Below are 90,168 nucleotides of genomic sequence, written 5' to 3'. Positions count from 1 at the left end.
TGCCTTCTTTAGTATCTAACTTAGCGTTTATTGTGCCAACATTACTAATATTTCCAGCTTCATCTTTAGCTACTAATTCTAATTTTTCACCATCTTTTACATCATTTAATGTTGCTTTAAAGTTACCATCAGCATCAGCTTTTACTTCAGTTTTACCATTTATTGTTACCACTGCATTTGGCTCTGTTTTACCTTCTACAACATAATTACCATTTAAATCTGGAGTTCCTGTTAATTCTCCTAATAATGGAGCTGTAGTGTCTATTGTCGTTGTAGCAACATCAGATACTATTTTATCATTTACATTATAAGTTACTTCTACCTTAACTTCTCCATCTTTTTCTGGAGTATAAGTAGTTGTAAATGAGCCATCTTTATTAAATGTAACATCAACAACTTTATCATTAATTTTAACAAGAGCTTTATTTTCAACAAATTCAACAGCATTTCCATTAGCATCAACTGGTTTAATTGTTCCACTAATTGTAAGAACCTTATTATTATTTAAAGTATTTTCAACATTAACACCATTGCCTGCAATTTCAACATCAACTTTAGCATCTACTTCTTTACTTGCATCTTCTAATATAGTAACAACATCTGCTTTACCTTCAAATTTAACTTTAATTAAACCAATATTATTACCAATAATATTCGCATCAAGATTGATTGTAAATGTGCCATCTGCATCAATGTGTCCAACAACCTTAATATCATTTACAACGCTATTTAATATATTACTTTGAATATCAAATTCGTAATCTCCTGCTACGCCTTGATAATTTTCTAATTTACCTTTAAGCACTAAGCTATTGCTATCAACTGTTGCTGAATGATCTTTTATAGTATCATCACCATTTACTTCTGTAATAACAAGTTTATCAAATACTGGAGCTACTGGCTTATCTTCAGGTTTAACTTCTGGAGTTACAACATCTTCAGTTTTATCTTCTTCAGGTTGTTTATTGTCTTCAGTGTTTTCAGGTTTATCTTCAGGTTTAACTTCTGGAGTTACAACATCTTCAGTTTTATCTTCTTCAGGTTGTTTATTGTCTTCAGTGTTTTCAGGTTTATCTTCAGGTTTAACTTCTGGAGTTACAACATCTTCAGTTTTATCTTCTTCAGGTTTATTTTCAGAAGCTGGAACTTCAATAATTGCTGGATTTACACTTGTATTGCCAACTTTATCAGTTGCACTAATTTCTACCTTATCACTAGCATTTGGAATAGTAATTACAAAATTACCATCTTTGTCAGCCGTCGCCTTATCTCCATTAGGAGTTGAAACTACCGCTTCTGGCTCTGTTTTACCTGATACTACTACATTTCCTTCTACAACTTCTACTTTAGTATCTGTTATTACAGGAGCTATATTATCTACACTAAATGAGCTATCTACACTATTATTACCATTCTCAACATGATATTTATATAATAATTCAGCATTTGATAAGTCAAAAGTATAGCTATAATCACCATTAGCATCAGCTGTAACTTTTACAGGGAAATGGATTTGAGCTACATTGTTACCATCTAATGTATAACCAATAACATTTATTGTTACTTCAGAATTAGGTGTAGCTCCACTACCTTTTATAGTAAATTCTGTTCCATTTGTTAATTTACCATCTACAATATTAGAATCTTTATCATATACATTTGCAGTTAAATTTAATGGTTTTTCTTCAGGTTTAGCTTCAGGTTGAGTATTATCTTCAGTTTTATCTTCTTCAGGTTTATCTTCAGGTTTAACTTCTGGAGTTACAACATCTTCAGTATTTTCAGGTTTTTCTTCAGGTTTAACTTCTGGAGTTACAACATCTTCAGTTTTATCTTCTTCAGGTTTAACTTCTGGAGTTACAACATCTTCAGTTTTATCTTCTTCAGGTTTAACTTCAGGTTGTTTATTATCTTCAGGTTTTTCTTCAGGTTTTACTTCTGGAGTTACAACATCTTCAGTATTTTCAGGTTTTTCTTCAGGTTTTACTTCTGGTTGAGTATTGTTTCCTGTATTGTTTTCTGGATTTTCAGGAACTACATTGTCATTAGCACCATTATTTCCTGGAATTGTAGGAATTTCGCCATTGTTAGCTTCTCCATTAATTTCAGGTGTTACTTGATTACCTTGTGCTAATAAATCATTAAGATTTGCAGCACCTAAGCCGTTGTTGTTAAAGTTAGTAATAACATTATTATCAACTTCTCTTGATAATACATCTGCATAAACTGTGCTTTCGCTACCTGATTGGTCAAACACAACATCATTTAATGTTCCAGTAGCACTAGCAGCACCAGCTTCACCAGCAGCAGTTGCGTCTAATTCTATTTCTCCATTGTTATTTACTAAGTTATTGATTAAGTTATTGATTTTATCATCAATTGCAGCTTCATTTTCAAAGCTTTCACTTGTTAAAATACTATTATCAATCTTTGCAATATTATCTCCTACAATATGTAAAACTTTGCCACTGCTAAGTTCTATATCAACACTTGTATCTTTTCCGATTGTTCTAATAGTATCATTTAGTGATACTGCATCGCCTACATTTAGTGACTTCTCACCATTAACATTAATAGCTTTAACATCGCCTATTAATTTAATAATTTTCCCAGCTTCCGCCATAATATTTCTCCTTGTTGAATTTCAAAACAAGGTTAATTTAACGAAAATATATAAATTCTATTATTGCCCTTCAGTGCAAAAAATATAATTTTTACAAAAAAAGGCAAAAAAATGTATAAAATATTAATTACAAGCTTTAGTAAAACCTAATTCGCAAGCTTTTTGAAAGAATTTTTTTGATTTAGAAGAATCTGTTTTGATATATGTCTTATCATTATCTTTTAATCCATCTTCATACATATATCCAAGTCTAGAACAAGAATAACCATCGCCAATCTTACAAGATTTTTCATAGTTTTTTATAGCTTTTTCAAAATCATTATTATGTTCTTGTAATACCGCTAAGCTAGCACAAGAATCTTTATCATCTAATTCACATCCTTGCTCATAATACATTTGAGTTTTTTCTATATTGTTTAAATATCTATAAACATCTCCTATTGACTTGCAAGCTTTATAATTTTTATTATTACACTCTTTATCGCTTAAATCAGAAAAATTAGATATTTTATTATTAACAACTTGGGTAGTTAAATACCAATTTGACACCATCTGACAACCATAATCATCGCCTAAACCACAAGCTCTTAAATAAAAATCAATTCCTTGATTAGGATTTAAATTATTAGCAAGTTCTATACAAGAATTAGCAATTCCACCATTGCAAGCTTTAAATAATTCGTCTTGTTTAAATTCTTTATATTCTTTTTTTTGTAAATAAGCATAATTATCACAAGCTTCATAAATATCATTCTTACAAGCATTATCCAATAAATCATTAGCTTTTTTTATATCCTTATTAACACCAAGTCCTAGATAATACATTTTTCCAAGACTTCCACAAGCTTTTTTGTTATTCAAATCACAAGATTTTTTATAATATTTATAAGCATAAGAATAAGAAATCCCCGTTCCTAATCCAAATTCATTCATCTCTCCTAATCTACAACAAGCATTAGAATTATCTTTATTACATTCTTGTTTAAAATTAGGATAAGCTTTTTTATATTCACCTTTTTCGAACAAACTTTCATTAGCACTTAAAGATACCAAAATACCTAAAGCTAATAATATTTTTCTCATACAATCTCCTTAAAAAATATCAAATAAATTAAAGTAAAAATAATATGTAAAAATCGTAAATACTAAAGAGATTAAAAGGGTTGCATTTAGGAGTATAGTTGAAAAATGATTAACGATTTATTAGCTGCAACCCTTTAAAACAAGGAATGGCGTATTATAACCACACAATTATTAAAATAATATTAAACTAAATAAAAATTTTATAAATATTTTATTTTTTATATTATTTATAAATTATTTTCTAAATCTATGCTAAATAAATCATAGTTTTTCCTATAATCTTTTGTAGAAATATTAAAAAACCCTAATAAAGAACTAAATAAATTATCTTGAGATAGTTTAAAATCAAGTTTATCTTTATTGTTATACTCATAATTAGTCCATAAAATAGCCGGAATTTGAATTTGCTCTTTTGGTGCTAAATAATATGGCATTCCGTGCAAATAAAACCCATTTTCTCCTAAACTTTCTCCGTGATCACTTAGATAAAATAAAGCTTTTTTATCAGCATTATCAGTCTTTAAAACATCAATCAAACTAGCCACTATAAAATCAGTATAAAGCAAGGTGTTATCATAAGTGTTATATAAATTATCTTCGCTACATTCTTGCAATTTATTTGTATTACAAGTTGGAGTAAATTTTTCAAATTCTTTTGGATATCTAAGATAATAACTTGGTCCATGAGAACCTTGCAAATGCACTATTATTAATGTATTTTTATCTTTTTTACTTTTTAATATATTCTTAGTTTCATCAACTAACCATCCATCATAATCTTTACTTTTAATAATAGAATTAATGTCATTACAAACATTTTGACAACCTCCAGAATTATTATCTATCCAACGCACATCAATAAAACGATTTAAAAGATTTAAAACATTCTCATAATTTTCACCTTTTTTAAAATCTACCCTATCATGCAATGAAAACATACAAGGTAAAGATTGAGCAGTGGCAGTCCCGCAAGATGTAAAATTACTAAAATAATTAATATTTAAATTCTTAGTATAAAAATTAGTATCGTTTTTAGCATATCCGCCTAAAGAATAATTTTTTGCCCTTGCAGTTTCTCCTACTACTAAAATAAAAGTTTTGCTCTCATTATCATCTTGAATAGAAGCATCAAGCCCTATTTTTACCATCTCTTCTTTAGGAGTGAATTTTGATTTTGTTATTTTGATAGCAGAATATATTTGATGAAATGGCACATTGTAATATCTTATGTCATCATTAGTTCTAATAAAAGGTATAAAAGTTCTAGAATTAGTAAATACTATGACAAAAATCAATATAGCACTTAAAATAATTGAAACTATTTTAGCTAAATAATAACCTTTTTTTATATTAATAAATTTTAGCAAAATTATTGGTAATACAACGCTTAATAATATAAAAAACACAAAAGATAAAGAAAATAAATCGCTCATTTCTCTTTTGTCTGTTAAAAATACATTAGCTACCATATTTCCATCAATAACTACATTGTAAGTTTTAATAAAATATATACTAAATCCAGTGCATATTATTAAAATAATAGAACAAATATAAGCCAAAATTCTAAAAAAACATAATATATTAACAACTAAAAATATCAATGTAAAATATATAATATTTACTATTGTAAAAAAATAAATATCACTTATTTTATTACTCAAAAATGCAAGCATAGAAAAATAATTCAAAGCAATTATATATGCACTTAAAACAAAATTAAATAAAATTGGATTTATCTTTAACATTTACTACCTTTTTGTATAGTTTTTATCATTATAAATAACTTAATTTAAGGAATAGTTTTGAGATTAATTTCGTGGAATGTAAATGGTTTAAGAGCAATTTGTGATAAAGATGGGTTTTCGTTTTTAGAAAAATACCCTACTGATTTTTTAGGTATTCAAGAGATAAAAGCAACACCTGATAAATTTCCAAAAGATATAAACAATTTAGGCTTTAAAGATATTAAATCAAATTCAGCAAAAAGAGCTGGATATTCTGGTGTTATGAGCTTTTTAAATTTTGAATGCGAGAGTAGATTTGCCCAATTTTTTCCTGATGATGAAGGAAGAGTTTTAGAGCATAGTTTTAAAGATATTGTTTTGTTTAATATATATTTTCCAAACGGACAAAGCGGTGATGAAAGATTAGATTATAAAATGAAATTCTATGATGATTTTTTAGAATATTTAAAAAAATTATTATTAGAAGGTAAAAAAATCATAATTTGTGGAGATGTAAATACAGCACACCGCCCAATAGATTTAACTCACCCAAAAGCTAATGAAAAAACAAGTGGATTTTTACCAATTGAGCGTGAGTGGATTGATAGATTGCTTGATGCTGGATTTGTTGATACATTTAGATATATAAACGGAGATATTCCTGAAAAATATTCGTGGTGGAGCTATCGTGCAGCTGCTAGAAATAGAAATGTTGGTTGGAGAATTGATTATTTTTTCATATCAAATAATCTTACCCCTTATTTAAAAGACGCCTTTATATTAAGCGATGTAATGGGCTCTGATCATTGTCCTGTTGGTATTGATATTGAAATCTAAAATAAATGAGTTTTTAAATTCTAACAATATTTGCGTAGTTTCTACAAATGAGCCTTATTCGGCTACTTTATTTTATAAATTTGATGAGATTAATGAAGCATTGCTTTTTATCTCATCGCCTACTTCAAGGCATATTAAATTAGATGAATTATTAAGTGCAGCAATTTATACAAACAATCCAATTAAAGGCGTTCAAATAATAGGAAAATTATTATTAGCAAATGAAACCCAAAAAAAGCTTTATTTAAATACATATAAGGCTGCTAATTTTGCACTAAATCACAAAATTTATGCGCTAAAGCTAAAATATCTAAAATACACAGATAATACCCTAATGCTACCTAAAAAAACGGAGATTTTTTATGAATGAATTTATACTTGATATAAGTGCTACTTTATTTTTTAGTTTTTTACTAATTTATTTTGTAATTAAAAGGATAAAAAAATGAAAGCATTAATTATTTGCGATAGTTTTAAAGGCTCTCTTAGTTCAAAACAAGCAAACGACGCTATCAAAAAATCTTGCGATAAATTAAATATAAACTCAATTCAACTAGCTATTTCTGATGGTGGAGAAGGTTTTTTAGAAAGTATAAATGATAAAATCAATGCTACAAAAATCTATTTAAACTTAAAAAATGCTTATGGTATTAGAGATTATAAGGGTTATTATCTTTTAAAAGAAAATAAAGCATATTTTGAAATGGCAGAATTTGCAGGATTAATCGCTCTTAATGAAAATGAAAAAAATCCTTGCAAAACTAGCACAATTTCACTAGGTATTGCTATAAAAGACGCTATTAATAATGGTGCAAATGAGTTTATAATAGGCATTGGTGGCTCGGCTACAAATGATGCTGGAATAGGAATGCTAAGTGCTTTAGGATACGAGTTTTTAGATGAATTTGAAAATATTTTAAAACCTATCGGAGAAAATCTAATAAAAATTGCAAAAATAAATGATAAAAATGTATTAAAAGAGCTTAAAAACTGCAGCTTTAAAATAGCTTGTGATGTGAAAAATCCACTATATGGAGAAAATGGTGCAGCGTATGTCTATGCAAGGCAAAAAGGTGCAAATGATGATGAAATTAAAATGCTTGATTTGGGTTTAAAAAATTTTGCAAAAGTTTGTGAAAAATATTTAGCTAAAGATTATTCACAATTTCAAGGTTGTGGTGCTGCTGGTGGGCTTGGATTTGGCTTTAAAGCATTTTTAAATGCGGAATTTGAAAGTGGTTTTTCGTATATTAAAAACCTTTTAAATCTTGAAGAATTGATTAAAAACTCTGATTTAATAATAACAGGAGAAGGTGCTTTTGATAATCAAAGTTTAATGGGAAAAGTAATCGGAGAAATTAATCAAATTTGTAAAATTTATGATAAAAAATTAATAATATTTTGTGGTTTAAATAATAGTGATTTTAAAAATTGCTTTTCTTTAACAAAAGCATTTTCTAATAAAACAAAAAATGAATTAATGCAAAATAGCATTGCCTATCAATGCTTAAATGAGCTTTCGTTTAATGTATTGCAAACTTTTCTTGCTAAAAAATAATTTTTAACAAGGAGATATTATGCTTAAAAAAATTATAACTCACGAGCTTTTTGCTCCAATTTTATTGATTTTTATGACTATACTTGCTTTAGCTCTTAAAAATTCAAATCTAAACACTTATTATGAACTCATTACTAATTATAAAGCAGGTGTGATTTTTGGAGATTTAAACCTTATAAAACCACTTACTTTATGGGTAAATGATGGGCTTATGGCTATATTTTTCTTTTGGGTTGGATTAGAAGTTAAAAAAGAAATCCTAATAGGAGAATTAAGCAATATAAAAGCTGCTAGTTTGCCACTAATTGCAGCACTTGGTGGAGTAATTGTCCCTGCTATAATTTATAGTTTAATTAATATAAACGATAGCTTTGCTCTACAAGGCTTTGCAATACCGACTGCAACTGATATTGCTTTTGCTTTAGGAGTTTTATTATTACTTGGAAATAAAATTCCAAAATCTTTAACAATATTTTTACTAAGCCTTGCAATATTTGATGATGTTGCTGCAATTATTATAATCGCTTTATTTTATACAAACGAGCTAAGTATTTTAAGTCTTAGCCTTGCTACTTGTGGTTTAGCTATTTTGCTATTATTAAATTATTTGCATATTTGTATAAAAAGCCTTTATGTGATTATTGGTGCATTTATTTGGGTTTGTGTTCTTAAAAGTGGAGTTCATGCGACTTTAGCTGGTATGGCGTGTGCGTTTTTTATACCATTAAATACTAAAGATAATAAAGAATTTTTAGAACATATAATGCACGATTTAACACCTTATATAAATTATTTTATATTGCCTTTATTTGCTTTATTTAATGCTGGAGTTTTGATTAATGGTCTTAATTTAAATGATTTTAATGCAGTATTTTTTGGAGTATTTTTAGGTCTATTTTTAGGCAAACAATTAGGTGTTTTTAGCTTTTGCTTAATTGCTAGTAAATTTGGCTTTAAATTACCATCAAATAAAGTTCAATTATACGGGGTTTGCATACTAACAGGTATTGGTTTTACTATGAGCTTTTTTATAAACACTCTTGTATTTGAAAATAATCCTGAATTATTTAATAGTGCAAAACTAGCAATACTTAGTGCTTCTTTTGTATCAGCTGTATTAGGCTATATTTGGCTAAGATTTATAAGCAAATAATCATATTAACTCCTATAAAAAGGAGTTAATTTAAATTCTATTATATTTATAATAAGCAGCACAAGCACCTTCACTACTTACCATACAACTTCCTATTGGATTATTAGGCGTGCATAAATTACCAAAAACTTTGCAATCAGTTGGCTTTGCAAGTCCTTTTAAAATCTTAGGGCATAGACAGGCTTTGTTTTCTGCTTTTGTATTTGTTTTTATATCAAATACTTTTTTTGCGTTTATATAATCATATTCATCTTTTAGCTCCAAACCGCCATTACTAATAACACCTAAGCCACGGAATTCAAAATCATCACGCCTAAAGTATTTATCAATTAATTCTTTAGCTTTTTCATTGCCATTTTTACTAACTAATCTTGAATACTCATTATAAACATTATGAGTTTTATTCTTAAATTGTAAGCTTAAATTTAATAGCGAGTGCATTAAATCAACAGGCTCAAAACCACTTATAGCAAATGGTTTTTTATAAGCATTAGCCATATTTAAATATGCGTTTTCTCCTATTATCACACTTACATGCGATGGGGCTAAAAAGCCATCAATATTACAATCTTTATCATTTAATAAGGCTTCAACAGGCTCAGGAACTCTTACATGATTTATATGAAAAAATACATTTTTAAGTCCCATTTCAAGCACTTTTTCAATCAAAACCGCACTCATAGGAGTAGTAGTTTCAAAACCTATTGCAAAAAATATAATCTTTTTATCTTTATTTTCATTTGCGATTTTTAATACTTCTAGTGGGCTATAAAGCGCTCTAATATCCTTGCCTTGCGCTCTTAATTTTTCTAAACTCGTATTACTAGCAGGAACTTTAATCAAATCAGCAAGTGTGCAAAAAATAGCACCTTCCATACTTGCTAAAAAAATAGCTTCATCAAGCCTACTTTTTGGCATTACACAAACAGGACAACCTGGCCCATGAATAAAGTTAATATTAGGCAAAAGAGAAGGGATTGAGTATTTTATAAGCGAATGTGTATGTCCGCCACAAATCTCCATTACATTATAAACCCTATCAAGCTTAACATTATTAATTAGTTTTTTTAAATTATTAATAATATTTGCGTCTTTATATTCTTTTATGTAATTCATAAAAACCTACTTTCAATCTCTTCGCTACCTATTTCATCTGCAATTTGCTTATATAATTCTAAACTTTCTTTAGCAGCTGCTTCATCAATTTTTTGCATAGCAAAACCAACATGAATTAATACAAAATCCCCCACATTAACCTGCTCAGGTATCAAATCAAGGCTAACCCCGCGCTTAATCCCTAAAGTATCAACCTGTGCAAAATTATTTTCATCAACACTTAAAACTTTTGATGGTATAGATAAACACATATTAACTCCTTAAAGATTTAAAATATTCACAAAGTTCGGCAATTCCTTCGCCTGTAGTGCTACTTACACAAAAGATTTTTACATTTGGATTTAATTTTTTTGCTTCTTGTGTGATAGTTTCTAGGCTAAAATCAAAATATTTTGCTATATCCATTTTAGTTAAAACTATCACATCAGCTCTTTTAAACATAACAGGATATTTTGCTACTTTATCACTTCCTTCAGGACTTGATAAAAGTACAACATTTAAATTCTCGCCCAATTTATATGATGCAGGGCATACTAAGTTGCCTATATTTTCTATTACACAAAACTCTGAATTACTAATATCAAGATTTTTTAGAGCTAAATCTATCATTTTTGCGTCTAAATGACAGCTTTGACCTGTGCTTATTTGATATGCTTTAGCACCTGCTTTGATAATCCTATCAGCGTCCTTATTAGTCTCTAAATCCCCTTCAATTACGCATAATTTTAATAAATTATTTTTTATAATATACTCAAGTAGAGTGGTTTTACCACTACCAGGAGAGCTCATAAAATTAAGGCAATATAAATTAGATTTTTTAAAAAACTCTTGATTGATTTTTGCTTGATTTTCGTTTTCAGCCATAATTTTTGCTTTTGCTTCAATGATTACTTTCATTACCTACTCCTTAAATTTTTCACATTTTACTAAGTAAAAGTATTTACAATGGCAACAAAAATCATTTTATAAATAATAGACCAAATTCTAAGTAAAAAATTTAATACTAATATTTAAATTAATTAAAACTTAATTTTTAAAATTAATTTAAATATTTAACTTTTAAATATAAAATTTATCAATTTTTTTTTAATTAAAGGATAAAAAATGGATATTCTTATGAATTTACCTAATTCTTTACAATTTGCTATACAACTAGCTATTGTATGTATTTGCCTATTTTATGGCTCAAAAAAAGGTGGAATTACTCTTGGAATGTTAGGCGGCGTTGGGCTTATTGTGATGATTTTTGGCTTTGGTGTAAAACCAGGAAAACCAGCAATTGATGTTATGCTAACTATTTTAGCAGTTGTTGTGGCTAGTGCGACACTTCAAACTAGTGGTGGTCTTGATGTAATGCTTCAAATAGCTGAAAAAATTCTTAGAAAAAATCCAAAATATATTAGTATTTTAGCTCCAATTACAACTTGTACTTTAACCGTTCTTTGTGGCACAGGGCATGTTGTTTATACAATTTTACCTATTGTATATGACATAGCTATTAAAAACAATATTAGACCTGAAAGACCGATGGCAGCAAGTAGTGTTTCAGCACAACTTGGAATAATTGCTAGCCCAGTATCAGTGGCTGTAGTAACTCTAACAGCATTTATTATTAATAGTAATCATCACTTAGCAGGATTTGATGGATATTTGGACTTACTTAAAATTACAATACCATCAACTTATTTAGGAGTGCTTTGCGTTGGAATATTTAGCTGGTTTAGGGGTAAAGATTTAGATAAAGATAGTGAATTTCAAGAAAAAATTAAAGATGAAGAATTTAAAAAATATGTTTATGGTGGTGGGTGCAAATCATTAATAGGTGAAAAATTACCTAATAGTGCTTGGTTATCAATGTGGATATTTTTAGGCGCTATTGCCTTAGTTGCTATTTTAGGATATTTTTCAAATCTACGACCTGCATTTAACACAAAAGTTGATTCAGCAAGTATTTTAATCGTAGATAATAATGCTAAAACAATGAAAGAAATACCTATTAAGAATTCAAATCTCATAATTACTTATAATGAATTAAATAAAACTATTAAAGATGGTAAAGTAAAAAGTACGAAAGAAAATATAAAAGCAATTAGCATTGATAACAATCTACAAATAACACAAGAAAATAACTATGTAATTATTAATAATGAAAAATTTGAAAATGCAAAAATTATTTTTAGCGATAAAAAAGAACAAGCAAAACCTTTAGGAATGGTTGAAGTAATTCAAATTTTTATGCTTTTGGCAGGTTCATTAATAATAATCTTTACAAAAACTAATGCAAATAATATTTCAAAAAGTGAGATATTTAAATCAGGAATGGTTGCTCTTGTGGCTGTATTTGGAATCTCTTGGATGGCTGATAGTATGGTTGCAACACATACTCAAATGATAAAAGATAGCTTAGGAAATATATTAAGCGAATATCCTTGGACTTACGCAATAGTTTTAATAATAATTTCTAAATTAGTAAATTCTCAAGCAGCTGCACTTGTAGCGTTTGTGCCACTAGCTTTAAATATAGGAGTTAATCCAGCAATTATTTTAGCATTCGCACCAGCTTGTTATGGCTATTTTATTTTACCAACATATCCAAGTGATTTAGCAGCTATTCAATTTGATAGAAGCGGAACAACTCGTATAGGAAGATTTGTAATAAATCATAGTTTTATTATTCCTGGTTTTATAGGTGTTATTACTTCAAGTATATTTGGATATTTTCTTGCGAGTTTTTATGGTTACTTATAAATTTTGCCCTATTTTAGGGCAAAATTAAGATTTTAATTTGCCAATATTTAACTAGAATTTAAAATATTATTTTCCAATAAAACTATAATTTAAAACCTAGAAACTATAATCTCAATTATCTTATCATCTTCTAATTCAAGCCTAATGCTAACACTTTTGCCCAAAAGTATTTTAGTAAAATAAAAATATTCATTTTTCATTTTAAATTCTAACTGGCTTAAAGTCTTTTGTATCTCATCATAGCTTTTGCCTTTTATATCATTATTTATATCATCTAATACACTTTTATCAAGCACAAGGCAAACTCTTTCAAGGTTACTACACTTTAAATTTGACTTTAAAATCCTTGTTATAAGCTCATTGGGTTGTTTTAAAAAATCATCATAATACCACCAAGCACAAAGCATAGCCAAAGTTAAAGCTAAGTATTTTTTAAAATAAACATTATAGTTTTTTCTAGCAGTATATAAATATACAAAGCCAAATATCGCAAATAGCACGAGATTTTTAAGAGTATCAATGCTCTTATAAACGCTTTTATCATAAAGACAAAAATTATAAACAATCTTAGCAAGGCAAACACACGATATAAAAAGCGAAATATGTCTTAAAAGTAAATAAAACTTATCTTGCAAGATTATCTTACTATCTAAATCATCTTGAGATAGTAAAAGATAAATCCTAGAAAAAAGAAAAGCAAATATAAAGCAAGGAATATAACTAAAATCTCCTATATAAAATGGTATAAAAAACAAAAACCAAGCTAGATAAAAAAGCGTATTTTTAAAAATCACATTAGCTTTTGCTAAAAAACCTTTTAAAGCCATTTTGTTATCCTTAAAAGCAAAAATATTTAAATTTAAAAATCACTAAAAATAAAATTGAAATTCCTAATTTAAATTCCTTTTAAAATATCTTGAAAATACATTAAATTTTAACGGAATTTAAAATCGGAATTTCAATATTTTTTATCCTTTAATATCCTAATTATTCAGCCTTTTTATCCAAAAAATTATCAATATTTTTTGTAATATACATGAGAACATATAAAACTATCATTATAAGAATTGTTCCAGTAATTAGTGCGAATTGCTCCATTTGAAGCACAGAAAATAATACTGCATAAACACCGCCTAAAAATAGCAGCATTCCAAAGCCAAATTTTTTGCTATTTGTAAGAGCTTTTATATAAAGTGCGTTTGGTATTACAACCATTAATGTAGCGATAATATAGGCAAGTTCAAAACTAAAATATTCTGACATTGAAAGCAAAACCAAATAAAACAAAGTTAGCGAAAATCCAACAACTCCGTATTGGATATAATGAGTTGGTTTTTTGCCTAAAATTTCAAAAACATAAACCACAAATAAACTAAGCATTATAAATAATATGCCGTATTTAGCAGCTCTTATTACTTGTCTGTAATGAGTAATGCCTTCGTATAGATTAATACCGATTAGATTATCATTTAGATAATGATTTGAATTATTTATAGCTTTTTGATAATTCATAGTAAATGGCATAATTTCATATTTTGCATTAAAGCCGTTATTATCAAGATTTTTACTAACAGGCAATGTCCCATAAAAACTTGGTTTGCTTTCTTTTGAATTAATATCTAAGGTATTCTTTTGCGCTAAAGGAAGTATCTCTATACCTTTTGAGCCCCTTAATGTGAAAGAAATTTCAAAAGGTGTATTATTTTTCAACATATTTTTATTAATTAGTGATGAAATTCCATATCTTAAATGAGAATTTTTACTATTTGTCCCTGCATTTGGTTTTAAATCAATGCTATTTAGTTTAAAAGTTGAGATATTTACTAACGATTTTGCATCTAATAAACCTAAAGATAAATAAATTTCATCAAAGTCTTGCGGTAATTTTTCATCTAAATCAGCAAAATTACCACCAATGTTAATATTTGCGTTATAAACACTAGCTTTATATATTCCTTTTTGTCTAATCTCATCTAAAATATCAATTTTTACATCAATTTGGCTTGGGATTATGATTTTTTCGTAAGGAACTTTTTGCGTAATCGTATTGCCTTCTTCATCTTTTATATTTTGTTCTTTAGTGCCATTTATTACTAGAAAAATCCCGTGTATTGTTTGCTTTTGACCCCATTCATTACCTAGAGTATCAACCATATTTTCATAAGTATCATTTCTCTCATTTATTATGCCGTTTATGAAAAACAATGGTATTTGAAGTAGTATTGCAAGTAAAAATATAAAACCTACTTTTTTAGTTATTGAATTAGATGGTGTTTTAATCATTTTATTTCCTTTTAATTTTTAAAATATTTATCATATACAAAATAAGCTTAAATTACAAATACCAAACGAAATTCCTATTTTAAATTCCACTGCAAATAATTAAAATTTATATTTATTAAAATCACTAAACGATTTTTTTCGTTTATTATATTTTTCCACAAAGCTTAAATACCTAGCTTTTTTAAAAGTTCGCTTGATTTTGCTATGTTTTTGCTAAGTGAGTTTAGAATTTCATCTACGCTTCTTAGCTCTTTTTCTTCTTTTATGTTTGGATTTTTTGCACTTAAATCATAGTTTTTAAGAGCAAGTTCGCTTTTGCTTACTAGCCATGAGTTTTCAGTGATTTTACGCTCCTTAACACAAGATAGAAAATCTTTAAAATGCTCATACTCTAAAGGCTTATTTTTAGTTAGTTTATAAGGTGGTATTAGCTCATAATAATACACCTCATCACTATCACTTAAAAACCTTTTACCAAGCGAGAAAAACAGCACATTAGTTTTAACAGCACTATAAGGCAAAAACACCCCACTAGGAAGGCTTAAAACACACTCCAAATTATACTCATTTACTAAATCTTGCTTTACGCTTGTAAAGGCGTTTGAGTTTTGAAACAGCACTCCTTCAGGCACTACCACAGCGCATCTGCCGTTTATCTTAAGGCTTTTTAGGATATGTTGTAAAAATAGTAGCTCAGTGGCGTTTGATTTTACTAAAAAGTTGTTTTGGATTTGCTCTTTTTCCTTGCCACCAAATGGTGGATTTGCTAGGATTATTTCATATCTATCATCTTCGCTTATATCGGTGATTTTTTTATTTAGGGTGTTTGTTTTGATGATATTTGGAGATTTTATGCCGTGCAAAATCATATTCATAACACCCATTGCATAGCTTAATGGGGTCTTTTCCTTGCCGTGCAAGGCGTCATTTTGCATAAAATCTATCTCATCATTGCTAAGGCTTGTTTTATCTCTCATCACATGCAAAAAACTCTCACACAAAAACCCACAACTACCACAGGCAGGGTCATACACACGCTCATTTGCCTTTGGGTCTATCACTTCAACGATAGCTTTTATAAGTGGTCTTAGGGTATAAAACTCCCCACTATTTCCCCCATCGCTCCCCATATCTTTTAGCAGTTTTTCATACACTAGGCTTAGTGCAAACGTATCATCATCTTTGCTAAAGCTACATTCATCAATGATATTTATGATATCTCTTAGCGTGTGTCCGCTACTTATTCTGTTGTCAATATTTTCAAAAATACCACCGATTTTATACTCAATGCTTTTAAAATCATCGTTGTTTTTAAAGCTTTTTAGATAGACAAAAAGCTCATTATTTACAAAATTAGTCAAATCATCACCGCTTAGGGCATTTTTAATATCTAGTGTGCCATCTTCTTTTTTAGGTGCTGCCCAACTACTCCACGCAAATTTGTTATCTAATATGCTTACATACTCCTTATCATCATAAAACGCCTTTTCTTCAAGCTCTTTTTCATAATCATCTAAGAATTTTAAAAATAGTATCCAGCTAATTTGCTCCGTATAATGCATAGCCCCACTGATACCATCATCACGCCTTAAAATGTCTGTTATTTGGTCTATTTTGTTTTGCATTTTTGTCCTTTACCCATCATACTTTTAAATATTTATCATCAAGTAAAAATCAAGTAGATTTATAGTAAAAGTCTATCATCATCGTAAAATTAAGTAGATTAACTTTAATAAAAGTTATCTTTTATGTTTATTAAAGATTGTTTTTCTTGAGCCTTTTTTTTCTTCGCTTGACATACTGAAAGCTGATTAAATATATATCCTTTCATCTGATTTGTTTATTACAAAATCAACTTCTAAAGATTTATTAATGTTTTTCCCATATTACATTTATACACTTCTATCACACCCACATATACCATATATCCACGAGATTTAAACTCTTTGTAGATTATATTTTCTTAATATGTGTTTTAATTTTATTTGTCTATACTTTAACATAACGTTTCTTAAGCCTATATCTTCATAATAGTATTTAAGTGGAGTGCCTATATATTTTCGCCCTTTTACATCATAACGATTTGCACTACTTATCAAAAAACAATCTTGTAAAAAATCTATATAATTTTTAATAGTTACATTGCTTATCTTTATGCCTTTACTAGCAAATGTTTTTTTATGGTGCTAGGGTTTGCAAGTGCTCCTATATTTAAAGCCAAAATATCTAACAAGCTTTCTAGTTCATAAGTTTTGCTGATATTGGTTCTTTCAATTAAATCTTTTAAATAAACTTCCTTAAAAAGATTTTGCAAATAAGCACTTTTTTGCTCTTGTGTAGGCAGAGTCGCCACAAATGGCATTCCGCCCCATACTATTATTCATTCCAAGCTGTATTTATATCATCTTTTGTTTGCATAAATTCTTTAAAGCTAAGTGGGTATAAATATAGCTCATCTCCTCTACCACAAAACTCCGTTATAACATCGCTTGATAAAAACTTAGAATACCGCCCGTTACATACACATCAACATTATCAAAATATAAAAGCGTGTTTAAAACCTCTTCAAAGTTTTTTAAAAACTAAACTTCATCAAGCATAATATAATGCATTTTTTCATCTTTTATAAGTGATTTTATATGATTTAATAAATTAGCAGGTTCTCTTAAATACTTATAATCAAACTTATCAAGTTAAATAATGATTATATACCCAATTACAAATTAAGAAAACTTAACAAACAACATAAAAACGAAAATACGATTAAATACATATTCTAAGTTATATTAGAACTTTTACAAACTTGTAGTGTTATTTAAAAATGAGTTTATTTAGATAAATATCTGTTTTTATTTGTACTTTTCTAACTTACATTTATTAAAAATCGATGTAAGTTAGAAAAATTTTTATCATAAAATTGTCTTTTAATCATAAAGAATAAAATTCTATTTCCGAAGTTGATTTAAATAGAAAAACTCAATAAACACCATTAACTTATTATATATATAATTATAAGAATATAACTAAAATAGGAGGAATTATGTATAAGATAATTGATGGAAAACAATATAATAAACATAGTGGTATTGAGGATATTAAAATTCCAGATTGTTTTGTATATCCTAACAATAAAAATGGCTGTGGTCATGGGGAAGCAAAATTATATATAAGTGTTAATTCTTGCGAAGACATAGAGGCCTTCTTTGAAATAAAAAAAGGTATTGGTACAGTGAATTGTATAATTGAAAAAGCTGATTTATTAAACTATTTAAATGTCAATAAAAATAACTATGATAGTGGAATATACGATATTAGAAAAAAAGAAATAGAAAATATTAAAGATGAAAATTTATTTTTTACGTTATTCTTACCTAAATTGGACGGTAGTAGAGATTATATAAACTCAAAAGATGAAAATTATCATCTTATTAGAAAAGTAGCTTTAAAAAATATAGGTTCTATATCAATAGAAAAGCTTATATATATTAATAATCATCTAAACATAAGATTAGTGTATTTTCAATTAAAGGTATTAACTAAGTGATAATGTATTACGAATTTAAATTTACTATACAATACCTTTAAAGGTTTGAAATTTAGATTTTTGAATATAAGGTACTCTTGCTATTATAGTAATTGTACCCTTCTAATAAATCTAAATCATAAAATCTATTGCATAATCACTAAGTTTAGTATCCTACCATCAGTAAAATAATACTCTTTCCTAATGTTTTCCTTAAGCCACCCAGCGTTTTCTAGCTTTATATCAATATATTTTGCTCTAGTTTCGTTTTCTAACATTTAAATCCGCCAATAATTTATGAAATTTATTAGAAATATATATAAAATTATTAAAAATTACAAATATTGAAATAATTTTTATATTAATAATCTTTTAATAAATTTTGAAATACATATTCGCAGTATATGCAAAAATACTTTATGCTCTTAATGTTTTAAAATACTTAATTTCATTATCATTTTAAATACTCTAAATATTCTTTTACTATCTTTTTACTTTCAAGTGCTAATTCTTTTGGAGCTAGAATTTTTACATAAGGTATAAACCTAAACACCACGCTAAGCAATTCATCATCATAACTTATCATTGTGCTGATTATGAGCTTATCATCAGTTTTATTTATTATTTTTTGATTTGCTAGGATTTTATGGTTTAAAAAATACTCTATTTTTAAACCACTAACTTCTAAAATAGCTTCAATCCTATCACAGCTAGTAAAAAAATCATTGTCATTTTCAAGCTCTTCTAAGACCTTTTTATCATGCGAAAACTCATCTTTGCATATATTTATAGACTTTAGTTTGTATAAAGCAAATGTTTTTATGATATCATCTTCAGTAGCTAGTAGATACCATGTACTTAAATGACTTATAAGCTTATATGGTTTTAAGGTTCTTAGCTTATTATCGTAATTTACTTTTATGATTTTTTGAAAGATAATAGCCCTGCATAGGTTAGTAAAATCACTCATATTACAAACCTCACTAATTGGCTGAAACTTTATAGGAAAATACTTACTCTCAGAAAAATTTTCTATAAAATCAATTGCAAATACCCCCCCCCAATGATATTTTTTTAACAAATTTATATAGTCGTTTTTATAAGTTTTTAAAATCTTACTATCTTTTATGTAATACCTACCGCTCTTATCTTTAGCAATAGATAAATGCCCTAATCTTTGCATAATATCACGCTGAATGGTTCGCTCACTTACTCCGTATTCTAATGCTAATTCAGATTTGCTAAAACGCTCTTTATTATAAAGTCTTATTAATATCTCAATTATTCTTTCTACTAACAAATCTCCTGTACTTGGTAATCTCACTGCTTACTTTTCTTTTTATAGTTTCTTGGAAACGCAACTTTGCCTAATTGCCACAAATACACATCAATTTGCTTGATTTTAAACTCGCCTAAGCTATAAAATTTAATAAACTCATTTATAACATCACAAAAAGTCTCATAATTTTTTAAATCCATTTTTTTAGACTTATAAAAACTATCAGTTTTTTGAAAATATTTTAACATAGTATCTACATAATAATCATATATAGGAAATTTTTCTGGCTTATGATGTGAGCAGTATTTGCTAGCAAATGAATAAAATTTTTTATTTACTCCATTTATATTTACACTCGCTATCTTACTAACCAAACTTAAATCCCCATCTTCTAAACCCTTATCAATATTTAAATCTTTTATATGCTTAGCAACAGGAAAAATTGAAAAAATATTTGTGCTATAAAAATCGTTTAATGATGATGCTTTTATCAAAATATCATTTATATCATCATTTTTTGGATAAGTTTTAGTAAACAATTTATTTAAAGCAACTTCTTGTAATTCATAGTGCTCATCAACTTTTTCTATAGTATATTTTCTCACTTCTTCTGAAGTTGGTCTTTTTATTTTGATTAATGGTGTCATATTTTTCCTTAATAATTTTATTTTAAATACTTCAAACCAAAGAATTTAAAATAAAATTTCATTTATTTATTAAACTAAACAAAAATAAATAAAATTACTATAATGATACTTACTATTTGTATTAGCAAGTATCACTTAAATTATTAAACTAGTATGAATAATAATCTCTTTACATACTTTGACAATATCCATATGGACTATTTCTACATCTATTCCCAAAAATATCATCTCCCTCCCTACAACAATAACGACAAACAGGAATAGAATTTTTTCTTACATATACATGAACCCCTTCTTTTTTGTTACAGAAACATTTTTTACCATTTAGACTGCTATATCTTTCACCGCAATAAGAACAAATATAACTCATATTTTCTCCTTAAAAATAAATTCATTGATATTTTAACACATACAAAAGACATACTATGTCTTTTAACTTGATTAAAATGAGATATTTATAAATTTTACATAAATTAAAAGTTAAAATTATGAAGAATAAATTAATTAGCAATTAGTTAAAAGCTAATTGCTAAATCAAAACCTAAAGCATGTCTATTACTATAAATAGTAGATTGTTTTAAATATTTTAACCCTATTTTATACCCTATCTTGTAGCCAAATAACTCATTATCATAAATGCCTATTGTAGCACTATATTCTAAAGGAGTTTTTATAGTTTTATTGAGTGATTTTATATATTTATTTTTAAAATATTTCCTATCATATAAATCAAATTCCAAATAAAGAGTATCAAATAAAATCATAGAATCAAAACCATAAATCACACCATTTAATCTTTCTTTTTCATTAGCTAAATTAACAATTTTATATCCTAACAGCTCATACTTTTCAAGGTGATATTTAAATTTAGTACGAGTATAGCCAAATAATAAATTTGTTTTAATTTTAAACAAGCTAAATTCGTTATATAAACTATAAGCCAACATTAAATTGAAGTTTGAATGAATTTGTTTTACATAACCTACTTTTTTTACTCCACCTTCAGGATGCATTATGTCGCTTTCGTATCCAGAACCACCAATTGATATCTCAAATCCTATAGGTAAATCATTATATGATTCTTTAAACATTTTTATATAAAAACTATCATAAAGATTATTATTCTTATTTTTAATTCTACCTATTTTATCTACTTCAGGATTTTGTATTTTAAGTTTAGTAAAAGTACTAGATGTACCTATATAAGCAGCATTTATAGTAGCTGTTAATAAAGTAATTATTGTTAATATTTTTTTCATTTTAATTATTTTCCTTTATACCAAATAAACCAAGACTTATTTAAAATACTCAAAATTAGCCAAACAAATTAAGTTTGGCTAAAAGTTTGCGTATTAATACTAATTATTTTTAATCATCATCTTCAGCACCATAAACATCAGAACAATTACAAAAAAGACTATTATTACCACAAATAGGGCAACGGTCATCATAGTTAATAGAAAATTTGTCCTCAATTAAAGAAAATCTCATTTACTTCTCCTTAAAATAAATTCTTATTAAAAAATAAGTACTAAATGATAACCAAAGCAAAAGACACACTAAGTCTTTTTGTGTAATTTATGAGATAATTTTTGTGATTTTGTAAAAATATTTGGATTTAAAATTAACAATAATCTTATTTAGAAATTTAAAATAAATTTTTATTTGTTTAAGTTAAATTTATCTACTTAATATCAAATATATAAAATTACCCTGATAATATTTGTGTATTTATCTAAATTATAAGCTACTTGTTATACCACTAAAGCTGTAACGTTTATATTTATATATTAAATATAGTTATTATTTTTATATAAATTTTATTGTAAGAAATATTAACAACTTATAAAATTACTGATTAAAGAAAAATGAAGAAAATAAAATATAAAAAGCTAATCATTAAGATTAGCTTAAGATTATTTATTTTTTAATAAATCTCTGATTTCTGTTAGCAGCACTATATCTTCGCTTGGAGCTGGAGCAGGAGCTGGTTTTTCTTCTTCTTTTTCTGCTTTTTTAAGCTTATTGATTAGCTTTACAACAACGAAAATTGAAAACGCAATGATTAAAAAATCAACTATATTTTGAATAAATAAACCATAATTAACGGTTACATTTTCAGCTTCTTTAGCACCTTCTTTAATAACCAATTTTAAATCACTAAAATCAACTCCGCCTGTTAAAACTCCAACAATAGGCATAATAATATCAGCCACAAGTGAGCTTACAATCTTACCAAAAGCAGTTCCTATAACCACACCCACAGCTAAATCTACAACATTTCCACGCATTGCAAATGTTTTAAATTCTTGTAATATTTTCATATTCTCTCCTTGAAAAAAAGGCGAGATTTTAACAATAAATAATAAATTAATCCTTAAATTCCATATTGTTTAAGAAATAGTTTAACTGCCCTAAAGCTATGCAACCATCGTTTATCGTTTCGTTTTTTGGAGTATAGAATTTGTATTCTTTATCATTTAGCAAAAGATTTAAAATGCTTTTATTACAAAACACCCCGCCACTTAAAATCGCTTTTTTATTAGGACTTAAAAACTTAATAATATAAACAATGGTATTAATAAATTTTGAACAAGCTAAAACCTTGCTTTCATTTAAGCAAGTTGCAAAAATATCCTTATAAATAATCTTATTATTTTTAAACTCAATTTTGTAAATATCTTTGATATTTTCATCATAAAAACTCTCAATAAGCATTCCTGAATGTGCTTCAAATTCGTTTTTTTTGACCCCTAAAACTAAAAAGGCAAAAGCATCAATAATTCTACCTAATGAGCTAGTATTTATAGTGCAATTTTGCAATGCTATATCATAATTTAGATTAGTTTTACACGGGATTTCGTATTTTTTTAAAATACTATAAGCTAATAATTCATTATTTTTTACATTAACTAGCTTAAACTCATCAAAACAAAAGGCTGTATTTATAGTGTTTTTAGTAATATCTAGCACTTCGCCACCACTTATATGATGATTGTTTTTATATCCTGTGCCATCAAAACAAAATGCTCTAATATTTCTTAGCCCAATACTCATCGCATGGGCTGCGTGATGGTAAATTTTTATAATCTTTGTCTTTTTGCTAATTCCTATTTCAAATTCTTTTGTTATTTTTTCGCTATGAATGAAATGTGGGTGCAAATCACACAAAACATAATCAAATTTAATCTTATAATTTTTCACAAAAAATCTTAAAGTTTTTACAAAATGATTATAAACACTAATATCCTTTAAATCCCCAATATAAGGCGAATTAATACAAAACCCATTTATGTATATTAAAAACTCGTTTTTTTCTTCCATTCCAAGAGCTAGGATATTTATATTTTTTTTAATTTTATGCTCGTAATAAAAAGGTCTAAAGCCCCTAGCACTTCTTAAATGATGGTATTTATTGGTTATAACTTGCCCTACACTATCATCAATTTTATTAATTATTTTTCTATTATGATTTATTATTAAATCAGGTTTTAAAATCTTAAAATCGCTTTTTTTAGAATAAATCATCTCGCCACTTTTGTTTGCACTTGTAACAACTATTGCGAAATCAAGCTCTTTAAATAATATATGAAATATCGGAGCACTTGGCAAAAATACTCCGATATTTTTAAAATCAAAATGTATATTAAAAGCACTCTGATTAAGGCTTTTTAATAGCAATATAGGTCGCTCTTTGCTCTTTAAAATACGCTCTTCAAACTTAGTAAAACTAGCATATTTTTTAGCCATTTTTATATCTTTTACCATTATTGCAAGTGGTTTTAAAGCTCTATTTTTTAGCATTCTTAATTTATTTACCGCATTAAAATCATTAGCATTGCATAATAAATTAAACCCACCAACGCCTTTTAAAGCTACTATTTTTCCAGCTTTTAGGTATTTAACAGCCTTTGCTAAATCAAAATTAAGCTTAGCCCCACAATCATTACAAGCAATAGGCTCTGCGTAAAATCTCCTATCATTAAGATTATTATATTCACTATCGCAATTTTTACACATTTTAAAAACACTCATAGAAGTGTTTGTTCTATCGTAAGGGATTTTAGAAATTACACTAAATCTAGTGCCACAATTAGTGCAATTTATAAAGGCATGATTAAATCTTCTTTTTAATTTAGGATTATTAAGCTCTTTTATACAATCCTTACAAGGGGCGAAATCAGGCAAAATTACTGCAAGATTACGCTTATCTTTGCTTGGTTTTTTAATAACAAAATCATTATAAGTTTCATTTGTTTTAATTATTTTTACTTTTTCTATACTTGCTAATGGACGATTTTTTTTAAGAATTTGTTTTAAGTCTTTTATAAAAACTTTTGCTATTTTTTCATCACAATCAAGTGCTAAGCTAACTCCTAAAGTATCATTTAAGATATAGCCATTTAGCTTTTTTGCTTTGGCTAATTTGCAAACTTCAGGGCGAAATCCAACTCCTTGCACCCTGCCACTAAGCTTAATTAAAACACTCACAATTAGCCCATTTACTGAACTTAAATTGCTTGTTTAAAAACGCATTGTAATTTAAAAAACTCTGATAATTCATAAGCTTTGAGCAAATCTCACGCTCGTTTTCGTTAAGTTTTCCTATCATTAAAACAAGTGCTTCAAAAACACCAACTTCTATTAAAGCTGCATTTGCTAATCTAAAGCTCATAATTGATGAGATAAACTTAGCTACATTTAAGCCATCTTCATTAATCTCACAATCAATTCTAACTCCCTTTGTATAAGTATTTGGCACTACTTTTAAAATATCAGAATCTAGCAAAATATCTGCTAATTTTATTAATGAAAATATATTTTTATTTTCTAAACTAAACTCATTTAAAATGAACTTTTCTTGATAATTTTTTAATAATTTTTCGCCTTGTTCTAAGCTAAGTAATAATTTTATTAATTCATCTTTATTTTTAGGGATATTAAAGCTTAATTTATCAATATTAAAAGCAGTTGATAATTGATTTGAATACGGATTATTAATTACACAAAATGTATCAGCAAAAGGAGCTATTAATAATAAATCTTTAGGCTTTTTTACAAAATAAAGCTCATCTGTATTTTTTAACTCATTAAAAAGCTTTTTGCTATTAGCAAATGATACATATAAAAAATCTCCTAAATTATGTGCTTTTTTATAAAGTGGTTTTAAAGCTAATTTTACAAATGGTTTTTCATAAGCATTAAGTAAAATTTGAGTATTTTTATCACAAATAAAAGCCTTTTGTAATAATTCATAATTAGCAATTATTACAAAATCACTTTTTGTTGTTTTAGTATAATCTAACTCATTTAAACCTAAATTATCAAAAACTTCATCACATAAGTTTAAAGGCAATCTTGGAATTTCAATTTCAAATTCTTTTGTTTTTTGTGTATTTTCTAGCTCTATTTTAAAATCTTCTAAAAATAAAAAATAAGGTATTTTTTTAAAATATTCATTAAAGGCTAAAACTTTATCTTCATTATCATCTATAACTAAAGAAAACTCATCATCTTCATAATAAAGCTTATAATTTACATTATTTATCTTGGCAATTTTTAATAAAAATAATCCGAAATCTTTTAATTTTATTTTGAAATCATATCTAATTAACACTGCTTAAATTCCTATAATTTTCTATCGCTTGTTCTATACTAAAATCATTTTTAAATTCTAACAAAAATCCATCTTGTTTAAGCTCTTCTAAAAGACATTTTTGCATTAAAGCAAAAGATTTTTTAATCTCATCGCTTAAAGATATTTTCATAGGTTCAAGTCTTTTAGGCACAATGCCTAAGATTTTGCAAATTGGCAAATCACCTACTAAACTCATAAAATTAAGCATCATTTGCATCTCAAGTTCGTGAGCACTTCCTTGATAATTTACATTACTTGGCACTTTGTCATAGTCAAAAAACACAACATCGCCCACTTCTAAATCATCAGCATTTATACAATCAATCACATAAACTTTATCAAAATCAGCAATTATATGAGCTAAATTCATAGCCATTGTCCCGCCGTCTAAAAATACTAATTGATGCGAATCTTGATTTTTAAATTCTTCTTTAATATAAATATTAGGAGCTAGATTTTTCCTAAAATACTCAAGAAAAATAACTCCAGCTCCTTCATCTCCTATTAAAATATTTCCAATTCCTAGGACTAAAACTCTCATTTGTATTTATATCCGCTAAAAATAGCGTCCATTGCACCATCTTTACCTTTAATTGCATTAAACACTGCCATATAAATATGAACACCAACAAAAATCATAGTAACCCAAGTTAAAATATGATGAATTATCCTAACATTTGCAAGTCCGCCAAACATTGCTTCAAATGGTTTAACAAAAGGAGTTATTGCACCAGCAAAACCTTCGTGATAAACATTAATATATAGCACAAAACCTGTGATTATTAATAATGCTAAAACAATATAAAAGAAAAAATAACTCACAAATTGAAGTGGATTATATACACCTTTTAAATGTGGGTGTTTTCCTAAAAACAAATAAAACTTAATTTGCTCTATCCATACTCTTAAACTAAAGCAATCTTTAATACTAACTCTTTCTTTTTTGCTAAGCTTATCAAATATAAAAAGATAAAGTTTAAAAATAAAACAAGCTAATAAAACAAACCCAGCTACATTATGCACGAAACGAAATTTAGCCTGCATAAATAGATTTGGCTCGGTTGATTTATCAGGTGCAATAAATACACTAGCAATATAAAAGCCACTTATACAAAGGGCTAAAATAGCAAATGCTCTTAGCCAATGAGTTGCTCTAAGCCCTATTGAAAACTCATAATGTTTCATATCAAACTCCTACTTTATATTCGCCTAACTTATTACCTTTTTTATCTAATACATGCACAGCACAAGCAATACAAGGATCATACGAATGGATTTTTCTAATAATTTCAAGTGGCTTGGTTAAATCTTCAATCTTTAGACCAATTAAACAAGCTTCATAAGTTCCCATTTTACCATTTGCATCTTTTGGACTTGCATTCCAAGTAGATGGAACTACTGCTTGATAATTTTGCACTATACCATCTTTAATTCTAATCCAATGACTTAGCATTCCCCTAGGAGCATTACCTATAAAGCGACCTTTGTATTCTTTAGAATTATCTATTTTATATGGAGCGCAAGTGCTTTGATCTACTTTTAGATTTTCAACTAAACTATCAAGAGCTTTAAGTGCGTGTTCGCTTATTATTTTTGCTTCAATCATTCTTGCTGCAGTTCTTCCTAAAGTGCTAAGTAAGTCTTTAAGCTCAATATTTAATTCAGCTAATAAAGCGTCAACTTCTTTTGTAACGATTGGATTTTTAGCTAAATAATTTACAACTATAGTAGCAAGTGGTCCTACTTGAACAGGTAAATTATCATATCTTGGAGCTTTAATCCAGCTATATTTTCCATTCATATCAAATACTTTAGAATCTTCTAATTCGCCTTTAGCGTTTAGAGTTTTTTCATCTTTTAGACCTGTATAATTTGGCTCTTGTTCGCCATCATAAGGGTGTAATGCTTTATCGTTTTTATACCAAGACCTTGTTGCTTCTTCTGTGATTTTGCTCTCATCAATAGCACCTAATACAGGATTGCTTAGCATATTAGTTACAATTCCACCTTTAAATAAATAATCATCTCCTAAATAAAACTCATCAGCACACATAAAATTATCAACGCCAACATCATTCATTACACTTGGCTCATTTTTATAAACAGCCGCAGCCATCTTAATATCAGCTAAATAAGCACGATGAATAAAATCGCTAATTTCTAAGAATTTAGTTTTATACTCGCCAATTCTAGCAGGGTCAAGTATATCCATAACGCAAGTTACACCACCTACGGTTAAGCTTTGTGGGTGTGGTTGTTTTGCACCAAAAATAGCCATTAATTGTGCTGCTGTTCTTTGCACTTTTAAGCATTCTAAATAATGGCTTAACGCTACTAAGTTTTGCTCTGGGCTAAAGCGATAAGTTTTATGTCCCCAATAAGCATTCGCAAATATCCCTAATTCTCCTTTATCTACGAATGTTTTTAATTTTTCTTGAACTGCTTTAAGTTCTCCTACACCACAAACTAAAGGCTTATCACACCATTTTAAAGCTTCAGCTTCAGCTTTTGCTGGGTCAGCACTTAAAGCACTCACTACATCAACAAAATCAAGCCCGTGTAATTGATAAAAATGCACACAATGATCGTGCATATATAAAGCTGCATTCATTAATGTTCTTGTAAGTTTTGCATTTTTTGGTGGAACTATACCTAAAGCATTTTCAGCCGCTTCAATACCTGCTCTATAATGCGAATAAGTGCAAACTCCACAAATTCTTTGAGTCATAAAGCCAACATCTCTAGGGTCTCTTCCTTTTACAATAGTTTCAATTCCACGCCATAATGTTGAACCCGCATAAGCATCAGTTACTACATTTGCATCATCAACTATTACTTCTACTCTTAAATGTCCTTCAATTCTTGTAATTGGATCTACTACTATTTTTTGCATTTTTTATTCCTTGTCTTTTTTAATTGCTGAAATTGTTGCGTGAGCAGCTATTGCTACTCCTGTTAGAGTTAAAACACCAATGCCTATTTTATCACTCATAGCATCAGCACCCATTCCGCTAAATACGCTTTGAAATAAATGTGATTTTAAAGGTTCTTCGTAAGTTCTCATACTATCCCAAAAATCAGGCTCAGAGCAACCTATACACCCATGTCCTGCACCAATAGGCCAATTTATGTGCTGATTAAATCTTTGCTTAGCACAATTATTAAATGTATATGGACCTTTACATCCTACTTTATAAAGACAATAGCCTTTCTTTGCACCTTCATCGCCAAAACTTTCTACAAACTCACCCGCATCAAAATGTCCCCTACGCTCACAATAATCGTGAATTCTATGCTCGTATGCCCATTTTGGACGATTAAAATTATCAAGTGGCATTGTTCCAAATAATAATATTTGTAAGATTGAACCTACGATATTTTTTTCACTAGGCGGACAACCTGGGACATTAATTACGCTTTTATTTGTGATTTTACTAATCGGAACTGCGTTTGTTGGATTTGGTGCTGCTGCTTGAATACCACCAAAACTTGAGCAAGTGCCAATTGCTAAAATAGCAGCTGCATTAGCACAGGCATTTTTTGCTATTTCTTCGCCTGTATGCCCTTTAGCACCTAAAGTTAGATAAAAACTAGAGCTTCCTGCAGGAACTGCACCTTCTACCAATAATACATATTTTCCTGCGTGTTTTTTAATAGCGTTTTCTAAATTCTCATCAGCTTGATGACCACTTGCTGCCATAACAGTTTCGTGATATTCAATATTTAAATAATCAAATATCAAACTATCAATAGTAGGTGCATCACTTCTTAATAAACTTTCACTACAGCCTGTGCATTCTGCCATATGTAGCCAAATTACTGGAGTATTAGTATTGTTTTCAACAGCATTTGCAATACTTGGTGCAAAAGTAGCTCCAAGTCCTAGCATAGTAGCCATTCCACTAGACCATTTCAAAAAATCTCTTCTACTAAAGCCGTGTTCGCCTAGTATTTGCATTAAATCTTTTTTATTATTAGGATTTATTTGCATAATCTCTCCTTAAAAAAATTTATTAATAATAGTATTTTTTTAAAATCTAAAAGTTACAAAAAAGACAAAATAAATCTTAAAATTATTTAATTTTGATAATTGAATTTCTTATAAAATTCTTACAATTAAACTTAAAAATATTATTTTATTAAAGTTTTTGTTTGATTGATTTATGCTGATTTAAATTCTAATCTTGCTAATGTTTTTAAGTAAAGAATTTAATTTTTATAGGCTTAGTTTTCGCACTAAGCCTACTTATAAATAAAGCCTTATAAAGTATTTTTTAACTCTAAAGTTTTTCTTGCAATATTTGTGATTTCATCCCAATTTTTAGCCTTTATTAGCTCTTTTGGTGCAAGCCAAGAACCACCAACGCAAAGCACATTTGGTTGGCTTAAATATTCTTTAGCATTATTTTCGCTAATACCACCCGTAGGACAAAATCTAACATCACTAAATGGCCCATAAATAGCCTTTAACATAGGCACTCCACCAACAACACTAGCAGGAAATAATTTAAAGGTATCAAGCCCATATTCAAGCCCAAGCATTAGCTCTGCTGGACTTGCAATACCTGCTATTAAAGGGATTTTATAATCAATCTCTTTTAATAATTTTTCAGTAATACCTGGACTTATTGCAAACTTTGCACCAGCATTAACAACATCTTTATATTGCTTAGCATTAATTACTGTTCCTGCTCCAACGATTGCTTCAGGAATTTCTTTACTAATTAACTCAATTGCTTTTAGCCCTGCAGGGGTTCTAAGAGTAATTTCAAGCACTCTTACTCCACCTAAAACTAAAGCCTTAGCTAAAGGTAAGGCATCATTTATATCATCAATTGCTATCACAGGAATTACTGGATTTATTTTTAAAATTTCTCTTGCATTCATTATTTCTTCCTTAAAAACTTACTCCGCCTTCTTCGGCGCTTAAACAACTATTTCTTAAAGCTTTGAAAAGCTCTCTACCACTACCTAACTCATTTGCACTTAAATCAATATGCTTAATTTCTCTAGTTAAGAAATCATCTTCTAATACATTTAAAGTGCCATTGATTGCATCAAATTCTATCAAATCCCCATCTTTAATCTTAGCAATATTTCCATTTAATAAGGCTTCAGGACTTGTATGAATTGCTGCAGGAACTTTTCCACTAGCCCCACTCATTCTACCATCAGTAATTAATGCGACTTTATATCCTTTAGACATTAATACCCCTAAAGGCGGAATTAATTTATGAAGTTCAGGCATTCCATTTGCTCTTGGGCCTTGATATTTTACAACTGCTATGAAGTCTTTATTCAATTCGCCTTTTTCGTAAGCTTTCATTAACTCAAGTTGGTCGTTAAATACGATAGCTCTTTGTTTAATATATAAATTATCATCGCTTACAGCACTTACTTTAATTACCGAGCGACCAATATTTCCACTTAAAACTTTTAGCCCACCTGTAGTGCTAAATGGCTTATCATAAGTCGTGATTATTTCAACATTTCTGCTATTTTCAAGGCATTTTTCATAAGTAATTTCATCATCTTTTAAGATAGGATCTTTCGTATAATTACTAAGCCCAAATCCTGCTATAGTATTTACATCATCATGTAATGCACCATTGTTTAATAATTCATTAATTACAAACGACAATCCACCCGCTTCATAAAAATCATTTATATCAGCCTTACCATTAGGATAAACCTTAGCTAAAAGTGGAGTAATATTTGAAATATCATTAAAATCGTCCCAATTAATAATAATTCCCGCAGCCTTTGCAATTGCAATTAAGTGTAAAGTATGATTGGTTGAGCCACCTGTTGCCATAAGCCCTACTATTGCATTTACTATACTTTTTTCATCTATCATTTTACCTATTGGTAAAATACTTTTATCTTTTACACCTTTTGCAAAATGTCTAGCACTAAAATCAATTATTTTTTCTCTTAGCTTTGTATTTGGATTAATAAAAGCAGAATTTGGCATATGAAGACCTAATAATTCAATCATAACTTGATTTGAATTAGCAGTTCCATAAAAGGTGCAAGTGCCTGAACTATGATACATTTTCATTTCAGTATTTAATAAATCTTGCTTAGAAATAAGTCCTTGAGCGTATTTTTCTCTAGCAATACTTTTATCAGAATTACTAAGTCCTGTTGGCATAGGACCACTTGGAATAAACATAGCAGGTAATTGCCCAAATCTTAACGCTCCCATTAAAAGCCCAGGAACTATCTTATCACACACTCCAAGATAAAACGCCCCATCAAAAATATTATGAGATAATCCAATCGCTGTGCTCATAGCTATTACATCACGAGAATAAAGGCTAAGTTGCATACCATCATAGCCTTGAGTAATACCATCACACATTGAAGGAGTGCAGCTTGCAACTTGAACACTTACACCTTCTTTTATACAAGATTGCTTTAATTTTAAAGGATAATCCTTGTAAGGTTCGTGAGCTGATAAAACATCGTTATAGCTTGAAATAATAGCTAAATGAGTGCTATTTGAATTATTTAATTTTTCTCTTACGCTTTCAGGAATTGCTGCATAAGCGTGAGCTAAATTAGCACAACCTAACTTTGAGCGATTGATTTTTTCATTAGCACTATCTATTAAATTAAGATAATCTTTTCTAGTTTTTTCACTTCTTTTTATAATCTTTTCAGTGATTTCTAATAATTTTTTATTTGTCATAAATAAGCTTCTTTCATTTAAAATATTTGATTTATTATAAATAAATAAATGTTATTAATGTTAAATCCTTTTTAGTAAGATTTAAAAAATTATTTTTACTTAGGGATTATTTATGAAAACTAATTTTGATTTTTTATTATTCGGAGCTACTGGAGATTTAGCTCTTAGAAAACTTTTTCCTTCACTTTATGAAGCCTTTTTAAATGACTTGCTTCACGAAGATTTTAAAATACTTGCTACAGGTAGAAGTAAGCTTAGCTTAGAAGAATTTAAGCAAAAATTAAACGATAAATCAAAAATCCATTTAAAAGATACTACAAAATGGAACGATTTTTTAGAAAAAATATCTTATGAGAGCGTAGATATTAATAATCTTGAAGATTTTAAAAAACTTAAAAGCAATTTAAGAGATGGCAAAGATACTATTATATATTTTTCAATTTCGCCTGAATTTTTCATCACTTGCTGTAAGAATTTAAGCGAATTAAATATGAATAAAGACAATGTTAGAATAGTTCTTGAAAAACCTTTAGGAATGAGCTTAAATGAATGCAGAGCAATCAATGAAAGCGTAGCAAAATATTATAAAGAAGAACAAATTTATAGAATTGATCATTATCTTGGTAAAAGTATGGTTAAAGAATTATTTGAGTTTAGAAAACAAAATCCACATTTTAATGCACTACTTAATAAAGACTATGTAAAAAGCATTAATTTATATGTTTTAGAGCGTTTAGGTGTTGAAAGTCGTGGAGAGTTTTATGATAGCTGCGGTGCTTTAAGAGATATGTTACAAAATCATATGTTACAAATGTTAGCTTTATTTATGATTGATATTAATTCAACTAATATTAGAAAAGCTAAGCTTGAGTTTTTTAACTCACTTGAAAAAATTGATTTTAAAAATGTAATTAAAGCTCAATATGAAGCTAATGAAGATAGCTTAAGTTATTTAGACGAATTAAATGTGGCTAAAGATAGTAGGACAGAAACTTTCGTATCAATTAAAACTAGTTCAAATCAAGAAAACTACAAAGGCGTTTTAATAAAACTTGCAACAGGCAAAAGAATGGCTGAAAATAAAGTATATTTTGATATTGACTTTAAAAATGGTGGAAAAATGTATATAGAAATCCAACCAAAACCTAAAATCAAATTCCTTTTAAAAATAGCCGAAGAGTTTAAAGAATTTGAAATAGGAATTTGTGATATTGAAAAAATGCCACCTTATGAAAGATTACTTTTAAATGTAATTAATAAAGATTTAAGCTCATTTAATGAAAAAGATGAGCTAGAGAGTGCTTGGAAATGGGTGCAAGATGTAATTGATAATGATGATTTTACAATGCATAAATACAAAGCCTACACAAATGAAATTATTTTTAAGGACTAAGATGAGATTATTTACATTCAATGACAAAAACATAAGCGAAATCGCTTTATATAAAGAATTAGTATTTTCATTAAATGAATGTATTAATAGTAAAGGTAGCGTAAATTTTTATGTATCAGGTGGTAAAAGTCCTAAAGATTTATTTATTAAATTAAGTAAAGAAAAGCTTGACTGGACTAAAGTAAATGTATTTTTAGTAGATGAAAGGATTTTGCCTACAAATCACGAAGATAGCAATACAAATCTAGTAAAGCAAAATCTATTACAAAATGACGCTAGTAAGGCTAATTTAATTACTTGTATTAAAGATGAATTAATTAATGATTATGAGGCTTTAAAAAATCACGCTAATAATATTTATCAAACTCCTGATATTTTGATTTTAGGTATGGGAGCTGATGCTCATACTGCATCAATCTTTCCAACAGCTTCTAATTTAGATGAATTATTAAGTGATGAAAACCAAGCTTATCACATAGTAAAAACTCCTAATTACGATAGAATTAGCCTTAGTTTAGAAAGCATATTAAAAGCTAAAAGAATATTTTTAAATATCAGTGGAGATGAGAAATATCAAGTATTTTTATTAGCTTGTAAAGAAAAAAATAAAAAATATCCAATAAGTTATGTAATTAATTCAAAAGGAAATTTAGATGTCTATTACGCAAAATGAATATCCAAGATTATTAGCAGATATTGGCGGAACTAATGCTAGATTTGCATTAGAATTTAAATCAGGAAACATAGATAAAATAGAAGTCTTACAATGCAAAGACTACGATACTATAATAGATGCTGTAAGAGCATATTTAAAAGATAAAAATGTAAATGTAAAACACGCTGCTTTTGCAATGGCAAATCCTGTTACAAGTGATTTTATACAAATGACTAATAATCATTGGGCTTTTTCAATCAATACCACAAGACTTGCATTAGGATTTGATACTTTATTAATTCTAAATGATTTTACTGCTCAAGCACTTGCTATTACAAAATTAAATAGTGATGAATTAGTTCAAATTGGTGGAAGAGAAGCTGAAGAAAATTGCGTAAAAGCTGTTTTAGGGCCTGGCACAGGACTTGGAGTTAGTGGATTAATCCCTAGTAAAAATGGCTATATTGCACTATCAGGTGAAGGTGGACATGTTAGCTTTGCACCTTTTGATGAGATTGAATCAATGATTTGGCATTATGCAAAAAACAAATTCGGGCATGTATCGGCTGAAAGATTGCTTAGCGGAATGGGACTTGAGCTAATATATGAAGCTTTAGCACATAAAGAAGGTATAAATGATACTTTAGACGCTAGTAAAATTAGCGAACTAGCATTAAGCGAAAAATCAGCTTTATGTAGATTAAGTCTTGATATATTTTGTGCAATGCTAGGAACAATTGCTTCAAATTTGGCATTAACTCTAGGTGCTAGGGGTGGTGTTTATATTTGTGGTGGGATAATTCCTAAGATATTAGAGTATTTTAAGCACTCATCATTTAGAGCAAGATTTGAGAATAAAGGTAGATTTGATAGTTATTTAGCAGCAATTCCTGTATTTGTGGTTTTATCAAAATTTCCAGGTATAAACGGCGCTAGTGTGGCACTGCAAAATCATTTAAAGGATAAATAATGTTAAGTAAATTAAAAAGCTATGAAAAATTATGGTCTTTATACAACAAATCAAAAGATACTCATATGAAAGATTTATTCGCTAATGATAATAATAGAGCGAATAAATACTTTTTAGAAGTTGGTGGGATTAAGGTTGATTATTCTAAAAATAGAATAGATGAAGAGATTTTAAGCAATCTTATTAATCTTGCAAAAGAAGCTAATTTAGAACAAAACATTAAAGATATGTTTAGTGGTAAAAAGATTAATACCACAGAAAATAGAGCAGCTTTACATATTGCTCTTAGAAATCGTATAAATACACCTATTTATGTAGATAATGAAAACATAATGGATGATGTAAATGCAGTGCTTAACAAAATGGAGAAATTCTCTCACGCAATAAGATCAGGAGAGTGGCTAGGCTATACAAATCAAGTAATAACTGATATTGTAAATATAGGAATTGGTGGCTCTGATTTAGGACCATTGATGGCTTGTGATGCTTTGAAAAAATACGCACACCCAAGACTAAAAATGCACTTTGTATCAAACGTAGATGGCTCAAAATTACAAAATGTATTAGATAGCGTTCATCCAGAAACTACACTTTTTATAATAGCGTCAAAAACATTCGTAACTCAAGAAACCCTAACAAATGCCTTAACTGCTAGAGAGTGGTTTTTAAATCACGCAGTTAATAAACGCTTTGTAGCTAAGCATTTCGTAGCAGTTTCAACTAATAAAAAAGCTGTTGAAGAATTTGGAATAGATAGTAATAATATGTTTGAGTTTTGGAATTGGGTCGGTGGGCGTTATAGTTTGTGGTCTGCAATTGGTCTTCCTATTATGATTTATTTAGGAAAAGAACATTTTTGGCAAATGCTAGAAGGTGCGTATTTAATGGATTCACATTTTAGCTCGGCTGAATATTCTAAAAACTTGCCTGTGATTTTGGCTTTAATAGGTATTTGGTATATTAATTTTTATGGTGGTGGCTCACATATAATCGCACCTTATGATGAATATTTAAAGCATTTTCCAAGATTTATTCAACAACTTGATATGGAAAGTAATGGAAAACAAGTTAGTAAAAATGGGGAATTAATTAATTACGAAACTTCTCCAATCATTTGGGGTGAAACAGGAATTAACGCTCAACACGCATTTTTTCAACTACTTCATCAAGGAACTCATATAAGTCCGATTGATTTAATAGTAAGTCTTGAAAAACCACACGATATGCCAGAACACCACGAAATTTTAATTAGCAATGTATTCGCTCAAGCTGAAGCCTTTATGAAAGGCAAAAACAAGGATGAAGTAAGAGCTGAACTTAGTAAAAGTAATTTAAGTGAAAGTGAGATAGAAAAGCTAATCCCACATAAAGAATTTTCGGGAAATCGCCCTAGCAATACGATTTTATTAGAAAGAATAAGCCCTAGAAATCTAGGTAGCCTAATTGCATTATATGAGCATAAAATATTCGTTCAAGGTGTGATTTGGGGGATAAATAGTTTTGACCAATTTGGCGTTGAATTAGGCAAAACTTTAGCTAAAACAATACTTGAAGAGCTAAGAAGTGATGTGAGTTACGAGCACGATAGCTCAACTACAAATCTAATAAAATTATATAAAGAGTTTAATAAAAAATAATTTTAGGAATTTCTTTATGAAATTCCTATTTTAAATTCCACGAAAAAAGGAGAGAAAAGTGATTACAAATGATAACCTATTACAAGTTTTAAATAAATTAAATTTTAAAAAAGATAATGATTTTATTTATAAAAAGCAATATTTAAATAACATTTTTATTATGGTTGATTTTAAAAATAGAAAAATTATATTTCCAGAACAAATTAAACTCCATGACAAAACTACATCAAATTTTGAAAAAAATGAAAATTTTGTAGTATTAGAGTGTATAGATAGGTTATTAACAAAAGGCTACGATCCAAACCATATAGAATTAGAACCAAAATATAAATTAGGTAGAGAATCGAAGTCTAGCGGAAAAGCAGATATTTTAGTAAAAGATAAATTAGGTGAATCATATATATTAATTGAATGCAAAACATACAAAACAAAAGTTGATGCTAAAAGTAGTGAATTTGAAAATGAGTGGAATAATATGCTTAAAGATGGAGGGCAATTATTATCTTATTTTAGACAAAATAAAAAAGTAAAATTTTTATGTTTATATACTAGTGATTTTATAAACGATGAGATATATTATTTTAACTATATACTCAATATGCAAGACAATGAACTATACCTTAAAGAAAATGATTATAAATTGAGTTATATATCAGCAAGTGATGAAAATGAAATTTTTAAAGTATGGAAAGAAATTTATCAACAAAATTATTTGACAAGTGGAATTTTTGAGTCTGATATAAACCCATATGAAGCTGGTAAATTATCATTAAAATTTACAGACTTAAAAGAATTTGACCATCAAAACAATTCTTTATACAATGATTTTGCGACTATTCTAAGACAACATAATATATCAGGTAAAGAAAATGCTTTTGATAAGCTTGTAAATTTGTTTTTATGCAAAATTTATGATGAGACATTTAATAAAAATAATCTGGAATTTAAATATCGTGGAATTATGGCAGACACTTACGAAAGTTTGCAAGATAGACTTATGAAATTATATAAAAATGCAATGAAAGAATTTTTAAATGAAGATATTACTTATGTTGAAAATGCAAATATAGAAGATGTTTTTAACACAACTTCAAGAAGCAAAAAGTCTATGCAAAGTATGCAAGAACAAATTCAAGATTATATAAGGCAATTAAAATTTTATTCTAATAATGATTTTGCGTTTTTGGAAGTTCATAATAAAGATTTATTTTATAAAAATGCTATAGTTTTAAAAAATATAGTTAGGCTTTTTGAAGATATACGATTAACAGAAAATAAAGTTCAGCAATTTTTAGGTAATTTATTTGAATTGTTTTTGCAAAAAGGCATGAAACAAGATGAGGGGCAATTTTTTACACCAATTCAAATATGTGAGTTTATTATGCATTCTTTACCTATTGATAATATAAATAAGCCTTTAAGAGTGATTGATTATGCTTGCGGAGCAGGACATTTTTTAAATACATATGCAAGTTTTATTGAAAAACAAATTAATGATAAAGAAAAATTAAAAGAGTATTATAAAAATATTTATGGAATTGAAAAAGAATATAGATTGAGCAAAGTTGCAAAAGTTAGTGCAAGTATGTATGGGCAAAATGAGATAAATATTTTTTATGCAGATGCTTTAGCTAGTAATGAAAATATTGAAAATTATTCTTTTGATTTATTAATTGCTAACCCGCCTTATTCGGTCAAGGGTTTTTTAGAAACTTTAAGCGAAAAAGACTTAGAAAAATATATACTATTTAATAAAGACATAAATAAAGATACTTTTAATTCTATAGAATGCTTTTTTATAGAAAGGGCTATTCAGTTATTAAATGATAACGCAAATGCAGCGATAATTTTGCCATCACCATTTTTAAGTAATAGTAATATTGGAAAATATCAAGAAGTAAGAGAACTGATATTTCAAAATTTTGATATAAAAGCTATTGTTGAGTTGCCGTCTGGTACATTTGGAGCTACTGGAACCAACACTATTATTTTATTTTTGCACAAATTAAAAACATATGATAAAGATAAGGATTTAGGTTTAACATCTAGTTCTATAAAATTTAAAACCTTGCAAGATAGATTAAAAGCTTCTAATTTGATAGATGATGATAATTTTGTAGATAATGGCTATATAGACGAATATGTAGCTTTTAGAGGTATAAAAAAAGATATTTTTATAGATTTAATAAACGAAAATTATACAGATGAGTTATTAGAATGCTTTCAAGATTATTTGGATGATTTTTATAAAAGCAATATTTATAAAAAATTAACAAAAAGCAAAGTTTATAAAGATTCTACTATAAAAGAAGATTTAGAAAATGGTATTTTTATAGAGTTTGTAAAAAATATTGAAAATAAAAAGTTGATATATTTTTCTATGATAAAAGATAATAAATTGATTATTGTAAAAGCTCCTGATAAAAACGATGAAAAAAAGAAATTTTTAGGCTATCAATGGAGCACAGATAAAGATGATCCAGGATTAAGAGAATTAAACGATCCATACAATACACCCTTATATGATAAAAATAATATTAATAATGACGAAAAAATATCTTATAAAATTAAAGAATTATTTTTAAATAATGAAATTATAATTAACGATGAATTAAGTAAATATGTAAGTTATGAAAAAAATTATAATTTAATTGATTTTAAAAATGCAAATTTTAATTTAAAAATTAATATCAATTTAACCAATTCGCATAATCATGTAGAATATTTTTGGAAAAATAGCAAATATCCAATCATAAGTATCAAAGAATGTGTAAATGATATTATTAATGGTTCAACACCTTTAAAATCTCAAAATAAGTATTGGGACAAAAAAGATATACAATGGTTAACCATACCTGATTTTACAAATAGCATATATATAAATGAGACAAAAGATTATATTTCACAATTAGCAGTAGATGAAAAAAAAGTAAAAATTGTGCCTAAAAATTCAGTGTTGTTGTCTTGTACAGCAACAATAGGTAAGTGTGCAATAAACAAAGATATATTAACCACAAATCAACAAATTAATGCTTTAGTTTGTAAGCTTGATAAAGTAATACCTGAATATTTGGTATATATTTTTAGAATGTACTCAAATGAACTTGAAAATCTAGCTAGTAAATCGAGTGTTAAATACATAAATGTCTCAACTCTTAGTAGTTTTCAAATTCCATTACCTCCTTTGGATGTTCAAGAACAAATAGTAAAAGAATGTGAAGAAGTAAATAAGCAATTTGAAACAATAAGAATGAGTATAGAAGAATATAAGAGATTAATATCTGAGATATTAAGTAAAGTTGGAATTATTAGCAGTAACGGGGGGGGGGGATTTAAGAGTTGAGCTATTCAAATTCTTAGGTATTTCTTTAGATTTTATTGATGACTTATCAAATATATTAATAAATAATAAAAAATTAGGACAAATTTGTAAGGTTTTAATCGGTGGTACACCTAGTAGGAAAAACCATTTATACTATGGTGGAAATAATTTATGGGTTAGTATTGCTGAAATGAATGGTAATATAATATCTGATACAAAAGAAAAAATCACAGAACTAGGTGTAAAAGAATCAAATGTTAAGTTAATACCAAGTGGGACTACTTTATTAAGTTTTAAATTAAGCATAGGAAAAGTAGCATTAGCCGGAGCTGATTTATACACAAACGAAGCCATTGCTGGGCTTATACCTAAGGATAAAAATATAGTTTTAGATAAGTATTTGTTTTATCTATTTAAAAATAAAGTTATAGATTTAGATCTAAAAAATAAAAATACATTTGGCACTAGCTTAAATTCTCAAATTTTAAAAGATGAAGTTGAAATACCATTAATACCTATTGATAAACAAAAACTTTTAATCAACATTATAGATAAAATAGAGAATAAGATTTATGAACTTGAAAAAGATATCAATGATAAAAACAACATAATAAATAAAATACTAGCAAAATATATATATTGATAATTATATATTATTGATATAGTATTTTATAAATAAGATAAATATACAAAGTATATTGCTTATATATTATTGTGCTTGAAAGTAAAGGCGTAGATAGTAAAATCAATCTAAGAAGTGATGAAAATGCGAAAATTACTAACGCAGAAAGTCTTTTTAAAGGTATAAATATTACTTTTGAAAAACAATTTAATAATGATAAATTGGAAACAATCATAAAAAATATAATCAATAAAAAATAATTAATCTAATTTAAATTCCTTAAAGGATTTAAATTAGAATACAAGATTATATTAAAAATATGGAGTGTTAAATGCTTTCTTTTATGAAAGAATTAATAAAAAAAATCTTTATTTGTTGGTTTGAGTTTAGCGTTTTTTATTATTGTCATTTTAGCTTTTTTAATGCTTATTATGATTTTAGAGTATTTGTATAATGAATACTTTAGTTCAACTTATGATAAATTTCTTAAAACCAAAAAAGAGCTTTGCTCTCTTGAAAGGCAATTAGAAGTAGAAGGCTATTTATTATTTTGGGATTTTAAAAATGAGTATACAAATTATAAATATGATTATTCTAAAAGCGGATATAAATGTAATTTAGAAAAAGAAGAAAAATATAAAAGAGCAATTGCAAATTATTTTAAATTAACTAATGCAAAAATATATGAAGTGCAAAATTATAATAGCATTGATGAAGTTAAATCTCTTAAAACTTTAGATAGTTTAGAATTAAAAGAAGTTAATGAATTTAACAATAATCTAGTATTTTTTAAAAAAAGATTTTTTGATAAAAATTCATTTCAATTTATAGATGGAGATGAAATGCAAGTAATGTTATATAACTCATATACTAAGGAAAAAGAAGAGAGAGAATATTATATAGATGGGTGTGGTTATGTAATCCCAACATATAAAATAAAATACAATTAAGAAGATATAATGGCAGTAAAACTACAAATAATGTTTAATTATTTATAGTTTTACAAGAATTTAAATCAATAGGATTAAATAAGTTCCATTGTTTGTTTTACTATTGATAATTCTTCGTTAGTTGGAATAACTAAAATTGGGTATTTTGAATCAGCTTTTGCTATATTTCTAGCTACTTTTTCACGCTTAGCATTTTTTTCTTCATCAATGCTAAAGCCAAGATGTGCAAGTTGCTTACAAACCGCAGCTCTCATTAAATCATCATTTTCACCAATACCTGCTGTAAAAATTAGAGCCTTAGCAGGAGTTACTGCAAGGTATGAGCCTATGTATTTTGCAATTCTATAGCAAAACATATCAAATGCTAATTTTGCTTTTTTATCACCATTTTGCATTTTTTCTTCAATTTCACGCATATCATTTGCACCACAAATTCCTAATAAACCACTTTGTTTATTGCAAATTTTATCAAGTTCAGCAATGCTTAAACCTTTATTATATGCTAAATAAAATAAAGCTCCAGCATCAATATCCCCACATCTAGTTCCCATCATTAATCCTTCAAGTGGAGTAAGACCCATTGAAGTATCAACGCATTTACCATCTTTAATAGCACTAATACTTGCACCATTTCCTAAGTGAGCTGTAATTGCATCTATGTTTTTAATACCTAAGAATTTTTCTGCTTCACGAGTTACAAATTCATGAGAAGTTCCATGAAAGCCGTATCTTCTAACGCCATCTTCTTCATAATATTTATTAGCTATTGCATAGCGATATGCGATTTCTGGCATTGTTTGATGAAATGCTGTATCAAATACTGCTATATTTTTAACACTTGGAGCAAGATTTATGATTGTTTTAATTCCTGAAATATTTGCAGGATTATGTAAAGGTGCTAATTTTACTAATTCATCTAAAGCTTTTAAACATTTATCATCAACTAATGTTGCTTTAATAAATTTATCCCCACCATGCACCACACGATGACCTACTGCTGCTAATTCATTAAAATCAGTTAAAAGTCCGCTTTTAGCAAATAAATCACGAACTACTTTTAAGCCATCTTCGTGATTATTTATGCCACCTAAATGCTCTAATTCTTTGCCATCAAATTTAATTTTTGCTCTTGAATTGCTTTCTCCAATTTGCTCAACCAAACCACTCGCAACACTATCTTCATTAAAAAATAATTGGAATTTCAGTGAGCTTGAACCTGCATTTAAAACTAATATTTTTTTCATAATTTTTCCTTTTTTATAATTTATTGTGCTTGAATTGCACTAATTAAGCATGTATTTACAATATCTTCAACCAAACAACCCCTACTTAAATCATTAATAGGTTTGTTTAAACCTTGCAAAACAGGACCAACCGCAATAGCCCCTGCACTTCTTTGCACTGCTTTATAAGCTATATTTCCTGCATTTAAATCAGGGAATACAAATACATTTGCCTTTCCTGCTACTTTGCTATCAGGCATTTTTTTACTTGCTGTTGCAATATCTACTGCTGCGTCAAATTGTATAGGACCATCATAATTTAATCCCTCATAAGATTTTGCTAATTCGCACGCTTGTTTTACTAAATCAACGCTTACTCCACTACCGCTATTTGCAGTTGAATAAGATAGCATTGCAACTCTTGGCTCAAAACCAAAAGCCTTATAAGTAGCTGCACTAACACTTGCAATTTCGGCTAGATTTTCAGGAGTTGGATTAGGATTTACTGCACAATCAGCAAAATACCAAACCTTATCACTTAAGCACATAAAAAATCCACCACTTACACTCTTAACACCTGGTTTAGTTTTAACTATTTGAAGAGCTGGGCGAATTGTATCAGCAGTTGAACATGCAGCCCCGCTAACCATAGCATCAGCGTAGCCTAAATGAACTAATAAAGTTCCAAAATAATTTCTATCTTTTATAAGCTCTTTTGCTTGTTCAAGGCTCATTCCCTTTGATTTTCTAGCTTCATAAAGTGCATTTGCACATTCATCATCTAATGATGAATTACCTGGATTATAAGTCTTAACATCATCTAAATCTATACCTAAATCACTAGCTTTTTGTGCTATTTCTTTATTGTTTCCTAAGATAATTAATTTAACAGCTTTGCTTTCTAATAAAATACTAGCAGCCTTTAAAATACGCTCGTCATTTCCTTCTGGTAAAACTATGGTTTTAATATTTTCTTTAGCCTTGCTCTCTAGCATAACTTCAAATGCCATTGGACTTATATAATCAGGTTTTTTAAGATTTAATAACTCATCTAAGCTTGTATTTTCATTATATAAACTTGCGTATTTATGATGAATTTTAGCAAACTCAAATTTGGTTAAATCATTATCAATTACATAATTTAAATTAAGCTCTTTACTTAGTTTTAGATTTATCCAAAAAGTATCAAGACCACCAAAAACTCCAAAACTAGCAACTAATACAAAATCATATTTAGCTTTTAATTCATTAACTTTAATGATTATATTTTTATAAAAAGCATTTTCATTTTTTAAATACTCTTTAACGCCTGTTGCACTATCGTATAAGTATTCAGTTTTTATATTATGCTCTTTTGATAATTTATTTAAACCACACACCCCGTCTTCACAAGCAAGTGCTTGGAAAACAACAATATTTGAATATTTTTTTGATAATTTTATAGCAAGATTATCTAAACTTTCCCTGCTTTGTTTTTGAAAGTAAATCGCATTCATTGCTACTCCTTCATTGATTAATTTTCGCTAGAGTATATGCCTAAAATATTAATAAATAAGGAAGAAAATATGAAAAAAAATTACATAAAATATTTTGTTTTCCCTTTGTTAATTTCGGGTTGTGGTTTGGCTGATCCGCAAATGGATATGAAAGCTCCAACATATGTAGAGCAAATTGAACCTAAGGCTGATAATAATTTAGGAAGTCCAGGCTCACTTTTTGGAAAAGGCTCTAATCCACTTTTTAGCGATAATAAAGCTATGAATGTAAATGATATAGTTACGATAATTATTAAAGAAGACACAAGCCAAAGTAGCAAAGCTAGTAAAAGCACGAATAAATCTTCTAATGCTAATTTAAATTCCGGAGTTTTTGCAGGATTATTATCAAGTCTTAATAAATCAGCAGATATTGGCTTTCAAACAAAAAATAATTCAGATTTTAGTGGTAGTGGTCAAGCTAGTAGAAATGAAAAATTTCAAACAACAATTAGTGCTAGGGTAATAAAGGTATTAGCTAATGGAAATTATTTTATTGAAGGAAAAAGACAATTATTAATAAACGGAGAAAAACAAATCGTTCAAATCTCTGGAGTAATTAGACCTTATGATATAACAGGTCAAAACACAATTGAGAGCAAATACATAGCAGACGCTAAAATACTTTATTCAACTCAAGGCGAAATTGATAAAGCTACTAAAAAACCTTGGGGAACAAAAGCAGTTGAAACTATTTGGCCTTTTTAACCTTGATTTAAGGTTAAAAAGACTTTATTTCTTATCATCTTCGTTGATTTTTAATAATAATTTATAAGCCTTATATACATTTGAAATTGCAGCTGCTATTCCAAACGCAAGTCCTACAAAAAATAAAGGCTTATAAATCTTAGCAAGTAAAATTCCTAAACCAACGCCAATTAGCACTGCAACTACAATGCTAATACCTAAGCTTAGATGATTTGCAGCGTCTATTACACTTTTTACTTTTTTAGCTCTTTTATTTTCTTCGTTATGCACGAATAGCCTTTTTGAACGCATTTATAAATATTTCAAATTCTTTATCTTCAAACTTAGAGCAAATAAATGCAGTTTCATAGGTTGATGGTGCAAGATTTACTCCATTTTCTAGCATAATTTTATGAAATCTTGAGAACTTAGCTGTATCACTTGTCTTAGCGTCATCGTAATTTAATGGGTATTTTTCATTAAAGAAAAATCCTAACATTGAACCTATATTTTTAGCTACAAAAGGCACTCCTGCACTTTTACTCTCATCTAGCATAGCATTAATTGCATTTTTTGCCCATTTGTCACATTTTTTATAAATATCATCGTTTAATTGCTCAAGATTTGCAATACCTGCTGCCATTGCAAGTGGATTTCCACTTAGCGTTCCTGCTTGATATACTCCGCCTAGTGGGCTTAGAAGTTGCATAATTTCTTTTTTTGCAGCGTAAGCTCCAACAGGAAGTCCCCCACCAATAACCTTGCCAAAACAAACCATATCAGGCACAACTTTATAAATCTCTAAAGCCCCACCTAAAGCAGCTCTAAAACCACTCATAACTTCATCAAAAATCAAAACGATTTTTAATTCATCACAAAGCTTTCTAAGGTCTTCTAAAAACTCTTTTTTAGCAGGGACAAAACCCATATTTCCTGCAATTGGTTCAATAATAATCACACCTATTTCACTACCATTACTCTTTGCTATAGCAATTTGCTCTTTTACGCTTTCTATATCATTGTATTTAGCTGTATAAGTATCTTTTACAGCGTTTTTACTAACTCCACTTGAACTTGGAGTATTAAAAGTAGCCAAGCCACTTCCTGCATTTACTAAAAGCATATCAGCGTGTCCGTGATAACAACCATCAAATTTAATAAGCCCATCACGATTAGAATAAGCTCTTGCTAAGCGAATTGCACTCATAGTAGCTTCTGTCCCACTATTTACAAATCTAATTTGCTCTATTGCAGGATATAACGATATAACTTTTTGTGCTAATTTGCTTTCAGCCAATGTAGGAGCACCATAACTTGTGCCATCTTTTGCTGCATTAATAATAGCGTTTGTTACATTTATATCAGCGTGTCCTAAAATGCAAGGTCCATAGCTTTGAACTAAATCAAGGTATTTTTTATCTTCAATATCAATTATATAAGCACCATCGCCCTTTTTTATAAATACAGGCTCACTACCTACACTTTTAAATGCTCTTACAGGAGAATTAACCCCACCTGCTATTAATGTTTGTGCTTGTGCGAAAGCTTCTTTATTTGTCATTTTTTTCTCCTTTTTTCTTGATATATAAGTATAAATTTTTTATTTCTTCATTTGTTAAATAATAATTTGGCATTATATTTTTTGAACTTGTTTTACTAACTAAGGCTTTATAAAAATTCTCATAACTAATATTTTTAATACTAGGGATTATTACTTGAATGGTTTTTCCATTTTCTTTATAAGTAGCAAATATTTGCTCACTTCCATCAAGCCCGTGACATTTATCACAACCAATTCCCCTTGGGTTTTGATACAAGCTTAATTGATATTCATCTTTGCTTAAAAAATCACTATTAGCATAAACAAATACGCTAAAAACTAATAATATTAATTTTGATTTCATTTTATAATCCGTTGTTTTTAAGGGTTATAATACAATCTTTATTTTTATAAAGGTTACAAATTGATACTAGATGGAAAAAAATTAAGCAAAGAATTATACGCACAATTAAAACTCAAAATTAATGAGCTAAAAACCAAACCTTGCTTAGCTGTAATTTTAGTAGGAGATGATTATGCTAGTGGGGTTTATGTAAGAAGTAAATTAAAAGCTTGTAATGAATTAGGAATAATTAGTAAAGATTATAAGCTAGATAGTAATATTAGCGAAGAAGAATTATTAAAAATCATAAGAGATTTAAATGATGATGATAGTGTAGATGCTATCTTAGTGCAACTACCTTTACCAAATCATATTAATAAAGACAATATCATAAACGCTATAAATCCTATTAAAGATGTAGATGGTTTTACTCCACTTAATTTAGGTTTAGTTTTAGCGAATTTAAAACCACATTTTTATGCTTGCACCCCGCTTGGAATTGATATTTTGATGAAGCATTATGGTATCAGTGTAAAAGGCAAAAATATTTGCATAATAAATGATAGTATCATAGTAGGTCGCCCACTTGCTGCTATGATGATTAATGAAGGTGCAAGTGTTAGCGTATGCCACAAATATACAAAAGATTTAAAAGAGCATACTTTAAACGCTGATATTTTAATAAGTGCTACAGGTGTAATTCATCTAATAAATGATGATTTTATAAAAGATGGAGCTATTTTAATTGATGTTGGGATTTGCAAAGAAATTGATGGCAAAAAACTATCAGGAGATTATCTTAAGACAAGTAATAAAGCTAGTATGATTACTCCAGTTCCTGGCGGAGTAGGACCTATGACTATTTATGCACTAATGCAAAACACATATGAAGCAAGATTAAAAAAGGAAGAAAATGCAAGAAAATAAAACAAAATGGCAAAAATTAGTTGATTTTTGGAATTCATGGACGGGGACTATTGTATTTGTTCTTATTTTTATATTTTTCGTAGCTCAAGCTTTTACAATACCAAGTGGCTCTATGAAAAACACACTTTTAGTAGGAGATCATTTATTTGTAAAAAAATTCGCCTACGGGATACCAACTCCTAGAATTCCATTCCTAGAAGTTCCTGTGTTGCCTGATTTTAAAGGCGATGGGCATTTATTAAGCTATGCTAAGCCTAAAAGAGATGATATAGTGGTGTTTTTGTATCCGCACAATACAAAGCTACATTATGTTAAACGCTGCGTTGCTTTAGGAGATGATGAGATAATATTTGCAAATAAGACCCTTTATGTAAGAATGCACGAAGGAGATGAATACATGAGAGCAAATTATCCTGCTAATAAACAAGTGATTTTACAAGGCAAATTATACATAAAAGAGCCTTATACTAAAAAGGGTATTCATTATGATGAAAGAGTGGATTTTGATAAGGTCATAGAATACTTTATGGCTAAGGGTGAATTTGTAATGAAGCCAATTTATGTTAGTGAATTAAGAAGTGATATTAAAGCGTATTATTATAAGGTGCCTAGCAATGAATACTTTATGATGGGTGATAATCGCGACCACTCAAATGATAGCCGCTTTTGGGGAAGTGTAGATTATAAATATATTGAAGGTAAGCCTTGGTTTGTTTATCTAAGCTGGGATGATGATTATAATATCCGCTGGGAAAGAATGTTTAAAAGCGTTGATACCTTAGAAAACGATGAAAGATATATCCATCACGAAATAAGCGATATTAATTCTCTTGATTGACAAAAATATCTAATTCAAATTCTTGTGATTTGAATTAGAATTTATTTTATAATACATTATATTTTAAAAGTAATTTATATAAAAATTAAAATTATTTAATTGTATTTGAAGACTTTTCACTTAAAATCTTTTCAATTTTCTTTTGTTGTTTTACTATATATTTTTCACCTAGCGATTGTGCTTCTTCTTTTGCTTCCATTTCATAGCCACCTTTACTCATTGCAGAATACTTTTGTCTAAACTCTGTGTATAAAAAATAAACTGATAAATCATCAACAAAAGGCAATGAAACTAGCTTAGTTTTAGTTTGATATATTGTGTAAGTTTTTAAGTTTTTACCATTTAATAAAAACAATATTAAATAACTTGATAAAATATCTAATATTACAAAAAATATAAGTATAGGAAAGAATAATATTCTAATTAATATAAAATCTGATTTATGATTTAAATTTTTTACTTCCATTTCTTGAGTATTGAAAGCGTCTTTATTGAATATATATGAATACGCTAAAGCAGGTCGTTTGGATTGCAATCTAAAAACTATATCACTTTTATTTATTGTTGTGGTTACTTTTTTGTAACTTTTTGCTATACCAAAAAGACCTTCTTTATCTATTGTATATGTTTCAAAATATATCTTTTCATTATCTACGCTAATATAAAAATCATTATTTTTAACAAATCTAAGTCTTTTTATTTGTCTAAGGTTTAAAAAGAATATAATAAAGAATATGCTACGAAGTATTGCTTCATCCATCCTTTTTATCCACCACAAATCCGACATTATTCGTTCTGGTCTATTATATAAAAAAATTAAATTATCTATACCAACATAAATTATGCGACATAAAATTAAAATTACGAAAATTTCACTAATAAATCTAATAAGCTCTAAACTATATAAATAATCGTTTTTTATTTTATAATCTTTTAAATTATCTATATTCAAATTTATCCTTTATATTTAATAAAACTAATTATAAAAATTACTAACATTTTTATAACTTGTTTTCATTTTAATTCTCCTTTTAATTTATTTAAATAATTTTGATAAACATCATTAGAGCAACTACCTCTTCTATAATAATTACCTAAACTAAGATAATAGTTATCAATAAATAACCTAGTAAAAGAATCATAAATTCTATTAAGATTAGGGCTAAGTTCTAAACTCAAATTATTTAAATTTGTTATTGCATAACTACAAGGTTTATAATAACCATAAATATCATAATTTATTAGTTTATCTTTGCTAAGTCTAGTTGGTAATTCTGAAGCTTCTTCTTCAAAAATTTTTTCATATTTTTTATAATTTTCATATAATTGCACTTCTTTATCAACTATTAAATTTACACTTTTAAAAAACTTACCATCTATCGTATAGTTTTGCTTTTTAATTGTGCTTAATAATAAGGTATTTGGTTTTTTAAGTTCTGTTACTTCGTGCTTTGGACTTTGCTGTAAATTAAAATGACTTATGAATAATATTCCGTGAAAAGCAATCATTAAAAATGAGAAAAAATAAAAGATAACTTTAATAAATTTTTGATTTTGTTTCATTATTAACTTATAAAACCACCAAATTAATAGTGAAAATATAATTGGTAGCAATAGTTGTAAAACTACAAACCACCCACCGGCATCTCTATCAATAAGCCCAATTCTTATAACCAAATAAAAAAATAAAATATATAAAGCTATTATAAATCTAGGATAGAGCTTTAATCCTATAAATAAAGTAAGAGTAAAAACAATAGGGTAAGTAATAAAACTTGCATATGGTATAGGAATTAAAATACTAATAATCCCACTAGCTAAATCATGTAAATTATCTAAAAAATATGTTAGATATATTAAAAACTCATTCATATCCTACCTTTAAAAATAAGATTAATTATAGCAAACAAAAAATTATTAATCTATTATTTATTGTCTTAATGCTTTAATTTATATAGTTAATGATTTGATAATTTATTTCATTTGGATATTCTCTTAAATAACACACTACTCCGTAATCTTTATCATTACAGCTTGTTATAAAATCTTTATAAATTATTTTATTATCACATAATGATGGATTGTTTCTAATAAAAACTTCGCAATCTCCTATAAATTTTCTAAGCAGATATTGTTTTGGTGGATTTGTGTAGCACTTGCATTGAATTAGCCTTATTTCACTATTTTTATACGCTATTAAATCTATGCCTTTGTCGTTTTTACCATTTACAAAACCATTTGGAAAAACCTTATAACCTATATTTTCATAGTATATTTTTATTTGATATTCGTAATTTTTGCCTTTTTTGATATTTTCTAATTTGATTTTATTTTGTGCGTTTTTTTCTTCACTTATTTTTAATTCATAAGACTGAATTAGTTTATCTTTTTCTAGCTTATAGTATCTATTTAATTCTTTTAATTTTTCTTCATAATCTTTTTCTTTTTCTAATATCAATTCTTGTGCTTTTTCAATGGCTATTTTATTAATATCTGAAGTTGTTAAAGTCTGTAATCGTTTTAACTCATCTTTGAGTTTTAATAATTCTTCTTCATATTTATAGTTTTTGTATAGCAAAATATTTTTATCAGTTTTTGTATCTTCGTAATCTTCTTTATCTATTTTTAATGTTTGAATTTCTTTATTTTTATCATTTATAAATTTTTCTGCCTTTTTTATAAATAAAACGAATATACCAAGTAATATGAAATAAAAAATAGTTATTATTAAGCCATAGTAATTATGTAAAAATTCTAAAATGCTAAATAACATACAATTACCATAGGAATTTCAAATGAAATTCCTAAAATCAATCTAAATCTTTAATGATTTCTTCATCACTTTTTACAACCATTCCAGAGCCGTGAATTACGCTCGGAATACAACTTGTGCAAATATCTACTGGCTTATTGTTTTTATGAGCTCTAATAAATACTGCGTGCTCGTCTTCGCTAGCTTTTAGACTACATACATTACAAATAATTTCATTGTTTAAAACCATAATAATCTCCTTAAAAATAAAATTAAATACTACAAAAAAATCAAAATATAAAAGTTATTTTTAATCAATTTAAAGGCTGTTTTAATCTTAATTCATTTTGAAATAATAAATGAGCTAGAAATATTACAAAAAATACAGGTAGAAAAAACCCAACATAAGGAATATTTGAAGCCAAATAAAATAAAAATACGCAAAAAATATATTTAAATTTAAAAGGTTTAAAACTTAAAAAATCATTTTTATTTAAAACACAACTAGCCACATCGTAAATTAAAAAATTAAAAAATAAATAAAACATTAAGCAAAACATTAAAAATGATGCTATGAAATTTAATATAGGAATTATGTGAAATAAAAGCACAAAAAATAAAAAAAATAAGAATTTCAATACGATTTTAAACAAAAGCCAAGTTATTTGAATTAACCCTATTTCATCTAATTTATTGTAATTATAATGCTTTAAATTGATTTCTCTAACTATCATTGGAGTTAAAAATGAAGTAATAACTAAAGCAAAAAATATAGATAAATATAAAGCTAAAAAACCGCCACCTGAAATAGTAATTATCATAATAAATATTTGTATGGCGTGTAGTATCATCGCACCTAAAAAAAAGTTAAAAGCTTCTTCGTTAAAATCTAAACTACTAACATAACTAAATGCAAGTGTTAATAAACTAATAAATATAATTGAGCTTATAATTAGTGGAAATAAAGAAAATGCTAAAAATCTAAATGTAAAAAAATCTTTTAGGCTAATAATGAAATTATTCATATTTATACCACTTAATTACTTGAGAAAATAATCCGTTTCCATTAAATCCTATTGGCATATTTTCAATACCTTTAATTTTTTTATTATAAGCTAAAAAATAATTGTAATTTACCAAAAATACATAAGAAGGGTTCATTTTAATCTGCTCTTGAAACTCTTTGTAATAATTCTCTTGCACTTGATTTATGGTATTTTTTGCTTGAGTTTTATTAATCTTATTTGTATTTAAAATAGTTGCAAAATTAATACTATCATATACTTCAATATCTACAATCTTACTAGCTTCATTATCATCATTGTTGGTTTGTAATACATCTGTTAATATTCCAAAATCTTTTAATTGCATAGCAAGATTTTCGGCTATACTTAAGTAGTCTTTATTGTTTTTATCTACATAAATTTCTAATTTTAAAGGTAAATCTAATTTTTTATAATAATTTGCTGTGCTTTCTTTATTAATATTTAATTCTATACTCTTTTTATCTTTATAAAATCCTAATTCATTTATAATTTTTCTAGCTTCTGCTCTATCACAACCATTATTATTTAGATTTAAAATATGTTTATTGATACTAAAATTTGGTAATTGATTTAAAATAGATTTGTTACAAATAATTAAAGAAATTGCATATCTTAATTTTCTATCATAAATTACTTTATTATTTAATTGTAATGCTATAGCGTGATCTGATTCTAAAGTCTTATATACTAAATCATCATCAATATTTTTTATATTTTTATAATTAATCAAGCCAACATCAATTATGTCATTATTTAAAGCATTTTTTATTTGAACTTCATTTTGATAAAACTTAAAAACTACCCCATCATTAAGTGCTTTAAAAATAGCATTAGGATTTTTCACTAAAACTATTTGTTCGTTGTTAAATTGCTTTAAATTATAAGTACCAAGACCAATAGCATCACTATTAAACCAACTTAAACCATATTTAATAAGAGCATTTTTTGACATAATTCCTAGCGTTAAAGAATTTAAAAAATCATTATCTGGATACTTCAATACAAATTCAACTTTATATTTATCAATTATATTTATTTGAGAAATATTATTATAAAATCTACTATAATTTGAATTAAAAAAGTGATTTATAATTATTTCATAAGTAGTTTTTACATCTTCTGAAGTAAATTCTCCAAAATCTATATTATTTTTTATAAAATGAAGACCTTTTTTTAATTCAAATTCGTATCTTAATTTATCATTACTTATTTTATATGAATTAGCTAGTGCAGGAATTAATTCTTTATTATTATTTTTATAAAACAAACCTAAATATAATAAATTTACTAAATCATCATTTGGATTATAAATTGGATTTATATTATTTGGTTGATTTTTCATAGCTACTTTAATTAAATCAGCAGATAAAAAATTAATTGAAAATACTAAAAATAATAATAAAAACTTTTTCATAAGTATCCTTAAAATAGCAAGTAAAAAACTTGCTATTTCGTGATTAGAAGTTAGCTTTAATTTGTGCTACCCAGTTTGCAATTCTTTCGTCTGTTAAATCTTCTTGATTGTCATTATCTAATGCAAGACCAACGAATTTACCATCAACTACTGCTTCTGAATCTTCAAAATCATAACCATCAGTTGAAACTGCTCCAACTAAATTTGCACCAGCTTCTTTTAATGCCGCAGCTAATTTACCCATACCGCCGCAGAAAGTATCAGAATAGCTTGAGCTATCTCCCATACCAAATACAGCTACTGTTTTACCAGCTAATTTTAGACCACTAAAATCAAATGAATCCCAATCATCTTGTAAGTCACCACTACCCCAAGTTGAAGTTCCGCAAACTAATTTATCAAAACCATTTAGTTTATCAGCATCAACATCAGCGATATTTAATAATTCAGCACCTAGTGCTTCTGCAATTTTTTCTGCTGCGCCTTCTGTATTTCCCATAGCACTTCCGAAAACTACTGCTACTGACATAATTATCTCCTTAATTTGATTTGCGACATAATTTTACCATTTGAAATTATTGTTAATCATTAACCAAATTCTTTTTACAAAAACCTTAATTATATTAATTTATAAATATAAGAATAAATTAATATCACTTATCAAAAATCCTTATTATTACTTCATAATAATTATTAAACTAAAAATATTATTAAAAAATTTTTATTATTTACTAAGTATATTTTATTTTAAAATAAAATTATTATTAAACTTATTTTTTAATTAGGAGGTTTTATGAAAACTAAAGATAGAAGAGACTTTTTAAAGTTTTCTGGCTTAGTGTATGGCTCTATTTTAATGCCTAATATTGCTTTATCTAATAGTATAGATATTGATGATATAAAATGGGATGAATATTATGATGCAATAGTAATTGGAAGTGGTTTTGCAGGAAGTGCAGCTATGCTAAGTCTTTTGGATAATGGTATTAAAAATGTTGTTATGATTGATAAAATGCCTTATTTAGGTGGCAACTCGGCTTATTCAGGTGGTTCAATGGCTGTTGCTGGCTCAAAATTACAAGCTAGAGATGGAATAGTTGATGATATTAATCTACACATACAAGATACATTAAAAAGTGGTAAGAATTTAAATGATTTAGAATTAGTAAATATTATGATAAATGATGGAGTAAAAACTCTTGATTGGCTTATAGATAATGGAGTTAATTTTAAGTGGGTTAGCAGAAGTGGTGGTCATAGCGTTCCACGCTCTCATTCAGCAGGTGCAGGTAGTTATATCACAAGACCATTACAAGAACAAATTCTTAATAGAGGCGGTAAGATTTTAACAAGAGTTATAATGGATGATATTTTATATGATAAAAATCATAAAGTTGTTGGAATTAAAGTAAGAGAAAAATATCAATTTAACTTTGAGCGTGGATATGAAGAAAAAAACAATGAAAGTGGAATTACTAAATATTATAGAACCTTTGGTGGTATTATCTTAGCTACTGGTGGTTGGGGAGCTGATTTAAAATTTAGACAAATATTTGACTCTAGTTTAAGAGATGATGTATTAACCACAAATCATTTAGGAGCTACTGGCTACACAGCACAAAAACTAATAAATGATAATGTTAAATTCATAGATATGCAATATATTCAAAGTATGCACGTAACAAGTCAAGATGAAGGCGGTTTTGGATTTGCTTATAGATGGATTACTAGGGCTTATGCTTATGGAATGATGGTAAATCCTAAAACAGGAAAAAGATTTGTAAATGAAATTACGGATAGAAAACAAGGTAGCGATGCAATATTAGCTATGAATGAAAAAGGTTTGAATCCACCTGTTTTAATTATGGATATAAATGGCACTAAAACGGTTGATATAGAAGATTTAAATAGGGGCTTATTGGTTGGTGCTGTAAAACAATTTGAAACAATGGATGAATTAATAGCTCATTATAATATCAATAAAGAGCCTTTCTTAGAGCAGTTAAAAAGATACAATGAATATGTTGAACTTGCTTCAAAAGATAAAAATTATAAAGACCCAGAATTTAATCGCAATTTTTCAGATTACAAAGGAAAGTATATAAAAATAGAACAAGCTCCATTTTTTGCTGCAAGACCTGGACCAAAAGTTCATCATTGTATGGGTGGAGTAAAAACCAATAAAGATTGTGAAGTATATGATAATGATATGCAATTAATTCAAGGTTTGTATGCGTGTGGAGAAATTACTGGCGGAAGACACGGATACAATAGATTGGGTTCTAATGCGGTTTTAGATTGCTTAGTTTATGGAAAAAGAGCTGGAAATACTCTAGCAAAAAATTATAATTTATTAAGGGGTTAGCAATGAGATTTATTAGTATTATATGTTTATTTGCCTGTTTTTTATTTGCAAATGAAAATGTATTAAAGGATTCGTTAGGAAAGGTAAATGTAGATTTTAGTGAAAAAGCCTATGAAGTTAAAGGAATTCATAAAAAATTAAATCTTAAGTGTAATGATTGCCACCTAGAAGCACAAGCAAAAGATTATTCATCAGCTATGCTAAATAGTTGTATAAAATGCCACGGGGATTATTCAAAACTAGCAGAATATACTGCAGGTTACGGACATAATAATAATGTTCATCAAAGCCCACATTATGATAAATTAGACTGCGATAATTGTCATAAAACTCATAAACCATCTGTTAATATGTGTGCTAGATGCCATAGCCAAGAAATCTTAAAAAATTTAAAAGTAAAATAAAGGAGAATACATGAAAAATAAAATAGCTTTTACTTGTATGATAGTAATCATAACTCTTGTTTTAGTATTCTTAGGAGAAAAAATTGTTCATGTAACAGGCAAATATCCGTTTTGTGGGAGTTGCCATTCTTGGGATGGACCTATAGCAATCACAAATGTTAATGATGATATACACGGGGCTAAAAATCCTAAAGGAGTAGTAGTTAATTGTGCTGATTGTCATTTACCACACGATAATTTGGCAAAATACTTATTAACTAAAGCTAAAAACGGAATAGCAGAAGGCTTTACAACTTTAACAAAAGACCCAACTAAAAAAGATTGGTTAGCAAATAGAGAACACGCTAGAAAAAATTATACTTTTGATAGCTCTTGTCTAAAATGCCACGAAAATGCTTTCGTAAAAGATAATGAAAGCACATTACCAATCCATCTTACTTATCTAAGCTTTAAAGGTAGTGCTGATGAGATGAAATGCACCGATTGTCATAAACATGTAGGGCATAAAGATTTAGCACAAACTTTATATGATTTAAAGGACACAACTCCACATAGTTGGGAAGATTGGGAAAAACAAAGAGCTAAGCAATAAGCTTAGCTAATAGAATTTAGAATTAATTCTAAATTCTATAAATTCTTTTTCAAACTTAACTCAAATTCTTTTTCAAACTTAACTCAAATTCTTTTTCAAACTTAACTCAAATTCTTTTTCAAACTTAACTCAAATTCTTTTTCAAACTTAACTCAAATTCTTTTTCAAACTTAACTCAAATTCTTTTTCAAACTTAACTCAAATTCTTTTTCAAACTTAACTCAAATTCTTTTTCAAACTTAACTCAAATACTTTTTTAAACTTAACTCAAATTCTTTTTCAAACTTAACTCAAATTCTTTTTCAAACTTAACTCAAATACTTTTTTAAACTTATTGATTTTAAAGTTCCATTTGATTTACTTCACGCCAAGCTTCAAGTAAACCATTAGCAACTTTCATAACTTCATCTAATTTAGCAGTGTCACTATCAATTATTACCTTACTAAGTGTGCTAATTTGATGAGAATAAAGCCCTTGTAAATAATAACTAACATCGCCTTGACTAAAGTCTAAATAATTTAATAGCTCAACAAAAATTGCTGTGGCTTTTTTAATATTTTTACATTTGGCTTCTATATCGTTTTTTTCTATGGCTTTTTTGGCACGAGAGCAAAACCTAAGTATGCCCTCGTATAAAAGCTCAATCATTTTCTCATTACTCTCAATTGAAATATTGTTATGAGAATAACTCGCATAAGCATTACTTACCATTTATATTCCTTATTTATTAGCAAATGCTGCATTTGTTAAAGCTGTAATCGTTTGGCTTTGATTATCAAGCTTATTTAAAATAACATCATACATACTTAGTCTAGTAGCTAAAATCTCATATCTTTTCTCAATTTCTTCATTGGTTTTTTTGATTTCTTCATTTAGCTTTTTAACATCATCTTCTAAATTTTTATTATATTTAGTAAGAGTTCCATCAGTGCCTACCATACTATCTAAAGTATCTTTAAATGTTCTAAACACTCCTGTTTGCTCTGTTTTAATAGTTCTTATTGTTTTTTCTTCTAAACCAAGTTGTAATAACTTCTCGCTAGAACCACCTATTTCAAGTGCATTTTTTCCATCACTTGTAATAATAATATTATTTTCTTTACCTAATTTAGCCGTTACACCATCTATTTTCGCATCATTAATAGCTTCAATTAATTTATTTATATACTCTTCTTGAGTTACTTTGCTATCTTGTTCATTTAACTTATCTAGGAATTCTTTTTTAAAGGTAATTTCCTTACCATTTATCTTCAAATCCCCTTCAGCTAAAGCTACTTTTTGACTAATTGTCTTACTTGTAGTGCTTAATTCTTGGTATTTTACGCTACCTTGTAAGAAATTTTTAATTCCTTCGCTATTTTTCTTATAAGCTTCTTCAAATTTTGATTTTTTAAAAGTTAAAATTCCTTTTTCATTAAGCTCAAACCCCATACCAGATAAACTAATTCCATTTGAATCAGTCTTAGTAATCATTGATGATAACATTGTTTTTAGCTTACTTACTTCGCTAATTCCTTGCAAACTTCCTGCTGTTTTTTTCTCTTTATCAAAACCTGTTGAGGTAGCAAGAGAATTAACTATAGAATTATAATTCGTTGTAAAAGTAGTTAAATGCTCTGTTAAAGAATCTAAATCATCGCTTACTTTAAAGTTGGTAATACCTTCTTTTTTAAGAGAAATTTTTGCTCCAATTATTAAATCATCAATGGTATTTGTGCTTCTGCTAATCTCAATACCTTCATAAATAAACTTAGCATCTTGCGCTGTTTGAACATGGTTTGATTTTGCATCAATTCCATCATATTTAGTTTGAGCAGCTTTTACATCTAATTCATTTATAAAATAATTCTCCCTAGAAGTTTCAAAAAATTCTTGAATTCCTTTCTTTTGTTCTTCTGTTAAACTATCAAAATTAGTAGTTTTATTTATACTAACTGCTTTTGTTTGGTTAGTAGCACTATCTTTGTATGAAATATTTAATTCTTCTCCGGTATTTTTAATATATTCAACCCAGTTTTTTGTTTGTTGAGCCATATCGTTTTTATCTTTAAATTCAGCAAAAACTGCTTTTCTCTCATCAGCACTTAGTTTAGATAAATCTGTATCTTTATTAATAGTAAATTCAATATCCTTCTCAACAATTTTATCACCACCATTTGGGTCATTTACAAAAGCTTTATATGTTAATTTTTTTTCACTACTTAATTCAGAAACTTGTTTTTGAATATTTTCTAAGTATCCACTACCACCTAAAATAACTTTAGATGCGTCTAATTGCTCGTTAGCTTTTTTAAGCTCTGTTTTAGCGGCACTAGCATTTGCAGCGTCTAATAAACCAAGCTTTTTAAGAACTGCTTTTGAAAACTCTGCTGTATTAGGGTCGTCAAGTTTAAAAGCACTTCCAAATACTATTTCATTATCAACTCCTGCTTCTTTACTTGTAATCATAAGCCTATAATTATCATGACCTGTATCTAAAACCTTAGTGCTTACAAAATCGCTTAATTTTTTATTATTTTCATTTGTAGCTGATAGAATTTTGTCATTTAAAGTTTGTAAAGAATCCCCTGAATTTACCTTAATAGTAAATGTTTGTTTATTTACAGTGATTTTAAACTCTGCTTCTTTTAGCATTTCTTTTTGACCATCACTTTTAATAATACCAACATCGTTAAATATGCCATAAGTTTCGCTAGAAAAAGAATTAGTCTGATAAGCGTCTTTTGTAGCAAGTTGCTTAACATTAATATCAAAATCACTTACTTTAACACCCTTAGTAGTAGTCATACTAGCACTCTCACCTGTAGCATCTACTTTACTTTTAGAAAATGCTTCTCCTTCTACTAAAGAAGATATATCACCTTTAAAACTGCCTAAAAGTGTTGTTAAATCTGTTAAATCCTTTTGCTTTGCTTGTGTATCAGATAGTTTTTTATTAGGTATTGCTAATAAAGATTTTTGCTCGTTTGCTTTTAAAGCGTCATATTTTTCTTTAAATTGAAATTTATTAGCTCCTGCTATTAATCCTAAACCTGTTCCCATATTTAACTCCTTTTAAATTCTTTAAAGCAATTAACTCTTTTTATCAAAAATAATTCCTATTGCTTCTTTCATACTTTCGCTAAGCTTAATTACTTCTTCATTTGGAATTTTACGAATAATTTGACCTGATTTTGTAGCGATTACATCTACATACATTTGATTGATTTTATCGTTATAACCAAATCTTACATCAGTTTGTAACTCTTCCATATTTTCATTTAATTTTTTAATAGATTCATCAAGCTTTTCTTTTGTTATTTCCTTGTTTATTTCTTCATTTTTTTGCTTACCTGAATTTGTTTCAATATGAGTTTGTTCAACTGGGCGCATTTTAGTTGTTTCTGCACTTGCTTTTAGTTGAGTATCATATTGAGAACTCGCTGCTTTAAAAATCTCCATTACTATCTCCTTTTAATAAGCTTTTTTCTAAATCGGCTAAAGTTTAAAAAACTTCATAGCTTTTGAAAAATTTTTCATCATTTTCTAATAATTTTAAATCTATTAATTTATTTATTACATCTTTATTGCAATCAGTTGTGCTAGGCCATTCGCTTAAATAGCCATCTATTTCGCCTTTTGAATACGCTGCAACCAAAATCCCATTATCATCTATTTTAATATCAGTGCTAGGGTCGTAATTATTAAACGCTCTCCAAATTAACATATAAGGATTATTTAAATTAACTCCTTTGTCAAATAAAACAACAATCCCACCTAAGTTATTTTTACAAGCATTATAAATAGTGTCTAAATTATGCTTTCTATCTAAGCTTATACAAGTAATTTGTGTTTTTGCTTCAGGATAGAAAATGTTGTATTCGTATAAACCAAATTCTTTTAAATCATCTAATAAATTTTTAAGATTTGGTTTAAAACTTGTTTTATCCATTTCTTGTTTTTCTACTTTAAAGGTATGAGCTTTATAAGTAGATTTTGAAGTAGCGTCAAGCCCTAACTTACCACCCATACCTAATTTAGTGCTAGAATGATCTAGTTCATCGCATAATCCATAACTTAATAATAATTTTTTAGGAGAGAAATTATTTAAAATATATTCTGTAATTTTAGGATAATCATTCAAACTAGGTGCATTCTCATCTACAAAAATAGCATTTTTTACAAAACTCATCTGCCCTACTCCCCAAAATGCGTGCATATTAGCTAATGCTAAGCCATCATAATTGCTTTTTACTTTAGCTAAGATTAGATTATGAAAAACACCATTTTCAGGCATACAATAATCAATCAAATCAGGGCAAGTTGTCTTAAGTAATGGTAAAAATATTCTCTCTGTTCCATACCCCATCCATTTATCTTCAAGTGGTGGTTTACCAACTACGGTTGCATTATAAATTGGCTCATTTTTGCCTGTAATTTTTGTAATTTTCATAACAGGAAAATTACCTTGTGGAGTATAAAATCCCGTATGATCGCCAAATGGACCTTCAATAGCAAAATGATTTACATCAATTTCGCCTTCTATTACAAAATCACTATTACTTGGAACATACAAATCATTAGTATCACATTTAACTAATTTTGCTCCTTGTTTTTTAATAAATCCATAAAGCATTAATTCAAATATACCTTTAGGCAATGGTGCTTGAGCGCAAAATATATGAAGTGGGTCATCGCCTATTGCAATAGCTATTGGCATTTTTTTATTTGCGGCTTTATATTCGTAAAAGAAATTATTAGCATCTTTATGAAGTTGAAAGTGCATTATCAAATGCCCTTCATCTAATACTTGCAAACGATACATTCCTAAATTATTTTGCTTACCATCAAGACTTTTGGTATAAACCTGACCCATTGTAATAAATGCACCTGCATCTTTTTCCCAAGTTTTAAGGATTGGAATTTGATTTAGAGAATATGTTTTTTGCTTACAAGGTGCGTTTTTGTTTATTTCTCTTTTTGGAGCTATATTTTTTAAAGAAAATAATTTATTTGCAAGGTTTAATTTAGCACCAAATGTAGGTGGAATATGTAGCTTTAATAAGCTCTCAATCTCATCTGCAATCTCATCAGGATTTTTACCTAAAACCAAATTAAGTGCTTTGCTATTTGCAAAAACATTCATAATAATTGGCATATCATAATTTATATTGCCTTTTTTTGGATTTGTAAATAACAAAACTTTTGAATCACTCTTTTTAGCTTCTAAATAAGCTAAATGAGCGATTTCTAACTCAACATCTAAAGGTGTATTTATAATCTTTAAAAGATTTTCTTTTTTTAATTTTTCTATATAATTTTTCATAGCATTTCTTTTAATAATTCTTCATTTTCAGCTAGAATTTCTAAAGCTCCGTGCTTTATAAATTCCTTTGCTAAAACTACCCCAAAATCATTTGCATTTGCTTGATTAATCTTTCTTTGCATTTTTATAATTTTACTAGCATCAATTAAGCCAATAATCGCATTTACGCAAATAATCTCATCATCAATAAAAGCTGCATTAATTCCTATTGGAGCACCACAACCGCCGTTTAAAGTAGCAGTAAAATCACGCTCAATTTTGCATAATAATGCTGTTTTAGGGCAATTTAATTTAGATACAAGATTTAACACCTTTTCATCATTAATACTCTCAATCGCAACAGCACCTTGACCTGCTGAAGGTATCATAATTTTTGTATCTAAAATCTCATAATTTAACTCATCTAAAAGATTTAATCTCTTAAGTCCTGCATAAGCTAAAACTATCGCATCAAATTCGCCATCTTTTAATTTTTTAAGTCTAGTTTGTAGATTTCCCCTTAATGAATGAATAGAAAAATCATCTCTAATTAATCTTAATTGCATTTGGCGGCGAAGACTTGTTGTGCCGATTTTTGCACCTTGTTTTAGTTCATTTAATGATTTTTCATTTCCACGAAAAACCACAACATCATTAGGAATTTCTCTTTTGCAAATACTAGCAAGTTTAAAATCATACGCCAAACTTGCCCCAACATCTTTTAAAGAATGAACGCTAATTTGTGCAAGCCCATCGTGCATTGCATTTTCTAATTCTTTAATAAACAAATTCTTCCCACCAATTTTTGCTAAAGGAGTATCTAAAATAACATCTCCTTTAGTGCTAAGCTCTAATAATTCTATATTTAAACTAGGCTCAATTTCTTGTAATTTTGCCTTTACAAATTCGCTTTGCCATAAAGCAAGTAATGATTTTCTAGTAGCTATTTTCATATTTTTCCTTTAAGATTGTTGTTTTATTCTGCAAACTAATGCTTCTTGTAAAAGTGTTCTTGCAACCACTTTTTCTTCTTTTACCATTTTGATATTGTCACCTAAATCTTCAAATATTTTATATTCATCTTTATTTATTCTAATTATTACATTAGCATTTGGGTCATAATCAAGTATTTTTTTACTAACTACTTCTAAGACTTGTTCGTTTGAAATAGTAACAATTACTGCTGCACTTGTTTTAATACTAGCATTATCAAAACTTGTATTTTGCTCTGCACTAGCATAAAAAACATTTTCTCCCCTACTTTGTCCAAGCTCAACTAAACTCATATCATTTTCTAGCACGATATAAGGAATACCTTGAGTTTTTAATCTTAGCACAACTTCTTGACCAAGTGAGCCATATCCAAATATTACAAAATGTCCGCTCATTGATTCAATCTTAGGAGCTACGGTAATTATCTCATCATTAGTAATACTTGCAAGAGATTTTATATTTTTTAAAATAAAAGGAGATAAAACCATACTTAAAATTACTGATAAAGTAAGCATTTGAGCTGTATTTGTATCTAGCATTTTATTTGCAACCAATAAAGTAAATATTGCTAAAGCAAATTCTCCAATTTGACTAACGCTTAATGCAGTTTTTAACGAATCACTTTTAGTACTTTTAAGACTTAATAATAAAAATATACATAAAGTCTTAATTAGCATAATACCAATTGTAAGTGCAATTATTATATACCAATACTGAATGATAATATTTATATTAATTTGAAGCCCAACGGTTATGAAGAAAAATCCTAATAACAAATCTCTAAATGGGATTAAGTCAGCTTCTATTTGGTGTTTAAATTCAGTTTCTGCTATCATCATTCCTGCAATAAATGCACCAAGTGAATATGAAAACCCAAAAAATGAAGCTAAAAACGAAGCACCAACGACAGTGAAAAGTATCGTTGCTATGAATATTTCTTGAGAATTTGTTTTTAATACAAAATAAAGCACCCTGCTATAAATATATTTTCCAATTAAAAATAATAACAAAAGCACAATAAAAGCTGATATTAAAGTCTTAACAACTAAAGTGCTAATTGCAACTCCATCTTGATTGAAAATATCAATCATCAATAATAGTGGAATTACTGCAATATCTTGAAATAATAATATTCCTAAAGCTTTTCTTCCATATCGCTGATTTATGTCTTGATTTTCATTTAGTATTTTTAGAACTATTGCAGTTGATGAAAGTGAAATTGTAAAGCCAATAATTAAAGCAATATCATCAGCTATATTAAATGCGTGGTGCAAAATTACTGCAAACACAATTCCACATATTCCCATCTGTAAAGCACCATTTATAAATACATCGGTTTTCATAGTTAAAAGGTGTTTGATAGAGAACTCAAGTCCTATGGTAAACATTAAAAATACTATTCCAAATTCTGCAATGTGGCTTAATTGTTCTGAAGTAGTTACAAAAAATACTTCTTCAATAATAAAGCCAGTTGCAATATAACCAATAATTGTTGGTATGCTAAATTTTTTAAGCACTACATTTAAAATAATCGCAATAGCACTTGTAATTAAAAATATTTCTAAAAATTCTTGCATTAGCTACTACCTTTATCATCATAAAATATCACATCGTATTTTTGATTTTGTTTAATTAAGGCGTTTTTCTTAGGCTTTTCTTTTAAACCACTTAGCATTTCTTCATAATCTGCTATTTGACTTTTAAGCTCTAAAATAATGCTAACTCCAGCTAAATTTACCCCCAAATCCCTTGTAAATCTTAAGATTAATTTAATTCTATCCACATCTCTTTGCGAATACATTCTAACCTTTCCACAGGTTCTATTAGGCTCAATCAAGCCTTCTCTTTCATATTGTCTTAGAGTTTGTGGATGAATATTTAATTGCTTTGATACTACAGAAATTAAAAATACCGGTTCATCATAGTGCATATTTCCTCCTTTTTATAAATAATCTTTTAAAGCTTTAACCAACTTATCATCAAGCGTATTAATATCAGGTAAAACCACCTTAGCTCTTAAGAATAAATCCCCTTGATTTTTAGAATATGAATTATAAATTCCCCTACCTTTAACACGGATTAATCCACCATTTTTTACATTTTCTTTTAAAGTTACTTTTAAGCCTTGCTCTTTTGGAGTATCAAACTCAACTTTACCACCAAATAAAGCTATTTTTAAAGGAATTTCAAGTTCTTTTGTCAAGTCATCTCCATCACGCTCATACTCTTTTGAATGCTCTATTTTAATAGTTGCTTTTAATGTTAGATTGTCTTTTTGCATAGTTATTTCTTGATTATTTAATACGCCTGATTTAATCTCTACATCAAAACTAACTCCCCTTACATTAATACTTCTAGTAGTTCCTAAAACAGATTCTAAAAAGCTTATTTTTAACTCAACTTGAGCTGGTTTATTATAAGACCTACTTTGCCCTGCTCCAAAACCAAAATGAGAAAATATATCCTCAAATCCACCACTAAAACCGCTTGAATTAAAATTAAAGCCATCAAATCCACCAAAAGAAGGATTATCATAAGCTCTTCTTTTATCTTCATCGCTTAACACTTCGTAAGCTTCGGTAATTTCTTTAAATTTTTCTTCAGCACCCTTATCTTTATTCACATCAGGATGATATTTTCTAGCTAAACTTCTATATGCTTTTTTTATTGTGTCAGTACTTGCGTCTTTTTTAACGCCTAATATATCGTAATAATTCTTCATCTTTTAATCCTATAATAATAAAAATTTTTGAGTAATATTAGCTAGTTAAGCTTAATAGAGTTTAACCACTTACTATCAACTCTTAAATTATACTTAAAGGAGTAAAAATGCAAAAATGTATATTAGTAATTACCGATGGTATCGGATTAAACGATAGATTAGAATACAATTCTTTTTATCACGCAAAAAAACCAAATTATGATTTTTTAAACCAAAATGCAAAATTTTCAAGACTTAAAACAAGTGGCAATGCAGTAGGTCTTCCAGATGGTCAAATGGGAAATAGTGAAGTAGGACATATGAGTATTGGAAGTGGTAGAATTATTTATCAAAACCTAGTTAGAATTGATAACGCTATTAAGGATAAAAGCTTAGAAAATATTAGTATTTTAAAAGACTTTTTGAAAAAATATAAAAATATTCATATAATAGGTTTATATAGCGATGGTGGAGTGCATTCAAGTTATATTCACTTTAACGAAATTGCTAAAATTGCAAGCGTTAATAATAATATTTTTATGCACTTAATAAGTGATGGAAGAGATGTTAAACCAAATTCTTTTAAAGATTTTATAAAAAATAATCCAAGTTTTATAACTCCAAGCAGTATTTCAGGTAGATTTTATGCTATGGATAGGGATAATAACTTAGATAGAACAAATGAATATATAAATATGCTTTTTAGTAAAGCAAATAAAAGTGATTTAGAACAATACATAAACGATAATTATGAGAATAAAATTTATGATGAGTTTTTTAAGCCACTTAATCTTGGTTTTGATGGCATTGGTAAAAATGATGGAGTTATTATCATTAATTATAGAAGCGATAGAGCAAGGCAAATTGCAAGTGAGCTTAAAAATCGTTTAAGTAAAAATCAAGTTTTATGTATGTGTGAATATGATGAAAAACTTGACTTAGGCGTGATTTTTCCAAAAATTGATATTAAAAATACCTTAGCTGAAGTCTTAAGCAAAAATAATTTAAGGCAATTTCACACAGCAGAAACAGAAAAATATGCCCATGTTAGCTTTTTCTTTAATGGCGGGGTAGAGAAAGAATTTCTTAATGAAAAGCGTGTATTAATCCCAAGCCCAAAAGTAAAAAGCTATGATGAATTACCGCAAATGAGTGCTTATTTAGTGTGTAATGAAGTAATTAAGGCTATGAATGATGGTTTTGATTTTATCGTAGTTAATTTTGCAAATGGCGATATGGTAGGTCATACAGGAAATTATGAAGCTTGTATTAAAGCAGTTGAGTGCGTTGATGAATGCTTAGGCAAAATCATTAAAGCTTGTAAAGAAAATAATTATGCTATGCTCTTAACTTCAGATCATGGAAACTGCGAAGATATGAAAGATTTAAATGGCAATATTTTAACCAATCATACAACTTATGATGTTGGTTGCTGGCTTTATAATTATCATAAAGATAGTAATTTAAAAGATGGCTCATTAGCAAATATTGCTGCTAGCGTGCTAAAAATACTAAATTTAAATAAGCCTAGCGAAATGGAAGAAGCTTTATTTTAAATCTTTATTCCTAGTTCAAATTCTTTAAAAAATTAATGGAATTTGAATTAGGATTTTAATAAATTTGAATATATTTTATTATTATCATTTTTTAATCATCATAAACTATATCTGATAAAACTGCATATTTTAACAATTCATTATAACTTGTTTTCATTTTAATTCTCCTTTTAATTTATTTAAATAATTTTGATAAACATCATTAGAACAACTACCTCTATTATTATCGTAATTACCTAATTTAAGATAATAATTATCAACAAATAACCTAGCAAAGGAATTAGAAATTCTATCAAAATCAGGATGCTCTGGGATTTTTAGTCCTCTAAAAGACATATATGATTTTGCGTAACTACAAGGCACAAAATAACCATAAATATCATAATTTATTAGCTTATCTTTACTAAGTCTAGTTGGTAATTCTGAAGCTTCTTCTTCAAAACTTTTTTCATAATAATCTTCATATAATTGCACTTCTTTATCAACTATTAAATTTACACTTTTAAAAAATTTTCCATCTATCGTATAGTTTTCTTTTTTAATTGTGCTTAATAATAAGGTATTTGGTTTTTTAAGTTCTGTTACTTCGTGCTTTGGACTTTGCTGTAAATTAAAATAATTTACCAAAAATACACTATAAAAACTAATCATTAAAAATGAGAAAAAATAGAATATACCTTTAATAAATTTTTGATTTTGTCTCATTATAAATTCATAAATTGATTTAATAGGATAATACAATATAAAAGGGAAAATTATTTGAAAAAACAATATTGCTCCAACAGAATCATGGTTGCTAATTTCAACACTAAAATCTAAATAAAAAAATACAACATATAAAACTTTTATAAATCTAGGATAGAGCTTTAATCCTATAAAAAATGTAAGGGCAAAAAGCATAGGATAGGTAATAAACAATGGCACATAAATTATAGGAATTAAAATACTAATAATCCCACCAGCTAAGTCATGTAAATTATCTAAAAAATACGCTAGATATATTAAAAACTCATTCATATCTTACCTTTAAAAATAATTATTAAAATTATGTTACTTTTCGTAATAAATAATATTAAAAAATATTTTTTAATTTAATTTAAAATCACTAATTCAAATTCTTTTAAAATATAGATAGCAAAAGTTTAATTAATATAATCACCAAAATCTCTTTTGCTAAAATCAAACATTTATTATCTTTTCACTTAAAATCTTTTCAATTTTCTTTTGTTGTTTTGTTATGTATTTTTCGCCTAATGGTTGCGCTTCTTCTCTATGCTCTATTTCGTAAGCTCCTTTGCTTATTGCAGAATGTTTTAATCTATATTCAGTGTATAAAAAATAAACAGATAAATCATCAATAAAAGGCAATGAAACCAGCTTGGTTTTAGTTTGATATATTGTGTAAGTTTTTAAGTTTTTACCATTTAAGAAAAATAATATTAAATAACTTGATAAAATATTTAATATTGCAAAAAACATAACTATAGGAAAGAAAATTATTCTAGCTACCCTATAGTCTAATCTATAATTTAAGCTTTTATTTTCTATTTCTTTAGTATTGTAAGTATCTTTATCAAATATATGAGAATACGCTAAAGCAGGTCGCTTTGTTTGCAATCTAAAAACTATATCGCTTTTATTTATTGTTTCGCCTACTTTTTTGTAGCTTTTAGCAATATCAAAAAGACCTTCTTTATCTACTGTATATGTTTCAAAATATATTTTTTCTTTATCTACGCTAATGTAAAAATCATTGTTTTTAACAAATCTAAGCCTTTTAATATGATTTGTCTTTATGAATAAAAAAATAAAAAATATACCGACAATTATTGTAGCTTCGCCTCTTCCTCTTAATCTAATCTCAGTCATTTCTGTATGAGAAGCTTCTGGTAGTTTATCTAAATTGTAAGCTATAAAACAAATTGTGCAAATTAATAATAAAAAAGCAACAATATCATTAAATAATCTAATAAGCTCTAAGCTATATAAATAATCGTTTTTTATTTTATAATCTTTTAAATTGTCTATATTCAAATTAATCCTTTGTTTTTAATAAGATTAATTATATGAAATAAAAATAAAAATCCATAAAATTATTAATATATGTTACTTTTTATAATAAATAATATTAAAAAATATTTTTTATTTAATTTCAAATTCCTAATTTAAATTCTTTTAAAAGATAAAAAATAAAAATTTATAATAAGGTTAATTAGTGGTATAAAATATTTTAGAATTTAATAATCTTCATTTAGCATTTACAACTCCTTTTTTATTTTTATTAATTTCATCAATCTCTGCTTGTATTTTTTTTCTTAATTCTTTTTCATTAGGGCAGGAATTTTCTAAAACTCCTAATATTTCTAAACTTGTTCCAGATAAAGAACTAGAATAATTTTTTGTAGTTTTTACATAATCAATAATTTTTTGAAAATTATCGTATATTTCAAATATATCTTTTTTATAACATAAATCTTGTGGGATTATTGCTGGTTCAATCATTTTTCCATTTTCATCACCTTGTAAATTTAAATATATGTCTTTAGCATGAAGCATAATCACTGTATTTATATATATATAATAAAAATATTCCTTTGACTTTTGTGAATCAAAATATCTTCTATAAGCCATGTCTAAATGCTTATATATTTCATCATGTTTATTTGATTCTTCTTTTAAATAATATATAAATCTATCAATATCTAAATCTGTATATATTAAAACAAGCCTTAACATGGTTGCAAAGCGATTTTGGTTTAGTTCAATATTATCAAAATAATTTTTTCCATATGGTAAGCGTTCGATCATTGAATAAATCTCATTAAAAAATTCATCTTTATAAGTATTTGTAACATACTTAGCATACGATAAATCATCACTTTTAAAAAACATATTTCTATTTAAAATCATCCACCATAAAATGTCTTCTATGCTATCTTTTGGTAAAAGCTCTTTACCTTCTTTAAATTTATCATTCATTTGATTTATAAGAAATATCATTATAAAATTATCATAATTCAAATATTTATGTAATGATTCAATAATAATTCTATATTCCATTGCATTTGCAAATTTAGCAGAAGCTTCTGGATTTTTGCTATATTGTATGTCAAAAGTTTCTTTTTGAACTTCGCTTATAATTGCATAAAAACTTCCTATAATAAGAAAAATTATAGTAAAGATAAAAGCTATTACTTTTTTTAAAATGATTTTTAAATATTTTGTTTGATTTACTTGCATACTCAACCTTAATAAAAAACAAGATTAATTATATCAAATATAAATTTAAAAATAATTATTAAATTTATCTTGTGTTTTATGTTAAATACTTTGAAAATATCTTAAATTCCTAAATTAAATTCTTTTAAAAGATAAAAAATAAAAAATTATAATAAGGTTAATTAGTGGTGTGAAATATTTTAGAATTTAAATTAGGATTTTAATATATTAATTTAGTCCTTAAATTTTGTAAATTACTAAAATTATTTAAAACTACACATTCATTAGTTGCTTATGATTTTATATAAAATAAAAAGGAAAAACTTTATTAATTTAAGTTTTTCCAAATTAATCAATCATCAGTTAAAGCAACTGCAGGGATTAGCTTACTAGCTTGTTTAGCAGGAAAATATCCAAAAAATAAGCCAACTAAAGTGCTACTTAAAAACCCTAACATAATAGCATCAAAATCAACTATCATTTTAATAGGAGCGTCAAGTAAATTAATGCCATAAACAAGCATTAAAGCAATCATTACACCAATACTAGCAGCTACGCTACAAAGCACAACCGATTCAATCAAAAATCCCGTGCTAATATAAGATGGACTTGCTCCGATCGCAAGTTTTACCCCTATTTCTTTCGTTCGCTCTTTTACAACGACAAGCATAATATTCATAACACCAATTCCGCCAACAATCATAGCAATAAACGCAATGCCAAAAATCATTAAACTAAGTGTATTTGTAGTGCTTTCTATACTTTTTTTAATAGCGTCTTGATTAAAGGTCAAAATTGAATTAGCACCCTTTTTAATCTCTAAAATCTGTTTAATACTATTATCAGCTAATTCACTATTTACATCATCTTTAAGCAATACGACAATACGCCTAATATGTTTATTACCATCAAATTTATTGCTAATTGTGCTATTTGGAACATAAACTCTAATATCAAAACCATCTCGCTCATTTTTATCTTTTTTAAGAACTCCAATTACTCTTAATGGCTGACCTTTTAGATATATTATTTTATTTAATGGACTTTCTATTTTAAATAAAGTTTTAGCTAAATTCTCACTAATTACACATACATTCTTAGCGTCTTGTTCTTCTTGCTCGGTAAAAAATCTACCTTCTTTCATCTCCTTAGCACTAATTTGTAAAAAATTCGCAAAAACTCCTGTAGCATCAGTATCTACTTCGTTTTTTAAATAAGTAATATAAGCACCACTTAAACCACTCTCAACCCCAACTTCTTTTACAAAATCAAGCCTTTTAATAAGCTCTAAATCTTGGTATGTTAAATCCTTAATCCTACCTGCATTTCTATCTCCAAATCTTGAGCCTTTATGAACTATAATTGTATTTGTCCCAAGTGATTTTATCTCTTCTAAAATATCAGCTTTCCCACCATTTCCTAAAGCTATCGTTGAAATTACTGAAGCAGTAGCGATTATAAGCCCTAGCATAGTAAGAAATGACCTTAATTTATTTGTGATTAGATTATTTAATGCAAGTTTTACATTTTGAGAAAAAAAGCTAAAACTAGCTATAAATCTATCTTTAAAATTAGCTTTATTTAAATTATCTTCATTTAAATTGCTTGTTTTAAATTCTTTAACATTTTCATCACTAATGATAACTCCATCTTTCATTTTGATAATTCTAGTTGCGTATTTACATAAACTCTCATCGTGAGTTACTAAAATAACCCCAACTCCGTTTTCATTTAGCTCTTTTAGAATTTGCATAAGCTTTATTCCATTTGCACTATCAAGCGCTCCTGTTGGCTCATCTGCTAATATAAAATTTGCATCATTTATAAGTGCTCTTGCCACACTTACACGCTGTTGCTGACCACCACTTAAATGTGCTGCTTTTTTATGAGTATGTTCGCTAAGTTCTAATTTTTCTAATAATTTTTTAGCTTTTTGAATGCTAGTTTGTTTGTTTTTCTTAGCATATAAAGCTCCCATTATTACATTTTCTAATACACTTTGTAAGGGCATTAAATTGTATCTTTGAAATATAAAACCTAAATTATCTCTTCTAAAGGCTGATTTTTCTTCACTATTTAAAGAATACAAATTCTTATCATAAAATATATATTCTCCGCTACTTGGCTCATCAATTAAGCCTATCATATTAAGCAATGTGCTTTTTCCTGAACCACTTTTGCCTAATAATATTACAAACTCGCCTTTTTTTATCTCAATATTTATATCTTTTAATACTTGAGTTGAGCCGTAAAATTTATTTAGATTGCTTATCTTTATCATTAGTTATTACCACTTCATCATCATCATTTAAGCCACTTGTAATTTCTATATTAAAATTATCGCTCTTACCTAAGGTTATATATGCTTTTTTATAGCCTATCTCGCTATTATCTTTAATATTTACAAAATAGCCTTTATTGTCTTTATTAATATAATTAATAGGTAAAGTTAAAGCATTTACTACCTTATCAATTTCTATGGTATTTTGAACATCTATTCCTATTTTTAATTCAGGGTTATTATTTACAAAATATCTAGCATAATAATAAACAGCCCCACTTGAAGTAGCGTTATCAATAACACTAACATCAGCACTATCAATACTATTTATACTAGCTTCTTTAGTACTAGCTCCATCACTTAATGGAGTATATGTGATTTTTTGCCCTACTTTTAATAAGCTAACATCATTTTGTGCTATTTGCATTCTTACTTCCATCTCATCTAAATTAGCTAATTTAATTAGTGTTGGTGAGCTTTGCTTTGAGTTAATTGTCTGACCTAAACTAGCATAAACACCTATTACGCTACCATCAATAGGAGCTTTTACTATTGTTTCATCTAAGCTTTCTTGCATAGTAGAAATATTTGCATTTGTTTGAATTATTTGAGCTTTTATTGAGCTAAGTTTTGCTTTTGCGTTGTAATAATTAGTTTTTGCGTTTAAATAATTTTCTTTAGAGCTAGCACCCTTACTTAATAACTTTTCTTGAGTTTGAAGTTTTACATATAATTCGTTTAAATATACTCTAGCTGCTTCTTCTTCATCATTTAAACTAATTAATTTACTTTTTTCTATAGCCAAATCATTCTTAGCTTTTTCATCATCTAAAATAGCAATAATATCGCCTTTTTTAAGCTTATCTCCTAGCTTTACACGAAATTCTTTAATTTCTCCATTTGCTAAAGTTGCAACATTTACCAAAGAAGGAGAATAAGCCTTGCCTACTGCTTCAACATTAATTGATAAATCCATTCTTTTTGGTTTAATAATTCTAAAATTATTATTAGTTTCATCATTACTAAAATATGCAAAACTAAATATGCCTATAATTATTACTATCAAAATAGCTAGTATTTTTTTCATTTTATCCCTTCTTTAATTTATTTTTGCTAAAATCTCAATTTTTAAAATATTTATCAAAAAAGGTTAATAAATGGCAGAAAACGAAGAAGTTGTAGCACCAAAATCAAAAGGTTCTAGTTTGGTTTTAATTTTAGTAACCGTTTTATTACTTGTTGTATTAATCATAGGCGGTTTAGTTATATTTTTATTAATGGGAAGTGGCGATGAAGAAAAGGCTGATGAAAGTGTAAAAACCGAGCAAGTTGAGAAAAAACCTGCTAAGAAAAAGAACGAAATGTCAGCTGATGTTGGTGTTATTTATCCATTAGATGGCTTTACCGTGAATTTAGTAAGTGATAGTGGGACTAAATATTTAAAATGCAAAATTGAATTAGAGCAAAATATAGAAACACTAACACCAGAACTTGATAAAAAAATACCTATTATTAAAGATAAAATAATAGAAACTCTAAGCTCAAAAAGTGTAGAAGAAATAAGCACAGGAAAAGGCAAAGAAAGATTAAAAGAAGAAATTATCAATAAAATTAATGAAGTATTAAATGATGGCTTTATCAAAAATATTTATTTTACTGATTTTGTGATTACTTGATGATTGGTTGTGATATTGTTGAGATTGCTAGAGTTGAGAAAATTCTAGCTAAATCTCAAATTAAATTCTTAAAAAAAATCCTTACCGAAAACGAATTAAAAACTCTAAGTTCTAATTCAAATTCTATTGCAGGTTATTACGCAGCAAAAGAAGCAGCTAGCAAAGCTTTAGGCTGTGGAATTAGTAAAGATTGCTCTTTTATGGATATAGAAATTATAAAAAATAATCAAAATAGACCTAGTATTTTATTTAGTGAAAAAATTTTTAATAAATTTGGAGTAAAATCAGCTCATCTTAGTATTAGCCACGATGCAGGGATTGCAATGGCTGTTGTTATGCTGGAGAAATAAATTGAAAAATTATCTTGAATTATTAAAATATAGTAAGACTTTTAAAATTCTCATCTTAGTTCAATTCATAACTTATTTTGGGGCTTGGTTTTCACAAATTGGTGTTTATACTATGCTAATTGAATTTGATTTTAGCAAGTTTAGTTGGAATATTTTAGGCTCTGAAATAAATCACGAAAGTATGAAAAAATGGGCTATATCTTTTTCTGCTGTATTTGCATTTTTGCCTACTATTTTAATGGCACCAATTAGTGGAATTATAATTGATAGTTTTAAGTCTAAAAAACTTTTATTATTATCAATTATCATTGAATTGTTTTCAGTATTTTTACTAATTTTTATAAAAGACGCTAGTTATATTTTTATACTATTTTTACTAATTTTTATAAGACTTGCGGTTGCAAGTTTATATTTTCAAACTGAAATGAGTTTATTGCCACATATTTTTGATAAAGACAGATTAAAGCTAGCAAATGAGTTATTTTCAGTAGTTTGGGCTATTTCATACACTACAGGAATGGCAGTTGCTGGTATGTTTATACATTATTTTGGGGTTTATAATGCCTTTTTGCTTGATTGCTTTTTATTTTTAATTGGAATTACATTATTATTTTTTATAAAAATAGAAGTAAAAAATGAAAAATTTTATTTCAAAAATATCACAAAAATGGCTAAAGAAGGTTTGTTTTATTTACTAGGAAATAAAAAAATATTACATTTAATATTATTACACGCCTTTATAGGATTTACAGCTTATGATGCTTTGATTAATTTTTTAGCTGGATATGATTATTTAAATAAAGTATATTTTCTAAAAGAAATTCTAAGCACAGGTTTAATAATAGGACTTAGTAATGCAATTAGAGCTTTATCTTTAGTAGTTGGACCTTTAATTTTAAGTAAAGTCGTAAATCACAAAAGATTATTTTATTTTTTTATTTTACAAGGCTTAGGGATTATTACTTGGGCTTTACTTCAATTTAATTTCTGGGTATCTTTTATAGGTTTAATATTTGCTGGATTTTTTACTAGCACGATATGGTCTTATACTTATACAGCAATTCAAAACAATTGCGATAAAGAATATTATGGCAGAGTGATTGCTTATGTTGATATGATTTATATGAGCTTTTCATTAGCAATTACTTTACTAACTGGTTGGTTATTTGATAATAAAGTTGGCACTTTTTATATTACAATATTAATTGGAAGTTGCTTTATAATAGGTGCTTTTTATTGGTTATTTTATATAAGGAATTATGGATGCGAAAAGTAATTTTAATAGGTGCTAGCACAGGTGGTCCTAGTCAGATTAAGTATTTAATTCAAGATTTAAAACTTGTAAATACAACAATAGTTATTGCTCAACATATGCAAGCAAATTTTTTACCAAGTTACGCACATCAACTTGATAAAGAATGTTTAAGTGATGTTGCGTTATTAGAAAATACTTGCTTTTTAGATGATAAAAAAATATATATTTGTCAATACAATACGGAGTTATTTTCAAATCTAAGGGCTAATTTTAATAATGGAGTTTTTCCATTTTGTCCTAATGTAGATTTATTGTTTAATAGTGCTTCAAAACTTACAAAAGACTATGAAATACTAGCAATATTATTAACAGGGATTGGAGATGATGGTGCTAAAGGTTTATTTGAACTATACAAAAAAGGTGCTAAGTGTATAGGCGAGAGTGAAAAATCTTGCATAGTTTATGGAATGCCAAAAAGAGCTTATGAATTAAACAATAATCTTTTACAACTTGACATTGAAGATATAAAAAAAGAAATTGTAAATTTCATTCAAAGGTAGGTTTTATGTTTAGTTTTTTATCAAATAAAAAAGATATAGAAAATCAACAAAAAGAAGAGTTTAAATTCCACGACGATAATTATGAATTTGATATGCTTTTATTAAAAATTAGACAAGTTTGTGGAATTGATTTAGAAGTTAAAAAAACAACAATAAGACCAAAATTAATCAAATTTTGCACTAATAATAATTTAAGCTCTTTTTCTCAATTAACTAATAAAATGGATTTAAACCTTCCTATTAGACAAGAATTATTTGACTTAATAACTGTTTGTGAAACTTATTTTTATAGAGAACTAAAACAACTTAATGAATTAATTTATATCCTAAGAGCAGAACCTAGCAAAAGAAGAATTTTATGCGCTCCAAGCTCAAGTGGAGAAGAAGTATATTCAATACTAATGCTAGCAAATGAAGCAGGGATTACTAATCTTTCAATCTTAGGAATAGATATAAATGCTGAAATTATTCAAAAAGCAAGAGCTAGAAGATATTCAAAACGCTCATTATATAATCTAAATGATAATCTAATCAAAAAATACTTTGACCAAGACAATGATGAATATGTGATAAAAAGCCAATATTTTTCTAATGCTAAGTTTGAAGTTGTGAATGTATTTGATAAGAAATTTTTAGAATTAGGTAAATTTGATGTGATACTTTCAAGAAATATGATGATTTATTTTAATGAAGAATACAAATACCGCTTGGTTGATAATTTTGTCAAAAATCTCAATGATGGCGGAATGTTTTTTGCAGGACACGCTGATTTAGTTCCAAGTCATAATGAATTAAAAAAAGTATATGCAAATACTTGTACTTACTATGTAAAAGAATAATTAGAAATTAAATTCCTAATTATTCACGCCATAAAGTTAATTTCTCTCCTTTAAAGCCACTGCATTTATATAATTTAGTAGCTTCATCTTTACCTTTTAGCTTTAATTCATCAACTAATTCTAATTCATATATACTAGCGTCTTTTAAGGCTGCTAAAGTGTTATGAGAGATTAAGATATTTGCCTTATAGTTTTTACAAGAGCTTTCTACCCTACTTGCAGTATTTACTCCATCTCCTATGCAAGTATAATCACTTCTTGAAAGGCTTCCCATCTCTCCTACAATACATTCACCTGTGTTAATTCCTATACCTATATTTATATAAGGAAGTCCTTTTTTACCCCAATCTTCGTTTAAAAGCTTTAAAGCTTTTATTTGCTCAATTGCAGCTTGTAAAGCACAATCAGCGTGATTTTCTAAATCATTTGGAGCATTAAAATACGCCATAACAGCATCGCCTATATATTTATCAACCGTTCCATTGTATTTAAAAATAATATCACTCATAGGGGTCATATATTTATTTAAGAAATTAACCAAATCAGAAGCATCCATATTCTCACTAATCGTAGTAAAATCTCTAATATCACTAAAAAATACTGATATTTCTCTTTTGCTTGTGCTAAATACATTGCTATCTGTATTAATTAATTGCTCTGCTACTCTTTTTGAAACCTTTTTTTCTAGCTTAGCTTTTATAAATTCTTTTTGTCTGCTTTCTAAAAAGAAGTTAATTAATATCCCAATTACTCCCATAATAGCTAAAACCAAAATAAGTTCAAATGTATGAAGTAAATACTTCTTGCTAATTATAAAATAATAATGCCCTAAAATAATAGTTGCTAAAAGTATTAAATGCCATAAAACTTGTAAAATTATGCTTTTAAAATACATAAAAGAAACACTAAGAGCAATTATTAATAATAAAGAAATTAAAAGTATTTCAGATGAATATTTTGGGGTTGTTAGGTATTCATCATTTAATAAATTATCTATAGCATTTGCGTGGATTTCAACACCTGGTAAGTTTTCATCTAATGGATTGCTTCTAATATCATTAAGCCCTACAACGCTAGTTCCAATTAAAACTATTTTATCTTTAAAGAACTCTTTACTAATAGTCCCATCTAAAACATCAATAGCACTAATATAATCATAATGCGGAGATTTTCCTTTAAAATATAAACCAAGCAATGCGTGAGCATTCACTACAAAGCTATCCTTATCTCCTAATACTAAATGTATATCTTTAAAATTATCCCCAATTGCTTTAATATCATCAATTCCTAGATATTTTGCATACATTGCAAGACTAAGACTTGGCAAGAGTTGTTTAAACTCACCATCATCATAATAAATCATCATAAAGGCATTTCTGATTACATTATCTAAATGTGAATATGAATTAACAAATCCATTTGCATAAGCATTATCACTTAATTCTTCTATACTTGCTGTAATATTTTTGCCATGTTCAAGCAATGAATAATCAATATTATCTTCAGCTATACTTTGATTACTTAATGGGGCTAATTTTTTTTCCGTATCGTTTATATAAGAACCTAAGTTTATAGCATAGGCTAAAATACTATTTGTCTTTGAAAGTGCCATAGCAAAAGCTTTATCAGTATCTTGAGTGCGTTGGCAAAAATGATATTTTGGAATGTTTAAAGAATTAAACTCCGTATCATTCATCTTTTTAGTAATTTCTCCACGCTTATCGCTTTCTGCAAAATAAATATCAAATCCTACTACACTAGCAGAATTTAATTTATACACCAAACAAGCAAGAATATCTCTATCCCAAGGCCATTGCCCAAGACTAGCTAAGCTTTTTTCATCAATATCAACTATAGCAATTCTACTATCACCTTTAATATTGTGATTAAAATAAGCATTAATTCTAAAAAACATATCGTGAGTTAAATTATCTAGCCTTGTGATAATACCAACTTCTTTTATAGTTATAAAAAATGAAAAAACAATCATTAAAATTGATAAAACTATAAAAGAATAAAATTTCTTAAACTTACTTAAATGTCTAATCAATTTTTAGCCTTTAATTTAATATAAATTTGAAGAATATCAATTGCAGCTGGAGTAATTCCACTAATTCTACTTGCATCAAACAAATTATCAGGCTTATTTTTTTCAAGTTTTTCTACAACTTCATTACTAAGCCCACTAATTCCACGATAAGTAAAATCATTTGGAATTTTAATCTTAATCAAATTCGCTTGATTTTGAATACTTTCATCTTGTAATTTTACATAATGATAATATTTTGCATCAAGTAAAATTTCATCTAAAACAAAATCATTTAAATTAGCCAAACTTGGTGCTAAAGAAAGCATTTTTTCCTTTGTTATCGTGCTACGAGCTATGATTTTTTGAAGAGTTGTTGGTTGAGAAATCGGCTCTTCATTAATACTTGCTAATAATTCATTGAAAGAATTTGAAGGAACAACCCTGCTTTCACATAAGAACTCTAAACCTTTTTTAATATCATTTATTTGATTTTCATAGTATTTAAAGCTATTTTCATCTCTTAAACCACACTCATAAGCGTATTTATTAAGCCTTGTGATTGCATTGCTTTCACGAAGTAATAATCTAAACTCAGCCCTACTTGTAAACATTCTATAAGGCTCTTTTGTGCCTTTTGTAACTAAATCATCAATTAAAACACCAATATATCCTTCATCACGGCGTAACACAAGTCCATCTTTATTATCAATTGCCAAACTTGCATTTATTGCTGCCATAAGCCCTTGAGCTGCTGCTTCTTCATAACCAGTTGTCCCATTTACTTGACCTGCTAGATAGAAGTTTTTAATAATTTTACTTTCTAAAGTATGAAACAAATCAAGTGGGTCAAAATAATCATATTCTATTGCATAGCCGTGTCTTGTGATTTTAGCATTTTCAAAGCCTTTAACCGAGCGTATCATTGAATGTTGAACTTCAAATGGTAAAGAAGTTGAAAAACCATTTATATAATATTCTGTAGCTTCTTTTGTCTGTGGCTCAATAAATAAATGATGACTTTCTTTATCCGCAAAACGATTGATTTTATCTTCTATACTAGGACAATATCTAGGGCCAACTCCTTTAATTTGTCCTGTAAACATAGGAGCTTTATCAAAATTTGAACGGATAATATCATGAGTTGTTGTATTTGTATGCGCTATATAGCAAGGAAGTTGCGGCAATGTATGAGAAGTAAATTCTAAGCTAAATCCTTTAGTATTTAAATCACTTTCTTGAGTTTCTAATACGCTAAAATCAATACTACCTGCTGCAATTCTAGGACAAGTTCCAGTTTTAAGTCTTCCACGATTAAGCCCTAAAGCAGCTAAATTATCGCCTAACTCACTAGCACTAAGCTCTCCTACACGACCACTTTTTATCTTGCTTAAACCTACATGAATTAAACCATTTAAAAATGTCCCACTGCATAAAATTATTTTCTTAGCTTCATAAGTTTTATTAAGCTCGGTTTTTACTCCATAAGCTTCATTATCTTTTACCAAAAGCTCTGTAACCATTTCTTGAGAAATGTCTAAATTAGGCATATTTAATAATATATTTTTAGCATTTTTATTGTATTCATCCATATCTATTTGAGCTCTAGTCCCACGAACAGCTGCACCTTTGCTCTCATTTAAAGTCTTGTAATTAATCGCACTTAAATCAGTAATCTTTGGCATAATTCCGCCAAGTGCAGCTATTTCTTTTACTAAATGCCCTTTTGCAAGTCCGCCTATTGCAGGATTGCAAGAAGTTGCTCCAATTCTATCGTTTAAAATCGTAAGAAGTAGTGTTTTTTTACCCATTTTAGCACTTGCGTGTGCTGCTTCAACACCAGCATGACCAGCACCAATTACTATAATATCATACATCATTAATCCTTTTTTTTATAATACACTAAGCTTATTGTAAAGGATAAAAATGTTTAATGGTTTAATAAGAGAATGTGGCTTTATAAAAAACTATTCAAATAATGAATTAAGATTAATTTCAAAACTAAAACCAAACATAGGAGATAGCGTAGCAACTAATGGAGCTTGTCTTAGTGTGATAAAAACTCATAATGACGGCTTTAGTCTAAATCTTAGTAGTGAAACTCAAAAAATAATCAAACCTTTTAAAGTAGGTGAAAAAGTGCATACTGAATTAGCAATGCAAGTAGGAGATAGGATTGATGGGCATATTTTAAGTGGGCATATTGATGGGCTCGGTAAAATCATTAAGATAAATAATCTTGCTAGTGGGATAGATTTTTATATAAGTCTTGATGAAAAATTAATGCCTTTTGTGTGTAATAAAGGCAGCATCGCAATTGATGGAGTAAGCCTTACTATCAATGAAGTTTTAAACAATTCTATAAGACTTACAATAATTGATATTACTTTAAAAGATACTTTATTTAATTCATATAAAATCAATGATTTAGTAAATGTAGAAACTGATATTTTGGCAAGATATGTTCATAGAATGCTAAATTATAAAAATAACTCACTTACTTGGGATGATATTGATAGAATTAGTGCTATTTATTAGGAGTTTTTATGAATGAAGAAATTATGTTAAGAGCTTTAGTGCAAAAAGCACAAGAGATGGATGATGAGTATTTGGCAAATGAAAAATTAGTAAAAATGCTTATTAAAAAACAAGTATCATTTGATAATTACGATAAAATAAACGAGTTTTTAAACTTTATAAAAGACGCTAAAACAAACGCTCAAAAAAGCAAATAAAAAATAATTAAGATATTTAATAATCAATGAATTATTAAATATCTAATTTAAATTCCACGCAAAAGCTCTTCGGCTCGTTGCAATAGTATATGTTTGCATTGTGAGCGTTGCAGATTTGTTTGCATAATGCTAAGCCTAAGCCATTGCCTTTTAGCTTAGTTGTATTGAATGCTTCAAAAAGATTAGTAAGATTTGCTATCTTTTCGCCACTATCAAAAACACTAATTTTATATATATTATTTATAATTTCTCCTTTGACTTTGATAGTGCCATTTTCTTCACAAGCATCAATTGCGTTATAGATTAAATTACTTAAAACTAAGCTTATTAAAGACTTATCAGCACTAATTGTAAATGGAGCAAAAGTGCATTCGCTTAGAATTATCTCATCACTATTATTATAGGTATTAAAGACATTTTGGCATTCGTTTTCAAATTCTTGCAAATTAAACTCATATTTATTTAGCTTAAATCCACGAGTAAAAAGTAAAGTGCTCTCAATTATTCTCTCAACCCTTTTAATCGCATCTTGCATTTGCATTACAATATGTTTATTTTTAAGCTCAACCTTACTAAAAAGCACCCCTGCTAAAAGCGAAACTGAGCCTATTGGATTTCTAATCTCGTGAGCTAAATTAGCCGCTACTTGACCCATAGAAACAAGCCTTTCATCTCGCTTTTCTTTAGTAATATTTGTAGCCATTATTAGGTGCTTATCAGCGTATTTTATAGATTTGATTTGATAAAAATTGTTTAAAAATTCTAATTCATAATGCTCTTTATTAAGGTCAATTTGCCTAAATAATTCATCACTTGCTAATTTGTTTTTCACTACTAGATTTTGATTTTCATCCAAAACCCAAATAGCACTTGGTAAAATCTCAATGATTTCATTTATCATTAGCATTAAACTATCATAAGAAGTCTTTAAAGCCTTGTATTCATTCTCTACTACATAAGTTTGCTCAATTAACGCCTTTAGCCCATCAGCAAAACTCTGCTTATCTGATAAATCTAAGCTATCTAAAATATTTTTATTCATAAATGTCCTTTAATTTTTTAATTATCTTAGCAGTTTTTATAAAAACAAAAAGAATTTAAAATTAGAATTTATATAGTATTTCACATTATAGAATATCTTTAAAAAGAGAAAATAGTAGCAATTATGGAAAAATAAATTATATTTTTTTGATTTTAGCCATTAAGGCTAAAATCTAATTATTCTCCTAATAAATCCTTATTAAGTCTTGCGGCAAAGCCTGTTGCTTTGTGGTTTTTGTATTCTTTAATGATTTCGCCGTTTTCATCTAGGATAAAGCACGAGCGAATAAGCCCTTCGTATTCTTTACCATAATTTTTCTTAATCCCCCAAGCACCAAATAGCTTAGCCACTTCTTTCAATTCATCGCTTAATAAAATCTGATTTAAGCCGTATTCAGCTTTAAATTTCGCTAGTTTTTCACACTTATCAGGGCTAATTCCAATCAGCACATATCCTGCATTAAGCAATTTATCAAAACTCTCACTTAATTCACAATTTTGCTTGGTACAACCTGGAGTGTAAGCTTTTGGATAAAAAAACACTATCACCTTTTTACCGCGAAAATCACTTAGATTAATCGCTACTTCATCTTGATTTAATAAAGTAAATTCCATATTTAATCCTTTAAAACTTCTTTTATGATATTTGCTAAGCATTCTAATTGATTAGGTAAAACGCTCCTTAAATCAATTATTATGCTATCTTTATCATAATTAGCCACTACGCCTTTATTTAAAAGTTCGTTTATCTTGCATTTATTAGCCTTAATTTTTAAAGCATAGCCGCTTAGTAATTTTTCAGGCATTGAGCCACCCCCTACTAGACTTTTGCTCTCTACGATTTCGCCAAAATTTATTAGCTCTTGCAAGGTTTTTGCTTTGTTTAAGACTTGAGATTTTGTATCATTTAATAAAGCTAAGCTTGGTAGATTTGCATAGTCTTTATTTAAATAATTTTTAACAGCTTTTGTAAGTATTAATAAGCTAGTTTTATTTAGCCTAAACATTCTTAAAAGCTGATTTTTGCGTAATTTTTCAATTAGTTCTTTTTTACCTAAAATAATTCCTGCTTGAGTGCTAGAAAACAATTTATCCCCACTAAATGAAACCAAGCTAATACCTTTAGATATTAGGCTTTTTACACTAGGTTCATCTTTTAAACTATCATTTATTAAATCCACATAGCCACTACCTAAATCATAATAAAATATTTTTTCATTTTTACAAGCTAAATCATTTAGGCTAATCGCATCTACTTCTTGGCTAAATCCACCGATATAAAAGTTTGATTTATGAGTTTTTAAAATCATTTTTGCATTGTTTAATTCGGCTTCATAATCGCTCATCTTAGTCTTGTTAGTAGTCCCTACTTCAATAAGCCTTGCTCCACTTTCACGCATCACATCGCTTACTCTAAATCCCCCACCAATTTCTACTAGCTCGGCTCTACTTGTAATTACACCTTCGTTTTTACCTAAAGTATTTAATACTAAAAACACAGCAGCAGCGTTATTATTTACCACAAGTGCATCTTCGCAACCAAAAAGCATTTTTAAATAAAATATGAGATTTTCATCTCTTTTACCCCTTGCATTGCTTTCTAAATCAAATTCTAAATTAATATTATTAGTATGAAAAGCCTTTAATTCATCATAATCACTCTCACTCATTAAAGCACGACCAAGATTTGTATGAAGCACCACACCAGTAGCATTTATCAATGCTCTTGGCTCTTTTAATAGCCTTTTATTAATTCTTTCATTAAGCTCTTTGAGTATCATCTCGTAACTTTGCTCTTTATTAGTAGCTCTTAGTTCATTTATTAATTCTTTAGCCAAAAAGCTAACTAAAAAACTAGGTTTATCATTAAAGGCATTAATTAATTTTGATATTTGTGGTAGCATTTTAAAATCCTTAAATATTTTTTAAAATACTAGCAAGGAAAGGTAAAAATGAAAGAATTTGCATATTTAAAAAAGGCTGATTTTATAGATGATTTAGGCAAAAATATAGCCGTTATAAATAGCCCTACTAATGAGAAATTTCTAATAGCAAATGATAAGGCTTTAAATGCTTTAATCTATGCTCCTGAAATTGATTTTTATATAAAAAACTCAAGTGCTTTTAATAATGAAAAATTAGAAAAATTATATGAAGCAAGAGCTATTAATTATGATTATTCAAGTGAGATTAATTTATATGCGAATATTGATAAAAGAATTTGCATATTATTTGATGATAAAGATTTAAAAAATAAATTAATAGATAATGGTTATAAGGCTGTTTGTGTTAGTGAATTTGAGTTTGTTTATGGTGGGATTGGCTCACTTGTAGTAGTTACTAAAGAAGGCGAATTAGATTGTGATTTAGCTATTTCACAAACAAAACTAAACAATCACGCAGTATTAATAAATCATGAAAATATATTGCAAGATTTAAATTCTTTAACGGGTAAAATTAGCTTTACAAGAAAGATTGAGTTTAATTCAAGTTTATGCCAATTAGACGGGCGTAGGAGTGAGCATTGTGGTTGGTGCGTTGAGGCCTGTCCTAGCGTGGCTTTAAGCACTGATGATAAAAAAATCATAATAAGCGAAATTGATTGTATTAATTGTGCAAAATGCGTAAGCGTATGTCCTACTAATGCACTTGAGTTTTGTGAGTTTAATAAAGATTGCATAAAAGAAATTAGCAAAATCTATGAAAACGAGCAAATAATAATAACTCAAAATTATGATAATGATTTTAATATAAAGCATTTTTTACCATTTAATATACCTTTTGATTTATTAGATGAATTAATACTTTTACATTTAATAAACACAAGTGGTAAAAGCATTGCGATAGTTGGAGATATTAGCGAATTTTTAGCTGAAAAAATCAACCTAGTAAATGATATTTGCAAGGCAATCACAGGAAAAATAGCTATACATGTAAATGCAAATTTAGATGAAATTCCAAATGAATTGATAAAAGAATTTAAATCAAGCGAAAGTAATTTTATACTAAATAAAAGAGAGCTTTTTGGCTTAAAAATCTCTTCTATGTTAAATAATTTAAATAAAGGCGTAATCACTGCTAAAAATTATGCAAAAATTAGCATAAATGAAAGCACTTGCACCCTTTGTGCTTCTTGTGCTGGGGCTTGTAATACGAACGCAATTTTAGCTGATAGTAAAGAAAATGCTATTAAATTTAACGCATCATTATGCACAAGTTGTGGATATTGTATAAATTCTTGTGCTGAAAAAGATACTATTTTTATACAAAAAGATATTTTAGAACTAAATCCGATTAGCTTTACTCATAAAACTTTAGCTAAAGATGAATTGTTTGCTTGTATTGAGTGTGGTAAAGAATTTGCTACTAAAAAATCAATTGATAAAATAGCTGGTATTTTAGGGGCAGCTTTTAGCTCTGATGTTACGAAAAAATACTCGCTTTATTGCTGTGCTGATTGTAAGGCTAAGATAATGATGCTAAAACAAGCTCAAGTTTTTGATGATACAAATAGTTTTTTTGCACCACTTGAAGAAAAATTAAATAAATTTTTGAAAGGTTAAAATGAACGAAGAATTAAATATAACTAGGTCATATTTTTACGAATTTTGTGCTAGAGCAATTAGCTTTATGAATAATGATGATTTTAATACTTTAAGAGAACAAGCTAAGTTTTTTTATGATAATTTAGATGATTTAAAAGATGATTTTAAAGTAATTTTAGATACTGATTATGCAGCTTATAAAGATGAGCAAAATGCTGTTTTTTATGATTTTTCTTATGTAAATGTGCCTACTGATGCTAGTTTTTATGATGAAGGGCGTGATAATGGCAAAATGAGAATAATTGCAACAGGAATTTTAAAAAGAGCTAATTTAATCAAAAACGCAAATCTTAGCGATAATGAAGATAGTATGAATTTCTTATTTTACTTAGGTAGTATCTTATGTAAAAATAATGATGAGTTGTGCCAAGAGCTATTTTCAAGAATTATTAATGAAGTTGTAGATGAGTTTTGTGAAAAACTACAAACTCATAAAAACTCAAAAATATTTACTCATATTGCAAATATAATATCTTATTTAATACAAATTGAAAGGGCATTTTATAGTGTAAATGCACCTGCTAAAAAAGAATCGGTTGCTGATATTGCATTGCAAAGAATACCTTATGAACCAAGACTTCCAACCGAGTTTTCAAAAATCAATATGAGTGAGCTAACTAGCTTTAAAGAAAATATAGAATAAGTTTTATAAAGGAATAAAATGAAGATAATGTTTGTATGTTTAGGCAATATTTGTCGCTCTCCTATGGCTGAGTTTATTATGAAAGACTTATGCAAAAATAAAGAATTTAAAATAACAAGTTCAGGAACAGCAGGCTATCACGATGGAGAAGATATGCATATAGGCACGAAAAAACTTTTAAAAAATAAAAATATTGAATGCGATAATTTCGTATCAAAAAAACTCACAAAAAAATTATGCCAAGAATATGATTTAATCCTTACTATGGACGAGAGTAATTATAAAGATGTTTTAAATAATTTTTATGAGTTTAAAGACAAAGTAAAACCAATATGTTCTTATTGTGATTTAGGATATAAAAATGTGCCTGACCCTTGGTATACAAATAATTTTGATGAAGTTTATATGATTTTAAATAATGCTTGTAAAAACATTTTAAAAGAAATTGAAAATAATAAGATTTAGCTAAAAACTAAATCTTATCTAAATATCTGAAATGTAAAAAACTCTGATTTGTATTCATCATTCATTTTCTCATATTGTGATATAGCTGATTCATAATTTTTTGCTTCGTGATAAAGTAAAGCTAAAGCCAATCTTGATTCAAGATTGCTTGGATTTTTTACACGAGATAGCTCAAGTAAGGCTATAGCTGAATTATTATGCCCTGCTCCAATAGCTGCAACACTAGCTAAAAATAAAATATCAGAATCTTCAATATGATAATCATCAATCAAACTATTATAAATTGCAAAACTCTCTTCAAATTCATTAGCATAAATATCTATATAAGCAAGTGCTTTTAAAGCTCCTATGTCTTCATTAGTTTTTAAATATTGCTTTAATTTTTCTCTTTCTTGTTGTAAAAGACCTGAAATCTGCATTAATTTTACATAGTTATACCCTACTATTTTAGCACCACCAAATAATGAGCGATAATCTAATTTTTTGTTAAGAAAATACATTTGAACATCTTTAGCATAGGCTTTTACATCTTTTTTATTGTTTTTTAAAGAAAAATATAAAATATTTGCGATTATGTCATTATCACTTAAGTCTATTAAAACTTTTGATTTATCTATCATCTTATCGTAATCATTTTGCATATAAAATCCAAGAATTTCTAAACTAATATTACTAATATTATTTGTATTAGTTTGGTTCAAAAAACCTTGCATATTTACATAATCTTTTTTCTTAATTGAAAGCAATGCTAAATAATAATTTCTATCTTTTTCATCTTCAACATAATTTAAATTATATTGTAAATCTTGCTCTAATT

General features: G+C 27.6%; 86 protein-coding genes and 1 pseudogene (1 of these 87 cut by a window edge). 31 read left to right on the top strand and 56 right to left on the bottom strand.

Annotated features, from left to right (window positions below; all coding sequences use genetic code 11):
• From AVBRAN9333_RS00970 to AVBRAN9333_RS00960, 3 genes are all read right to left on the bottom strand, one after another.
• Nucleotides 1-2,623: Ig-like domain-containing protein (locus tag AVBRAN9333_RS00970; protein WP_336609283.1), on the bottom strand; the 2,623-nt coding region annotated here is incomplete at its 3' end.
• 123 nt (nt 2,624-2,746) lie between these two features.
• Nucleotides 2,747-3,706, bottom strand: a complete 960-nt coding sequence (locus AVBRAN9333_RS00965; protein ID WP_336609282.1) for a tetratricopeptide repeat protein — start codon at nt 3,704-3,706, stop codon at nt 2,747-2,749.
• A gap of 227 nt (nt 3,707-3,933) precedes the next feature.
• A complete protein-coding gene (locus AVBRAN9333_RS00960; RefSeq protein WP_336607186.1) occupies nt 3,934-5,451 on the bottom strand; it encodes a phosphoethanolamine transferase in 1,518 nt (505 codons plus the stop codon).
• Nucleotides 5,452-5,508: 57 nt separating this feature from the next.
• On the opposite strand from AVBRAN9333_RS00960, the gene AVBRAN9333_RS00955 reads away from it, so the two are divergent.
• From AVBRAN9333_RS00955 to nhaA, 4 genes are all read left to right on the top strand, one after another.
• Nucleotides 5,509-6,267, top strand: coding sequence for an exodeoxyribonuclease III (locus tag AVBRAN9333_RS00955; protein WP_214117957.1), 759 nt, complete (start codon nt 5,509-5,511; stop codon nt 6,265-6,267).
• Nucleotides 6,245-6,637, top strand: a complete 393-nt coding sequence (locus AVBRAN9333_RS00950) for a hypothetical protein (RefSeq protein ID WP_336609281.1) — start codon at nt 6,245-6,247, stop codon at nt 6,635-6,637. Before AVBRAN9333_RS00955 ends, AVBRAN9333_RS00950 begins: the two co-directional genes overlap by 23 nt.
• Before the next feature lie 75 nt (nt 6,638-6,712).
• Nucleotides 6,713-7,825, top strand: coding sequence for a glycerate kinase family protein (locus AVBRAN9333_RS00945; protein WP_336609280.1), 1,113 nt, complete (start codon nt 6,713-6,715; stop codon nt 7,823-7,825).
• Nucleotides 7,826-7,844: 19 nt separating this feature from the next.
• Nucleotides 7,845-8,978 (top strand): Na+/H+ antiporter NhaA, encoded by a 1,134-nt coding sequence (gene nhaA, locus AVBRAN9333_RS00940; protein WP_214117954.1) that lies wholly within the window; start codon nt 7,845-7,847, stop codon nt 8,976-8,978.
• 30 nt (nt 8,979-9,008) lie between these two features.
• On the opposite strand, the gene hypD is transcribed toward nhaA, so the two are convergent.
• From hypD to hypB, 3 genes are read right to left on the bottom strand one after another with little or no spacing between them, the layout of a single operon-like run.
• A complete protein-coding gene (hypD, locus tag AVBRAN9333_RS00935) occupies nt 9,009-10,094 on the bottom strand; it encodes a hydrogenase formation protein HypD (protein WP_336609279.1) in 1,086 nt (361 codons plus the stop codon).
• Entirely contained in the window at nt 10,091-10,345 is a 255-nt protein-coding gene (locus AVBRAN9333_RS00930) for a HypC/HybG/HupF family hydrogenase formation chaperone (protein ID WP_214117952.1), read from the bottom strand. The genes hypD and AVBRAN9333_RS00930 overlap by 4 nt, the downstream gene beginning before the upstream one ends.
• Nucleotide 10,346: 1 nt before the next feature.
• Nucleotides 10,347-10,991 (bottom strand): hydrogenase nickel incorporation protein HypB, encoded by a 645-nt coding sequence (hypB, locus tag AVBRAN9333_RS00925; RefSeq protein ID WP_214117951.1) that lies wholly within the window; start codon nt 10,989-10,991, stop codon nt 10,347-10,349.
• A gap of 207 nt (nt 10,992-11,198) precedes the next feature.
• Between hypB and AVBRAN9333_RS00920 the strand changes: the two genes are divergently transcribed.
• Entirely contained in the window at nt 11,199-12,842 is a 1,644-nt protein-coding gene (locus AVBRAN9333_RS00920) for an anaerobic C4-dicarboxylate transporter (RefSeq protein ID WP_214117950.1), read from the top strand.
• Between the two features lie 89 nt (nt 12,843-12,931).
• On the opposite strand, the gene AVBRAN9333_RS00915 is transcribed toward AVBRAN9333_RS00920, so the two are convergent.
• The 5 genes from AVBRAN9333_RS00915 to AVBRAN9333_RS00900 form a co-directional block, all read right to left on the bottom strand.
• Nucleotides 12,932-13,669: a hypothetical protein gene (locus AVBRAN9333_RS00915; protein ID WP_336609278.1), complete on the bottom strand. Its 738-nt coding sequence runs from the start codon at nt 13,667-13,669 to the stop codon at nt 12,932-12,934.
• A gap of 160 nt (nt 13,670-13,829) precedes the next feature.
• Nucleotides 13,830-15,125: a cell envelope integrity protein CreD gene (gene creD / locus AVBRAN9333_RS00910; RefSeq protein ID WP_214117948.1), complete on the bottom strand. Its 1,296-nt coding sequence runs from the start codon at nt 15,123-15,125 to the stop codon at nt 13,830-13,832.
• A 164-nt stretch (nt 15,126-15,289) separates the two neighbouring features.
• Nucleotides 15,290-16,750 carry a type I restriction-modification system subunit M gene (locus tag AVBRAN9333_RS00905; RefSeq protein WP_336609277.1) on the bottom strand — a complete coding sequence of 487 codons (1,461 nt, stop codon included), beginning with the start codon at nt 16,748-16,750 and terminating at the stop codon, nt 15,290-15,292.
• A gap of 312 nt (nt 16,751-17,062) precedes the next feature.
• A complete protein-coding gene (locus AVBRAN9333_RS09505; RefSeq protein WP_442862214.1) occupies nt 17,063-17,248 on the bottom strand; it encodes a hypothetical protein in 186 nt (61 codons plus the stop codon).
• Between the two features lie 29 nt (nt 17,249-17,277).
• Entirely contained in the window at nt 17,278-17,487 is a 210-nt protein-coding gene (locus AVBRAN9333_RS00900) for a hypothetical protein (protein ID WP_336609276.1), read from the bottom strand.
• Nucleotides 17,488-18,165: 678 nt separating this feature from the next.
• On the opposite strand from AVBRAN9333_RS00900, the gene AVBRAN9333_RS00895 reads away from it, so the two are divergent.
• Nucleotides 18,166-18,669 carry a hypothetical protein gene (locus tag AVBRAN9333_RS00895; protein ID WP_336608680.1) on the top strand — a complete coding sequence of 168 codons (504 nt, stop codon included), beginning with the start codon at nt 18,166-18,168 and terminating at the stop codon, nt 18,667-18,669.
• A 146-nt stretch (nt 18,670-18,815) separates the two neighbouring features.
• On the opposite strand, the pseudogene AVBRAN9333_RS00890 reads toward AVBRAN9333_RS00895, so the two are convergent.
• The 14 genes and pseudogenes from AVBRAN9333_RS00890 to edd form a co-directional block, all read right to left on the bottom strand.
• Nucleotides 18,816-18,926, bottom strand: a pseudogene (locus AVBRAN9333_RS00890) (DEAD/DEAH box helicase family protein); the annotation flags it as partial.
• Nucleotides 18,927-19,102: 176 nt separating this feature from the next.
• Complete coding sequence (locus AVBRAN9333_RS00885; RefSeq protein WP_336609275.1) at nt 19,103-19,972, bottom strand: helix-turn-helix transcriptional regulator; 870 nt, start codon at nt 19,970-19,972, stop codon at nt 19,103-19,105.
• Nucleotides 19,969-20,574: a hypothetical protein gene (locus AVBRAN9333_RS00880; RefSeq protein ID WP_336609274.1), complete on the bottom strand. Its 606-nt coding sequence runs from the start codon at nt 20,572-20,574 to the stop codon at nt 19,969-19,971. The genes AVBRAN9333_RS00885 and AVBRAN9333_RS00880 overlap by 4 nt, the downstream gene beginning before the upstream one ends.
• Before the next feature lie 515 nt (nt 20,575-21,089).
• Complete coding sequence (locus AVBRAN9333_RS00875) at nt 21,090-21,833, bottom strand: hypothetical protein (protein WP_336609273.1); 744 nt, start codon at nt 21,831-21,833, stop codon at nt 21,090-21,092.
• Nucleotides 21,834-21,942: 109 nt separating this feature from the next.
• On the bottom strand, nt 21,943-22,065 hold the full coding sequence (locus AVBRAN9333_RS00870) for a hypothetical protein (RefSeq protein ID WP_336609272.1): 123 nt from the start codon (nt 22,063-22,065) through the stop codon (nt 21,943-21,945).
• Between the two features lie 425 nt (nt 22,066-22,490).
• Nucleotides 22,491-22,898: a large-conductance mechanosensitive channel protein MscL gene (gene mscL, locus AVBRAN9333_RS00865; protein ID WP_214117937.1), complete on the bottom strand. Its 408-nt coding sequence runs from the start codon at nt 22,896-22,898 to the stop codon at nt 22,491-22,493.
• Between the two features lie 46 nt (nt 22,899-22,944).
• Complete coding sequence (gene hypF / locus AVBRAN9333_RS00860) at nt 22,945-25,065, bottom strand: carbamoyltransferase HypF (protein ID WP_336609271.1); 2,121 nt, start codon at nt 25,063-25,065, stop codon at nt 22,945-22,947.
• Nucleotides 25,049-26,191 carry a hypothetical protein gene (locus AVBRAN9333_RS00855; protein ID WP_336609270.1) on the bottom strand — a complete coding sequence of 381 codons (1,143 nt, stop codon included), beginning with the start codon at nt 26,189-26,191 and terminating at the stop codon, nt 25,049-25,051. Before AVBRAN9333_RS00855 ends, hypF begins: the two co-directional genes overlap by 17 nt.
• Nucleotides 26,181-26,753 carry a HyaD/HybD family hydrogenase maturation endopeptidase gene (locus AVBRAN9333_RS00850; protein ID WP_336609269.1) on the bottom strand — a complete coding sequence of 191 codons (573 nt, stop codon included), beginning with the start codon at nt 26,751-26,753 and terminating at the stop codon, nt 26,181-26,183. Before AVBRAN9333_RS00850 ends, AVBRAN9333_RS00855 begins: the two co-directional genes overlap by 11 nt.
• Nucleotides 26,750-27,397 (bottom strand): Ni/Fe-hydrogenase, b-type cytochrome subunit, encoded by a 648-nt coding sequence (gene cybH / locus AVBRAN9333_RS00845; protein ID WP_336609268.1) that lies wholly within the window; start codon nt 27,395-27,397, stop codon nt 26,750-26,752. Before cybH ends, AVBRAN9333_RS00850 begins: the two co-directional genes overlap by 4 nt.
• A 1-nt stretch (nt 27,398) precedes the next feature.
• Entirely contained in the window at nt 27,399-29,105 is a 1,707-nt protein-coding gene (locus tag AVBRAN9333_RS00840) for a nickel-dependent hydrogenase large subunit (RefSeq protein WP_214120223.1), read from the bottom strand.
• Nucleotides 29,106-29,108: 3 nt separating this feature from the next.
• The gene (locus tag AVBRAN9333_RS00835) at nt 29,109-30,203 is read right to left on the bottom strand and encodes a hydrogenase small subunit (RefSeq protein WP_336609267.1); all 1,095 of its coding nucleotides are present in this window, start codon (nt 30,201-30,203) and stop codon (nt 29,109-29,111) included.
• 269 nt (nt 30,204-30,472) lie between these two features.
• Nucleotides 30,473-31,099, bottom strand: a complete 627-nt coding sequence (locus AVBRAN9333_RS00830) for a bifunctional 4-hydroxy-2-oxoglutarate aldolase/2-dehydro-3-deoxy-phosphogluconate aldolase (RefSeq protein WP_336609266.1) — start codon at nt 31,097-31,099, stop codon at nt 30,473-30,475.
• A gap of 10 nt (nt 31,100-31,109) precedes the next feature.
• Nucleotides 31,110-32,906 carry a phosphogluconate dehydratase gene (gene edd, locus AVBRAN9333_RS00825; protein ID WP_336609265.1) on the bottom strand — a complete coding sequence of 599 codons (1,797 nt, stop codon included), beginning with the start codon at nt 32,904-32,906 and terminating at the stop codon, nt 31,110-31,112.
• A gap of 112 nt (nt 32,907-33,018) precedes the next feature.
• Here edd and AVBRAN9333_RS00820 point away from each other — a divergent pair, with 112 nt between their 5' ends.
• From AVBRAN9333_RS00820 to AVBRAN9333_RS00785, 8 genes are all read left to right on the top strand, one after another.
• Nucleotides 33,019-34,299, top strand: coding sequence for a glucose-6-phosphate dehydrogenase (locus AVBRAN9333_RS00820; RefSeq protein ID WP_214117928.1), 1,281 nt, complete (start codon nt 33,019-33,021; stop codon nt 34,297-34,299).
• Nucleotide 34,300: 1 nt separating this feature from the next.
• Nucleotides 34,301-34,972 carry a 6-phosphogluconolactonase gene (gene pgl / locus AVBRAN9333_RS00815; RefSeq protein WP_214117927.1) on the top strand — a complete coding sequence of 224 codons (672 nt, stop codon included), beginning with the start codon at nt 34,301-34,303 and terminating at the stop codon, nt 34,970-34,972.
• Nucleotides 34,953-35,924 (top strand): glucokinase, encoded by a 972-nt coding sequence (locus AVBRAN9333_RS00810; protein ID WP_214117926.1) that lies wholly within the window; start codon nt 34,953-34,955, stop codon nt 35,922-35,924. Before pgl ends, AVBRAN9333_RS00810 begins: the two co-directional genes overlap by 20 nt.
• On the top strand, nt 35,924-37,561 hold the full coding sequence (gene pgi / locus AVBRAN9333_RS00805; protein WP_239802695.1) for a glucose-6-phosphate isomerase: 1,638 nt from the start codon (nt 35,924-35,926) through the stop codon (nt 37,559-37,561). Before AVBRAN9333_RS00810 ends, pgi begins: the two co-directional genes overlap by 1 nt.
• A gap of 58 nt (nt 37,562-37,619) precedes the next feature.
• A complete protein-coding gene (locus AVBRAN9333_RS00800) occupies nt 37,620-40,904 on the top strand; it encodes an N-6 DNA methylase (RefSeq protein WP_336609264.1) in 3,285 nt (1,094 codons plus the stop codon).
• Nucleotides 40,861-41,526 (top strand): restriction endonuclease subunit S, encoded by a 666-nt coding sequence (locus tag AVBRAN9333_RS00795; RefSeq protein ID WP_336609263.1) that lies wholly within the window; start codon nt 40,861-40,863, stop codon nt 41,524-41,526. Before AVBRAN9333_RS00800 ends, AVBRAN9333_RS00795 begins: the two co-directional genes overlap by 44 nt.
• Before the next feature lie 71 nt (nt 41,527-41,597).
• Nucleotides 41,598-41,765 carry a hypothetical protein gene (locus tag AVBRAN9333_RS00790; protein WP_214117923.1) on the top strand — a complete coding sequence of 56 codons (168 nt, stop codon included), beginning with the start codon at nt 41,598-41,600 and terminating at the stop codon, nt 41,763-41,765.
• Between the two features lie 162 nt (nt 41,766-41,927).
• Nucleotides 41,928-42,455 (top strand): hypothetical protein, encoded by a 528-nt coding sequence (locus tag AVBRAN9333_RS00785; protein WP_336609262.1) that lies wholly within the window; start codon nt 41,928-41,930, stop codon nt 42,453-42,455.
• A gap of 74 nt (nt 42,456-42,529) precedes the next feature.
• On the opposite strand, the gene AVBRAN9333_RS00780 is transcribed toward AVBRAN9333_RS00785, so the two are convergent.
• Together AVBRAN9333_RS00780 and pta are read right to left on the bottom strand one after the other, a co-directional pair.
• On the bottom strand, nt 42,530-43,699 hold the full coding sequence (locus AVBRAN9333_RS00780; protein WP_214117921.1) for an acetate kinase: 1,170 nt from the start codon (nt 43,697-43,699) through the stop codon (nt 42,530-42,532).
• Nucleotides 43,700-43,719: 20 nt separating this feature from the next.
• Nucleotides 43,720-45,174 (bottom strand): phosphate acetyltransferase, encoded by a 1,455-nt coding sequence (pta, locus tag AVBRAN9333_RS00775; RefSeq protein ID WP_336609261.1) that lies wholly within the window; start codon nt 45,172-45,174, stop codon nt 43,720-43,722.
• A 69-nt stretch (nt 45,175-45,243) separates the two neighbouring features.
• On the opposite strand from pta, the gene flgH reads away from it, so the two are divergent.
• Nucleotides 45,244-45,921 carry a flagellar basal body L-ring protein FlgH gene (gene flgH, locus AVBRAN9333_RS00770; RefSeq protein WP_214117919.1) on the top strand — a complete coding sequence of 226 codons (678 nt, stop codon included), beginning with the start codon at nt 45,244-45,246 and terminating at the stop codon, nt 45,919-45,921.
• Nucleotides 45,922-45,945: 24 nt separating this feature from the next.
• On the opposite strand, the gene AVBRAN9333_RS00765 is transcribed toward flgH, so the two are convergent.
• Genes AVBRAN9333_RS00765 through AVBRAN9333_RS00755 form a run of 3 tightly spaced genes read right to left on the bottom strand, consistent with a single transcriptional unit; the run spans nt 45,946 to nt 47,804 of the window.
• Nucleotides 45,946-46,191 carry an AtpZ/AtpI family protein gene (locus AVBRAN9333_RS00765; protein WP_336608663.1) on the bottom strand — a complete coding sequence of 82 codons (246 nt, stop codon included), beginning with the start codon at nt 46,189-46,191 and terminating at the stop codon, nt 45,946-45,948.
• Nucleotides 46,184-47,461, bottom strand: a complete 1,278-nt coding sequence (gene hemL, locus AVBRAN9333_RS00760; RefSeq protein WP_214117917.1) for a glutamate-1-semialdehyde 2,1-aminomutase — start codon at nt 47,459-47,461, stop codon at nt 46,184-46,186. Before hemL ends, AVBRAN9333_RS00765 begins: the two co-directional genes overlap by 8 nt.
• Nucleotides 47,451-47,804, bottom strand: coding sequence for a hypothetical protein (locus AVBRAN9333_RS00755; RefSeq protein WP_214120453.1), 354 nt, complete (start codon nt 47,802-47,804; stop codon nt 47,451-47,453). The genes hemL and AVBRAN9333_RS00755 overlap by 11 nt, the downstream gene beginning before the upstream one ends.
• Nucleotides 47,805-47,864: 60 nt before the next feature.
• On the opposite strand from AVBRAN9333_RS00755, the gene AVBRAN9333_RS00750 reads away from it, so the two are divergent.
• Together AVBRAN9333_RS00750 and lepB are read left to right on the top strand one after the other, a co-directional pair.
• Entirely contained in the window at nt 47,865-48,710 is an 846-nt protein-coding gene (locus AVBRAN9333_RS00750; protein ID WP_336609260.1) for a bifunctional 5,10-methylenetetrahydrofolate dehydrogenase/5,10-methenyltetrahydrofolate cyclohydrolase, read from the top strand.
• Nucleotides 48,697-49,548, top strand: coding sequence for a signal peptidase I (gene lepB / locus AVBRAN9333_RS00745; RefSeq protein WP_239802705.1), 852 nt, complete (start codon nt 48,697-48,699; stop codon nt 49,546-49,548). The genes AVBRAN9333_RS00750 and lepB overlap by 14 nt, the downstream gene beginning before the upstream one ends.
• Nucleotides 49,549-49,639: 91 nt before the next feature.
• On the opposite strand, the gene AVBRAN9333_RS00740 is transcribed toward lepB, so the two are convergent.
• The 7 genes from AVBRAN9333_RS00740 to fldA form a co-directional block, all read right to left on the bottom strand.
• Nucleotides 49,640-50,500, bottom strand: a complete 861-nt coding sequence (locus tag AVBRAN9333_RS00740) for a hypothetical protein (RefSeq protein ID WP_336609259.1) — start codon at nt 50,498-50,500, stop codon at nt 49,640-49,642.
• A 62-nt stretch (nt 50,501-50,562) separates the two neighbouring features.
• Nucleotides 50,563-51,420 carry a hypothetical protein gene (locus tag AVBRAN9333_RS00735; protein ID WP_336609258.1) on the bottom strand — a complete coding sequence of 286 codons (858 nt, stop codon included), beginning with the start codon at nt 51,418-51,420 and terminating at the stop codon, nt 50,563-50,565.
• 73 nt (nt 51,421-51,493) lie between these two features.
• On the bottom strand, nt 51,494-52,321 hold the full coding sequence (locus tag AVBRAN9333_RS00730) for a restriction endonuclease (protein WP_214150618.1): 828 nt from the start codon (nt 52,319-52,321) through the stop codon (nt 51,494-51,496).
• 37 nt (nt 52,322-52,358) lie between these two features.
• Nucleotides 52,359-52,550 carry a hypothetical protein gene (locus AVBRAN9333_RS00725; protein WP_214117910.1) on the bottom strand — a complete coding sequence of 64 codons (192 nt, stop codon included), beginning with the start codon at nt 52,548-52,550 and terminating at the stop codon, nt 52,359-52,361.
• A 64-nt stretch (nt 52,551-52,614) separates the two neighbouring features.
• The gene (locus AVBRAN9333_RS00720) at nt 52,615-53,325 is read right to left on the bottom strand and encodes an EI24 domain-containing protein (RefSeq protein WP_214117909.1); all 711 of its coding nucleotides are present in this window, start codon (nt 53,323-53,325) and stop codon (nt 52,615-52,617) included.
• Entirely contained in the window at nt 53,318-54,760 is a 1,443-nt protein-coding gene (locus tag AVBRAN9333_RS00715; RefSeq protein ID WP_336609132.1) for an ABC transporter substrate-binding protein, read from the bottom strand. Before AVBRAN9333_RS00715 ends, AVBRAN9333_RS00720 begins: the two co-directional genes overlap by 8 nt.
• Before the next feature lie 43 nt (nt 54,761-54,803).
• Nucleotides 54,804-55,289 carry a flavodoxin FldA gene (gene fldA / locus AVBRAN9333_RS00710; protein ID WP_214117907.1) on the bottom strand — a complete coding sequence of 162 codons (486 nt, stop codon included), beginning with the start codon at nt 55,287-55,289 and terminating at the stop codon, nt 54,804-54,806.
• A gap of 264 nt (nt 55,290-55,553) precedes the next feature.
• Here fldA and AVBRAN9333_RS00705 point away from each other — a divergent pair, with 264 nt between their 5' ends.
• Genes AVBRAN9333_RS00705 through AVBRAN9333_RS00695 form a run of 3 tightly spaced genes read left to right on the top strand, consistent with a single transcriptional unit; the run spans nt 55,554 to nt 58,121 of the window.
• Entirely contained in the window at nt 55,554-57,125 is a 1,572-nt protein-coding gene (locus AVBRAN9333_RS00705; RefSeq protein WP_336609257.1) for a flavocytochrome c, read from the top strand.
• Between the two features lie 2 nt (nt 57,126-57,127).
• The gene (locus AVBRAN9333_RS00700) at nt 57,128-57,529 is read left to right on the top strand and encodes a cytochrome c3 family protein (protein WP_214117905.1); all 402 of its coding nucleotides are present in this window, start codon (nt 57,128-57,130) and stop codon (nt 57,527-57,529) included.
• A 10-nt stretch (nt 57,530-57,539) separates the two neighbouring features.
• On the top strand, nt 57,540-58,121 hold the full coding sequence (locus AVBRAN9333_RS00695; RefSeq protein WP_214117904.1) for a cytochrome c3 family protein: 582 nt from the start codon (nt 57,540-57,542) through the stop codon (nt 58,119-58,121).
• Between the two features lie 340 nt (nt 58,122-58,461).
• Here AVBRAN9333_RS00695 and fliS read toward each other — a convergent pair whose 3' ends face one another.
• Genes fliS through AVBRAN9333_RS00655 form a run of 8 tightly spaced genes read right to left on the bottom strand, consistent with a single transcriptional unit; the run spans nt 58,462 to nt 67,121 of the window.
• On the bottom strand, nt 58,462-58,833 hold the full coding sequence (gene fliS / locus AVBRAN9333_RS00690; RefSeq protein WP_214116767.1) for a flagellar export chaperone FliS: 372 nt from the start codon (nt 58,831-58,833) through the stop codon (nt 58,462-58,464).
• A 9-nt stretch (nt 58,834-58,842) separates the two neighbouring features.
• A complete protein-coding gene (gene fliD / locus AVBRAN9333_RS00685) occupies nt 58,843-61,164 on the bottom strand; it encodes a flagellar filament capping protein FliD (RefSeq protein ID WP_336609256.1) in 2,322 nt (773 codons plus the stop codon).
• 30 nt (nt 61,165-61,194) lie between these two features.
• Entirely contained in the window at nt 61,195-61,563 is a 369-nt protein-coding gene (locus tag AVBRAN9333_RS00680; protein ID WP_214116763.1) for a flagellar protein FlaG, read from the bottom strand.
• Between the two features lie 43 nt (nt 61,564-61,606).
• The gene (locus tag AVBRAN9333_RS00675; protein WP_214116761.1) at nt 61,607-63,427 is read right to left on the bottom strand and encodes a menaquinone biosynthesis decarboxylase; all 1,821 of its coding nucleotides are present in this window, start codon (nt 63,425-63,427) and stop codon (nt 61,607-61,609) included.
• Nucleotides 63,424-64,359 (bottom strand): hydroxymethylbilane synthase, encoded by a 936-nt coding sequence (gene hemC, locus AVBRAN9333_RS00670; RefSeq protein ID WP_336609255.1) that lies wholly within the window; start codon nt 64,357-64,359, stop codon nt 63,424-63,426. The genes AVBRAN9333_RS00675 and hemC overlap by 4 nt, the downstream gene beginning before the upstream one ends.
• 9 nt (nt 64,360-64,368) lie before the next feature.
• On the bottom strand, nt 64,369-65,976 hold the full coding sequence (locus AVBRAN9333_RS00665) for a cation:proton antiporter domain-containing protein (RefSeq protein WP_214116756.1): 1,608 nt from the start codon (nt 65,974-65,976) through the stop codon (nt 64,369-64,371).
• Nucleotides 65,976-66,329 (bottom strand): heat shock protein transcriptional repressor HspR, encoded by a 354-nt coding sequence (locus AVBRAN9333_RS00660; RefSeq protein ID WP_214116754.1) that lies wholly within the window; start codon nt 66,327-66,329, stop codon nt 65,976-65,978. Before AVBRAN9333_RS00660 ends, AVBRAN9333_RS00665 begins: the two co-directional genes overlap by 1 nt.
• 12 nt (nt 66,330-66,341) lie before the next feature.
• The gene (locus tag AVBRAN9333_RS00655; RefSeq protein WP_214119978.1) at nt 66,342-67,121 is read right to left on the bottom strand and encodes a DnaJ domain-containing protein; all 780 of its coding nucleotides are present in this window, start codon (nt 67,119-67,121) and stop codon (nt 66,342-66,344) included.
• A gap of 107 nt (nt 67,122-67,228) precedes the next feature.
• Here AVBRAN9333_RS00655 and gpmI point away from each other — a divergent pair, with 107 nt between their 5' ends.
• A complete protein-coding gene (gene gpmI, locus AVBRAN9333_RS00650) occupies nt 67,229-68,656 on the top strand; it encodes a 2,3-bisphosphoglycerate-independent phosphoglycerate mutase (protein ID WP_336609254.1) in 1,428 nt (475 codons plus the stop codon).
• 153 nt (nt 68,657-68,809) lie between these two features.
• On the opposite strand, the gene AVBRAN9333_RS00645 is transcribed toward gpmI, so the two are convergent.
• The 5 genes from AVBRAN9333_RS00645 to AVBRAN9333_RS00625 all read right to left on the bottom strand — a co-directional run bounded on the left by AVBRAN9333_RS00645 (nt 68,810) and on the right by AVBRAN9333_RS00625 (nt 75,243).
• Nucleotides 68,810-69,673, bottom strand: coding sequence for a hypothetical protein (locus AVBRAN9333_RS00645; RefSeq protein ID WP_336609253.1), 864 nt, complete (start codon nt 69,671-69,673; stop codon nt 68,810-68,812).
• Between the two features lie 162 nt (nt 69,674-69,835).
• A complete protein-coding gene (locus tag AVBRAN9333_RS00640) occupies nt 69,836-70,690 on the bottom strand; it encodes a hypothetical protein (protein WP_336609252.1) in 855 nt (284 codons plus the stop codon).
• Nucleotides 70,691-70,903: 213 nt separating this feature from the next.
• The gene (locus tag AVBRAN9333_RS00635) at nt 70,904-71,896 is read right to left on the bottom strand and encodes a hypothetical protein (protein WP_336609251.1); all 993 of its coding nucleotides are present in this window, start codon (nt 71,894-71,896) and stop codon (nt 70,904-70,906) included.
• A gap of 331 nt (nt 71,897-72,227) precedes the next feature.
• On the bottom strand, nt 72,228-74,156 hold the full coding sequence (locus AVBRAN9333_RS00630) for an ABC transporter permease (RefSeq protein ID WP_214120042.1): 1,929 nt from the start codon (nt 74,154-74,156) through the stop codon (nt 72,228-72,230).
• On the bottom strand, nt 74,131-75,243 hold the full coding sequence (locus AVBRAN9333_RS00625) for an efflux RND transporter periplasmic adaptor subunit (protein WP_214120043.1): 1,113 nt from the start codon (nt 75,241-75,243) through the stop codon (nt 74,131-74,133). The genes AVBRAN9333_RS00630 and AVBRAN9333_RS00625 overlap by 26 nt, the downstream gene beginning before the upstream one ends.
• A gap of 70 nt (nt 75,244-75,313) precedes the next feature.
• On the opposite strand from AVBRAN9333_RS00625, the gene fliL reads away from it, so the two are divergent.
• Genes fliL through AVBRAN9333_RS00600 form a run of 5 tightly spaced genes read left to right on the top strand, consistent with a single transcriptional unit; the run spans nt 75,314 to nt 78,836 of the window.
• Entirely contained in the window at nt 75,314-75,832 is a 519-nt protein-coding gene (gene fliL / locus AVBRAN9333_RS00620) for a flagellar basal body-associated protein FliL (protein WP_214116740.1), read from the top strand.
• Nucleotides 75,832-76,182, top strand: a complete 351-nt coding sequence (gene acpS, locus AVBRAN9333_RS00615) for a holo-ACP synthase (RefSeq protein ID WP_214116738.1) — start codon at nt 75,832-75,834, stop codon at nt 76,180-76,182. The genes fliL and acpS overlap by 1 nt, the downstream gene beginning before the upstream one ends.
• 1 nt (nt 76,183) lies before the next feature.
• Nucleotides 76,184-77,458 (top strand): MFS transporter, encoded by a 1,275-nt coding sequence (locus AVBRAN9333_RS00610; protein ID WP_250325857.1) that lies wholly within the window; start codon nt 76,184-76,186, stop codon nt 77,456-77,458.
• Nucleotides 77,446-77,997, top strand: coding sequence for a CheB methylesterase domain-containing protein (locus tag AVBRAN9333_RS00605; protein ID WP_214116734.1), 552 nt, complete (start codon nt 77,446-77,448; stop codon nt 77,995-77,997). The genes AVBRAN9333_RS00610 and AVBRAN9333_RS00605 overlap by 13 nt, the downstream gene beginning before the upstream one ends.
• Before the next feature lie 5 nt (nt 77,998-78,002).
• Nucleotides 78,003-78,836 (top strand): CheR family methyltransferase, encoded by an 834-nt coding sequence (locus AVBRAN9333_RS00600; RefSeq protein WP_214116732.1) that lies wholly within the window; start codon nt 78,003-78,005, stop codon nt 78,834-78,836.
• Between the two features lie 19 nt (nt 78,837-78,855).
• Here the strand turns inward: AVBRAN9333_RS00600 and AVBRAN9333_RS00595 are convergent, their stop codons facing one another.
• On the bottom strand, nt 78,856-80,886 hold the full coding sequence (locus tag AVBRAN9333_RS00595) for a CHASE2 domain-containing protein (RefSeq protein ID WP_336609250.1): 2,031 nt from the start codon (nt 80,884-80,886) through the stop codon (nt 78,856-78,858).
• Nucleotides 80,883-82,739, bottom strand: a complete 1,857-nt coding sequence (gene mnmG / locus AVBRAN9333_RS00590) for a tRNA uridine-5-carboxymethylaminomethyl(34) synthesis enzyme MnmG (protein ID WP_336609249.1) — start codon at nt 82,737-82,739, stop codon at nt 80,883-80,885. Before mnmG ends, AVBRAN9333_RS00595 begins: the two co-directional genes overlap by 4 nt.
• 49 nt (nt 82,740-82,788) lie before the next feature.
• Between mnmG and AVBRAN9333_RS00585 the strand changes: the two genes are divergently transcribed.
• Both AVBRAN9333_RS00585 and AVBRAN9333_RS00580 read left to right on the top strand, forming a co-directional pair.
• Complete coding sequence (locus AVBRAN9333_RS00585) at nt 82,789-83,400, top strand: riboflavin synthase (RefSeq protein ID WP_336609248.1); 612 nt, start codon at nt 82,789-82,791, stop codon at nt 83,398-83,400.
• A gap of 8 nt (nt 83,401-83,408) precedes the next feature.
• Nucleotides 83,409-83,597 carry a hypothetical protein gene (locus tag AVBRAN9333_RS00580; RefSeq protein WP_214120047.1) on the top strand — a complete coding sequence of 63 codons (189 nt, stop codon included), beginning with the start codon at nt 83,409-83,411 and terminating at the stop codon, nt 83,595-83,597.
• A 34-nt stretch (nt 83,598-83,631) separates the two neighbouring features.
• Here AVBRAN9333_RS00580 and AVBRAN9333_RS00575 read toward each other — a convergent pair whose 3' ends face one another.
• The 3 genes from AVBRAN9333_RS00575 to selA form a co-directional block, all read right to left on the bottom strand.
• The gene (locus tag AVBRAN9333_RS00575) at nt 83,632-84,639 is read right to left on the bottom strand and encodes a sensor histidine kinase (protein ID WP_214116717.1); all 1,008 of its coding nucleotides are present in this window, start codon (nt 84,637-84,639) and stop codon (nt 83,632-83,634) included.
• Between the two features lie 176 nt (nt 84,640-84,815).
• Entirely contained in the window at nt 84,816-85,253 is a 438-nt protein-coding gene (bcp, locus tag AVBRAN9333_RS00570; RefSeq protein ID WP_214116710.1) for a thioredoxin-dependent thiol peroxidase, read from the bottom strand.
• A gap of 2 nt (nt 85,254-85,255) precedes the next feature.
• On the bottom strand, nt 85,256-86,542 hold the full coding sequence (gene selA / locus AVBRAN9333_RS00565) for an L-seryl-tRNA(Sec) selenium transferase (protein ID WP_336609247.1): 1,287 nt from the start codon (nt 86,540-86,542) through the stop codon (nt 85,256-85,258).
• A gap of 48 nt (nt 86,543-86,590) precedes the next feature.
• Here selA and AVBRAN9333_RS00560 point away from each other — a divergent pair, with 48 nt between their 5' ends.
• From AVBRAN9333_RS00560 to AVBRAN9333_RS00550, 3 genes are read left to right on the top strand one after another with little or no spacing between them, the layout of a single operon-like run.
• Nucleotides 86,591-88,201: a 4Fe-4S binding protein gene (locus tag AVBRAN9333_RS00560; protein WP_336609246.1), complete on the top strand. Its 1,611-nt coding sequence runs from the start codon at nt 86,591-86,593 to the stop codon at nt 88,199-88,201.
• A gap of 1 nt (nt 88,202) precedes the next feature.
• On the top strand, nt 88,203-88,886 hold the full coding sequence (locus tag AVBRAN9333_RS00555) for a hypothetical protein (protein WP_336609245.1): 684 nt from the start codon (nt 88,203-88,205) through the stop codon (nt 88,884-88,886).
• A gap of 18 nt (nt 88,887-88,904) precedes the next feature.
• Complete coding sequence (locus AVBRAN9333_RS00550; RefSeq protein ID WP_214120053.1) at nt 88,905-89,351, top strand: low molecular weight protein-tyrosine-phosphatase; 447 nt, start codon at nt 88,905-88,907, stop codon at nt 89,349-89,351.
• Between the two features lie 14 nt (nt 89,352-89,365).
• Here AVBRAN9333_RS00550 and AVBRAN9333_RS00545 read toward each other — a convergent pair whose 3' ends face one another.
• A protein-coding gene (locus tag AVBRAN9333_RS00545) for a tetratricopeptide repeat protein (protein ID WP_214120054.1) crosses the window boundary here: on the bottom strand, nt 89,366-90,168 show its final stretch. It continues 1,450 nt past the right edge of the window; only the last 803 of its 2,253 coding nucleotides appear in the window; its start codon lies beyond the right edge, outside the window; its stop codon occupies nt 89,366-89,368.

It is taken from the genome of Campylobacter sp. RM9333, assembly GCF_020137705.1.
Lineage (GTDB): Bacteria > Campylobacterota > Campylobacteria > Campylobacterales > Campylobacteraceae > Campylobacter_E.
This window is presented reverse-complemented; position numbering and strand designations above follow the sequence as displayed.

What these genes read in the sequence shown, in the direction of transcription:
- AVBRAN9333_RS00965 (WP_336609282.1), bottom strand. Translation starts at nt 3,706, where the DNA reads ATGAGAAAAATATTATTAGCTTTAGGTATTTTGGTATCTTTAAGTGCT.
- AVBRAN9333_RS00960 (WP_336607186.1), bottom strand. Translation starts at nt 5,451, where the DNA reads ATGTTAAAGATAAATCCAATTTTATTTAATTTTGTTTTAAGTGCATAT.
- AVBRAN9333_RS00945 (WP_336609280.1), top strand. Translation starts at nt 6,713, where the DNA reads ATGAAAGCATTAATTATTTGCGATAGTTTTAAAGGCTCTCTTAGTTCA.
- nhaA (WP_214117954.1), top strand. Translation starts at nt 7,845, where the DNA reads ATGCTTAAAAAAATTATAACTCACGAGCTTTTTGCTCCAATTTTATTG.
- hypD (WP_336609279.1), bottom strand. Translation starts at nt 10,094, where the DNA reads ATGAATTACATAAAAGAATATAAAGACGCAAATATTATTAATAATTTA.
- AVBRAN9333_RS00930 (WP_214117952.1), bottom strand. Translation starts at nt 10,345, where the DNA reads ATGTGTTTATCTATACCATCAAAAGTTTTAAGTGTTGATGAAAATAAT.
- hypB (WP_214117951.1), bottom strand. Translation starts at nt 10,991, where the DNA reads ATGAAAGTAATCATTGAAGCAAAAGCAAAAATTATGGCTGAAAACGAA.
- AVBRAN9333_RS00920 (WP_214117950.1), top strand. Translation starts at nt 11,199, where the DNA reads ATGGATATTCTTATGAATTTACCTAATTCTTTACAATTTGCTATACAA.
- AVBRAN9333_RS00915 (WP_336609278.1), bottom strand. Translation starts at nt 13,669, where the DNA reads ATGGCTTTAAAAGGTTTTTTAGCAAAAGCTAATGTGATTTTTAAAAAT.
- creD (WP_214117948.1), bottom strand. Translation starts at nt 15,125, where the DNA reads ATGATTAAAACACCATCTAATTCAATAACTAAAAAAGTAGGTTTTATA.
- AVBRAN9333_RS00905 (WP_336609277.1), bottom strand. Translation starts at nt 16,750, where the DNA reads ATGCAAAACAAAATAGACCAAATAACAGACATTTTAAGGCGTGATGAT.
- AVBRAN9333_RS00900 (WP_336609276.1), bottom strand. Translation starts at nt 17,487, where the DNA reads ATGCCATTTGTGGCGACTCTGCCTACACAAGAGCAAAAAAGTGCTTAT.
- AVBRAN9333_RS00895 (WP_336608680.1), top strand. Translation starts at nt 18,166, where the DNA reads ATGTATAAGATAATTGATGGAAAACAATATAATAAACATAGTGGTATT.
- AVBRAN9333_RS00880 (WP_336609274.1), bottom strand. Translation starts at nt 20,574, where the DNA reads ATGACACCATTAATCAAAATAAAAAGACCAACTTCAGAAGAAGTGAGA.
- AVBRAN9333_RS00875 (WP_336609273.1), bottom strand. Translation starts at nt 21,833, where the DNA reads ATGAAAAAAATATTAACAATAATTACTTTATTAACAGCTACTATAAAT.
- AVBRAN9333_RS00870 (WP_336609272.1), bottom strand. Translation starts at nt 22,065, where the DNA reads ATGAGATTTTCTTTAATTGAGGACAAATTTTCTATTAACTATGATGAC.
- mscL (WP_214117937.1), bottom strand. Translation starts at nt 22,898, where the DNA reads ATGAAAATATTACAAGAATTTAAAACATTTGCAATGCGTGGAAATGTT.
- AVBRAN9333_RS00850 (WP_336609269.1), bottom strand. Translation starts at nt 26,753, where the DNA reads ATGAGAGTTTTAGTCCTAGGAATTGGAAATATTTTAATAGGAGATGAA.
- cybH (WP_336609268.1), bottom strand. Translation starts at nt 27,397, where the DNA reads ATGAAACATTATGAGTTTTCAATAGGGCTTAGAGCAACTCATTGGCTA.
- AVBRAN9333_RS00840 (WP_214120223.1), bottom strand. Translation starts at nt 29,105, where the DNA reads ATGCAAAAAATAGTAGTAGATCCAATTACAAGAATTGAAGGACATTTA.
- AVBRAN9333_RS00835 (WP_336609267.1), bottom strand. Translation starts at nt 30,203, where the DNA reads ATGCAAATAAATCCTAATAATAAAAAAGATTTAATGCAAATACTAGGC.
- AVBRAN9333_RS00830 (WP_336609266.1), bottom strand. Translation starts at nt 31,099, where the DNA reads ATGAATGCAAGAGAAATTTTAAAAATAAATCCAGTAATTCCTGTGATA.
- edd (WP_336609265.1), bottom strand. Translation starts at nt 32,906, where the DNA reads ATGACAAATAAAAAATTATTAGAAATCACTGAAAAGATTATAAAAAGA.
- AVBRAN9333_RS00820 (WP_214117928.1), top strand. Translation starts at nt 33,019, where the DNA reads ATGAAAACTAATTTTGATTTTTTATTATTCGGAGCTACTGGAGATTTA.
- pgl (WP_214117927.1), top strand. Translation starts at nt 34,301, where the DNA reads ATGAGATTATTTACATTCAATGACAAAAACATAAGCGAAATCGCTTTA.
- AVBRAN9333_RS00810 (WP_214117926.1), top strand. Translation starts at nt 34,953, where the DNA reads ATGTCTATTACGCAAAATGAATATCCAAGATTATTAGCAGATATTGGC.
- pgi (WP_239802695.1), top strand. Translation starts at nt 35,924, where the DNA reads ATGTTAAGTAAATTAAAAAGCTATGAAAAATTATGGTCTTTATACAAC.
- AVBRAN9333_RS00785 (WP_336609262.1), top strand. Translation starts at nt 41,928, where the DNA reads ATGCTTATTATGATTTTAGAGTATTTGTATAATGAATACTTTAGTTCA.
- AVBRAN9333_RS00780 (WP_214117921.1), bottom strand. Translation starts at nt 43,699, where the DNA reads ATGAAAAAAATATTAGTTTTAAATGCAGGTTCAAGCTCACTGAAATTC.
- pta (WP_336609261.1), bottom strand. Translation starts at nt 45,174, where the DNA reads ATGAATGCGATTTACTTTCAAAAACAAAGCAGGGAAAGTTTAGATAAT.
- flgH (WP_214117919.1), top strand. Translation starts at nt 45,244, where the DNA reads ATGAAAAAAAATTACATAAAATATTTTGTTTTCCCTTTGTTAATTTCG.
- hemL (WP_214117917.1), bottom strand. Translation starts at nt 47,461, where the DNA reads ATGACAAATAAAGAAGCTTTCGCACAAGCACAAACATTAATAGCAGGT.
- AVBRAN9333_RS00755 (WP_214120453.1), bottom strand. Translation starts at nt 47,804, where the DNA reads ATGAAATCAAAATTAATATTATTAGTTTTTAGCGTATTTGTTTATGCT.
- lepB (WP_239802705.1), top strand. Translation starts at nt 48,697, where the DNA reads ATGCAAGAAAATAAAACAAAATGGCAAAAATTAGTTGATTTTTGGAAT.
- AVBRAN9333_RS00735 (WP_336609258.1), bottom strand. Translation starts at nt 51,420, where the DNA reads ATGAATGAGTTTTTAATATATCTAACATATTTTTTAGATAATTTACAT.
- AVBRAN9333_RS00730 (WP_214150618.1), bottom strand. Translation starts at nt 52,321, where the DNA reads ATGTTATTTAGCATTTTAGAATTTTTACATAATTACTATGGCTTAATA.
- AVBRAN9333_RS00725 (WP_214117910.1), bottom strand. Translation starts at nt 52,550, where the DNA reads ATGGTTTTAAACAATGAAATTATTTGTAATGTATGTAGTCTAAAAGCT.
- AVBRAN9333_RS00720 (WP_214117909.1), bottom strand. Translation starts at nt 53,325, where the DNA reads ATGAATAATTTCATTATTAGCCTAAAAGATTTTTTTACATTTAGATTT.
- AVBRAN9333_RS00715 (WP_336609132.1), bottom strand. Translation starts at nt 54,760, where the DNA reads ATGAAAAAGTTTTTATTATTATTTTTAGTATTTTCAATTAATTTTTTA.
- fldA (WP_214117907.1), bottom strand. Translation starts at nt 55,289, where the DNA reads ATGTCAGTAGCAGTAGTTTTCGGAAGTGCTATGGGAAATACAGAAGGC.
- AVBRAN9333_RS00705 (WP_336609257.1), top strand. Translation starts at nt 55,554, where the DNA reads ATGAAAACTAAAGATAGAAGAGACTTTTTAAAGTTTTCTGGCTTAGTG.
- AVBRAN9333_RS00700 (WP_214117905.1), top strand. Translation starts at nt 57,128, where the DNA reads ATGAGATTTATTAGTATTATATGTTTATTTGCCTGTTTTTTATTTGCA.
- AVBRAN9333_RS00695 (WP_214117904.1), top strand. Translation starts at nt 57,540, where the DNA reads ATGAAAAATAAAATAGCTTTTACTTGTATGATAGTAATCATAACTCTT.
- fliS (WP_214116767.1), bottom strand. Translation starts at nt 58,833, where the DNA reads ATGGTAAGTAATGCTTATGCGAGTTATTCTCATAACAATATTTCAATT.
- fliD (WP_336609256.1), bottom strand. Translation starts at nt 61,164, where the DNA reads ATGGGAACAGGTTTAGGATTAATAGCAGGAGCTAATAAATTTCAATTT.
- AVBRAN9333_RS00680 (WP_214116763.1), bottom strand. Translation starts at nt 61,563, where the DNA reads ATGGAGATTTTTAAAGCAGCGAGTTCTCAATATGATACTCAACTAAAA.
- AVBRAN9333_RS00675 (WP_214116761.1), bottom strand. Translation starts at nt 63,427, where the DNA reads ATGAAAAATTATATAGAAAAATTAAAAAAAGAAAATCTTTTAAAGATT.
- hemC (WP_336609255.1), bottom strand. Translation starts at nt 64,359, where the DNA reads ATGAAAATAGCTACTAGAAAATCATTACTTGCTTTATGGCAAAGCGAA.
- AVBRAN9333_RS00665 (WP_214116756.1), bottom strand. Translation starts at nt 65,976, where the DNA reads ATGCAAGAATTTTTAGAAATATTTTTAATTACAAGTGCTATTGCGATT.
- AVBRAN9333_RS00660 (WP_214116754.1), bottom strand. Translation starts at nt 66,329, where the DNA reads ATGCACTATGATGAACCGGTATTTTTAATTTCTGTAGTATCAAAGCAA.
- AVBRAN9333_RS00655 (WP_214119978.1), bottom strand. Translation starts at nt 67,121, where the DNA reads ATGAAGAATTATTACGATATATTAGGCGTTAAAAAAGACGCAAGTACT.
- gpmI (WP_336609254.1), top strand. Translation starts at nt 67,229, where the DNA reads ATGCAAAAATGTATATTAGTAATTACCGATGGTATCGGATTAAACGAT.
- AVBRAN9333_RS00645 (WP_336609253.1), bottom strand. Translation starts at nt 69,673, where the DNA reads ATGAATGAGTTTTTAATATATCTAGCGTATTTTTTAGATAATTTACAT.
- AVBRAN9333_RS00635 (WP_336609251.1), bottom strand. Translation starts at nt 71,896, where the DNA reads ATGCAAGTAAATCAAACAAAATATTTAAAAATCATTTTAAAAAAAGTA.
- AVBRAN9333_RS00630 (WP_214120042.1), bottom strand. Translation starts at nt 74,156, where the DNA reads ATGATAAAGATAAGCAATCTAAATAAATTTTACGGCTCAACTCAAGTA.
- AVBRAN9333_RS00625 (WP_214120043.1), bottom strand. Translation starts at nt 75,243, where the DNA reads ATGAAAAAAATACTAGCTATTTTGATAGTAATAATTATAGGCATATTT.
- fliL (WP_214116740.1), top strand. Translation starts at nt 75,314, where the DNA reads ATGGCAGAAAACGAAGAAGTTGTAGCACCAAAATCAAAAGGTTCTAGT.
- acpS (WP_214116738.1), top strand. Translation starts at nt 75,832, where the DNA reads ATGATTGGTTGTGATATTGTTGAGATTGCTAGAGTTGAGAAAATTCTA.
- AVBRAN9333_RS00605 (WP_214116734.1), top strand. Translation starts at nt 77,446, where the DNA reads ATGCGAAAAGTAATTTTAATAGGTGCTAGCACAGGTGGTCCTAGTCAG.
- AVBRAN9333_RS00600 (WP_214116732.1), top strand. Translation starts at nt 78,003, where the DNA reads ATGTTTAGTTTTTTATCAAATAAAAAAGATATAGAAAATCAACAAAAA.
- mnmG (WP_336609249.1), bottom strand. Translation starts at nt 82,739, where the DNA reads ATGTATGATATTATAGTAATTGGTGCTGGTCATGCTGGTGTTGAAGCA.
- AVBRAN9333_RS00585 (WP_336609248.1), top strand. Translation starts at nt 82,789, where the DNA reads ATGTTTAATGGTTTAATAAGAGAATGTGGCTTTATAAAAAACTATTCA.
- AVBRAN9333_RS00580 (WP_214120047.1), top strand. Translation starts at nt 83,409, where the DNA reads ATGAATGAAGAAATTATGTTAAGAGCTTTAGTGCAAAAAGCACAAGAG.
- AVBRAN9333_RS00575 (WP_214116717.1), bottom strand. Translation starts at nt 84,639, where the DNA reads ATGAATAAAAATATTTTAGATAGCTTAGATTTATCAGATAAGCAGAGT.
- bcp (WP_214116710.1), bottom strand. Translation starts at nt 85,253, where the DNA reads ATGGAATTTACTTTATTAAATCAAGATGAAGTAGCGATTAATCTAAGT.
- selA (WP_336609247.1), bottom strand. Translation starts at nt 86,542, where the DNA reads ATGCTACCACAAATATCAAAATTAATTAATGCCTTTAATGATAAACCT.
- AVBRAN9333_RS00560 (WP_336609246.1), top strand. Translation starts at nt 86,591, where the DNA reads ATGAAAGAATTTGCATATTTAAAAAAGGCTGATTTTATAGATGATTTA.
- AVBRAN9333_RS00555 (WP_336609245.1), top strand. Translation starts at nt 88,203, where the DNA reads ATGAACGAAGAATTAAATATAACTAGGTCATATTTTTACGAATTTTGT.
- AVBRAN9333_RS00550 (WP_214120053.1), top strand. Translation starts at nt 88,905, where the DNA reads ATGAAGATAATGTTTGTATGTTTAGGCAATATTTGTCGCTCTCCTATG.